Raw genomic sequence first — 115,343 nt, 5'->3', positions numbered from 1 at the left:
GACTGTTATTGCAACTGCGGAGCACCAATAACCTGGGGCATTTTCAATATTTGATGAACCCCATGCCTACGGCGGCAAATAACTGGAATAGCGCTATAGAGACGCAGACAAAGGCTGAAAACTGGATTGCGGGTTATGCGCTTGCCAATGAAGCCGCCTTATTTTCAATTAAAAATAACGATAGCAGCAATGCGTCAAAGTTTTTATATCAGGCACTTTCTTTGGCAAATCGTACCGATAACAAGGATGATATAGCCACCATCAATATGAACATCAGCAATTTCCAGCTGTATCGTGGAGACTTTGTACGTGCTGAAGAGAGCGCACAAAATTATCATACCTATGCCATGAAGAGCAAAAGCTATGCAGACCAAGCCAACGCCTGGCTTCTAATTGCTATGGCACGAGCCGGTCAGGGAAATTATAAAGCTGCCGAAAACAATATTATCCGCAGTGCGATCCCTTTACTCAATAAGGCCAAAGCCTATGAGGGGAAGATTTTCGCATGGGAAATGCTTGCTGAAATTTATTTTAAGCAAGATAAATTTACCGAGGCTCAGTGGTTTCTGCTACAGGCCCGCGATTTGGCCAATGCCAAAAAACTAAGTAGCGAGCTCGCTGAGATTGAATACCTGTTGGCCTCATCCAAGCAAAAAGATGGTAATTATAAGGTAGCGATCAAAGAATTTGTGCAGGCTGCTGAACTGGCTTCGGATGAAAATAACAAACAGCTCTCACTTGCTATATTGGATAAACTGGGTGAGGTGTATCTTGTGCTAAAAGATTATCCATCTGCTGATCAGACCTACAAGGCCTATACGCAGTTAAAAAATGAACTGTACAATTGATATTTAAAAACAATCTACCTCTTCGCGTGGTCTGTTGTAAGGACAGTCTACAAAGAGATTTTAAGCTTTTTGTAAATATTAAAGGATAAATCAAATAAATTTTTAGATTCTGCGGTAATGTGCTATGAATTTCACTAAATTTAGCACGCTCATCAATAGGAGCTGAATATTTTTTAAAAAGAATGATTATTAAAACCGTCGAAAATATGTTTAGGAAACTCATATTTGCACTTTTTGTTGTATCCATTGTTTCTTGTGGTTCAAAACCACGGGTAGCACTTCCTGATGATGGAGGGCTTAAACCGAGCACGCAACATCAAATTATCGCTAAAGAAGTCTCTGGATTATTGGAAAATGCGAGCTACAAAAAGGTCAAAATGAATGATTCGATATCGGGTATCATATACGATAATCTGATCAAAACTTTGGATCAAGGAAAAAATTACTTACTTCAATCGGATATCGATGAATTTCAAGCGTACAGAAACAATCTTGCGCAGGATATCAAAAATGGAGATCTTTCTGCCGCATTCCATATTTTTAATGTCTATTCCAAGAGATACCTGGACAGAATGCAATATGCGCTTTCAGAAATCGACAAGAAACAGGATTATACAAAGGATGAGTATTACCAACCTAACCGCGAAAAATTAGGCTGGTTCAAAACAGCAGATGAAGCCAACGACCAATGGCGTAAGCGTGTAAAATACGATCTGCTTAACTTGGAAACCGCGAGTGGTAAATCTACTGATAGCGCGAGGACCAAACAGGTGGAAACGCTAAAAAAACGCTACGTCAATTTGATCTCTCAGGCCAAAAAAACCAACGCAAACGATGCTTTTCAGGTGGTCATGCAAGCATTGACCGATGCTGTTGATCCACATACGTCCTATTTTAACCCATCCTTTGCCCAGGCGTTTAATGAGGGAATGGCCAATACGTTTGAAGGGATCGGAGCACGACTTGTCGTCGACAACGAGGCCGTAAGCATCTTCGAAATTATCCCTGGTGGACCAATATTCAAAGACAAGAGCATTCATGTCAATGATAAAATCATTGCTGTAGCCCAAGGAAAAGATGGTGAATTCGAAGACATTATTGGCTGGAGACTTGATGCAGCGGTAGCAAAAATCAAAGGTCCAAAAGGAACCATTGTTCGCCTGAAAATTATACCTGCTGGTCAGCCAATGAACTCTCATCCGCGCATTGTATCTTTAGTACGTGAGAAAATCGTCGTTGAAGAAGAGTCTGCGAAAAAAGAGATTATGAACGTCAAAGGTGCCGATGGAAAAACGTATAAAGTGGGTATCATCAATATTCCGAAGTTCTACATGGATTTTGAAGCTTACAGAAGACGCGATCCAAACTATAAGAGCACAACGAGAGACGTTAGGTTAATCTTAGACACCTTGAAACAGGAAAAAGTAGATGCTGTGGTTATCGATTTGCGATTCAATGGTGGCGGTTCCTTACCGGAAGCAATTGATCTAACTGGTTTATTTATCGATAAAGGTCCAGTTGTACAAGTAAGAGACACCAAAAATAACATCGATGTCGAAGAAGATAAAAACGCGGGTGTATCCTGGGATGGTCCATTGGGCATCATGATCAACCGCTTCTCGGCTTCGGCTTCTGAAATCTTTGCCGGTGCTATCCAGGATTATGGAAGAGGTATTATCTTAGGATCTCAAAGTTATGGTAAAGGAACAGTACAATCGGCAATCGACATGTCACGCGTTATCAGCCCGACCAGCCGCTTACTGTTAAAGGCCTCAGGTGAAAAAGATCCAGATACCCCAGAAGGTGCTCCTCAATATGGACAGATCAATATCACCCTAGGTAAATTCTATCGTGTTAACGGTAGTAGTACACAACATAAAGGGGTTACACCAGATATCGTATTCCCTTCGCAGTTCTCCGCAGAGAAATTTGGCGAGAGCTCAGAAAAATCAGCGCTCCCTTGGGATCAAATCCAATCGAGCAACTTCAAAAAAGTAGCTGATTTAACTGCTGTTGACAAAAAATTAGAAGCGATGCATGAGGCACGCATTAAAACCTCATTAGAATATAAGTATCTAAAAGAGGATATTGAAGAAGCTCAAAAAGATGAGGATGTTAAAATTCCATTGGAACTAAACAAATTCAAGAAAGAGAAAGATGACAACCTCAAGAAAAACAGAGACCGCATCAACGCTTTATTGAAATTGCAGGGTAAACCAGCATGGGAGGAAGGTAAGTCCCAACCTAAAATCGATCTTGACTTTGTGAAAGATGAAAGTGCCAAAGTGATGACCGATTATATCATCAACTTTCAAGCAAAAAAATAGAACGTATTCTCTCTCTAAAAAAAGGCAACCGTAATCCCGGTTGCCTTTTTTTTTCTGAAAGTGTCTGATCTTATTGGCCAGAAAGAACCTTCAGTTCGCTTTCATCGCTGTTGGTGTCTTACGAAGCCATGAAGGTTTTATGACACTCATCACAATAGGAAGAGTTTAACATTAAATTCACGTTTTCTTTGTAACTTATCGCTACATTCATTGTTTTAGTAATATACCGGTACTGCTTGAAGTCCGAATGATTCCCATAGCTCATACGCTAAAGATTTTGCAGGACAGGATGCACCAACCAGGTTATAGAAGTTAAACGTATAAAAAAGAATATCATGAAACGTATCCTCCTGTTAACTGACTTTTCAGAAAATGCTCTTCTGGCAGCACAACAAGTTGCGCTGTGCACAGAAGCCTGGAAAACTCAAAAGGTTATTATCTACCATACTTACAATAGTGTTACCATTGTCAATAACGAACCTATTGTCATTGTCAATGATGAGGTAAAAGAGACCAAAGAGAAAGAACTGACACAATGGTTTGACCAAATTAGATTATTGTTCCCTCCACAAGTGGAACTAACGCATCAGATGGAAGATGTTGATCTGCCATTGGGAGTCAATGACATGTGTAAATCGCACGACATTGACCTTGTCGCATTGGGTATCACCGGACAAACAGGTTTTGCTAAGATCTTGGTCGGAAGTAATGCTATTACGTTGATGGACATCTGCAATAAGCCCATGCTTATCGTTTCCCATAAGGTAAATCCTGCAGTCCCCAAAAATGTGTTGGCTACAACCGATCTGAAAGAGGTAGACAGAAAGCTTGATTTATTCAATTTAGATCAGGTTTTAGACACTTTCAATGCACAATTGTATGTTTTGAATGTTGCTAAAAAAGAAGGTTCAGCCGCAGACTTGGCACAGGAATTAAAGCACCTCCATGAACGCCTAGACAAATATCATCCGATTTATGACTACATCAGCCATGATGATATTGCACTCGGTATTGAAGAATATGCCAAAGAGAAACATATTGATCTTATACTTTCATTCCATAAAAAGCAAGGACTATTAGCGAGCCTATTCAAAACAAGCATTTCTAAAAAAATAGCCTGGAATGGCGCAGCCAACTTACTGGTTATTCCCATGGATAGATCGTAGAAATCTGTGCTTTGTAAATATCAACAGCGATGGGCTCGTTGTCCAATAGAAACAAATTATACGACAAAAACGCCACAATGTATTCTAAATTGCGGCGTTTTTGTCGTATAGTTCTTCCTCCGGGAAATCTCTTACCGGGGAGTCTCTTATTTCTTGTCAACCGAATGTTTACCCGGCCCAACAAGGATAAGACCTAAAAACACAAAGCAAAGCTCAATCGCATGTGATGCACCAGAGATACCATCTCCTTTAGAAAGATGCATTAATCCAGCGATAACCATCGTAAATGCAAGCAATAATGCCGCTGGTCGGAAAAAGAGCCCCAGCAATAAAAATAGGCCCCCAACAGTTTCGGTCGCAGCTGCCATAAACCCCCAAAAAGTAGGCATAAAATGAATACCAATATTACCCATAGATTTTCCTACACCTGCCCAGAGCTCAGGACCGCCCTGCAATTTGGGCAGACCGTGCATGATCATCATCACCCCAAGTCCAACACGCAAGACCAAAAGTCCCGTATCCCTATATTTACCCAATGAATTCCAAATTGCCATAAAAAACGTTTAATTTATTAAAACTTGAATTACCGATCTCCCTAAATTAATGAAATTATTTAAATTGAACCCCTCACAGCACTCACCATAATAAATAAAGCTATTGCATTTATAATACTTAATGCGTAATTTGATGACTATAGACCCGATTATAATGCTTGGAACGGCTAAGACAGCGTAAAAAACCTTAGCTGCGGATTATGGATCAACAAATAACTAAAGGATGAAAAACCTACTCTTGTTAACAGACTTTTCGGACAATGCCTATGCTGCTGCTCGATATGCCGCACAATTAGCTCCACTTTGGGGCATTGAAAAGGTTGTCCTATACCACACATACGAAGTAATCCCTACCGTAGGTACTGAACCTGTTGTCATCAGCAATTCAGAAATCTTGGAAGAAAAACAAAAGGACCTCAATACCTGGCAACAGGAACTGATGTTGCTTTTCCCTGAGGGCATTGCCTGGAAATCAGTTCTTGAGGAATATGAACTGAGCTATGGCGTAAACCGTACCTGTGCTGAGGAGGACATTGATCTTGTCATCGTCGGAACTGCAGGTAAAAGTGGCTTAAAGAAACTTCTTCTTGGAAGCAATACCCTCAAGCTGATCGAAAATTGTCACACACCATTACTGGTGGTCCCCGCACGAGCAGAATTTCGGGTACCCAAAAAGATGTTGATCGCCACCAATCTCAAAGAGGTAAAACTAAAATTAAACCGTCTTTTGGTTAATGCTTCAGAAGTATTACGTAAAAGTGAGGTCTATGTCGTCCATGTGACCAAAGAAGATCCGGCAAATAAAGCCGTTAATGCAGAAATAACAACCATGCAGGATTTACTGGCTCCTTATCATCCCATCTATAGTTATATCCTCAATGCAGACATTGCTTCAGGGATCAACCAATACATCAACGAAAATCATATCGACATGATGGTCACTTTCCATCGGGACAAGGGCTTATTAAGTCGAATTTTCAATACGAGTATAGCGCAAAAGATGGCCTGGAAGAGTCAGGCTGCCATGATGGTCATCCCTGTACATTCGGGATAATCAACCAATAAATAAAACAATGAGATTCTGTTCAGCTTCCCCTACAAATAGGTTAACTGAACAGAATTTACTGTTGTATTCAAGGCTACTTTTCGCCCAAATACCAGGGCGTGATTATCATCAATATGCCCTGCAGGGTAGCCAAATGCTACCGGAAAATCATATTCTTTAACTATATCCCACACAATTTCCGCTACACTTTGCCCAAAAGCAGGATCATTGTCTTTCATAGCAGAAAAGCCCCCTACAATTAGACCATTCAATTTTTTTAATTTCCCCGCGCGCTTCAATGCCCTTAGCATTCTGTCTACGGAGTAATAGGCTTCACCTACATCTTCTATAAATAAAACTTTATTCTTGTAATTGACATCCGAATTGGAAGCAAGTACAGATAGTAAGATTGCTAAATTTCCACCGACCAATTTTCCGTCGCCTTTACCCGCACGATTGGGGAATAACGTTTGCTCGTAGGCAAAATCCATATTATGGCCAAACAATGCATTTTTTAAAGTTTCCAACGATGCTTTTGTGCCCGTTTCAAAAGACTTTGGCATCTGTCCATGTATTGTTGCAATTTTATAGTTCCGTTGAATATGACTATGCAATACGGTAATATCGCTAAAACCCACCAACCATTTGGGATCTTTTTCAAAGCTTGAAAAATCTATCTGATCGACGATACGAACACAACCGTAACCTCCGCGCGCGGCAAAAACTGCTTTAATCGACGGATCATCCAGTGCCCACTGCAGATCGGCAGCACGTAAATTGTCATCTCCGGCAAACTGATGGAACGATGTCCCAACAGTCTTCCCAACCACAACTTCCAGCCCCCAGTTCTCCAATGTTTTTATGCCAACATCAATAGAGCCACGTATAAAACTCGCAGGACAAACGATAGCTACTTTATCGCCTTCTTTCAGAAAATCAGGTATTTTGGACATCTTTTTTATCGCTAATGATTAAACATAAGGACCTCTCCATTGTAGAGTCCGATTATAAATTTACTTGATATATTGTGCTTATATGTACAAATAAACGTAAATTTATCTAAGTTTTCTACCGCTATTTTGAATAATATTTCTACGATAACAAGCCGTTAAATGGAAGCTCATTTTAATCAAGTTGAAACAATCGTAGAAATGAGCCAAAACAAGAATTCAAGAATAAATTGTTTGATATGACACGCATTTATATTGCATATAAACAGCAATTTATCTAAGTTTGCCAAAGAAAACAAGTACACACTTTAATATACTTTCAAGCATTGAGTATTCTAGATAAAAAACGTTATACCATCACATCGGCATTACCTTATGCCAATGGTCCTTTACATATTGGACACCTTGCCGGAGCTTATATCCCAGGGGATATCTTTGTCCGCTATTTGCGTCTGAATCAAAAAGATGTAGTCTATGTATGTGGTTCAGATGAGCATGGTGCGGCGATTACCATCCGTGCAAAAAAAGAGGGCATCACCCCGCAACAAATCATTGACAAATACAATAAACAAATCAAAGAAAGCTTTGAGGAGTTTGGTATCTCTTTCGATATATATCACCGTACATCGGAGCCCATACATCACCAGTTATCGCAGGATTTCTTCTTGAACCTTTACAACAAAGGTGAATTTGTTGAGAAATTTTCGGAGCAGTACTACGATGAGGAATACCATCAGTTTTTGGCCGACCGTTACATTACAGGAACTTGTCCAAATTGTAAGTCCGATGGCGCTTATGGTGACCAATGTGAAAAATGTGGGACATCACTTAGCCCAACAGATTTGATCAACCCAATTTCAACATTGAGCGGAAAAACGCCAGTTTTGAAAGAAACGAAACATTGGTACCTACCTTTGGATAAATACCAGCCTTGGCTTGAAAAATGGCTGATTGAAGGAAAGAAAAATATCCTTAAATCCAACGTTTTTGGCCAATGTCAATCTTGGCTTAAATCCGGTTTACAGCCGCGTTCAATGACAAGAGATCTGGATTGGGGCGTTGATGTACCTTTGGCTGAAGCAGAGGGTAAAAAACTATATGTTTGGTTAGATGCACCTATCGGTTATATCTCAGCAACAAAACAGTGGGCTTTAGACCATGGTAAAAACTGGGAAGACTATTGGAAAACCCATGAAAACCCAGCAGACGATTCTACGCTGATCCATTTTATTGGAAAAGATAATATTGTTTTCCACTGTATTATTTTCCCGGCGATTCTTCATGCACACGGCGACTATATTTTACCAGAAAATATTCCAGCCAACGAATTCCTTAACCTGGAAGGTGATAAGCTGTCCACGTCCAGAAACCATGCGGTTTGGTTACATGAATACCTACAGGAATTTCCTGATAAGCAGGATGAATTGCGTTATGTATTGACATCCATATTACCGGAAACTTCGGATGCCGAGTTTACATGGAAAGATTTCCAAGCTAGGATCAACAATGAGCTCGTTGCTATTTTTGGAAACTTTGTCAACCGTGTCTTAGTACTTTCCCACAAATATTTTGATGGCAAGGTATTGAACGGCTCGCCACTAACAGCTGTAGATCAAGCGGTACTGGATGAACTAAAATCATACCCTACTTCTATCAAATCGTCTTTGGAGCAATTCCGCTTCCGTGAGGCATTGGCAGAATTTATGAATGTAGCTCGTCTGGGCAATAAATACCTTGCCGATGAGGAGCCATGGAAAATCATTAAAACAGATGAGGAACGTGTCAAAACAATCCTAAATGTAGCGGCTCAAATCGTTGCCAATCTTGCCGTCCTTGCACAACCGTTTTTACCGAAAACAGCTATCAAATTATTTGAAATGCTTAATTTCCCACAAGGGAACTGGAACGACGCAGGTTCGGATGCTTTGATCCAAGCTGGACACCAATTGGGTGAAGTGCAATTGTTATTCGACAAAATAACCGATGAACAAGTCGACTTCCAGCTAAACAAACTTGCTGAAGCAAAAGCGAAAAACCTAGCCGATAATGCCAAGGTTGCTCCTGCAAAAGAAAATATTAGCTTCGATGATTTTGTTAAAATGGATATCCGTGTCGGAACCATTGCCGCTGCTGAAAAAGTTGCCAAAACCAAGAAGTTGTTAAAATTGACGATAGACACCGGCTTAGATACACGCACTGTCGTTTCGGGTATCGCAGAGTTCTTCAGTCCTGAGGAGATCGTAGGCCGCCAGGTATCCATCTTGGTCAATCTTGAGCCTCGTGAAATAAAAGGAATTATGTCACAGGGAATGATCCTTATGGCAGAAGACGCTGATGGTCGATTGGATTTTGTCAAACCAGATACAGCAATTAAAGTCGGAAGTACGGTACGTTAATATAAGACCTACCTCCATTTATACAAAAAGCCTGTTCAAACGAACAGGCTTTTTTATCATCCAGATAGCATCGATTACTCGCTAAAAGAGTATACTCTGCAAACGCTTCTTAAACGCCTTCTCATCCAGATAATCATAGACGGTATCTTTCAGTTTTTTTATGATCTCTGCCCTGGATTCCGCAACAACTTTTTTCTTTTTGGTCAGCACATTGGAAAATGCGGTATTGGTAATCTCCACCTTTGTGGCAAACATATTTACATTCATACTTGGGATGGATATCCCCATCACTAAGCCCGGGAGTCCGTGTATAAGTTCAGGACCACCGGAGATGGGTATTTGTCCCGCAAAAAAGGCAACCACATAGACCGAATCTTGAATAATTCCATTGGCTCTTCTGCAGTCATATCCCGCAATATTCCGGTATTCATCGGTATACTTCCATTTTACAGTAGGCAATGAATCTTTAAGCAAGAGCTGATCATCTCCAAAGGGGAGCAATTTTAAGAATTCCTGATTCTGGAAATTAATGTATGTTTTTGAATCCGGGAGAATAGAATTATAGTGAGTCACATTACGATAATTTGCAGGATAATCTTCCTGCACCGTTTCAAACAGGGTTTCATTATCGTAAAATTTCAGGATATGATGGGTCACCACCTCTGCAGGCCCATTCTTCACCGCATTGTCGACCATCAGCTTATCCCAAGTATCTAAATCGGGTTTGCTGAGATAATTACGTTTTAAGAAGTTCTGCACATGAAACTTCCGTTCATAAGTCACCGTTCCACTGCTTGGGAAATACGCGTGTTGAGCCTGGGCTGTGCTTATGCTCAGCAATAGTACCCAAACCATCAACTTTATATACTTACTCATTTGGCATCTCCTTTCATTGTTGTAAAATTGTAGATTACTTTTAGCATTCCATAACGACGCAGTACATCGTTGCTGGTCTGGATAAATGAAGTTCCATTTTGATAACGGTACACCCCATTATTTTTGTTTAAAATATCATTGACAAATACCTGTACTTCCAAAGACTTATCTTTCAATAATTTTTTGGAAACATACCCATTCATATTAATGATATTAATGGATTGCAATGTTTTCGTCGCAGCTTGATAATTTTGGTCTGTAGACAGCGAGATTTTAAAATCTTTTGGCAAATAATAAGTGAACTGCGAATAAGAACGGAATTTAAAGGTTGTACGGTTCAATTCGGGCTGTAAAAAAGAGCTCATTTGCTCGACCCCTGGCATCAAGGAGATGTAAAAATCCATCTTATTTGCTTTATATCTATTAAAGCCTATTTCAGGTGTTATACTCTTTGTCTGATTTCTATTGAGCTTTGGTTCTTCGTTATACGATGATAAATAACTAAATTGGCTATTGTACTGACCGTTGACACCGATATTCATTTTCAATCCCCATTTCTTTTGTAGCACAAAACTGTAAGATCCACTACCATAAATACGCCAATTATCCTTATCAATATTAACATAGGAAATTTGTTGCGTCCCCTCGTCCAGGTTATAGCGTACATTGGTATTGATATTCTTCTTACCCTGATCTGCGCTCGCATAAAAATAGAATCCCTGGTCTTTCAGCTGCTTATAGCTATTGTAATTGATCGAATAGGAGTTGTTAAAGCCCGCTTTTAAGTTTGGATTGTCCAAATATTCGATAAGCGGCTGTGCATTTTGCTTTAAAGGCTCGATCTGTGTCAACGAAGGTTGACTGGTACGTCCACTATAGCGGAAACCGATATTTTTACTTTTTGAGATCTTGTAATTCACAGAGAGATTTGGGTTAACCGAAGTCTGATTACGCTGCAATGTTGTATTTAGATTATTATAAGTTCTCTTCACATCCTCAAAATCGACTCTATTGCTTAAATTGACCGTTAAGGTACTAGACTTGTAATTCAGAGAGGCATTGACTCCATTTTTCAAGCTGGTAAAATCGAAATCATTTAATAGATTTTGATCCAGTACAGTGTATTTACCTGTAGCAGGATCTTTATCGAATGACTGATTAAGGGTCTCCGATTTATTGCTATTGAATGCGTAGCCAATAGCAGCAGTCAGTCGTTTTGACAAAGGCTCAGAATAAGTTACCGATGCCCCGTAGGTATTGTTGCCTAGCTTATCATTTTTATATTGATCGATCAGTGTCGTATCGCCCGAACTTTGGAAATAGTTCTGGGAGAAATATTGGGTTTTAGACCTATTTTGATCAGTATTTGCATTGATATTAAAGGTAACAGAGCGACGGTCCTTTTTGAAACGACGAGTAAGCATTGCATTCACATTGAACTTATCCTGATCGCTATTTTGATCAGTCGTAGATAAGGTCTGTGTAATCAATGTTTTATCCAATTTACGTTGATCTGCTTCTGAATTGGATAAATTGTCGCGGCTAGACTTGGTGAATCCCATATTAACTGTCAAATCGGACAGTGAATCTAACTTCAGATCATACCTTAAATTTGCAATATTTGCCTGCGTTTCTGTTTTAGATATGGTCACAGTATTATCCACTTGAGCACGTTCAGGAAGGTTATTCTGTGCGTTATAGCTACTGGTATTGGCTACATTAATCTGATTACGCTTAAAGTTGGCATTGATCTTATGCTTATCATCTTTGGATTTGTCGGAATAACTTGCGCCCATGTTTACGGCCTTAGGCACGCCGCCACCATAGTATTTACCGTCCCATCCCCCATCGGAACCATCACCACCGGAAATCATAATGCCACCACCGTCCATCATCTGTACATTACTACTTCCGCCCACACCATATTTTTGGCTATCTTCAAATCCTAGTCCGACCATTCCATCATTGGCCAGAATGCCATAAGCGGCGATTTTCTGCGAGCCCTTAAACTTATTGAGCATGACTTTTCCGCCATAATATTTATCTGTACCGGCTCCCGCAACAGCTTGGCCGAACATTCCTTTTTTCTTATCTTCTTTAAGCTTAATATCAATTGTCTGCGTTCGTTCACCATCATCTACCCCTGTACGTACAGCAAGATCTGATTTCTTCTCATAGACCTGTACCTTGCTGACCATATCTGACCGAATATTCTTGGTGATCAGGGTTGGATCATCCCCAAAAAACTCTTCCCCATCAAGCAATACTTTTTTTACTTCCTTACCTTGAGCGATGATCTTGCCTGATCCATCCATCGTAATACCCGGCAATACCTTCAACAGATCCTCTACTTTAGCATCCTTCTCTACTTTAAAACTACCGGCATCGTATTCGATGGTGTCGCCTTTAATAACTACAGGAATTTTACCATTCACCTGAACCTCCTCCAATAGTAGAGCTGCTTTGGATAGCTTTACAATACCAATATCTAAATCTTCGGCAGCCACATGGATATCCTTTACCAAGTCAGCATACTGCGGATAGGAAACCACCATTTTATAGGTACCTGTGTCGAGATTAGCAATTTGGAATGTTCCATTTTCCTTCGTCCGACCGAATTTAACCAAAATCGAATCTTTGGGACTGAGCAGCGCGATTGAAGCTTGATGTAGTTTTGCAAGATCTTTGATATCGGCCACCGATCCCACAAGTTTATGTTGTGCATAGGACTTGGAACTCAGGACTGAAAATAAAAGAAACAAAACTAGGGAATAGGTTAGTTTCATAAAATTTCGTTTATATATTGTCGAGGTAAATATATAAATGTTGCTACGGAAAATTCGTAAAATAATGTTAAATAATTATGTAATTAATAAATGAAACTTGACCCGCTCAAATAAAACACGATAATTCACGCTATATCAATAATTTAATTTCATAAAAAAAGAGGCGTAACTTATTTGTTACACCCCAGTATAAATAGAAAAATATATTTTATTTCCTTTAATCTACATTTAGGTTCAATTCTTTTTCCTTATTGATTAAATGGGCAATACTTGTATCATTTAAAATCTGCAACATGGCATTTCTTACCTCAACAAAGGTATCGCGTATGCCACAGGCATGTTCTTGAGTACACTCATCACATGATCTGTAGAAGTTTAAGCTCACGCAGGGTAACAAAGCGATAGGTCCATCAATCAGGCGCATAACCTGCGATAAGAAAACATCTTCGGGAGCCTTATTGAGGCTATAACCACCTCCAGCGCCTTTTTTGCTATAGAGAATTCCGGCATTTCGCATTTCAAGCAGAATTTGTTCCAAGAATTTTTTTGGAATATTCTCCTCCTGTGCAATCTTTACGATTTGCATAGGCTCATTGCCGTAGTTACGACCAAGCACCATAAGTGCCTTTATTGCATATTTTGTCTTTTTGGAAAGCATAATTTGTTAACCCCCTGTTGAATTGCAAATTTACGTTTTTTATTCAATAGAATAAAACCGTCCTAATTTCACGTATGTATCATCTGTATGGGCGCAAACTGTAGTATCTGCCCACACTGCAGTCTTATGCGTCGAAGATATGCTATTGCTATACATGATCACCTGCGATAAACTAACTATTTGTTTATCTAAAAAATAACCTTCGGATTTAGTTTATCCATAAGGATTCTACTACTCCGAAGGTTGTCTGTGTTGTTAAAACTTAATGAGCGTTCGCTCTGGTCTCTTATTGTCCCAATACCGCCGTGATCGGCTTTCCGATACTGCCATTAGGCTCGGTAATGTGTAAGAGCGACGAAATTGTCGGTGCGATATCCACAATATGCACCTCCGTATTAGATACTCCGGGTTTAATTCCCCAACCCATAAATACCAAAGGAATATGGGAATCATAACCAGACCAGGTACCGTGTGTCGTACCGGTCGAACGAGGCGTACCGTCATACCATTGTGGCTCACAAACGATCTGGATTGAACCGCTACGCTTAAAATTGTAGCCATTGATCATTTTTTCACGGATAGGCGCCGGAATCATCAGACTTTCCCCCTTTTCCATATCAGCAACATAAGCGACGCCTTCTGTATGGCGAAGCTCACGAATGATGGTCTCTTTGATTTTATCACGATCCAAGTTCAAAGAATCAATCAATTGATTATTTAAGTGCACCTGGTAGTTCATCATACTTTTAACAAGCTTCTCTTGTCCAAATTTCTCTTTAAGGGTTTTGTTAAGTCCTGTGATAATCTGACGGGAATAGAAATAACCACCGTTTCCTTTCATATCCATAAAGAACCGAGAGTTATAAGAAGCGCCATGATCTGCTGTCAGGAAGAACGTGTAGTTACCCTTGCCCACCGTCTTATCGAGGTAGTTGAAGAAATCGGCAAGCTGTTTATCGAGCTGCAGATAGATATCTTCAATCTCCACTGCTGTCAATGAGTAACGGTGCCCCACATAATCTGTTGCGGAAAGACTCACACAAAGGAAGTCGGTATTTTTAGTTGGGTTATTTCCCATCTGCTCATTTTTGATTGCTTCCATAGCTAGATCCAACGTAAACTGATTTCCCATTGGTGTAGTTTTGATCAGCTCATAGCCTTCGTCTTTCATTAGCTTGGAAGTTGCACGCGGCAAAGTCGGCTTTTCTTCTCCAGGGTACTTACCTTCGTAGATGTTATCATCTGCAATACTGTTGGCAGCATAGGTGCTGATATCATACATTGGTTTCCAGTCCCCTTTCAGGTATTTTTCAGCCAATTTTTTCTTGTTGAAGTCCACCACCCATTTTGGCAGTTTATCCATGTAGAAATTAGAGGTAATCCAATCACCTGATTTTGCTTCAAACCAATACGCTGCATCGGCAAAATGTCCCGCCGGCAGAATACCGCCACGGTCTTTGATTGCGATACCGATCACTTTGGATTTAAAGTTAGAAGCGAGCTTCAATTGGTCCGTTACGGTCGATGCAAGCAAATTGCGTGGAGACTGTTGCCCTTCCTTGGCTGTAGTACCTACACCAATGACATTGTCGTCCTGCGTACAGTACATATTCTTGCCCGTCTGCTCCTCAATCCAGTCATTACCTGCAATACCATGTATGGAGGGAACTGAACCTGTATATACCGAACTGTGCCCAATGGCGGTGTATGTCGGAATATAATTAATCAATGTATTTTCACAGGAGAATCCTTCTTTCAAAAGTCGTTTGAAACCATCATTTCCATATCGATCTGCAAAACGATATAAATAATCCCAACGCATTTGATCCACCATCAGGCCGACAACCAATTTTGGTCTTTCCGGTTGTTGCGCCATGGATGAAAGCGCCGTTATTCCAAGGACGACACTTAAAAAAAATCTTTTAATCATAATCGTATTAAGTATTGAAATATTAGTTTTTTATTTACTGCATAGTATTCCATCAGACCTTAACAAAAGGAACAATAAATCGGAACTTATTGGCAGCCCAGTTGCCCTGATTCAGATTACTTCACTTCGCTAAAGTAGGGTTTAATCTCTTAAATGTGCCTTTAAAAATTGACCTGTATAAGAATCTTTACAATGAATAAGTTCTTCAGGAAGTCCCGCAAAGACTAGCTTTCCACCTTTATTGCCACCCTCAGGACCAATATCGATGACCCAATCTGCCGATTTGATCATATCCATATTGTGCTCGATCACCAAGATACTATTTCCTAGGGCAATCAGTGCATCAAATGATTTCAGTAACTTCTTAATATCCTGAAAGTGTAAGCCTGTCGTTGGCTCATCAAAGATAAAAAGTGTCTTCTTGCTGTTATTTCCCTTAATGAGGAAGGAAGCCAGTTTAATCCGCTGTGCTTCACCGCCAGACAATGTACTTGACGATTGCCCGAGCTTAACGTAGCCTAGTCCAACGTCCTGTAAAGGCTGCAATTTCGCTAATATTTTAGGCTGGTCTGCAAAGAATACGATCGCTTCTTCAACACTCAGCTCGAGAACATCTGCTACCGACTTGTTTTTGAAGTGTACATCAAGCACAAACTGTTTAAATCGTTTGCCTCCACAGGCCTCACAGGGCAAAACGATATCGGCCATAAATTGCATTTCAATTTTAACTTCGCCTTCGCCCTGACAGACATCACAACGTCCACCTTCAACATTAAATGAAAATGCCGCAGGTTTCAATCCAGCAGCTTTGGCCGGTCCCTGGTTGGCATATAAAGCCCTGATTTCATCCCAGGCTTTCACGTAAGTCACCGGGTTGGATCGCGAAGAACGACCGATCGGGTTTTGATCGACCATTTCAACTTGTTCGACTTGGGTAATATCCCCCTCGATCGCATCATAGACCCCCGTCTGCTCACCGGAGTAATTGCCTATCGACTTCTGCAGTGCTGGGTAAAGGATACGTTTGACCAAGGAAGTCTTACCTGATCCCGAGACACCCGTTACCACAGTAAACGTATTCAATGGAAATTGTACATCAATCCCTTTGAGGTTATTCTCATGGGCTCCTTTAATGGTAACACTATTGGACCATGGACGGCGTTTTTTGGGTACCTCAATCTGGCTTTTGCCACTGAGGTATTGCCCCGTAAGGCTCTTTGTATCTTTCAGAATCTGCTGATATGTACCCGCGAAGACCATTTCGCCGCCATTGATCCCGGCTTCCGGTCCGATATCGATCAGGTAATCAGCCGCCTCCATCATCTCCTGCTCATGCTCGACCACCACCACTGTATTCCCAACATCGCGCAAGGACTTCAGCACAGAAATTAGACGCTGTGTATCACGTGGATGGAGCCCAATACTTGGCTCGTCCAACACATAAATAGAGCCTACGAGTGAACTTCCTAATGAAGTTGCCAGATTGATCCGCTGTGATTCCCCTCCAGAAAGGGTATTCGATAGTCGGTTCAAGGTCAGGTAACTTAATCCAACATCGCACAAAAATTGCAATCTATTATTAATTTCAGCAAGAAGTCTTTTGGCAATGACCAGTTCATTACCCACCAGCCGTAAAGTTGTAAAGAATTCCAAGGCTTCTTCAAGCGGCATCAAAACGATATCGGTGATAGACTTGCCCCCTACTTTCACGTAAGTAGCATCTTTACGTAATCGGGTCCCACGGCAGTCCGGGCAATCTGTCTTCCCACGATAGCGAGATAACATCACACGGTATTGAATTTTATAAGTCTGCTCTTCAAGCTCCTGGAAGAACTGTGTCAGGCCGGTAAAATATTTATTTCCCGTCCACAGCAACTCTTTCTGTTCAGCGGTCAGATCCATGTATGCACGATGTATTGGAAAATCAAATTTCAGGGAACTTTTAACAAGCACTTGTAACCACTCGCCCATTTTCTCCCCTCTCCAGGGTGCTATTGCGCCATCGTAGACCGAACGGCTTTTGTCTGGAATAACAAGATCAGGATCAATACCAATGATCTTTCCATAACCTTCACATCGGCGACAGGCACCATAAGGATTATTAAAACTGAAGAAATTTGGTGTAGGTTCTTCAAATGTTATTCCATCAAGTTCAAATTTATGGGAGAAATGATGTCTTTGACCATTTTCCTCCATATAAAGCTCCCCCTTACCTTCGAAAAAACCTGTTTGGACAGAGTCAGAAAGTCGATTGACTGTGTCATCGTCCTGTTCGATGCGAACCCGGTCGACGACAATAAGCACTTCACCATCCTGAAGGTCTTTATTGGCGATGGCCTTATCATCGATAATAGCTTCGATCTTCTGCATACTATCCCCAAAGACGACACGCACAAAACCTTTCTGCAACAAGAGAGACAGCTCTTCTTTGAGTTTACGCCCATGGGAAGGAATAAGTGGCGCGAGAAGCGTCAACGTTGTCCCCTCTTCCAAATTCAACGCAAAATCCACCACTGAACTCACACTGTCTTTGGTCACCTCGCGACCAGATACAGGAGAAATTGTCTTTCCGATTCGGGCATATAACAATTTCAGATAATCATAGATCTCGGTAGATGTTCCTACCGTCGAACGGGGGTTGGAAGTAATGACACGTTGCTCAATGGCAATCGCGGGAGCAATACCCTTGATGTAATCTACCTCCGGTTTATTCATCCGTCCCATAAATTGTCTTGCGTACGAAGAGAGACTTTCGACATAACGTCGTTGTCCTTCGGCATAGAGCGTATCAAAAGCTAAGGAGGATTTTCCTGAACCCGACATTCCTGTGATAACAACTAATTTATTTTTAGGGATATCAACGTCAATATTCTTTAAGTTATTAACTCTTGCTCCTTTTATCTGAATATATTCTTTTGGAGTGTGCTCCACCTGTTTACTCATAATAATCCTTATCTCACACAAAGTTACGTATTCTTGGCTGATTATATTCCTGCGAATTAAAAAGCAATTCGGTTTTCTATCACCTGAATTTCAAAAAAGAGCAACTGTTCCAAAGTCGGCAAAATTTTGATGAAAGGCTTCATACACGACAAACAAGTAAATCTACGACCAGCTATAAATTGAAATACATCAAACAATTTAGTTTCCCAAGCAATTATTATTTAACATTTTTTGTTTTTCGATTAATCCTTCCAAAAACAATACAGTCCTATAGGTGTTATATCTGTTATAAGCGTGTAGCATTTTTTGTAGATAGCGCGTTTAAAAAACAAATAAAAATAATAAAATGGGGTATTCAAGTTTACAACACACAAAAAACGAGAATATTTCATGGCCATTAAAATTAAATAATTGCATATATGAAAAAAAATGTATTTCGAGTAATGATGCTATTGATGATCGCATTAGTATCCTCAACAACTATTAGTAAAGCGCAAATGGTTATCGACAAAATTGACTTAGGCATTTTTCCTAGCCCAGAAAAAGGGTATAAAAAAATGGTGATTGAAGTTCCCTATTCAGAAAGTGATAAAAACAAAAAAATAGAGTTTTCGGTGGGAAAATGGATGGAAGTAGACGGATGTAATACCTTTAATTTATCGGGCACTTTAGAGAAAAAAGATCTTCAGGGCTGGGGTTATGACTATTATGTATTCAAAACAAATGGTAATGTCGCCAGCACCATGATGGCTTGCCCAAACAAAGAAAAAAGAAACCTTTTTGTTTCAGCACAACCTGAGACTGTGCGTTACAATGGCAGAATGCCGATTGTGATTTACGTACCTGAAGCTTATGATGTGCAATTCAAAATCTACACAACTGACGGCGACACCTATCGCGCAGCAGAGGTAAGAACAAAAAAGTAAACCGCTACAGTTATTTGGTGAACCAAATATCCATGCAATAAAAAAGCCCTCGAACAATGTTCGGGGGCTTTTTTTATATCGCGTTCCGCTATTGACTATTGGAATTTCTTCGCGTTTACTTTACGCTCATTTTCAGTCAAATAGATTTTACGCAAACGGATAGACTGTGGTGTAACCTCAATGTATTCGTCAGCTTGGATATACTCCATAGATTCCTCTAAAGAGAATTTAATCGCTGGTGCGATACGTGTGTTATCATCTGTACCCGAAGCACGCATATTTGTCAATTGTTTACCTTTAACGATGTTGATCGTTAAATCATTGTCACGGATATGCTCACCCAAGATTTGGCCTTCATAAATATCCACACCTGGATCAACGAAGAACTTACCTCTGTCTTGTAACTTATCGATAGAGTATGCTGTAGTTGTACCTTTATCTAAAGAGATCAATACACCGTGCAAACGTCCAGGGATTGGTCCTCTCCAAGGCTCGTAACCTTTTAAACGGTGCGCCATAACAGCTTCACCTGCTGTAGCTGTCAACACGTTGTTACGTAAACCGATGATACCACGAGAAGGAATTTCGAATTCAAGATGTTGCATTTCACCTTTCGTCTCCATCACTAAAAGTTCACCTTTACGTTGAGTTACTAGCTCAATTACTTTACCAGAAACCTCTGCAGGCACGTCAACTACCAACACCTCGATAGGCTCACATTTTTTGCCATCAATTTCTTTTAAGATTACCTGAGGTTGACCTACTTGTAGTTCGTAACCTTCACGACGCATTGTTTCGATCAATACCGACAAGTGAAGGATACCACGTCCGTATACCAACCAAGCATCTGGAGATTCAGTAGGAACGACGCGTAAAGCCAAGTTCTTTTCTAATTCTTTTTGTAGACGATCGTGGATGTGTCTCGAAGTAACCAATTTACCTTCTTTACCGAAGAAAGGCGAGTTATTGATGGTGAACAACATGTTCATTGTTGGCTCATCAATGCTGATAACTTCCAGTTGCTCCGGATTTTCGAAATCTGCAATTGTATCACCGATATCAAAACCTTCGATACCAACTACGGCACAAATATCGCCACATTTAACTTCTTCTACACGACGACGGCCTAAACCTTCGAATGTATGCAATTCTTTAACACGTGATTTCACGATCTTGCCATCACGTTTTACCAACGAAATAGGTTGACCTTCTTTGATTGTACCACGCGCTACACGACCGATGGCAATACGTCCTACGAATGTAGAGTAATCCAACGATGTGATCTGCATTTGTAATGTACCTTCAACAAATGGGGAAGGTGGGAAATGACTAATGATAGCATCTAATAATTCAGACACATCTTCTTTCTTTTCTTTCCAATCTGTTGACATCCAACCATGTTTGGATGAACCATATAATACAGGGAATGCTAATTGTTCTTCTGTCGCATCTAGGCTAAAGAATAAATCAAATACATTCTCGTAAACTTCTTCAGGACGACAGTTTTCTTTATCGACTTTATTGACAACTACCAACGGTTTCAACCCCAGGGATAATGCCTTTTGTGTAACGAAACGTGTTTGTGGCATCGGACCTTCGAACGCATCCACAAGCAAAACAACACCATCAGCCATTTTCAATACACGCTCAACCTCACCACCGAAATCGGCGTGACCAGGTGTATCAATAACGTTAATTTTTACGCCTTTATATTCAACAGAAACGTTTTTAGCGACAATAGTAATACCGCGTTCACGTTCTAAATCATTATTATCCAGAATTAAATCACCTGTACCATCATTGTCTCTAAAAAGATTTGTGAAGTGTAAGATTTTGTCTACCAACGTAGTTTTACCGTGATCGACGTGAGCGATAATCGCTATGTTTCTAATATTTTGCATCTAGCAAGTAAATTTGTTTTTAAATTCAGGGTGCAAAGATAAACATTTTGCACCATAAATTTTATAACTATGTGTATTTTATTTAATTACACCTAATTCTTTACCTACTTTAGTAAAGGCGGCGATTGCTTTATCCAGGTGAGTAACTTCATGTCCTGCCGAAATCTGTACACGGATACGAGCTTTTCCCTGAGGTACAACAGGATAATAGAAACCTATTACATAAATTCCCTCATCCAACATCTTGGATGCAAATTCCTGCGCTAATTTCGCGTCATACAGCATCACAGGCACAATCGGGTGGAAACCTGGTTTGATATCAAATCCAGCAGCCGTCATTTTTTCACGGAAGTAGATTGTATTGGATTCCAATTTATCACGTAATGCAGTTGTCTCACTCAGCATGTCCAAGACCGCAACAGAAGCTCCGGCAATTGCTGGTGCTAGGGTATTCGAAAATAAATAAGGGCGTGAACGCTGACGTAACAAATCGATGATTTCTTTTTTACCGGAAGTAAAACCACCAGAAGCACCACCCAACGCCTTACCCAAAGTACCTGTAATGATATCTACACGATCAATTACATTGAAAAGCTCGTGTGTACCACGTCCAGTTGCACCGATAAATCCTGTACAATGCGACTCATCGATCATCACTAGCGCCTGGTATTTATCCGCAAGATCACAGATCTGGTCTAATGGAGCTACAGATCCATCCATCGAAAACGCTCCATCTGTAACAATGATTTTATGCCGAGCACCGGATGCGGCCTGTAATTGCGCTTCCAGATCAGCCATATCCGCATTTTTATAACGGAAACGTTGTGCTTTACACAAACGAACACCGTCAATGATAGAGGCGTGATTTAATTCGTCGGAAATGATGGCATCTTCGGCACCAAATAACGGCTCAAACACCCCGCCGTTAGCGTCGAATGCTGCCGCATATAAAATAGTATCTTCAGTTCCAAGGAACGTAGAAATTTTTGCTTCTAATTCTTTATGCACATCTTGGGTACCGCAGATGAAACGTACGGAAGACATTCCATAACCGTGTGTATCAATCGCTTTCTTAGCAGCTTCGATTACTTTTGGATGTGAAGAAAGTCCCAAATAATTGTTAGCACAAAAATTGACAACTTCCTGTCCTGTGCTTACTTTGATGTCTGCTCCTTGTGGAGTAACGATCACCCGCTCTTGTTTATACAATCCCGCTTCTTTGATTGCTTCCAATTCCTTTTCTAAAACTGGTTGTAATGTATTGTACATAATTCGATTTTATTTTTTTATACAATATTACAGTTTTTTCATTGGAATAAGTTGCTTTACCTTTCGAGAAAAGGGCTATTCACGGAGAATTCACCCCAAATCAATGATTTGGTAACATTAAACCGATTGCATAAAATTCCTTTTTTCGATCGATCTACTTTTCCTCTTGCTTTGATAGCGACCAACAGGGAGACAAGCCCTAGACATCTTCGACCTGTAAGCAGGGTGCATGCGCGGTGTCTCAATGGTAAATCCACCTTAAAAAGGTGGACTCAACGTGGACTCAAGGTGGACTCATTGTGCTTGCAGTCCGAAGTTGGTGTAACCTTATCTCAACTTTGGTCTCTCGCATTTTAGCTGAAAAGCGCCGGAATTTTAATAACAGATAGGAGCGAAAGCTAGCGGATTTAAGCTATCGCATAACAAAAGGTCTTATCCATAAAAATTTCGTGAAAATAGAGCGGTAGGCGCTCCAATGTGAATTACTCGTAACGAAGCGCGTCGACTGGATCCAGTTTAGATGCTTTTGAGGCCGGGTAATAGCCCGATAGCATACCGACGAGTCCACATACCGCGAAACCCAAAATAATCGCTCCCCAAGGTATAATAAAAGATGTGCCGAGCTGCAGCGCCAGAATATTACCAATCAAAATGCCTATAAAGATCCCGGCGACACCTCCAATCATACAGATCACAATTGCTTCCATCAGAAATTGCTTACGTATAACACTCGGTGTTGCACCAATTGCCTTACGAATACCGATCTCTCGTGTACGTTCAGTGACCGAAACTAGCATGATGTTCATCAATCCGATTGAAGCTCCCACAAGGGTTATAAAAGCAATCACGACTGCTCCCAAAGTAACCATAGCCATATTTTGCATCAGCATCTGGGCAACCGCATCTGATTTGGTGATTTCAAAATCATTTGACTGCCGTGATGCCAATCCGCGGATATTTCTAAATACGATTGTAGCTTCGCCGATTGCAGCTTCCAATCGCATGGGGTCATTGGAAGAAACAGTGATCACATAGGAAGGCTCGGTACCCTGCATCACTGCCCGGGCCTTGATCAGGGGAATAAAGCAGGCTCTGTCCCCGCCCATCCCGGCAGAAGAACCTTTACTTTTTAAGACTCCTATCACCAAATAGCGGATATTGTTAACAGTAATAAACTGTCCTATTGGATCAATAATTTCGTTGAATAGCATTTTACTCACTTCACTACCGATGATGATCACGCCACTACCTGTTTCAACCTCTCGCGTAGAAAAATTACGGCCTTCGCTGACAACATACCCTGATGTCTGCAGATAATTTTCATCTGTCCCGATCAGGCCAATATTAGGGTTTGTCTTTTTGGATTGATATTTTGCTGTTGTATTCCAACTCACATTGGCACTGATTGATGTCAACGCATTAAAGTGAAAATCCTGTCTGAATCTTGCAGACTGTGCGTAAGTAATATTAGCAAAGACTTTTGAGCGAGTCCCTTCATTACCGATCCGAACATTCAATCCCCTGTTGCGTATGTTGAAGGAATTTGACCCCATCGACGAAAAGGAATCTGTCAGCGAGTTTTTCATGGCATCAATCGAGGTCAATACCCCTATTAACGCCATCATCCCTATGGCAATGATCAGTGCTGTTAAAAATGTCCGCAGCTTATTCCCTACAATGGACTGTAGTGCAAGCTTGACATTTTCAACATAAGACATCTTTACGGCCATAGAGCTGGTATTTATAATTTGTAGGGATGAAAATACTGTAATTCCAGCACAAAACCAAAAAGGCAATTTACTTCCTAGAAATAAATTGCCTTTTTGGTGGAATCTGACCTATCCATGCAAGCGGATTATTTTGATTTTGCAGCCATTTTCTATCTTAATTAATTCTTTTCCATGTCTCGGTGCGTCCAAGCAAGCTCACACCCACATAACCTCGGATATCAAGCTTATCGCCTTTTAAGGTCATCTTGCAGCTATACGTTTTGCCCGACTTCGGATCATAGATCTTTCCGTCAACATAAGTATTGCCATCTTTATCAAAATTGGTCAAAATTTCGAGTCCCTGTACATTTCTACTCTGCAGTGCTTTATCTGGATTTTTTATATCTTTCTTCGGCTGACCGGCTTCATTATTTGGAAATTTCAGCCAATAGAGCTTGCCAAAAAACTTCTCGCCTTTCTTGTAAATTTCAACGCGACCTTCGCCACTTGGGTTTTCCCACTTTCCGATGATGGGATCTGTTTGCGCAAATAATGCTACTGTAGTCAGCAGCATTATGAATGACATCATAATTTTCTTCATGGGTCTATTATTTTATGAACTTAATTCTTTCAATTTCCGCCCTATTGTCAATATGATCGCTTGTTTAAAACACCCAAACACTCCTATCAATCCATTTCTACCATCAGCAATCGCCCCACTTAACGAATATAATGACTGACCACCAAATAACAATAGCATCATAGCTTCTGAATAAATATACAAAATATTTACTATGCTTGCATATATTTTTATTTCTAAAACTGCTCATCTCCAATCGGACGGCCTGCACAAATCCACGCCAGCGGCCCATCAACGCGCATTTCTCCGGAAGACTTAAATTCATAATCTAAACAAAGTTTGGCATCGGGTTTGCACGATAGTTATTATATTATTACTTTATTTACTCTTTATAAATTAGCACATATTATGAAATTTATTATTAGTCTTTTACTTACTGGTGTAGTCGTCGCTATTGCATGCTGGATTGTCCCTGGCGCTCATGTTGCCGGATTCGGTTGGGCTATCGTTACCGGACTTGTCATTGGATTTGTCAATGCGACTGTGGGATCTATTTTAAGGTTATTTACATTCCCGTTGAATTGGCTTACGCTCGGCCTGATTTCCTTTATTATTACCGTATTGATGGTCTTGTTATCAGATTCACTACTCGGCTCCAAATTTGATGTAGATGGATTCTGGACCGCTGCGCTGTTTGCCATTGTCGTTGCCATATTGGAAATGATTATTGGCAGTACTTCGAAAGATTAAAAATACATTCATAAAATAGCAGCGGGCGTCCGCATCAATACATGTGGACGCCTTTTCATTGCTCAGCGATTGCCCCCCTTTCTTGCCGACACCATCTTCCCTTGCTGACATCATCTGTCGTTTGAAAAACAGCTTGTTTACTGTTCCAATTCCTTTAAAATAATCGTCTAAAATAATTGCCCTTATGGGTGAGTTTATCCTCATTTCCCTCGCTTTTTACAGCAGAATTCGCTAAATTTAATTCTTTAAAAGAACCGCTGATATATGTGCGAACACAACCACGAGCATAACCATGACACACAGGAGCACGGCCTTCCAACAAAGGAGCATCCTTGGTGGATCGCTCAAAGTAAGCTCCTCATGGCCCTTGTCATTCTACTTACTTTACTCCTATTGAAATATGCTTTTAAGATCAGCCTTCCCTTTGGCATCAACTTGACCTTAAATAGCATCGCCTATCTTCTCGCGGGAATCCCCGTTATTCAAATGGCATTGCGCAAGGCAAGTCGTGGCGATATTTTTAATGAATTTTTTTTAATGACCGTTGCAACATTGGGAGCTTTCGCCATTGGAGAATTTGAAGAGGGCGTCGCGGTCATGGTCTTCTATCAAATCGGAGAATGGTTTCAGGATACTGCCGTCGACAATGCCAAGAAATCAATCAAATCCTTATTGGATATCCGCCCTGACACAGTAACGGTCATACGCAATGGGCAGCAACAGCAGATCAATCCTAAAAATGTTGAAATTGGCGAAACTATCCTTGTAAAAGCAGGAGAAAAAGTGGCTCTGGATGGTAAATTGAAAACGGAAAAAGCGGCATTTAACACTGCTGCTCTGACTGGGGAGAGTAAACCCGATACAAAATATTCCGGTGATGCTGTTTTTGCAGGTATGATCAATTTGGAAACAGTCGTTGAAATTGAGGTATCCAACGTATTTGAAGATAGCAAGTTGAGCAAAATTCTCGAAATGGTTCAGGATGCCACTGCACGAAAATCCAAAACTCAGCTGTTTATCGCTCGATTTGCCAAAATATATGTCCCCATCATCTTTGGGCTTGCGCTCTTGGTCCTTATTGCCCCCCTATTTTTTGTTCATGACTATAATTTTAAGGACTGGTTCTACCGGAGTTTAGTCTTTCTGGTGATCAGCTGTCCCTGCGCCCTGGTTGTTTCCATTCCCCTGGGTTATTTTGGCGGTATAGGCTTAGCTTCCCGAAATGGTATATTATTTAAGGGTGGGAACTTCCTCGATGCCATCACTTCAGTCGATACCGTTGTCATGGATAAAACGGGTACGCTTACAGCCGGTGTCTTTGAGGTAACCGAAGTTTTTGCCGTCAATGGAGATCCAGAGGAATTATTGAACTATGCGAAAGCCATTGAGGCACATTCAACACACCCCATTGCGAAGGCGATCGCCAGTTATCATCCCGGCACTGCCGCATTTCAGGCTGAGAAAATCCAGGAAATAGCAGGCCACGGACTTTTCGCCACTGTTAACGGAAAGCACACACTCGCGGGCAACAGCAAGTTACTGGACAAATTCGATATTAGCTATCCGGCAGATCTAAGGCAAATGGCATACTCCATTGTATTACTTGCCATCGAAGGTCAATATGCGGGTTATATTACTGTTGCGGATCGAATTAAACCAAATGCCAAGGCTGTAATCCAAGCCATGCATGCGCAAGGTTTGTATACAGTCATGTTATCTGGAGATAAAACAGCGGTGGTAGATGATGTCGCCAAAGAACTTGGACTCGACAAAGCCTATGGCGATCTTCTTCCTGAGGACAAAGTAAGCCATGTACAGCAGCTGATTGATCAAGGACGCCGCGTTGCCTTTGCCGGCGATGGCGTAAACGACGCTCCTGTAGTTGCCTTAGCACATGTTGGCATTGCTATGGGTGGATTGGGAGCTGATGCAACCATTGAAACTGCTGATGTTGTGATCCAAAACGATGAGCCACACAAGATTTTGTCGGCCATAAAAATTGGAAAAATAACCCGAAGTATTGTCTGGCAGAATGTCATCTTGGCGATGGGAATAAAAATCATTGTTTTGATCCTCGGCGCCGGAGGCATTGCAACACTTTGGGAAGCGGTCATTGCTGATGTGGGGGTAGCTCTTCTGGCAATTTTAAATGCCATTCGGATCCAGCATAAACAAGTTTAAAAACTGAGCGATCATGTAATGCCCCAAAAAAGCACTACCCCCAAAAAGTTAGATACTTTCTGAGGGCAGTCCTGTTGTATCAAGGATCTCTTTTAGATCCTAGTTAGAAATTTAATCCCGCCAAGCTTTATAGGCATTGATCAATCCATTGGTAGAAGAGTCATGACTCGTAACCGTATTCGCGTCACTTAATTCCGGAAGGATTTGATTGGCCAATTGTTTACCTAGCTCCACACCCCATTGATCAAAACTATAAATATTCCAGATCACACCCTGCACAAAAATCTTATGCTCATAAAATGCGATAAGTCGTCCTAAAGTACGTGGTGTCATTATTTTGAACAGGATTGAATTCGTCGGGCGATTACCCTCAAAGACTTTATAGGCTTTAAGCGCTTCTATTTCTTGGTCCGATTTGCCTGCTTTCTTGAATTCAGCAACTACTTCTTCCTCCGTTTTGCCATTCATCAACGCCTCAGTCTGTGCAAAAAAGTTGGACAATAACAATTGGTGGTGGTTTCCGATCGGATTAAGACTATTGGCAGGGGCAATGAAATCACAAGGAATCAATTTGGTTCCCTGGTGAATCAACTGATAGAAGGCATGCTGCCCGTTCGTACCCGGTTCACCCCATATAATCGGTCCAGTCTGATAATCCACCTGTTGACCATTACGGTCAACATATTTGCCATTACTCTCCATATCCCCTTGTTGGAAATATGCAGCAAAACGGTGCAGATATTGATCGTAAGGAAGAATAGCATGACTTTCGGCCTGGAAAAAATTATTATACCATACCCCAAGCAAAGCCAATATCACGGGAATATTGGATTCGAAAGAAGTTTCCTTAAAATGAACGTCCGCATCGTAGGCACCTTTTAAAAGTTCCTCGAAATTATCAAAGCCTATTGCCAAGCTAATTGAAAGACCTATAGCAGACCACAGGGAATAACGACCGCCTACCCAGTCCCAAAACTCAAACATATTTTGAGTATCTATTCCAAAGGCACGTACTGCTTCTGTATTGGTGCTCAACGCGGCAAAATGCTTAGCGACATCCTCCTGAAGGGCGCCACTCGCCAAAAACCAGTCTTTGGCTGTATGGGCATTGGCCATCGTTTCCTGCGTTGTGAATGTTTTTGAGGCAATCAGAAACAAGGTTGTTTCAGGATCCACAGCTTTCAATGTTTCAGCAATGTGTGTACCGTCTACGTTGGAGACAAAATGTAAATTTAAGCGCGTTTTATACGCTTTTAATGCTTCTGTTACCATCACAGGACCTAGATCTGAACCACCGATACCGATATTAACCACATCTGTAATTTCTTTACCTGTACACCCTTTCCACTGACCAGATATAATCTTTTCCGTAAAAGCTTTCATTTGTGCCAGCACGCGTTTAACGTCGGGCATAACATCTTTTCCGTCCACATAAACGGGTTGATCGGATTGATTTCGCAAAGCGGTGTGTAATACCGGTCTATTTTCGGTCACGTTGATGCGCTCACCCGAGAACATCGCTGCTATCGCATCAGCAAGACCACATTCTTTAGCCAACTGGACTAAGAGCGCTTTTGTCTCTTCGGTAATCCGATTTTTGGAGTAATCCAAAAGTATATCTTCGAAAGCGATCGAGAACTTCTCAAAACGTGCGGGATCTGCGGCAAAAAGTGCACGTAAATCTTTTTTTTCGCTATTGCTAGATAGACCTGATAATGAATCAAAATGCTGCGCTAGATTCTTATAGGCCTCAGTCTCTGTAAAATTAATTTTTGGGAACATACTGTTTTTACTGAAATTATTTGTTTTAAACATCAATAAGAGCCTTCGGTATTTCTATACTACATATCGTGTAGATCTTTAAATGAAGGTTTATTCCGTTGACAATACCAAAACTAAAAAAAAAAGGTCAAATTATCCCTATTTGGCAATCTATATTGGGCGCGAAGTTATTCGATAGAAGCACGAATTTATTAATTAAAATTTCTACTTTAGCGGATATGACAAAAGAACAAATTCAAGACTTGAGGGATCGTGTTACTTCCCTGAGGAGGCATCTTTGACATCGATGCACGCAAAGAAGAAATAGAAAGAGATCAAGCTATTACGCTTGAAGCGAGCTTTTGGGATGATTCCAAAGCTGCAGAAAAAATACTCTTGGCCATAAAAAACCAAAAGGTATGGACAGACCACTTCGACTCAGTTGCAGCGGCGGTTGAAGACGCATATGTCATGTATGAATTCTTCCAATCTGGCGACGCGAGTGATAAGGAAGTGGACGACCAATATAAACTAGCTTTAGCGCAAGTCGAGGAACTCGAATTCAAAAACATGCTTAGCGCCGAAGAAGATCAGCTGGATGCAATTTTACAGATTACAGCTGGTGCCGGCGGGACTGAAAGCTGCGACTGGGCAGCCATGCTGATGCGTATGTATATTATGTGGGGCGAGAAAAATGGGTATAAAGTGACCGAACAAGATTCGCAGGAGGGAGATGTAGCTGGTATCAAGAGTGTAACATTACAGATCTCTGGAGATTTTGCTTATGGCTACCTCAAGGGAGAAAACGGTGTGCACAGGCTCGTTCGGATTTCTCCGTTTGATTCCAATGCAAAACGCCATACCTCTTTCGCGTCTGTTTATGTCTATCCTCTGATCGATGATAATATTGAGATTGATGTTAAGGATTCGGAAATCGAATGGGACACGTTCCGCTCAGGTGGTGCAGGAGGTCAGAACGTAAATAAGGTGGAAACAGCTGTTCGATTACATCACAAACCTACTGGCATTATTATTAAAAATCAGGAATCCAGATCGCAATTGCAAAACAAAGAAAATGCGATGCGCTTATTGAAATCACAGTTATATGAGATTGAAATGCGTAAACGCCAAGAAGCTTCCGCTGCTATTGAAGGCAACAAGAAGAAAATAGAATGGGGATCCCAAATTCGAAATTATGTCCTACATCCTTACAAGTTAATTAAAGATTTACGGACCAATTACGAAACATCCAATACACAAGCTGTGCTGGATGGTGATCTAAATGATTTTCTAAAAAATTATCTAATGGAATTTGGCGGATAAAGACGATTTCGAAACTTGATGATATTGAAGACGTTCTCTTTTCGAGGCGTCTTTTTTTTGCGCTATCTTTTGCTTTTTTTATTAGGCTTAAGCTGAATTTCTTCCCCTCCACCCATTGCCCCCTTTCCTACACAGTTTGTCACAAAAATTGTCAATTTCTCTTAACAATCTGCTGGCAAATGTTAAAAAACCTTAAAAGTCTACTGCCCATATCGTTATTATATTTTAATCGATTTTAATTACAAAACAAATTTAAAACACTGAAAAAGAACAACTTAATTAATGCTATTTTGTATCAAGAACGTTACAATTTGAGCAGTCGGGCCATTTTTGGCACAAAATAAAGGCATGTGTTTTGCGTTTATGAATTCGTAATATTTTCATTACAAATGATACCGATTGCGGCATCGATTAAATATAGAATGAACGAATGTATATCTAAAATAGAACGGTTATGAATTACATGAAAGAAAACTCGATCGTATCCAAGCAGATGACCAAACAATGGAAGCCTGCTGTATATGATGTAAATGCAGGAGAAAAGCGATCTGATAATACAGTGAGCAAAAACGAGGAAAGCAACTTTGGTCCAAAAGAATATGGTATTTTTGGAGCGACTTTTTTTATACTATTTGCGTCAGTTTTTGGCGTATACATGCTTCAGCCAGATTTTGATGCATTACGTTTCCAACGTTTAGACAGCATCGGCGGAACATTTCTGATCGCCTTAGGTATATTTTTAGCTGCTATCGCCGTTAGCTTTTTGATTTTTTTGATTGTACTACATCGTAAATATAAACCCATCGCTTCTGTATCGGACGATGAGCTACCTACTTGTACGATTATTGTCCCAGCTTATAATGAAGGACAGTTAGTCTATGATACCTTACATAGTTTGGCTAGCAGTGATTATCCGGAGAAGAAACTTCAGATCATCGCCATTGATGACGGTAGCAAGGACAATACCTTTGCCTGGATACAACGTGCCAAAATGGAATTGGGCGATCGTGTTGAAATTTATCAGCAGCCCAAGAATATGGGTAAGAGACATGCTTTGTACCGTGGATTTAAGTTAGGTACGGGAGAAATCTTTATTACGGTTGATAGTGATTCTATTGTTAAAAAGGATACTATACGTAATATGGCGAGTCCTTTTGTAACAAACAAGGAATGTGGAGCTGTTGCGGGTAATGTGCGCGTATTGAATAATAAAAAAGCGATTATACCTCGTATGTTGAATGTTAGCTTCGTATTCAGCTTTGAGTTTGTACGTTCTGCGCAAAGTATGTTGGGTACGGTCATGTGTACACCAGGAGCCTTGTCCGGCTATCGTAAAGAGGCTGTCATGAACTGTTTGGAGGATTGGATCAACCAGACTTTTATGGGGCAACCGTCTGATATCGGTGAAGATCGCGCTATGACGAATATGATCCTAAAACAAGGGTATCATGTGTTATTTCAATCCAATGCATACGTTTATACCGACACTCCTGTACGTTACAAAAATCTGTATAAGATGTTTATCCGTTGGGAACGAAGCAACGTGCGCGAAAACATTGCGATGAGTCAATTTGCATTTAAGAATTTCCGTCAGGGACCTAAATGGGGAGCACGTATCTTATTGCTTATGCAATGGAAAAAAGTATTATTGTCTTATCCAATGATGTTATTGATGCTGTGGACAGTCTTTCATTATCCATTGATGTTCTTAAGCTCAACGTTGGTCGGTATCTTAATATTTTCTAGCATCCAGGCCTATTTCTTTGCCTCTAAAAACTCTGACACCAAAGAAGCTTTCTGGGCTTATAGTTACAGTATATTTTATGCCTTCAGTTTATTTTGGATTACACCTTATGCCATTGCAACAGCTGGACGCAGAGGTTGGTTGACAAGGGGTTAAAATTAAAGCAAAGAACGTATATTTACAGCTATATATGAGAGATTTTAAGGTAAAAAAGATTGCCATCATTGGCCAAGGATATGTGGGATTGCCATTAGCAATAGCATTTTCCGATTTTTTCCCGGTGATTGGATTTGACATAAATAAAACCCGTATTGAAGAACTTAAGCTAGGGCTTGACCGCACCCTAGAAATGGATCAAAAAGAGTTAAAACGGGCGCGAGATTTATTCCATACATCTAACCAAAGCAAAGGTTATGATGCGAGTAATTCTATAACTGACATTGCAGATGCAAATGTCTATATTGTAACTGTCCCAACTCCGATAGACCGTTATAATTCACCAGACTTGTCCCCCTTGTTAAAAGCTTCTAAAATGATTGGAGAGCTTTTGACAATAGGTGATTTGGTGATCTATGAATCTACTGTTTATCCTGGTTGTACAGAAGAAGAGTGTATACCGGTTTTGGAGAGTTTCTCGGGATTAAAATTTAATCAAGATTTTTTTGTTGGCTATTCACCAGAACGCATTAATCCAGGCGATAAAGTAAATTCACTTCAAAAAGTGATGAAGGTGACTTCCGGAAGTACGCCTGAGGCAGGATTGGTGGTAGATGGACTTTATAAAAATATTATTGAAGCCGGGACACATTTGGCCCCCTCAATCAAAGTTGCCGAAGCTGCCAAAGTGATCGAAAATGCTCAGCGTGATGTAAATATTTCCTTTATGAATGAGCTCGCGCTAATCTTCGACCGAGTGGGCATAGATACACAGGATGTGTTAGATGCTGCAGGTACAAAATATAACTTCCTTCGTTTTAAACCGGGTTTAGTCGGAGGCCATTGTATTTCTGTGGACCCATATTATCTTGCTCAAAAAGCAACTCAACTAGGCTATCATCCCCACGTCATTTTATCTGGCAGAGAGGTGAATGATCAAATTGCCTCTTTCATTGCTTCAAAAGTTGTTAAACTGATGATTCAAAAAAATATCAAATTTGAGGGAGCCAAAGCGTTAGTATTGGGTATTACATTCAAAGAAAACTGTCCTGATATCAGAAATAGTAAAGTTATAGATATGATCCAAGATCTTCAAGAATTCGGTCTAAAAGTCGACATTTATGATCCCTGGGTCAATACAGATGAAGTGAAATCACATTTCAATCTCGAGTTATTGTCATCTCTTCCTGAATCTGCAGATTATGACAGCGTTATACTTGCCGTTGGACACCGAGAATTTTTTCATTTGGATCTCAACAACTTAAAAAAGAACCCATCCGTTGTTTTTGATATTAAAGGAATACTTGATCGAAAATTAGTGGATGCCCGTCTGTAAGGACATTCTTTTGATTACATCGGTTACTTTCGCAGGTCTTGATCTACTTAAATTTGCAACAAGTAGATCAAGATTTTTGTTACCTAGCATTTTGTGCAATCGTTTGATTAAAAAAAACATTATCATATTTTTTGTTTTTAATACTAACTTAACACCACAATTATAAATTTGGCCTAAATTAAACTAAGGGAGTACACAAATTGCGGTAATTATGGAACAGTTAGATGACACCGTGCTATTCGTTGGGATTCAAGCCAATGACCGTCATGCTTTTTCGGAATTAGTCAATCGCTATTCTGCTATACTTTTTCGATTTATACAGCGCCGTGTTTCCTGTGTTGAAGACTGTGAAGATATTCTGCAGGAGGTATTTGTCGCCCTTTGGAACAATAGACACAAAATAAACATTGAGTCCTCCCTCTATCCGTATCTTTTTAAAACAGCCAAGTACAAAATCATTGACTGGACTATTCATGAACAAAGGAAAGTTGTCCGTGCTGAAAACCTCTGCCAGACCTTTCAAACACAAACTTTAACCACTACATCTGAAGAAGAGCTATTGGCAAAGGAACTCGCTGTGCTTATCGAGCAAGAAATTGACAAGATGCCTTCAACAATGCGATCTGCTTTCTCGCTTAGCAGAAAAGAATCCATGTCCATTAAAGATATCGCCTCGGAACTTGCACTATCAGAACAAACCGTAAAAAACAATATCTCCCTGGCTTTAGGCTGGCTCAAGCTTCGATTCAAATAATAAATCCGCTAGATGAACTTGTATCATGCGGTCTCATTTCCCAACACCTCACAATTTAAAAACACTGTAATACAGTAGTTTATATTTTTTTTGATTTTTCTTCGGTACTTCTCTTCACATAAGGGGATTATAGGTTTGTATGAAGGAACAAGAATCATCAGATCAAGCCAAAGCCTTGCTTAAAAAATACTTGGAAGGCCAATGTACAGCTGCGGAAGAACAACAGGTACTCCGTTGGTTTTATACATTGGACCAATCCGAGAACGAGCTGTCAGTGAACGAAAATCCACCCAACCTGGCATCACGTATCAATGCAAGATTAGATGACCAACTATTTGATGAACCCGCACCGCTCAAACGAATGAGCTGGGTACGATCTAAATGGATGGTTGCTGCCACGCTTATCGCCATTTCAGGATTTAGCTTCTGGTTCTATCAAAAATTGTCCTCGCCAACACAAATACCGCTTACATTGGCGGCGGAGGTTCGTTCCCACAACAAGACTTTTCACAACGACATCCTTCCGGGAGGGCATTATGCAAAACTTATAACACCGACAGGAAAAGAGCAGCAGCTCGCAGATCCATTTGTCCAACAGCATAATTCAACGACAGCTATAGCCGGGAAAAATTTCCGTGTTGATGTACCCAAGGCCGGCACTTATATGGTCATTTTAGAAGATGGCACAAAAGTATGGCTCAATTCGCTCACTCAACTTTCTTATCCGACACATTTTGAAGCAGATCAACGTCAAGTTACATTAACGGGAGAAGCTTATTTTAAGGTCGCTAAGGATGCCAGCCGACCTTTCCGCATCCATGCCAACGGCACAACAATCGAAGTATTGGGCACCACATTCAACGTCAACGCGTATCAAAATGAAGTGTCCACATCACTCGTAGAGGGAAGTGTCAAAGTTCTTAAAGAGGGTAAGCAGACGATTATTAAGCCTGGGGAGCAAGCGACAACATTGGCGAATGATATTCAGGTCAAAGTAAGTGATCTAGCGAAAAATACAGCATGGCAGCGTGAAGAATTTTATTTCGACGGCAGCAATTTCAACGATATCACGCAGCAAATTGCACGTTGGTATAATGTTGAATTTAAAAATATCGAAGCCATCACTAACGCTTCTACCTACAAAGGCTCCATAAGCAGAAACAGCAAGCTTTCGGAGGTATTGGAAATCCTTGCTTTAGCGACAGGGCGAAAATTCGACATCAACGGTCGGAACGTAATCGTGCAATGAAATTGATTATCTACCTAAAAAATACATCTATGGCATAAACATCGACTTATCGCCTGGCAATAACAAAAGAAGGGGATGTTGACGCATCCCCAGTTAAATCCAAGGCTTATTTTACTGATTACCAACAGAAATTTAAAACCTCAAAAATCATTCTAATTTATGAATTTTTTTTCTCCAATGAAAAGGCAGGAGAAAACACGGGAATTTCGGGTCCCTCCAGCCTTTAAAACTTTATGTATGATAAAGTTAAGCACTCTTTCTTTGCTTTCCCTTGCTTTGGGAGCACATGCCTCGGGAAATGCACAAACAGTCAATCTCTCCTTGAAAAAAGTAAAGGTTGAGAAAGTTTTACAAGAAATTTCTAAGCAAACAGACTTACGATTTTTTTATGATGAAAAACTGCTGAATAATCTACAGCCCATCAGTGTGGATGCAAATCATGCTTCCATTTCACAAGTGCTATCCAAAGCACTTAAAGGACAGAATCTAAGCTATCAGATTCTCAATAACACCATTGTAATTTCCGAAAAACAACGTACAGATTTCGAAATTACAGGTACAGTTCGCGATTCACAATCAGCACTTGCCGGTGTAACGGTGTCTGTAGAGGGAAATTCCGCATTATCTACAAAAACAGATGCCAACGGACACTTTTCGCTTCGGATACCCGAGAAAGCAGTGCTGACATTTCAGTATATGGGCTACACAACAGAGCGTATACAGGTGAGAAATCAACGCACATTAAATGTGACTTTACAAACGAGCACATCACAATTAGATGAGGTGGTGGTCGTTGGTTATGGTACACAACGGAAAATCAATTTAACGGGCGCCGTTGACCAGATTTCCGCCAAGGAAATTGAAAATCGACCTGTTACCAATTTAGGTGCTGCCTTGCAGGGATTGATCCCCAACTTGAACATCACTAACGCGAGCGGTAATCCTTCGCAAAGTGCAAAATTCAATATCCGCGGTATCACATCAATCAATGGTGGTGAGCCTCTTATATTAGTAGACAACATTCCTGTCACTGGCGATGAGTTAGCAAGACTCAATCCAAATGATTTTGAAAACGTATCGGTCTTAAAAGATGCGGCCTCAGCTGCAATCTATGGAGCTCGTGGAGCATTCGGTGTAGTTCTTGTAACAACCAAATCTGCCAAGTCCGAAAAGCTTCAGGTGAATGTAGGAATGAGCACACAATGGCGTACCACCGGTAAATTGCCTGATGTTGTCACAGATCCGCTTACCGTGATGCAATATAAGCACGATGCTGCTTACCCATTATATGATTTGTATCCAGATGCAGTACGTGAATATGCTAAAAAGCTTCAGCAGGATCCGAGTTTACCCAACACGATCTTGGACCCTACAAACCCAGAAAAATGGGCTTATTATGGCCAAACCGACTGGATGAAGGAAGCCTATAAAAAAATGGCTCCAACCAATACGCTCAACTTGAGCTTGGGCAAAAGAACGGACAAATTAAGTTACTTATTCTCTGGAGAATACTATAAGCTCGACGGTGCACTAAAATATGGAAATGACAAACTTAACCGTTACAATGTCCGCAATAAAATGGATATGCAAGTCACTCCTTGGTTGAACTTCGGAAATAATACGGTATTAACAAGCCGACAATACGAAGCACCTGTTTTCATGGGCGGTGATTTCTTTTGGAATGTGAACCGTACCTCATCTTTGGATGTTCCAAAAAATCCGGATGGCAGCTGGACGCAAGCAGGCGCTGGCCTTTTGGGACTATTACAAGAAGGAGGACGAAGAAAAGAAAATATCAACGAGTTCCAAACAACATTCAATGCCAAAGCAGATCTGATCAAAAACATATGGACAGCTAATGCAGATGTTACTTTCCGTCGTTCCTTTGATGTAATAGATGGTTTTAATCGCCCCGTGCAGTATAAGACTGGGCCAAATGCTACGCCTCAATATGCAGGAGGAACTGTACCTTCCGCATATAAGCAGCAGGAAAACACCCGATATGATGTAATCAACGTGTATACACAATATACGCAACAGTTTAATGACCACCATGTCAGCGCCTTAGTCGGTTATAACCAAGAATATAGAAATACAGAAAAGAATTATGCTCTTAAAAATGGTCTTTATTCGGCTGATATACCATCCATCGGCTTAGGTAGTGGAGCGACAACAGTTACCCATAGTATCGACGATTATGCACTGCAAGGTGTATTTTATCGTCTGAACTATGATTATAAAGGGCGTTACCTTATTGAATCCAATGGCCGTCTGGACGGTTCCTCACGTTTTCCTAAAGGAGACCGCTGGGGATTTTTCCCATCGGTATCTGCGGGATGGGTACTTTCTGAGGAGCAATTTTTCAGTCCGCTCAAATCTGCGATCAACTTCTTAAAACTTCGGGGTTCTTATGGACAATTGGGTAACCAGACTGTCTATGATAATAATATGAATCCACTCAGTTATCCTTATTTGCCTTCTATGGCAGTGGATAACGGCATTCCTCGCGTGATTGAAGGTAATCGTCCGATATCCTTGAATCCACCATTAGTGGTCGCCAAATCCTTAACATGGGAGCGTATTTCAACAATCAATGGGGGTATTGACTTTAATCTACTCAACAGTCGCCTAAATACGACATTTGATATTTACAAACGGACCAATGAGGGTATGCTGATCCCAGGAAGAACTCTTCCGGGTGCTTTTGGTGCTGACGCACCGAACTTCAATGCGGCCGACATGAAGACGAATGGTTGGGATCTACGCATTAGCTGGAAAGACAAGTTCGACCTAGCTGGCTCGCCATTCCATTATAACGCTACATTTACACTAGCAAACAGCAAAGCTACAATTACTAAATTTGATAATCCAACGGGCGATATTAGACAACATTATGCCGGACAGCGCATCGGTGAGATATGGGGTCTTCAAGCAGATGGTTTCTTCCAAAATGAAGATGAGCTAGCCAAATTGGATCAAACCGATGTAGGAACGGATGATCAGCAATATAAATACTATGTTGGTGATATCAAGTTCAAGGATATTGCGGGCGGGCCCGATGGAGGACCTGACGGTAAGATCACTAAAGGTAAACAAACCCTTGCTGACCATGGTGACCTCAAGATTCTAGGCAATTCAGAAATTCAATACCCCTATAGCTTAGACCTTTCAGGTTCATGGAAAGGTTTTGATCTACGTGTATTTCTTCAAGGTGTCGGAAAAAGAGACTGGTATCCACCGGGAAGCCAAATCTATTTCTGGGGAATTTATGCACAACCCTGGACGAATGTGACCAAACAGAACTTAGACCATTGGTCTCCAGATAACAGAGACGGGTATTTCCCACGGATAAAATCTTACAGTGCAGAAGATACCGGGCAAGAACTCGGCATACCTAATACACGTTATTTGCAGAATGCAGCTTATTTGAGGGTAAAAAACATTACTTTCGGCTATAGCCTCTCTCAGAATTTCACAAAAAGAATAGGCTTACAGGCCGTCCGCTTTTATGTAAGTGGCGAAAATCTATTTGAACGTTCAGGACTCAAAGTAAGCATAGACCCAGAAGCGTTAGGCGATACAAGAGTATATCCTTTCCAACGCACCTATGCCTTTGGATTAAATGTTAAGTTTTAATACGCATATTCATGAAAATATTTCATTATACTACACTAGCATTGTCTTTATCACTATTGACAATAAGCTGTAATAAAGACTTTTTAGATCGCAGCAACAAGACGGCTGTCACAGATCAAAATTTCTTTAAAACTCCAGAAGATCTCAAGACTTATACCAATGGTTTTTATCGATTTATAGGCGCATCATATGACGATATCTTCACCGATAATATCGGTGGGTTCACAGGGAGCAGTTCAACCAACAATATGCTCCGTGGCACACTAACACCAGGCAACGCATCTGGCTGGTCTGATGAATGGAAAAATTTACGCCGCATCAACTATATGATGGATCACCTCGGTACTGTAACTGGCGATCAAGCACAAATAGACCATTATGTTGGAATCGCCCGTTTCTTTCGTGCCTACATCTACTTTAATTTAGTGCGCGATTATAACAATGTTCCTTGGTATGATACGGCTTTGGGTGCTGAGGACGAAGCCATGTACAAAGACCAGGACTCGCGCGAGGTGGTTGTTAAACATATTATGGAGGATCTCGAATTTGCCGCAGCCCATATCAGGGAAGATAAAGTAGCCGGTAATTTCAAAGAGCGTGTCACACAAGGCGCTGCATTAACACTATTAGCTCGCATTGCCTTACACGAAGGAACATTCCGTAAATACCACGAGGAGCTAAATTTACAAGCTTCTGCAGATGAGTTCTTAAAAAGAGCAGCTTCAGCATCACAAGAAGTTATAAATTCTGGGAAATACAAAATTCATAACACTGGCGCCAAAGAAGTTGACTTTAGAACATTGTTCAGCAGCAACAATCTCTCTTCGAATACAGAAGCGATTTTTATCCAAAAGAATGATCGTTCACTAGGTATTGCAAACAATTCACACACCGTATTGGACTGGCAGTGGGCATTAAGCGGAGAATTGATGGAAGAATTCCTAACAGCTGACGGAAAATCGTTTACATCGACTCCGGATTACAAAACGAAAACCTTTACGCAAATATTTCAAAACAGGGATCCCCGATTGGCTGAAACCATCATGCCAGCTGGGTTTAAGACTGATCCGAATAACCCTACGGCTTATTTAATAAAACCTAGTTTTGGTGGATATCTACAGATTAAATTCTACCCTAGAGATCCTGCTCTCCGTGGTGGTTGGGACGCAAACTACACCGATCTTCCTATTATGCGTTATGCCGAAGTGTTGCTTATCAATGCTGAAGCGAAAGCTGAATTGGGTACGCTTACACAAGCTGATCTGGATGCAACCGTGAATGTTTTACGTGGACGCGTCGGTGTACCAGCCTTACTGTTAGCAACGGCCAATACACAGGTAGACCCTGTTCTTGCGGCACGCTATCCGAACGCTCAAGGAGCCAATAAAGGAGCCTTGTTAGAGATCCGCCGTGAGCGCCGGGTTGAGCTTGCCTGTGAAGGTTTCCGTTTCAACGATGTGCTACGCTGGAAAACAGGAGACTTACTAGCCGTTGCCCCACATGGAATCTACGTCCCTGCATTAGGAGCTATGGACGTTACAGGTGATGGAAATCCGGATATTGCCATTCTTGAAAATGAGAAAGCAACAGGTCCAATTGACCAGTTACCGGATGCTGTAAAAACCAAGCTGGTAAAATATTACCTCGATGGAGGCGCATTTTACCTTAGCAATGGTACTTCGGGGTATATTATGATGACTGTTGACCAAAAAAATAAGCGGTCATTTGTCTCTCCAAAATATTATTACAAACCAATCCCATTGGGTCAAATAACATTGAATCCAAATCTAAAACAAGTCTTTGGATGGGATAAATAGTTAATAACCTTATTCACATTTTGCTAGCTCTGAAACCGGAGCTAGCTTTTTTATTTAAACAACTATGAAATTACTCAAATTACTTGCCTGCTGCCTTCTTCCGATTCCCTCCCTTTTTGCACAACAACGCGTCGGCCGGGTTTTTGAAGATCAGAATGCGAATAACCTGTTCGAACAGAACGAGAATCTCCTAGGCGGAATCACAGTATCCGATGGCTATGATGTGGTAAAAACCAACAGAGACGGAACATATACACTGCCCTATAACCCCAATGCCCGCTTTTTGTCTGTCACTGTACCCAGTGGTTACAAGGCTACCAAAACACATTACATTCCGTTGCGCGCGGATGCCAAAAATCTAGACTTCGCTTTAGTCAAAGATGCGGTCCAACAAAACGATTTTCTACGGTTTATCCAAATCACGGATACAGAAACGCCGTTGTATGGACCTTGGATTGATAATGTCAGAAATTACGCCAAACAACAGCGTGCAAGTCTGATCATGCATACCGGAGATATCTGCTATGAACCGGGCATGCTTTTTCATGCCAAGCAGGTTAACAGTGAACTCATGGGCAGACCGACCTATTATACCGTCGGAAATCATGATCTTGTCAAAGGTGAATATGGCGAGAAGCTATTTGAAGATCTTTTTGGACCGACTTATTACTCATTCGATGCCGGGCCGGCTCACTTCGTCGTTACACCAATGCCAAATGGCGATTATAAACCCAGCTACACCGCTGATCAGATCATAGCTTGGCTCAAAAAAGATCTAGCTGCCATGGATAAATCCAAGCCCTTGATCTTTATTAACCATGACTTCTTTGTAGGGCCTGACTTTGTACTTAAAGGAGAAAAAGAACAGATTGATTTAAAGCAATATAACCTTAAGGCCTGGTTCTATGGACACTGGCACAACAATTTCGTTTTCAAACAAAATGGTGTCTATGTCGTTTGTTCCAATGCCCCCAACAAAGGCGGTATTGATAATTCTGCCGCACAGTTTGTTGTCGTCGATATTGACAAACAAGGCATCAAGAATATCAAGCCGATCTACACAAACTTACGTGACCACGTCCAGTTGGTACGGCCCGTGGGCAATCAGTCGTTAAATGCAGACCAAACGCTGCCCATACTGGTCAACGCCTACGATAGTGAGCGACAAATACAGGGCGTAGACCTCACAATATCCGCACATGAGACCGGAAGTCGCATAAGCTCAATTTCGCTGAAAGCCTCCGGAGATTGGACATGGCAAGCAAATGTTCCTTTCCAAAAACAAAATCACAAAGGACAATACGATGCACTTATCACGATTCGCTACGAGAATGGCGAACAGACCTTAAAGAAAGAAACGTTTAGCCTCGCGCCAGCAGAAAATGATAAGATCAAACTACAGTGGTCCACTTCAGTCAATGGAAATATCTGGAAAACAAGCCCTCTGGTTATTGGCGATAAACTTTTTATAGCCACAATGGATGATGGCATAGGAACCAGTCATGCAATCAAAGCCTTGGATAGACGGAGTGGAAAAGTATTATGGTCTCTGCCAACTATAAATTCCATTAAGCATAGATTACGTTTCAGCGATGGTATATTGTTGGCCACTGATGTTGAAACCAATGTCTATGCGATAGATGCAAATACAGGTAAAATCCTGTGGACAAAGAAACCTTCGGCTCCAAGTCTTCCGACCTTTGTTTCTGGCGCTGCGCTTTACAACGGGATCTATTATACTGGATTAGGAAAACGAATGTCGGCAATTGATATCCATACAGGCAAACCGTTATGGGAAGGTGTAGAACCGTCAGGCGGAGAAGCTACTCCAGCAGAGCTATCGGTTGTCGGTCAAGTTCTTTTAGCTGGATACAACTGGAATGCACTCTGTGCTTATGATATCCATACCGGAAAACTGCTCTGGAAACGTCAGGAAGATGGTTTACGTTTTAGAAGTGGCGGGGTAACAGCTCAAAATGATTACATCTATACGACCGGCCTCAATGGCATCTTTAAGATCGATCTAAAAACGGGAGAAATCTTACAGAAGAGCATTAAAACCGACGATTTTAAGGTGATGACTGCGCCAAAGATCAGTGAAAACCTTTTGGTTATGCCAACTTCCACTAACGGAATAAAAGCCTATGATCTACAGACTCTGGAAGAGAAGTGGCATTTTCCCACAGGAGAAGCGCTTGTCTATTCTTCTGCATACAGTAGTCCTGATAACCATAAACTGATCGGCACAGTTGAATCAGCAGTCATTGAAGTCAAAGACAAGTTAGTTTTTGGTGCTTCAGACGGCTATGTCTACGTCCTTAATAAAGCAGGTAAACTCTTATCAAAATTCAACCTGGGTTCGCCTATATTTTCAGACATCACAGTAGATGGCAATTTGATTTATGTTGCTGATTTTGCGGGAAATGTTTCCTGTTTTAAACTCTAGTATTTATACGTAAAACCAAAAAAGAGAGATGCTAACTTTAAAATAAGCTAGCATCTCCCTTTTTCTTTTATTCTTAAAAAGTGTACACCCCATTCGACTTATGATCAGCGAATCTTGGTATACCTAATCTTACCTAAAGTAAGGTAGGGTTGTCCATCTTTTATAACCGACAAAACCTGTGCGTCAGTTTCTACAACTTACATCCAACTTACGCTACCAGTTTCAACGTCATAGTTTGCACCAACAATCTTAATTTTACCCTCTTCTTCAAGTTTACGGAGCGTTGAGCTTTGTCTGCGAATGTCACGGATCGCATGTTTAATGTTCTGTTGATTTAGCTTTTCAAGCAACACACTATTTTTAGAAGAACGTTCTTCCCCCTGATCGATTACCTCATTAATGATCGGGTCGAAATGGTTAATCAAATGGTTTAGGTTATCCATTCCCATGCCCTCGATCTGTGCCGCATCCAATCCTCCTTTTAATGCCCCACATTTGGTATGCCCTAGAACGACAACAAGTTTAGAACCTGCCACATTGCAACCAAACTCCATCGAACCTAAAATATCCTGGTTGACAAAATTTCCGGCGATCCGGATACTGAAGATATCGCCCAATCCCTGATCAAATATAAGTTCAGCTGAAGTACGGCTATCGATGCAGCTTAGCACCACAGCAAATGGCCATTGTCCCTCACGCGTAGCGTTCACCTGTTCGAGTAGATCGCGGTTAGCTTTCAGATTATTAACAAAGCGCTGGTTTCCCTCCTTCAGGAAATCTAATGCTTTTTCAGGTGTAATCGTCGATTGTGTTTCGTACGTATGTGCCTTCATAAAATTTTATTATTTGGAATATTAAAGGTAAAATTAATACGTTACATTTTAATTACCAATAGGAGAAAATACCTGTAATTTCTTATATAGCCCCAGTGACTTCGTTCTTTGTGTAATAATCCATCCAAGCTTTAATTCTTCCGACAAACATTTTAAGATAGTTTTCTGTCAAAAATATGTTGGACCAATCAAATCTTTGTGCCTGTACGCCAAGATAAAAAATAAAAATAGAAGCGCCAGCTTTTGGTATTAAGCTGAGCTCTTTTTCAGATAAAAATCTATTGCTCTGGTATCCCTGTAAGAAGCTTTGCATTTTTAATTCATACTGCTCTTTATCTGATTCTATGGAAAACAGTTGTTTACAGAAATATCCAACATCTAAAATTTGCCATCCATTTCCACAAAAGTCAAAGTCAAAAATCGTAATCTCCTTTTCAGCTGTAACGGCCATATTATCATACCATATATCCATATGTATAATTCCGGTTTTCGTATTATCAAAGTCTGAATTTTGATAATTTTCTCCAAACTCCCTAATGAACTCCATTTCTGGTAACTTTTCCGAAAAGAATTGTTTTAAATACGCATAAGGTAGTTCTATAAGAGACGTCTTATGATAAGATACTCGGTTAATGTTCTTGTTTTCGGTATGGTTGTGAATATTTGCCATTAGAGAACCTATTCGAAAACAGGTTTCGTTGTCCATAAATCGAATTTTCTCACCTTGAGCAAAGGAAAAAAGTACAACGTATCTGGTTCCTTCAGGAGCATTTATTTCTTGAATGAATGCTCCGTCTTTATCTTCAATTGGAAAAGAAACACTTAAATTTTTATTCTTCAATGATTTCAGAAGTTCAAGCTCTTCAATAATTTCGGTTTTTGACCTCCAGTTATGACTATAAACTCGCAAAACGTATTTCGTTTCGGTGTTGGAAAGAAAATACGTGTGATTCATTCCTGTTCTGAATAGGGTACAATTGTATTTGTCGTCTAGGCCATATCTATCTTTCACAAAATCTCCTAATTGTTTGGCAGAAAGAGTAGAGGCTATAACAGGAAATGTTGTCATTTTTTTAGTCGCTAAATTTATAGTTTCGTTGATGAAGGATGTTTTTCCAAGTACATACGACCCGCGGTCATTTCTGAATTTAGATGCTAATTCAAGTTTTAACTCTTCGTATTCCTTTGCCCGTTTAATATTAGAATTTAGATAATCCCGAAAGTCAATTTGCGCCCACATTGCATTGTCTTTTGGGCACATGTGAATATGGAAAATTTGTTCGTTCTTTCCATCAATGTTATATCCTTTTCCAAATGTTGAATATTCCGCTATATTTTCTCTTGAGGGAACTTTAAAATGTGAATAGCCTAGTGCTGAGAATTCATCAATTAGTTCCTTGTTGAACAATAATTCTTTTGGAATCTCAATTATTATATCAATATAAGGTTTAGATTTGATTGAGCTGATAGCTGTACTGCCAAAATGTTCTATTCGTAAAATCTTTTCTTTTCCGATCTTACCTAAAATCCGTTGTTTTTCGGCCGTAAATATATTTTTCCATTCAGGATTATGATCAACTAATTCGACGGGAAAAAGTCTATTCCAATCGTCCTTTTTCAATTCTGTTAGGCTCTTTTTCATTTTAGTTATTGCTGGAATTATTAACTGCATTAAGGTTTTAAGTGAATCGTGTAGCTAGATAAAATGCTTATGACACCCTTTTTTTCCTGGAAGTTCGTATTGGTTTTTTTAGATACTAAAAGACAAAAAAAGCTTGCAATATGAATTGCAAGCTTTTTTAAGTTTTAATCTTTCGATCTGTAGCCCGTAGGGGAATTGAACCCTAATTGCATTAATCTATTTATCAGTAATTTACAAACCTTCCATTTCCCTACTCATCGAATAACTCACTGATTTGACATACGTTTTAGCTGCAAGCGCTTATTAAAATAAATATAAACATAAATTTATTTTAATATTAAATAATACAGATAATCTTTCCCAGAACTATCTTAAAAAATATCTTTGTACAAATCCCGCAATAACTGTAAAAGTTTAATCTCTTTGAAACGTATCGAATCAATATATCTGTATATCTATCCATCAGACAATAAATAACACTATGGTTATCTTTCTGAAGAAGGAAGAATAATTATTGGTCTGATATCTATTTCATCCCACAAAACTAATCAAAGAACCATACTACAGTTTATTAGATTTATATTAACTGTTCAATCTGCCAGAATGCAAGCCACATTGTATATGAGTACAGGACGGTAGGGCTACAATCGGACAATGCGCGACATATTATAAAACGGATCTGTTTGATGTGCTTGATGACGGTGTTTTTTGGTTAAGCCAGACCCCTGATATCCCGAGTATTGGATGGGATGCCGACGATCAACGTATTTGCCAGTGGACAAAATTCAAGGTCAAAAAAACGGGGAAGATATTCTATGTGTTTAATGTCCATTTCTATTGGAGGTTGAAAACTGCAAAAGCAGAGTCAGGCCCCTTATTAATAAAAAAGATTCGGGAAATCGCTGGAAATCTTCCGGTATTATGTATGGGTGATTTTAATTCTGTGGTAAATTCACCACAGATTAAAGCCATGAAAGAATCGCTGTTTGACAGCTATGATCCGGTTGACATGGCGAGCCAAGACGTAAAGGGAACGGCTGCAGCTGGTGGTGATTTTGTGACCGTTCCTCATCAACGAATTGACTATATATTCCATACAAAACATTTTGAGGTAAAAGACTGTAAAATCCTGACAGATGTTTATAATGGAAATCATCACCCCTCGGATCATTTGCCGGTCACGGCTTTGTTGTCTTTCTAAGTCTCTGGCACAAGGATAGGTGATAGATAACAATCAATCATTCCTTTAAATTAGTTGCCGACTATCCTCGGAATGAAAAACAGGGCCATCTATCAGTAACCTTTACTTTTGGATGGCCTTAGCTTTTAACTCTATAACCGCCAGCCGATTTGCTATCTTTTATGTGTATTAACGTTTAGCTGCGTAGCCTATAGGAATCAAACCCTTTTTTACATATGGATATTTTGCGGGGTAGACCGATGAACAATTCATGGTATGCACAGAAAAAAATCATATCCTGTTACAATAACATGATTGATTCTCCCTGTGTTAATTATTTTGCCGATATGATAGCCTTTGCTTCAAACTATTTCGGCCATCTGGTAAAAGGCACCTGAGATATCGCGCATAAGCATATTCACCTATTCTTAGCGTATGAAGCGAAAACAGGGTCTATGAAACAAAAAAAGCATCTAGGTAATTCTCTGTTTTTACAATGATCGATTTTCTATATTCCTCGCCGATCAGCGACAGCGCATTGAATAGCTATTGTTTTATGTCATCCTTATAAAAAAATTGACAATCTCAACTACTTTTGATTAGAAGTAAATTAATTGTTTTGATCATTTTTCCCTTTTTATCTCTTCCATGTGAAAAGGAAAAATCCAAACCGGATATGACTGGCATTAAATTGAGATATTATCCAAAGCTCTTCCTTTTTCAATAAACACTTATATAATTGTACAACAGTATTTTGACATGGATATTATAAAACTTTCACACAGTTTACAACGAGTCAAATCGTGTTGAAACATATTGAACCACCATCTAAGTATATCTATCCATCGAACATGAAAAGATACGCTGAATATCACCTGTGAAAGAAGGATTAATTCTATGTTAAACATTTGTTTCATTGCACAAGACTAAATAAACTAGGCTATCATAATAAATTCAATTTATATCAAGAGCCTTTATTATTTGAGGCAGCAGCAGATAAATTAATAGTTTCTTCACCAAAAATTAATAAAAACTAAAAATTTAACATAATAAATTTGTTCCAACACAAACTGAAATTCTACCTAAAAGCCAATACCATTTGAAAACTATAGGGGACAAAGAAATCTGGGATGAGATCAAAAAAGGAAATGTGTCAGCCTTTGAAGAACTCTATTATAGATATGCAAACAAGTTATTGAAAGAAGTCAGTTGTCGTATTTTTGATGAAAATACTGTTGAGGATCTAATTCAGGATATTTTCTTGAGCCTATGGGAAAAAAGAGAAAACTATCAAGTCCGTGGCCCTATATACCCTTATCTACACGGAATGGCCATCAATCGGGTTCTGAACTTTTATAGACAACATAAGCTCACACCAAAATTTGTGGAGATATGGGAACAAATATCTCGTGATCAAATACAGTTGGAAGATCTTTCTTTGGCATTTGAGCAATCTCAGAATGAACAGATGATGTCAATGCTTGATGTTGCAGTGGAGGCGCTGCCACCAAGAATGCGCGAGATCTATGAGCTAAGATATAGACAGGGCCTCAGTATACCGCAGATCGCGCAAAAACTACAGATTACATCGAATACGGTTTATAACCAATTGAAAAGCATCAAGAAAAAATTCTTAAAAACGGTCCGTAATGCCAGCTTTGTTTTTTTTCTATAGCTATGTGCATCTCCTAGCTTGCTCTTGTTAACTTTTTGTTATCCTTATTAACAAATCATTAAATCTCCATTTTGGAATAGCCAATTTTCATTTTTTTGCTCCTTAGCTATAAGAAGGCAATGAAAAATTGGAATATGGAAAGCAAGGAGCAACTTTATAGTTTACTGGAAAAGTATAGGCATAATGAATGCACAGTGGAAGAATTGGCATTACTGAAATCTTGGTATGATAAGATTCAATCCGATTCGCCATCCTATATGTCAGATCTCGGCCGCACGGATCGCATCTGGGTAAAAATTGTTGAATCACCACGCTTTAATAGCAATAAACCTACGCCAGTCATAAAACTAAAACGGATAATTTTCATAGCTGCCGCATTGCTTGCCGGGGTGCTACTTACTGTAACTATCTACATCAGAAAGACCGATTTTGATAAAGAGCTTGCTTCTCCGGGCAACTTTAGTTTAGTAGAACCAGGAGGAGAAAAAGCGACACTCAAATTGAGTAATGGTCATGAATACAATTTGACAAATGCGCAAAAAGGGTTCGTCATTGAAGCCGAAGGCTTTCAAATCGCTAAGAATAGAGAGGGATTAGTTTTAATTTCCAATAATGATGTTCAATCGGGGACGGAAAAACTCAACGTATTGACAACTCCACGGGGAGGTCAATATCAGATCATATTGCCCGATGGAACAAAAGTATGGTTGAATGCCGAATCGGAATTAAGTTTCCCAAATCAATTTGACCCGCGAAGGCGTATCGTAAGCATAAAAGGCGAAGCATATTTTGAAGTTGCGAAGCGCGAAAGGGCTGGGTTCAACGAAGGTGCAGGGAATCGTATTCCTTTTATTGTAGAAACGGCCCGCCAGCAGATCGAAGTTCTTGGAACGCATTTTAACATCCAGGCCTATCCGGACGAAAAATCCCAGCAGACTACATTGCTGGAGGGGGCCGTGCAGGTAAAGGATCATAGCACAGGAAAAATCATACGCCTGTCTCCGGGACAGAAGGCCAGTAGCGGAGCTGACTTTTCTTTGGAGAAAGCAGATATTTCAGCTATTACAGCTTGGACCAAAGGTGATTTTATCTTTCATCAGGAACGTCTGTCTTCAATTTTGCAAAAAGTGGCTCGATGGTACGATATCGAGGTTTCTTGTCCTGATTACCTTGGGGATATGCCATTTGAAGGAATGGTATCAAGAAAGCAATCCTTAGCTGCTATCGTTAAGATGATCGAGTCAACAAATGAAGTGAAACTCACGTTGAAAGGAAGGAGGTTATTGGTGGAAAGATAAGTATCAAATCACTGATCTGACATAAACAGAGGACGGGAATGCTACCAACATCCCCGCCAAAAAGCTCTATGTCATTTAAACTATAGCTATCAAACACAAAATTTAAAACTTATAAAGCTAGAATACAAAAATATGAATTTTTATCAACTCATGCGTGTTATGAAACTCACCATGGTCATACTTACTTGTTTTTTTCTACAATTGAGCGCTTCAACTTTTGCACAGCGTATCACCATCAATACGAAAAACACACGTATTTCCACCATTTTGCAGCAGATCAGAGATCAGAGCGGCTATGATTTTTTCTATGATGCTAAAATATTTGAAAATAGCCAATTAGTCTCTTTGCATATCGCTAACGCAGATATTAATGATGTCCTTCAGAAATGCTTTGAAAACCTTCCTTATACGTTTGAAATCGACAACCGAATTGTCGTGATACGCAAGGATAACCTGCATACCAAAGAAAGTAGGAGTTTACAAAAAATGGTAACTCTCTTTGGTCAAGTAACTAATAATGAAGGCAAACCTATTGTTGGGGTATCTTTAAGGCTAGAAGAAATTGCAGTTGTCGTACAAACGAATGTAAAGGGGGATTTTGAATTTAAAGTACCTCCCGGAACATATACGCTCTCTTTGAGTCATATTTCTTTCGTATCGAAAACAATTAGGGGTGTAGGGATTAGTGCTGAAAAAAACAATCCAATGTACATTACAATGCAGGAAAAGCAAAGTAATCTAGATGAGGTCGTGGTGACTGCACTAGGAATCAAAAGAGCCGAGAAGTCTTTGGGCTATGCAACAAGTTTGTTGAAAAATGATGATGTCACGGATGCAAGAACAAACAATTGGGCAAATGCGCTCAATGGGAAGGTGGCTGGTTTATCAGTTAAAGGGGCGGGAGCCGGGCCAATGGCATCAGCGCGTATAACATTGCGTGGAGAAAACTCACTCAATCTCAATAATAATCAGGCCCTGATCGTTGTGGATGGTGTGCCTATTAGCAATAAAATGGTCAGTACAGGTTTTAGTTCGCATTTATCTGCCGACAATCCTGTAGACTATGGGTCGCATGTATCCGATATAAACCCTGAGGACATCGAATCGATGAATGTCCTTAAAGGACCAGCGGCAACAGCACTATATGGTAGCAGGGCTGCTGCAGGAGCTATTATCATTACAACTAAATCCGGAAGCAAGACTGCGGGATTGGGGATAACATATAATTTGAATTCGAGCATTGATCAGATAAATCGCTGGCCCGAGTATCAATTTGAATATGGGGAAGGACGTACCCAGTCTTATTATTCCTATGGGGATAGTCCAGACGGCGCAAATACAAGTACACAGGCCGGTGGCGGTAGATCATGGGGACCAAAATATGAGGGACAGATGTATTATCAATATGATCCCAATTCAGCAGATGGCCTAGCTAGTGAGCGGACGCTATGGAAACCTTACAAAAATGCATATAGCGGTTATTTTCGATTGGGAAACACCATCAGCAACAATGTTTCTATTATAGGTGGAAACGACAATGGAAATCTTCGATTGTCGATGACCCACCTGCAGAATAAGTGGATTATTCCAAATACCGGATTCGAACGTTTTAATGCTTCTTTAGCGGCATCCCAAAAAATAGCGGATCGACTGACAATCTCGACCAATATAAATTACAATAGTAAAAATAGTGACAACCTACCAGCAGCAGGTTACAACAATCAGACATTGATGTATTATCTGATCATTGGAACCACGACTAACGTGAATCCTGACTGGATGAAAAAGTATTGGGAAGACGGAATGGAAGGTGTGCAGCAAAGACGCCCTTTTTATCAAGGACCTGATAATCCTTATCTGGCCATGTACGAGATGCTGAATAAGCTGAACAAGAATGGTGTATTTGGTAATATTTCGGCAAATTATAAGATCAATGATAAATTGGATCTTACGCTCAGGTCGGCAATGGATATGTCATATGAAAAAAGGTCGCAGCAACGCCCTTTTAGTATGACCAAGTATCCCAGAGGTATGTACCGAACGCAGGATGTATTCCAATATGAAGGTAACCACGATTTTTTGTTCTCCTATAAGGATCAACAGGACGATTGGCGATACGGCCTCTCGGTGGGGGGTAATATGATGAGGCAATCGTACGATTTTGATGGTATGTATGCCGATCAGCTGAATCAGCCTGGTATCTACCAAATATCCAATAGTCTTGATCCTGCAGTAGCCGATCCAAGACGGAGTAAAAAAGCGATCAACAGTCTGTACGGCATGGGGCAGTTGTCGTACAAAGATCGTGTCTTTTTGGATCTTACCGGCCGGAATGACTGGTCAAGTACGTTGCCCGCTCACAATAATTCCTTTTTTTATCCTTCGGTAAGTACCAGTTTCGTTGTCAGCGAAATGGTCGATTTGGGAAAGATCAATTATGCAAAGTTGAGACTTTCGTGGGCTCAGGTAGGAAATGATACGGATCCTTATCAGACAAGCCGCTATTATAATAGTATCTATGGAAATGGATTTACGAATCCTACAGTCTTGTTTAATGCCAATTTAAAGCCAGAAATCACAACAAGTTATGAGGTGGGGACCGAACTGCGCTTTTGGAATAGCAGATTGACGACAGATCTGACCTTATATTCTAACAAAAGCCGGAATCAGATTATCGCAATACCAATAGATCCAACATCCAGTTATCAAAGTAAAATGGTCAACGCTGGGCTTATCAACAGTCTGGGTATTGAATGGAGTGCAACTGTAAAACCATTGGTCGGCAAGTTAAAATGGGAGAGCACAATCGTGTGGTCAGCTAATCGCAGTTATGTACGTGAGCTGGCTCCGGGAGTAGAAAGTCAGGTGATGTTTGCCCGGGGTAGTGATGTTTCTATTGAAGCTCGGGTAGGCGGACGTATGGGGGATATCTATGGCAAGGGTTTTGAACGTTCTCCAGATGGACAGATTGTTTATTCTTCGGAAGGAATTCCATCTTTACTGGATCCTGTGGCAAAAAAATGGGGCAATGTATTTCCCGATTGGAAAGCAGGACTGACAAATACATTTGCTTATGGCAATATGAAGTTTAGCGTGCTCATTGACGGTCAAAAAGGTGGAAAGATCTATTCATTAACGAATCATAAGAACAATGAATTTGGCAATACCAAAATTACGCTTCCAGGGCGGGAAGGCGGAATTTTGGGGCAGGGAGTAGTACGGCTCGAAGATGGTTCATATGTAACCAACTCCAAACGCGTAGAAGCTCGCCCATATTATGAGCAATATTATGCGAGAGCGAATGCCGAAACGAATATTTTTGATGCATCATTCTTGAAGATAAGAGAAATGAGATTTGAGTATAGCTTTCCAAAAACTATGTTTCAATCGATCCACTTGAGCGGTGCACGGATAGCCATTTTTGGCCGTGATTTGTTCAATTTTACCAAATTTCCGGCTTTTGATCCTGAAGGTGGTAACCTTGATGATGGCACTCTTGTACCGGGTATTGAATTGGGACAGTACCCGTCAACACGTACTATTGGCTTAAACTTAAGTTGTAACTTTTAAAATTTGTCGACATGAAAATCAAAAATAAAGTTGGTTCTACGCTATTTGTTATGGTACTAACCAGTGTTTTTTTATCTGGGTGCACAAAGAATTTTGAAGAGATCAATCAAGATCCGATACGGCCGGCAAAAGCAAACCAAGGAAATATGCTAGGCCAATTAGAATACCAATTGGTGAATGCAACGATTTCAATTTCAAAAGAATTTACCCATGAACTGATGCAAGTAACGGCCCCACGAGAAAGTTCTAGTGGTGGAATCCATAGGTATCAGATTCTTCCAAATGACGGTACCGGCATTTGGAATGCAATATACGCGCGTAGCGCTGATCTGAACGATCTTGCGCAGATTTCTGAACAGACATTTCCAAATTATCAGGCAGTTTCGTTGATACTCAAAGCTTGGTCATTTTCCATCTTGACAGATGCCTTTGGACCAATTCCTTTTTCAGATGCCGGACAGGCTGCATCTGGAACGGTAGCGCCGAAGTTTGACCAACAAAAAGATATTTATGTCAATCTCTTGGCGATGTTGGAACAAGCAAACAGCTTGATTAAGATTAAAGATGGTTTGGCTTTTGGTGGAGATCTTATTTATGGGGCGGATGAAGTTGCTATGTTAAAATGGAAAAAGTTTGCAAATTCGCTTCGCCTACGTCTTCTATTACGTATCATCAATAGAGATGGTGATATAGATGTAACTGGTGAGATCAGGAAAATGTTAGCTGACAAGCAGCAGTACCCTTTGTTTGAATCAAATGCTGATGGAGCTTTGCTCAAGTATACGGGCAGTTATCCGTATTACAATCCGTATTATAACGCCCGTACCTTAGACTGGCGGCAAGGGGATTATTATACAAAATTCTTTTTGGATCCTATGATTTCATCCGACGACCCACGACTGCCGTTGTGGGCTACAAAGGTTCAGGTAGATGGTGTTTCTGTCTTTAGCGGGATTCAGAGCGGATATACTCCTGATGTCGTTTATGTGACAGACCGTAACTCTAGTTATAAAGATGATCTAAAGACAAGTCCACTTTTGGGGCAAATGATGTCCTATGCTGAAATTCAGTTTATCTTAGCTGAATTGAGTCTCCGTGGATTCCAGACCAATGAAACTCCGAAACAACATTATGAGAAGGGTGTCTTGGCTTCATTAGGGCAATGGACTGCCGCTACGGATGCCTCATTTGTGCAGCGGAAGGAAATTAAATTTAAAGACGATGCTGCTTTTGAATCACAGCTGCAACAGATTATTGGCCAGAAATATTACAGCTTCTACTTTACTGATATGCAATCTTGGTTTGAGAAAAAAAGAACCGGATACCCTGTATTGCCTAGAGAAAATGGCATCCCTGCGGAGAATAAATTTCCATCCCGCTTGGTTTATCCAACCTATCTGCAGTCTCTCAATCCACACAATTTGCAGGAGGCAATAACGAGTCTAGGCGGAAAGGATGTCAGTACGGTTGTAGGTTGGTGGGATAAGAAATAAATAAATAATTAAAAATAAATGAAAAAACTATTTTTAGCAGTAGCCTTGTTCGGACTGTTGCAACCTTGTGCAAAGGCACAAACTGAAAATGTTACCTATATTGAGGTGGGGAAGGCACAGCAGGGTGTAGCTGTCGACCGGGATCATTTCTATGTGATCAATAATACCTCAATTACGAAACATGTCAAAGATTCCGGTCTTGTTACTGATAGTATTGAATGTGTATCGTTGGGCTTAAAGCATATGAACGCCGCAGTGGTGGTGGGGGATCAGCTGTATTGTGCGCATTCTAATTACCCTGATCTTCCAATGGTTAGTTCGGTGGAGGTGTTTGATGCTAAGAATTTAAAGCATGTAAAGACGCATAGTTTTGGAATAGACTATGGATCTCTGACTTGGCTGGATTTTAAGGATGGCTATTGGTGGGCCATGTTTGCCAACTATAGCAAAGAAGGGTATCCTGTTCCCAATACATATACAAACTTGGTACAATTTACACCGGAGTGGCAAAAACGACAGTCCTGGATTTTGCCGAAAGCCTTGGTAGAGAAATTTGGTAACATGAGTTGCTCGGGTGGATTTTGGTATAATGATTCAATGATTTATATTACCGGACATGATCTTCCGGAGATGTATTCATTGAAATTTCCGGCAATGGGATCGGTCATGATATGGGAAAAGACATTTGCAGTTCCTGTACATGGACAGGCTATTGCTGTCGATCGCTCATCGGTTGATCGGACTATATTCGGAATAGATCGTAAGGCCCATAAAGTGATCAAATTCAATCTAAAAGACTAAATAAAAGGGCCAGTATAAGACAATTAATCAATCATCTTATACTGGCACCTTAATTTTGTGGATTTTAGTTACTGTCAGCCAACTTTAAGTATTTTTTATAGTTCTCTATCTTTTAAAACAGATGTAGCGGTTTCAATGGTGTTAAAAAAAACGTAATTTTACAAGAAAATAAATATTTATATTTTTATTTTCTTGTAGAATTTAAAGCTTTTGAGACCTCAATAGGAAAATCCGATTCGATTACTTTAGCCCCATCCTTTTCAATTGCGCGATAGGCCGTGGCTCTTTGCGAGATAGTCGACTCCCTATCATACGAAGGAGCGGCGCTAATCATGGCTCGCAAGCCCAAGGTTCTGAGTTTCTGATATAGCAGTCGATTTTCGGGCTGGATCGTAGCGCCAATATAAACGATCATATGACGCATCTCTACACCAGCATCAATGTAGCCCTGCAATGCAGACAGACTTTTCGCATGGACAGACAGCATCTGATCAGCGTTATAACTCCTATAAAATAAAGCCTCATCAGGAGTATGCACAGTCAGCATGACATACGAATAGGCATTTAGCTTGCGCAACAATTCAGCGATCATCCGAGGCGGCACATCCTTTTTATCAAGGTTAAGTACAGTTTTCCCTTTACACCATGCCAATGCATCTTCAAGTTTAGGTATATGACAATCTGTTAGCTTTCCATGGCGGTCTTTAAGACGAATAGACTGTATTTCATTCCAGTTTTTGGCAGCAAGCGGGCCAATGGCATTTGTTGTACGATCCAGCATGGCATCATGCATCAAGACAATGGTACTATCTTTCGTGAGCCTAGGATCGGTCTCAAAAAAAGCAAACGTATGCATCAATACTTCTTCAAAAGACTCAATGGCATTTTCAGCTAAGCCCGCTTCAACACTTCCACGATGCCCACTAATAACTGTCTGCATCTCACTGTTCAAAGAAAAAAAGGCACCTATTTCCTTTACATTTGCAAATGACTTATAATGCTTTGTAGCTTTCGTTTGTGCCTGCAAACCGACCACAGAAAATAGCAAAAAGATTAGGATTAAAAAAGATGATTTGTTCATAATAGATTTATTAAAAAAAATTAGGTTGCCTCAAACAATAGCATACTTGAGACAACCCGAATTTATTATTGATAACTTTTTGCGGTGGAAAGATTTGTTGTGACAGCGGTCTGTTCATAAACCTTACCAAAACGATCTGTAGCCACAACCTTCAATGTACCATTAGGGTTATTGACTTTTAACGTATATAAATGCGTTGTTACCGTGTTGTAGTTGGCCGGATTTCTATTCAACACGCCCAAATGGTACCCTTTAGACCAGGCATCCCGATTGAACGTTCCAGACAATTGCATATCACCCAATTTCTTACCATCCATAAATACTTCTACCTTCCACGATGGATCAGCATTCCATACATTGGCAACAAGAATATCAGATTCATTCGCATAATTGAAGTAACCATAATCCCCGCCGTAAGCAACATCGGCCCAATGCAATCGCATTTGGAAATTCCTAGAAAGTTTTGTGGGTTTATAGTACCAGTCTGTCAGTGTATTTCCCTCAACCTGATAAACGGCATAGCCATTGGGCGTACCATCTCCGTTTATCGTCGATTTCCACCAAGCGCCACAGGTAGCCCCATGGATATGCTCAAAAATAGTCCGGTCACCAATTTTATGTATAAAATTTTCAGCATAATGCGTATGTCCTACCATGATATGAGTTTCTTTAAAACTTTGTAACAAATCAAATAAGCGCGATCGCATTGCAAAATTGCTATTCCTGATCGGCATATGGGTAAATAATACCAACATATGCTGTTTATTCACAAAAGACAAATCTTGTTCAAGCCAGTCGAGCTGTTCCTTACTTAAGTTCATCGTGTAACTACCATCAGCAGCAAAAACGACATTGTCCATACAAACAAAATGGACATTTCCCCTAGAGAAGGAGTAGTTTGAAGGGCCAAAATGACTCTCAAACAAGTTGCCGTTCTTAATATTCGAGCCAGACGCTGTTTTATCGTGATTACCAATAGTCGTAAAAACAGGCATCGTAGTGGATCCTAGAAGTGACTTCATACCCCCCATTAATTGCGGCTGATCAGCAACCACATCCCCCAATGAGAGGCCGTAGATCGGCAGATTTGTTGTGGACATCTCGCCTTTTATATCCGCCAACGTCTCGTTGGTAAATCGATCTACATCTGCTGTATTGGCAACCTGAGGATCTCCAATACCATAGATCAAAAATTTAGTGTCATTGGCCTTATTTTCGGTCAATATAAAATTATACTGCCTAGGGTTCGTGGTACTTTCCAATGCCGAATAAAAAATTGGATTGTTGTTGTTATTGGCGACATTAATGGCATAAGCCGATGGTGTAGAATAATGGACAAACCGGGCAGTCGCATTTTTCTTAAACTGATATATGCCATTTTTGTCAGTCTGCACGACCGTAAAACCGTCACTAACACTGACACCCGATATACCCTTCCCCGCAATATCCGTAATACGTCCGTATACATTATTGCCGGCGATCAAATCTATAACATCCTTATTTTCACCCCGAGGTTGGGTATACTTTATTTCCGCAGCCTTCGAGCAGCTAAATAGAAGCCCTAGCGCAACAAACTTAAAAATCGATTTAAAATTTAACATCATTCTGTTTATTTTATCAGTTTTGATTTTCAATACTATTAAATAGAAATTTCCCACAAGAGCTACTCTTTGTATGAAATACTGCTTTCATTACAATCAAATTATCTAGGAGAACTTGTTGGAAACATTGTTTTGTTTTTTTTGCAGGCCTATATATACTGAAATATTACAATATTCTAACTTTTATATTTCTAAACCACACATTGTCGTTATGATCTTGCAAAGCTATGAATCCAGCTTTAGCTTCACCTCCTGGCGTCAAAAAATCAGGCCAAGCTTTAAATTTACTATCTGCGACCCTACTTTTCCATTCATCGTTCCAAAGTATATATTCAACTACCTTTTTGCCATTCAGATAATGTTTTACATGACCATCTTTTACAATGATACGTACCTTGTTCCATTCTCCGTAAGGTTTTCCTACCTGTGGATTAGCTGCAATCATATCGTACAATGAACCAGCCTTACGATTACCCTCTTTGCCTTTTTTTGCATCAGGATGATTGTCATTATCCAATACCTGAAATTCCGGTGCTGCTTCGTAAATGCGCCTTCCAGGTTTTTCAGTAACTAAATATAAAACTCCGCTATTGGATCCGCTATCCACCTTATATTGCAAGCGTAGTTCGAAATCCTTAAATGGAGTCGTGAATATGATATCCCCGCGTTCGCTATATGCCCCCTTTATTTTTGTCTTTTTATTGATTTTTAAAGTATGGTCTTCGATACTCCAAGCCTCTGGTATGTCTACCCGATTATACCCTCTCCATCCTCTCATGGTTTCACCGTCAAACAAGGTTATCCATTTTCTCTTAATTTGCCCATAACCATCATTAGCCATAAAAGTCAAAAGACCTACCAATAAAGCGATTTTTAAATTCTTCATCTTTATCTATCATTTAAATATTATAATTAATTCTCATGCCTTTACTGTGTTTTCGTTTTACAAACCGCTGCATACGAGTATTTGCCTTAATTTCCTGACCTTACCAGAACAGCTGAAAATATCATCAAGGATATTTACACTGTACGTTTATAAGCATTTAATGTCAATAAATCATATATCAACAATTTAATAACAACACCTATATTCAAAATTGATATCAAACATATTTTGGCGCTAATAACCTAGATTTTGTACCATATTTGGATTCGCAGCTATTTGTTGTGAAGGAATTGGAAAGACTTTTTTCGTGGCAACAGTAGGTTTGTGATCCCACCATGTTGCTGTCTCAAACTTTCCAAAACGAATCAGATCTGTTCTACGCTTACCTTCAAAAATAAATTCACGGCCACGTTCAGCTAATAACTCTTCGAGCGTCAAGCTCGAAGTTGTGTACTGAGCTGTAGGCCAATCTGTAACACTGAATGCCCTCTTTCTAACTGTATTTATTAATTCGACCGCCTCACTTGTTGCATTCTTATTATTTTTACGCATCAGCGCCTCCGCTTTATTGAAATAGATTTCCGCCAAGCGATAGATCACTTGGTCATTGCTCCAATAATCCTTATCCGTGTATGCACCGGGAACATATTTGTTAAATCTTGCTCCACTATTTTCCTCGCCTTGGCTCATGTCAGATTTAGTATCACCAGTCGAATTTCTTTGTATTTCTTTGACAAAGACCAGCGGTTTATTTTTATATTCCCTAGCCCCTAAGATCGGGGTCGATGTTCCTTTCTTGTATTGTGGACCGATCAACATCCAGGTACTTTTTCGAAGGTCATTATTCACAAAGGCATCATAGGCCGTAGGTATTACAACGATCCCATTATTCCCTGTCTGATCCGCATTATAAACCTCTTTTTGATTATAATGCCAAAGGTCATTATTCCATTGAAATCTGTATTTCGCAGCGACATAATCGTAGGCAATTGAGAATAAAACCTCATTGGATTCATTGTTGCTCGGCGAAAATATCGAGGTCAGATCATTGGCCAAAGCCGCGGTTCCATTCTGTCCACCAACTTTTCCATTCAGGATCATATCACTGGCAGATACACAATCGTCCCATCGTGCCTGGCCCGTCCATGTTTCCGCATTTAGGTAAAGTTCGGATAAAATTGCATATGCAGCCGCTTTGGAAATACGTCCCACCTGATCTTTCGAAAGTATAGGCAGGCTTTCAGCCGATTCCGTAACCTCTTTCTCAATAAAATCAAACACCTCTTTCTTTGGTTTGCGCTCGGGACTCAAAGGAGTCCCTACTTGCGTTACCAAAGCAATATCACCAAAGAGATCCATCAATTTCATATAAATAAAGGCACGCATAACACGTGTTTCGGCTTTAGCAGATTTCAATTCTTCTACCGTCATGCCCACCTTGACAGCATCCAGTGTTTCCAGATCCATCAGAATATTGTTGCAAAAACCAATTCCCCTGTATAACAAGTTGTAAGCATTTTCTACGGCAAGCTCACTCGCTGTCCAGGTATGGTAATGAAGACGGAAAAACTCTCCACCATTGTACCAATCATTTCCTTTTTGTGGCAAAGCCAATTGGTCAGCACTAAGTTCATTGAGGCGCCAGAAATTGCGTTGACCTCCCCAGGAAAATAGACTTGCACCGATATGAGTATATGGACGCAATATGGCAGCGGTAACCTCGTTTCTATTGTTGTAAAAATTTTTCTTTTCAATCTGGGAAAATACTTCTTCATCCAATTTGGTACAGCCAGACAATACTGTAGTCGCTAGTAAAAGCGTCATTATGGGATTAAATAACTTTATATTCATCATCTTTTTCATTTAAAATCCTACATTAACACCGAAGGTGAACGTTCGTGTAGAAGGGTAGAAACCTCGTCCTTGTACTCCAGTAGATAAACCAGTATCATTTTGTTCGGGATCCAGTCCTGTGTATCCCGATATAAGTGCTAAGTTTTGACCGCTGGCATAAACACGGAGATTCCGTATAGCAGATGAAGATGGAAATTTGAACCGATAGCCTAATGTAATGTTATCCAATTTTACAAAATCTCCTTTTTGAAGGTAATAGTCTGAATATTGTGGGGCATCATTCAATTGTGCATATTTATCCAGCGCACTCGACAATATATTATTTCCAAGCCAAGATTTATTGGCAAAATACAGATCTTGGGTATTCAATACGTCAAAATCAAATTTACCGCGGAGGAACACACTGAGATCCCAGCTTTTATAGGAAACATTGGCACCTAATGCAGCCATATATTTCGGCACTCCATTGCCAATAAAAGCTTTATCTTCCTCCACCATCTGATCTGCTCTTGCTGTTGATCCATCCGCTTTATAAAACAACCACTGTCCCTCATCATTAAACCCTGCAAAACGTTTTCCGTAATAAGTACCCAAAGGCCCTCCCTCTATTGTCCGTATGGCATTCCCTAATGATCCAGGTGCAGGAAGACTAACTGATTCAAGATAACTTGCTTTAAAAACATCATCGGACAACGATGCTAATGTATTTTTTTGATAGCTTCCTGTAAACGACATATCCCATTTCCAGTCGCGGTCTCTCATTATCTGATAGTTCAGTGCGAGCTCTAAACCACTGTTACGCAACTCCCCTACATTGGTAAACAACGTTGACAGCACAAAAGGCGGGACCTGCGTACTATAACTACCAAGAAGATCAGTCGTACGACGTTGATACCAGTCGATGCTACCGTTCAATCGTGAACTCCACAGGCCAAAATCTGCACCGACATTCAATTCACTCTTTTTCTCCCAGCGAAGATCCGGATTGGGATTCTTATCAGGACCGAAGGTCTGGAACCATGTACCATTGTTAAGATATTGCCCACCCGTCCCCAAAGTGACCAGCGACAAGTAATTGTCAATATCCTGATTTCCAGTAACCCCATACCCTACTCGTAACTTGAACTGATCTATTGAAGCAATGTCCTCCATAAAACTTTCCTTTTTAATATTCCAGCCCAAGGATGCCGCTGGAAAATTTCCCCATTTATGGTTAGCTCCAAATCGGGAAGATCCTTCGTGGCGTAAGATGAACGAAACCATATACAAGCCTCTATAGTCGTAATTTAATCGACCGAAGAATGCAACAAGCTTATTATTATTCCGTTTACTACCCATCGATGCCAACCCAGACTTCAGATCCGTTCCAGCACCTAAGTTATCCGCTTGGTTGGCATCGGTCAGAAAGCCCGAGTTCGATTCTTCCATATTGTTATACTGTCCCTTTTGATAACTATATCCCACAATGGCATCAATGTTGTGATTTTCGTAAAAAGTCTTGCCATAGTTGATTGTGGCTTCCAAAGTCTTAGTATCGGTCAGTGCACTGTATTTACGCGCGTAACCACCACCGCGGTAAGAAACGATCGAAGACCGAGAGGCCAGCATTCGATATTCATCTTCCTGATAACTATTGCGAACAATAGAACCAAAGACAGTTGCTGTCAATCCTGAGGTAATATCTACTGTCGCCTTTGCATCACCCGAAAACAATGTCCGCTCGCCTTTATTGGTTTCCTGATTTAATCGGGCAATCGGATTGTAATAACTTCCAGCTACAAGTAGGTCATTATAGGTGCCGTCTGCATTAAATACAGGCTGTGTCGGATTCTGCTGAATAGCTTGTTCAAAATCTGCCGCTTGTCCACCCAAAAGATTTTGGCTACGAATATTGGTTGCCAAATTTGACTGCAAGTGTAAACGATCTTTCAATCCCGTATGATTGATACTTAACCGACCACCATATTGGGTATTGCTATTGGCCACAGCAATCCCCTCATTGTTGGAATAGCTTCCTGATAAACGATAATTTGACTTCTCCGTACCTCCAGAAGCAGATAAATTATGATAATGGGTTACATTTCCTTTATTAAGCAATAAGTCAAAATAATCGACTTCATCTCCTTCATCGTTCATTTTATTGGCATTTTTATTCGTCGGATCGTTCTTTAAATCTCGATACTGTTGAGCTGTCAACATATGCGGTCTTCTGAGGACTTCATCGTGAGCGAAATAGCTAGAATAATCGAACTGCCCTGCACCGGCTTTCCCCTTTTTCGTTGTAATCAAGACAACTCCTGCATTTGCACGGGTTCCGTAGATTGCTGCGGCAGAACCATCTTTTAGCACTGTGATAGATTCGATATCGTCCTGTTGGACAAGATTTAAGCTTCCCCCTGGGATTCCGTCAATTACAATTAGAGGCTGATTTGTTCCACTTAACGTTGTCGCTCCACGCAATTGGATATTCGTGTCCCAATTTGGATTATTGTTACCCCCAGATCTCGTAATACTTAATCCTGCTACGCGGCCACGAATCAAATCTAAGGGACTGCGGACCCCGCCTTGGTTCATATCCTTAGCTGCAACCTGTGTTACTGCTGACGTAACATTTGCCCGTTTTTGTGTTCCGTATCCTACGACTACAACTTCTTCCAGGACATCTGTACTTTCGATAAGGGTCACTTTATAAGGACCGTTTTCACTAAGTAAAAATTCTTGTTTTTTATAGCCGATCATTGTCAATAATAAGGTTTCACCGGTATTGGCGTTAATTCTAAAATTTCCAGATGCATCCGTCCGTGTGGAATGATCTTTGCCTTTGACTTGTACAGTCACCCCAGCCAACGGTTTTCCATGCGCATCTTTTATATTTCCATCCACCAATTGCTGAAGATCATAAGCAAAAGTCCTATAAGATATTTCATACGAATGGGCCCAGCTCGGGAAACCAAGCACTAGCAGCAACAGCCATGAAAGTTTGTTACTCGAATTACTCATTATCATTTTTTATTAAATCAAATTAATTAGTTGTCTCTATTAAATTGCCCAAACTATTAGTCCTCTCAAAAAGCAAATTCAGCATTCAATTTTCTAAATACCACATGTCATGAATAGTTAATAAACGAAATTGTAAAGTTCAGGTACAAGTCTCCCGAAGTCATTTCCTCATTATCTACCCTTTTCGGTATCCAGGTTCAATTCATAAGGCATATTGCATATTGATCTCATAATTTCCATTTTAAACAATTCCTTTTGCATGATATTTTTTTGGCATAGATTGAATTCGGAAATATTGATATTAAAACTATTACTAATGACAAAGTAATCAGTTCCAACTGGCACTTCTTGGTATGTATGAGATCTCTAGATTTCCGCAAGTGATGGATACCGAATTTAACTATTGGCAATTGTACATTTTCACAAACAAACTGGGCTATCACTAAAAGGAAAGCATCTGAACACAGCTTAATAAACGCGCGTTTTTTTTTCATACAAACTAGCATCAAATTGTTGTTGCTACAAAGATGATTATTTCGCTATTCAACTATTCATCAATCAGTTCTTCTATCTTTAAAATCAAAACAAAACAGAGTATAATACACTGAAAAACAAACAGATAAATAAATCAAGAAACTTATAAATCTAAATTAATTTTTACATAGAATCAAAAGATAACTGCAATACCTTATGAAAAAGAATATCATATTCAGTTCTAAAACAGAATAATAAGATGTAATTTAATTCTAAGGCGTTTCGAGAATTTACTCCGTAGAGAACAAGACCTTCCAAAGGATGGAAAGTGAGATAATTAAAAAATTGGTAAGCTTGCTTTTTCGTTATATTTCCTTTACCCTGTTCTCGAACAATTCAGGACATAAAGATCTATTTTTAATTTTCGACCTATAAGTGTATATCGTTGATATAGAACATCGCAAAAATCTCGAAATTTTATTACTATCTCTAATTCCAAGTCTTATTAACGCATAAATGCGTATTTCTGTTGTCATTTCGCACTTCTGCACCTCTTGACGATCAGCTTCCGGAAATAGATTATTAAAATCAATGATAAAATTGGGATAGATTTTTAGAAAAGTCTCGTCAAATTTTGTTAAAAATACTTTATACTCCTGATCAATAAATTCGGTTGAATTGAGCTCTTGCTTGATCTTATCTACTTTTCCCCCTTTGACCAACCGCTTTAAGTATACACGGTGATCGTTGAGTTTGTCAATATAATCAGAGCACAAGTCAATAAACTTCGCTAAATACATCTCTTTCACTATATTAGCGGAAGTTAACTCCTTATTTAGATATAGTAATTGAACATTAGCCAACTGAAGATCAGCATTGGAAAGATTCAAGCATCTACCAACTTCATTAAGCTCGATATTGCTGACAATTAAATCATCATTCACTTGCTTTAGATTCTTTTTAGCTTTTTGTAATTTCTGATATTGAAAATAAACTCCCAATGAAAGACACAAAATAATGCAAAATGCAATAATTAGTTCATTTCTTTGTTGAATAATCTTTACATTATATGCATTGTAAATTTCAGGGAGTACTTTAATGATTTGTTGTGTTCGCCTATAAGCTCCGCTGTATCTCGAATCTTGCAAAGAAGTTTCAATAAAACTATATGCTGTTTCAATATCCCCTGACTCATAGATCAATATTGCCAATTTCCAAAGAGAGACATACTCTTTTACACCATGTTTAATGTCTGTAATCGCTGAAATTGCCAGATATTTCTTTTCATTTTCTTCATTATGTTTAGAGCTCTCCAACCTGGCCATAAGATATGCCACATGAGCCATATCGCGATCTTCAGTCGTTAATTTGTTGTAAGAAACTGTAAGTATACTCAACGCCCTATCATAGTCGCCGTTTAAACGAAGCCTATTCGCCTTATGGATAGAATACCATATTGGATTTTTCGATGTATAGAAAATAAGAGAGTCGGTATTCGCTGCAATCGCTTTATTATATATATCGGTTGCTTTTCCATCAATAGTCAAACGTTCAGCCATTCCTTTACTGAATTCAAGCCTAGTATTAAAATAAAGTAATTTCAAACTCTTGGGAATTTCTCCAGTCTTCAGATAAGGACCGTTAAGTAGTTCCTCACACTCCCTATACATACCAACATAATTATAGGCTCTCGCAATGAGAATAAGTGACTCGACTTTATAATTCGGATAAGCCCTCAATTCATTTTCCGAATATGCTAACATTCGTCTTGCATAGGAAAGGGATGTATCGATTTTTACATCAAAATACTTTTCATATAATATTCGACTTATGTTAAAACGTTTTGCAGGATCTTTCGTCTTGTTCAGTTCTGATCGAATTAATGTTATATTATCCAGTTTTTTCTTAAAATACTCATTACGCTTTGCTACCACATTTTTCAGGTCGGAAAAAGCACTTTCATAAGATAAATCCGGGGCAGCATGGGCCTGATCAATTTTCAAAAAAATAGTTAAAGCAAATAGGATAAATACAATTTTCATAGCACTTAGGTAATATTATCCAAAATCATTTAAGATGTATGTTTTCTAGATTTAATTCAACAGGTATAAAAGATAGTTTATTTCCCCCTATACTTTTATTTAATAGGCTTAAAACTAGCAAAACTAAATTAAGGTAATATCTCCTTTATATTAAAAAATAATAAAAAATCTTCTCAAAATAATGAACAAGAAACTTAAATATGCCACGATATTGCTACAACTGGAAGAATTTGAAATTTCTTAAACGCTTCAAAATATAATTAATATTAAGTCTGTGGTATACTTCATTTATAGAAAATATTTTGCCGAGATAAAATCTATTTTCTTTTTTTTGCAGCTATCCAATATTTTACTTCAAAATTAGTTGATAAGACATTGATTTAGAGAAAATTTAAACTTCTTGTGTAAAAAAAATGATCAAATTACCTGAATCTGATCATTTCCTGTATTTTAAGCACAGATTATCATCCTTAATCAAAATCAATGAAGTACGGTTTGTAAAATCATCTCTTTGAATACTGAATTAGACTGCCCACGCATGCTCTCCTTTTTCATAAGGAAATTCTCCATCAAATCTACCAGGAACCTTGACAAAGCGAAGGGCTTTTGTCATCCCTATTTCAGATGTAAAAAAGCCAGTCAATGTCAATTGCTTCAATAAAAAGAAAAAATGGTTTGCGGTATTATCTCTTAATTTATCCATCTTTTGTTTAAAGAAAAAATAATCTTTGTTTTCCACTAATTCTTTGGCTAGCTCCTTTTCATCCAGTTTTAACTGCTCTTTCCTCTTATCTTGAAAATCTTTAGCTTCTTGATCTAATATATCCACAAAAGAAAATCGCTCATCTGAAGTCAATTCTAAAAATTTTTTACCAAATTCAAGTTTAGAACGTCTATCGATTTCTCCTAGGCCATCAACAAAGGCCTTTTGATTGACCTCTGAATAACAATCACGTATCATGACTGGTATGAAACTTCCCACATTGGCATCTTTTGCACCGGGAGTTGAGGTACGCGGTAGAATTGCTTCTCCTAACTCATTCAACAAATTAATGCTGTCTTTTTCAAATAATATAGCGATTTTTTTATTTGTTGACCGAACACAACCTTCAAGGAATAAATTTGTACCAACAATTGACCCACCTATTAATAATGCCACATGCTTGATAGCTTTTCTTCTATTCATTTTACTATCTTTTAATATCTATGTTATTCGTTATTAACCTTATAAATTTCCAAACCATATAGTAGACCTATATTAGCTTATAGATTTCCTTTCTTTAATTCTTCAGCCGCAAAATCCACAGCACGTGCTGTCAAAGCCATATATGTTAATGATGGATTGATACAGGCGGATGACACCATTGCCGCACCGTCAGTTACAAAAACATTCTTTGCGTCCCATACCTGATTATGTTGGTTCAATACCGAATTTTTCGGATCAGTCCCCATACGTGCTGTACCCATCTCATGTATTCCCTGCCCAAAGCCATAGCCATTATCAAAGGTTTTAACATCTTTAACACCTATTTCTTCCAACATCGATTTCATCTCATTCATCATGTCAGGACGCATTTTCTTCTCGTTATCTTTGATTTCCATATCCATTGCGAGAATTGGTAGTCCCCAATTATCTTTATGTTCTTTATCCAAAAAGATTCTGTTTTCATGATAGGGCAAAATTTCACCAAAAGCGGTAAAGTTGACAGTCCAGTCTCCTGGTTCAAGTAGTGCATCCTTCCATGCTGCACCGACCGATTTGCCATCTAAATCACCGGACCAACGTCCTCTGGAGGCAGCTCCCTGATATCCAAACCCACGTAGATAGTCCCTAGATTTTGTATCACTAGGGATATTGACAAAACGGGGAACGTAAAGGCTACTAGGGCGACGACCAAACATATAACTGTCTTCATATCCTTCGATCCTTCCCCGTGCTCCGAGTTTAAAATGATGATCCATAGCGTTATGCCCTAATTCACCACTGCTGCTACCTAAGCCTCCTTCCCAAACCTCCTTCGCTGAATTCATTAATAACCATGTCGAATTAAAAGCCGATGCATTAACAAAAATCACTTTTGCATAAAACTCGTAAGTTTCATTCGTTTCAGCATCTAGGATCTCTACTCCAGTTGCTTTTTTAGTATCCTTATTATAAAGTATGCGGGTAACGATGGAAAAAGGCCGGACAGTAAGATTACCGGTTTTCATTGCTGCTGGAAGCGTTGCAGACTGTGTACTAAAATAACCCCCAAAATTGCAGCCCAACCAGCATTGATTTTGAAACTGACAATTTATTCGGCCTTCATGAGGCACAGTAATATTTGCCGAGCGTGCGTGGATAAAGTGTCGCGTTCCTCCAAATTTAGTTTTTAAACGTGCCGCAAGATCCTTTTCGACAATATTCATTGGGATAGGTGGCATATACTCCCCATCCGGCAACACTTCTAAACCATCTCGATTCCCCTGTATACCGGCAAATTTTTCAACATAACTGTACCACGGAGCAATATCTTTATATCGTATAGGCCAATTTGTGCCATGACCATCTTTCAAATTAGCTTCAAAATCTAAATCCGAAAAGCGATAGCTTTGCCGTCCCCAGGTTAGCGATCGTCCGCCTACTTGATAGCCTCTATACCAATCAAAACGTTTAATCTCGGTATAGGGGCTTTTCTTCTCATCTACCCAAAAATCAAGATTCTTCTCATTTAATGGATAGTCACGTTTCAAGACAGAGTAATCATCCTCCATACTTCTGGTACGTCCACCGCGATGTGGGTATTCCCATAAATTGGCGTTCGCATGATAATCTTTTATGTGTTCGACATTTCTACCGCGCTCAAGCATAATTGTACGTAATCCCCGCTCTGTTAATTCTTTTGCGGCCCAACCACCACTAATACCCGATCCTATGACAATTGCGTCATAATTGTTGCTATTTACCATATTGTAATTCCTATATTTTTAATTGCTTTATCAGATATTGTCAAAATGAACATAAAACCAATCAAAATAAATATAAAAAGCCACTTTATAGTTTGCTAAGGCGCTTATCCTTTAAACAGAACCTTCAACAAAATATAGTCGCTTAGCTTTGTAATCATTTTTTTTGATTTTTATTTATTTACAGCATCGCTGTCAAAGCCCCACCCAATGCGTATATCATTAAGATCGTACACCATCCCCTTTTGCCTTCAAAAATGTTTTTCTCTTTATTTTGCATATCCCTCATACTTTTTAAAGACTTAATGACAAAACGATATTAAAACTCATTATGTCCTGTTTTACGTTTAAATATTATAATTGATTTCCCAGCCTTTACGGTAATTTCGTTTCACAAACTGGTTCACCATGTCAAAATTTGTCACCTTCATGGACTGGTTGTCCCAGACCAACTTCAGGTTTCGTCCCGGATATTTGTTGCCCACTTTCAAGTCGGCACCTCGGATTGCCAAGTTGGCCATCAATAAAGCTTCGGTCAACGGAGCCGCAATCTCAAAAGGAGAACTGACTTCCTTTTTGCCATGTCCAGCTAGACAGGCATCTACCCATTGTGCCTGGTGCCCACTCGCTTGATTAGATACCCGCGCATACTTCAATGGTACTTGACGTGCACGTTCGTTTAGTTCCACTGGCAACAAACGTGCATTGGAACCATACGTATCCAATAAGATCTTTCCTTTCGTACCCACAAGCAATATCCCATTTCCACCATCACCAAAGTGGTCATTTGCTCCCAGCTCATCTGGACGTGAAGGTTGGATACCACCGTCCATCCAATGCAGTTTTACAGGACCTGCAGTACGGTTTGTCTTTGGAAAAGTCATGGTCGCATGACTAGATGGCGGACAAGCTTCAGGAAAATACCCCCGTTTAAACTCATCTACATATACCGACCCAACACTCGCTTCTACGTCCTGAACATACTGCAGCCCCAACACACTAAATGGAACTTCCAACAGGTGACATCCCATATCACCTAAAGCGCCGGTTCCATAAGCCCACCAACCGCGCCAGTTAAATGGCACCAATTTATCGACATACTCTTTTTTAGGTGCCGTTCCCAACCACAAATCCCAATCCAATTCTTTCGGTACGGGAGCAGTTGTGGTCGGCCAACCGATACCTTGTGGCCAAACCGGACGGTCTGTCCAACAATAAACAGTATGTACATCTCCCACGAGCCCGGAATCATACCATTCCCGTGCTTGTCTTGGTCCATCATTGGAAGCCCCCTGATTACCCATTTGGGTTACTACTCGATAACGCTTGGCGGCCTCGGTCAGCACACGTGCTTCCCAGATATCATGTGTTAACGGTTTTTCGACGTATACATGTTTACTAAGTTGCATGGCAGCCAGACATTGGATGGCGTGCTGATGGTCCGGAGTAGAAATAGCCACTGCATCAATATGCTTATGCTCCTTTTCTAAAAGCACGCGATAATCTTTATAATATTTTGCTTTTGGAAATTTAGCAACTGTCTTTGCAGCTCGGCGGTCATCCACATCGCACAAATAAGCAATATTTGCTCGTTGATGCGCACCAATGTTGTTGGTGTTTACGACACCCTTTCCACCAACACCTATGCTGGCCACCTGTAACGTGTCGCTCGGTGCTACATAGCCCGTACCGCCTAAAACCCGGCGCGGTACAATCATCAATCCGCCGACAACCGTGACGGCAGATTTAAGAAACCTTCTTCTTTCCATTTATTTTTAATTGATAAAAGCCTTTATCCATACCAGAAAGATGATCTGACAGATAAAAACTTTGATATTTAGTTGTAATAATCTCATATTGATCCATAGCTGCCGTAAGAGCGACATAATATGGTCGCGACTGTATGATCCCTATACTTTTGCGACATAACAATTGAATGTAATTTCCGCGGGTATCAAGTTTCATTTTGCAATCACATAACTATCTTTTACGATACCCGATTTTGCCATCATACGATAGTTGTCCATCTTCTGATTGGTATTGAAATAAAGCTTAAATACTTATTTTTACCACTGAATAGCCTGATCCTCATCGGGCATTAAGGTATTGAGCTTACGTTCCATAGTCATCGTACCTGTAGCCCGATAGTTTAAGACTTTACCGGGCACCGACGTGATATCACTATATTTATATTCCATTTTCATGGTAATATATCGGTGTAAGACATAAGGCTGTGTCTTATCTGGAGTATCCCTGATATCATACGTGGGCTGTCCGATCACAGAAAATCCAATATCGTTGTTAACAGCTTTTACAGTCAGCAGTCCTTTTTTTGTACCGAAACCATCTTCAGTCGCTTCGCCAAAGTCGACAATAACCTTGTATTTTGAACGGTTAATATCCCGTTCGTCGGTAATGCCCGCATAGAAAAAAACCGAATTTTCATCTACGACCCAATTTGTACGATTACTGACGACCATCTGATCTTTCGTCTCTTTGTCGTAATAGATGTTCATCGCTGTCGCAGAATATAGTCCTGAATAGTTATTAAATGGCTTTATGTACAACAAGGCCTTACGCCACCCTTTTCTATAGTTTTGCTTGTACGCTGCATCGTCCTGAATGGTTATAGGCAAGACCCATTGCTCCACCAAATCCAGGTTATCAAACTTAAATGTAATCGGAAAATTTGCGGTATGCGTTCCTTTGGCAATACGGACTGATTGCTGTGGTAGTTCATAAAACTGCTCCATCAATTGTTTATAATAAAGATCCTTACGGTATTGAAACTTCTGATAGTTGAAGATCGCCAATGTATCCATATCGACTCCTATCTTAACGTCGATATCCTTATCGCTATCTAGGGAACCACTAAGAAGAACCGGCAAGTCATATTTAATGATCCCATTTGGATTGTAACGCAAATAGATCGGGTACAAGCCTGTACCGTCAACGGGAGCCTTAAGCGAAATCATGTTGCTATATAGTTCATCGTTGTATTCTTTATTACATGAATTCAGGCCAACAATGCTAAAGCCGATCAGTATGGATATAAATAGATTTTTCATAATAGTCAAATACAGTATTAAATTAGTCAAATGATGGCCATCCCGGGGCCTGGGTCAAACGGTTATTCTTCCGCAATTCGTCCCAATCTACTGGCCAGAAGTACATTTTCTTTGAAAACGAAGTTTGCAACAAAGGAACCTGCACAATTTCATAAAAGCGCTCCGCATTATCTTTCGTCATCAACGTATTATAGCCGTATATTTGCTGCCCCTCTTCCACCAAAGCATCTTTCCAACGACGCAAGTCATAGTACCGCTGGTTTTCACCCAACAGCTCTATCTGTCTTTCATGTTTGATCTTCTGACGAAGGGAGCCTTGCTCATTGTAAATACTCATATCATAATCAGGTACGCCGGCACGGATACGAACAGGTGCTATCGCTGACTTAATTTCAGAAACATTCCGACTGAGGGTATGTGTACCCAAACCATCCCATGTAGGAATTGAGTAAGATCCATTCAATTCGTTGACCGCTTCGGCATACATCAAGAGGATATCCGCATAACGGATAGCTATTTCTACTTTTGGCAATATTTTACCGCTACCGGTCAGATTATCGTTTGGATTGACGTATTTACGCATCCCGATTCCTGTGGGTTGCCAGTTGTTATCGTTTATGCGTCCATCAGTCTGACTACGATATAAAAAGACCTGTTTATTCTGGTAAGAAATATTTTGTGTGGCGCTGGCACCTGCAAAAAACGAACCATTAAATGCTACCGAAGCATAAAAACGAGGCTCACGATTAGCGAACTCTTTCCACACTCCTTCCAATAACGGTTGAAATTTGCTGACTTCGTCTTTCTTCACAAACATATTCGCCTGACCATATTTTGCAAGAATTGCCGTCCGGTCAAATGGCGTTCCATCATTCATCTCATAAGCGTCTGCCTGTTTTAACGTCAAGCCGTGGCAGTTATATCCACCGATGGATATCGGCATTTCGTGGCGCGAAAGTGCCATTATACCATGAGATGCATCCGTTTGGTTTTCTCCACGGGTGAAGATCATTTCGGGATTTTCATAGGCGTACAAATCCCCGTTAAACAATGCCCTGTAGGATTCAAACGGATCGATATCTGCCCAACCCTCCGGAAAATTACGGGTGGAATATTCTGCGTGATACGGCGGCGCGATTGTAGCAGGATAAGCAGAAGTACCCTTTGATTGCCGACTAGATGTATACAATCGATAGACATTTAAATTCATCACATCTTTTGCCGCCGCCGCAGCTTTTGCCCATTTTGCCTCATTATAATGTTGTGAAATTAACGGATTACCTTTATCATCTACAAAGTCCGACATTTCTGAATTCCCATTAGCCAGCGGACTTGCTGCGAAAAGTAAAGCTTTCGCCCGTGTAGCTAGTGCAGCTCCTTTTGTAGGACGTGCAATATTCCGGTTGTCGCGCTTCATCGGTAGATCTTTTGCTGCCAAGGCCATTTCAGATGATATAAAATCCACCACTTCATCATAGGTATTCCGTGGATAGGAAAGCTTATCATATTCAACATCATAATCTACGCTCTTATCTGGCATAATTGGCACTGGACCATATTTACGCAACAATAGCCAGTACAAATACGCTCGGATAAAGCGAGCCTGTGCTTTATAGTCGCGGACCTGCTCAACACTAAACTTTCCGCTGTTATCAACGGCATAAATCATGATCGAAGCTTGGCGAATACCGGCATAAGACTGGTACCAAGAATCTTTTAGCCACGTATAATCATATTCTCCGAATTTAAACGCCCGATATACCTGTCCGTTACTCCCCTCATTGAAGATCATATCGTCCGAAAAGTTACTTACGGTATAGTTTCTATGTCCGATCTCCAGGTTAAAATCCAATAATTGTTTATAACAATTTGCCAACCACTGCTCTGTATAATCTTTGTTGTTAAAAATACGTTCTTCACTTTGCGTATCACTAAAAAAACGATCCACACTCAGGTAATCCTTACAGGAACTCGTAACAAATGCTGAACCTGCCAATAGGGCATATAAAAAATATTTTCTTTTCATGATATTCTCATTATAAAGTAAGTGTCATACCAACGGTAAATGTCTTTGACAAAGGATATTGCTGTCCGTTTGAACTATTCATTTCCGGATCCCATAATTTAAAATTTGTAAATGTCAACAAGTTGGTGCCCATAAAATAAAACCGACAATTATTGATATGATAACGGTTTACAAAAGTTTTTGGCAAGGTGTACCCAACATCCATATTCTTGATCCTTAGATAGGTGCTATTGCGCAACCAATACGATGAAGCCCGAAAATTATTGGATGCACCTACATCACTACCATAGCTTAATCTCGGATATACGGCATTTACGTCCTCATTCTCGCCCAATATCCAACGGTTAGACTCTGGTACATCCGACAAGATATTACCCCAGTCACCCTGACTGAAGGGATATATGGTAAATCCATTGATAAAGAAAGAGGAATTTCCAGCACCTTGAAACAGCACACTGAAATCAAAATTTTTCCACATTGCGGACAAACCAAATCCGTAAATTAAATTCGGATATGGTGTTGAACCTATCGGTACGATATCATTATCGTCGATCTTACCATCACCATTGATATCTCTATACTTTACATCGCCCGGCATGACCTGACCATACATTTGCGTGGGACTATTGCGGATATCTTCGTAATCTTTAAACAATCCCAGCGCCATTAAACCACGGTTTTGCCTAACCCGAAAACCTGCCTTTGTCGTATAAGGATAATTGCTATATTGCTCATCTGCCTCCAGCACTTTGTTTTTACTATAAGTGAGGTTACCACGTAAAGTAATACTTGCTTCACCAAATCGCTGGGTAAACTTCATAGACCCGTCAAAACCTTTGGAGACGGACGACCCTACGTTAGCGCTCGGTGCAGAACCACTGATACCGATAATACCAGGTACATAGTCACGCTGCAAATAAATACCATCACGTTGTTCATGAAATAAGTCAAAGGTACCGCCGATCTTATCGTTCAGAAACGAAAAGTCTAATCCCAAATCATGTTTTGTTGCGACCTCCCAGGTTACACTATTTGACGATACCTGATTATATGTCAACCCCTTATAACTGTTATTACTTTCAATATCTCCCCAATTAAATCCATTGGTAGTATTTTCGTCATTAGTAAAAGTTGCTAAATATGGGAAACGAATACGTTTTCCATTCTTCTCCATATAGTCATTTCCGACCTTACCATACGAATAACGGATCTTGAAAATATTTACCCACATCAGATTCTTTTTGATAAAAGTTTCTTCTGCCACGTTCCATGCACCCGATACTGCCGGAAACAAATCAAACTGGTGCCCTTTGGCAAAATTCTCGGAACCATTGTATCCAAAATTGAAATCCACAAAATAGCGGTATTGGTAGCCATAGGTAAAGCGACCTGCCAACCGTTGGTTGCGGCGTTCGATACCTTGCATAATATCTGTACCGTAACTGGAAGTATTGACCTGTTTATCCTGACTATATTGGATAACGGCACCAAGTTTATGATCTTTAAAGTCCCGGTTATAATGCAGTTCGGCCTGCAAAAATTCCGATCGGTCGCCATTGGCACTAGACTCTTGTTTTAATAATTGCTCCGCAACGACTTCCTTAAATATAACCTCGCCTGCATTACCACGATTGCGCTCCGCCTGATAACCTGTAGGCCATTTCACCCGACGGATGTAATTCTTGTTATTGGTATCGAACCCAAAACGTCCGATAAATTTCATCCCCTTGGTAAGAAAATCAAAATTCTGTTCCAACGTCGCATTCGTCTGGATCTTGTTGTTCCAGTTTTCGATATAGCCCATTTGGGTCATTAATACCCACGGGTTATTTTTGCCTCCTGATCCACGCGACGACATATTGCCATTTGAATACCGCAATGGGACAGAGATCGGGTTCTGACCCATTAATGAATTCCAAATCTCATTATAGGTAGCACCCGGAAGATTTTGTTTATCCAAGGAACCACTCACCCCTATACGTAACAATGTAGACTTGGTGATGTCCATATCCACGTTTGTACGATAATTCCAGCGCTTATAATTTGCATTTGTATCGTAACCTTCCCACGCATCTTTTGTCGAATACATTCCCCCTTCGTCAATATAACTTCCGGACACAAAATAGCGTGCAGTTGTACCACCACCATCCAAATTGAGGCTTGCCCGCTTGGTATATGCGCCGTCTTTTAACAATAATTTCATCCAATCGATATTCGGATAGATATCCTGATCCAATCCCTCACGGATTAAACTAAGATCACTTTCCGTATAAAAAGGTGCTTGGTTGCGTGTGGTACGCGCTTCATTCATTAGCGAAGCATAGGTCAATCCATCCGCAAATTTCGGTGTATAAGTGCGAGTATTATATGTACCTTCCACCTTGCCATTAATCGAAACTTTTCCGCTCTTTCCGCGTTTGGTTGTGATCAAGACCACACCATTTGCGCCGCGTGAACCATAAATTGCTGTAGTTGATGCATCTTTCAATACAGAGAATGATTCGATATCCTCGATATTGATTTCATTCAATGAACGTTCAAAACCATCCACAAGTACCAAAGCGCTTGTACCGGCACCAAAGGTGGAAATCCCCCGGATCCAAAACTCAGACGCATTGCTACCAGGCTGTCCAGAAGACTGCATCGCCATAATTCCCGCTACATTACCCGCCAGTGCATTGGTGATACTCGAAGACGGTGTTTTCAAAGTACTTACATCTACGGTTGTCACTGCACCCGTTACCGTTACTTTTTTCTGGGGACCGAGAGCAGTGATGGTTACTTCTTCCAGTGCGTTGGATTCAGATTCCTGTAACATAACATTGATAGTCAATTTATCTTTTACCAAGACCTCTTTTTTCTCGTATCCTACCGATGAAAAGACCAACGTTTGGTACCGATTCACTTTCATCTTATAATTTCCTTCAGCATCCGTAGTAACACCCAGACCCGCCTGATCTTTTACTGTAATAGAAACACCCAATAATGGAGCGCTTTTTATATCCGTGACCTTTCCCATCACTTCTATTTTTTCCTGTTGGGCAAATAGCGGGACTATATATACCCATAGCCACAACATGGTTAATATTACACTTTTCATATAACCTTTTGATTCAGCAATATAATAGGCGCTAGAACAGCTCTTGTTCAACAGCATCTAAATAGATTGCCTGTTAATAAATTGATCCTATAATTTTAACTATATCTCTTATTCTGTCTTAATTGTTCTGACACGCTTATTATCTTCTTCGGTAATGTAAAAGATCTTGCGCTCTTCATCATATGCAATACCATTCGGTTTATTGAAACGGGCTTCTTTTAGTAAATCACCGTCGATATAACCATTCTTACTACCATCCGGAGTAGGGCTTCCCTTACCTGCAAAAGTCGTCACTTCACCGCGTGGGGTCACTTTTCGAATGCTATGATTATTGATATCGCAAACATAAAAATCGTATTCATCTTCCTGACCAGCATAATCCGGATTTCTCACAAAAACACCTTGACGCAGATAGCCAAATCGGGCCGAAGTACCTACCGCATCCACATCATCATTCGTACTCGTATACTGCCCCGCAAAAAGAATAGGGGTTTCAAGTTCTTTAGTCACCCAATTATACCTGCTCTTCCAAATGGCTCGTTGTATCATGAAATAGCAATAATTGCCCGATGGATGGAAAAAAATATTAGGTCCCACATTATTTCCACTTCCGGTTACCAGAAACAGTTCTTTCGAGGTTAACTCTTTTGTTACGGGATCTTGATAAGCCTTTTGTATACCACCGCCCCAATATGTATTAAAAAACATGACGTTATCAACCGGATGCTGTGCACAGTTGTAACTCGTACGATCGTATATATATGGGTGTACACGACGGTAATTTTCCGAACGCAATGTATAGGCAATAGCGACCCGACTTTTATCGGATTTACCATTATCATCTACCAAATACAAAGTATCATTGTTAAAGCTTAAGGAGATAGTCTGTATTTTACTGAAATAAGCCTGACCATTGGTAATCAACGTCGAAACCATACGTTCGTTCAAATCAACTTTACGAACTGCAGCTGCTGCTTCGACAACAAACAAGTTATTTTCTTTAGGTTCATAAAGTATATAGCTCGGATTTCCAAAACGTGCTATATCAAATGAGCCATTTACAATGGACGAATTTCCTTTCTCATCTACTCCCCCAACAAGAGTTCCCACTGTTTGCGTAGCTTTGTAGACAAAGGGATCACTAAATGTATGATCTGTACCCGCACCATTATCAATGCGTACTTTAACCTGTCCCGAACCGACCTGTGACGGCAACATACAATATATCTGCTTACCATCACTGCCAATTACCGTGAGGGGATTTTCGCCAATCGAAACGTGGATCTTAGAAAGATCAGTACCAAAATTTTGCCCATAAATGAACAAACGGGTTCTCATTGCTCCAGTTTTGGGCGAATAGTCTGAAAATTCTACCTGTTTACCTGAGTCAAAAACTCCTGTATCTACGTCCTCTGTCTTACAGCTGTAAAATGTAGTTAAGCAGAGAAATAAAACTGCAAAACGTTTTAATAAATTCATGGTTTCATTAATTTAATTATATTGATAGTGTTATTTCGTTTTAAAAACGGGACCTTGTTGTTCGACAGTTCTGCCTATATTTCCTGCTATCGTAGAATTACTTTCAAGTACTTTACCCTTATAAAACCAACGGAAAATAGGTAAAAGATGAGTGCACAAGCCACCTCCATAATCGTTATTAATATCATAACCGTAAGAATAACAGCTTACATTATCATAAATAAATGGATTTGAAGGCACATTTTCGAATACATGGTTAATGTAAAAAGGAGGATCAGTTTTAGCTGCATACTTAAAAAAATTAAGCTTGGCTCGTGAGCGATTTGGCTCAAGAGCCTTGCATCCATTTACTAAATGATTCGATAACTTTTTCATAAACTTTTTCATAAAATTTTAGCTTTCCAAAGCTAACTAAAGAGATATTGCCGGGTATATCATATGGATTTTAAAATCAAAAAATCAAGAATAAAAAAAATATAAACCACTGAAAACAAATAAATTAAACTACAAAAAAATCAATTCAATCTAGATTTTAAATTCTATTTTTTAATCGAAGATTTATCAAAAACAGTTAGTAAAACTTCAATTTTGGTCAAAAGACATTTATGATTGATTGAGATAATGATAAATGTGAATATTCAATGATTTTTTTGAGTCTATCATTAGCATATCCTATTATATACCTTTTCTCATGCGCATTTTTTTCAATCTGATCTAGATTCAAAATCTTATCTGGAGATTACGATCATTGAGACTATGTGATTCCTGGGGGAATTGACCATTTTGAATGAAAGCATAAAAACTAAGAAAATTGAATTTTTGACTTCTCAGCGTAATATTCAATTAGTCAAAATTATCCGAATTGAATGGTCATCGATTTTCCAATCGGGATGGCCAATGGTTTCAAAATCTCTAATAATAAGTTTAGATCGCCGGATTAAACTAACCGAAATGCCCGCTGATATAATTACGAGTGGTTTCGTGTTGCGGATTGTTGAAAATCTGATGCGTATCTCCTTGTTCAATAATCTCCCCGAGATACATAAAGACAGTTTTGTCGGCGACACGTTGTGCTTGCTGCATATTGTGCGTGACGATAACAATAGTATATTTTTTTTTCAGATGGTGAATAAGTTCCTCGATCTTCAGGGTACTCACAGGATCCAACGCTGAGCAGGGTTCGTCCATCAAAATAATTTCAGGACGTAGCGCTACCGCTCTGGCGATACAGAGCCGTTGTTGCTGCCCTCCGGAAAGCCGTGTGGCAGGCTTCTTTAGATCATCTTTCACCTCTTCCCAGATATAGGCTTCTTCCAACGCTTTTTGTACAGTTGCTTTGTCAGCAATCAGGTTGTTGATTTTGAGGCCATAAATGATATTATCATAGATACTTTTTGGAAAAGGATTGGCTTTTTGGAAGACCATGCCAACACGTTTGCGTAGATCGGTTACCTCAACATCTTTCTGATAGATTTCGTGACCGTCCAACTTGATATGTCCTTCGATTTTGGCCTCTGGATAGAGATCGTGCATACGGTTAAAACTCCGCAAAAGAGTACTCTTGCCACATCCTGATGGCCCGATCAGGGCTGTAACCTTATTTTCTTCGAATTCGATATTGATATTCTTCAACACCTGTTTGCTCCCGAACCATAGGTTGAGATGCTCAGCAACCAATTTACTTTTCATTATTTCTAAACTTATACCGAATATAGAAAGCTGTTAAATTCATGAGGAAGACCACAATGATCAGTACCAATGCGGTTCCATAGGCAATTGGTCTGACCTCTTCGATGGATTGATGCTGCGTAGACAGCATGTATAGGTGATAAGGCAGTGCCATAAATTCTTGATTGAGATTGCCAAAGGAGTTGGTGATATAAAATGCTGCACCTGTGAATAGGATTGGAGCTGTTTCTCCGGCAGCCCTGGAAAGTGTCAGGACGATACCTGTAAGTATTCCGGGCAAAGACGCGGGAAGTACGACATCTTTGATCGATTCAAACTTGGTAGCGCCTACTGCCAATGCTGCCTCCCGCATACTCCTTGGGATACGCAGCAGAGCCTCTTCGGTTGTTGTAATAATATAAGGTAGAGAGAGCAGGCCCAAGGTCAATCCAGCAGACAAAATTGAAGTGCCAAAATTTAGAGCCTGAACAAATAATGCTAACCCAAACAGGCCGTAGATGATAGAGGGTACGCCAGATAAATTACGGATGGATGCACGGATGGTTCGGGTCAACCAGGTGTTTTCGGCATATTCGTTGAGGTAAATGGCACAACAGATTCCAAAGGGAATAGAGAATATTGCTGTAATCAATGTCAGGAATACCGTGCCGATAATGGGTGTCAGAATACCACCTTGTGTCATGCCGTTGATCGGCAGTTTGGATACAAATTCCCAGGATAATACATGGGAACCTTTCGTAAAGATATCGTATAGGATCACGAATAAAAAAAAGCAGACAAGCCCTGTGGACAGGAGTAATGTCCCCCATTCGATGATTGGTGTCAGTTTTTTGAATTTATGCAGCATGGTATTTTCTAAAGCGGTTGATAAAATATTCACCAATCAGATTGGCCACCAGTGTCATAAAGAACAAGACAATCGCTATGGCAAACAAGGCGTAGTAATGCGTGGTCTGATAAGGGACTTCGCCCATTTCAATAGCAATGGTTGCGGTAATAGTTTTAACCGAATCAAAAAATCCTTTTGGAAAGATTGCTGCATTGCCAGTAGCCATCAATACGGTCATTGTTTCACCGATTGCTCTACCGAGTCCGAGCATGATTGCGGCAATAATTCCTGGTGCTGCTGCTGGAATCGTAATTTTGCGTAATGTCTGCCAACGGGATGCTCCAAGGCCATAACTTGCTTCACGGTAGGTTTGCGGTACAGCGTGTATGGCATCTTCAGAGATGGTGATGATGGTTGGAAGAGCCATAACCGCAAGTAATATTGCCCCATTTAAAGCATTGAGTCCGTTGGGCAGATTGTTTAGGTCCGCTATGCCAGGACCGACGAGTACAATGCCCAAAAAACCGATCACGACCGAAGGGATGGCTGCTAACATTTCTATCGTTGGTTTTAAAATTGCTTTGAGCTTGGGACTTGCATATTCAGAAATAAAAGCAGCGGTCCCCACACCAAGTGGAATGGCAATCAACATGGCACCCAAAGAGACAATCGACGTACTCACAATTAAGGGTAGAATACCGTAAGCGGGTTCTGTCGCTGTGGGGTTCCATTGGCTTCCTGTAATAAAATCCAGCGGTGAAACCTCCAGAAAGAAAGCAATAGCATTGTATAGCAACATAAAGAAAATACCGCCCAGAAGCGCAAGTACCAAATATCCTGTGGACTTGAATACGATTTTGGCGATCTTATCGATAGTTATTCGTTGTTTGTACTGCATGTTATTTTAGTGAATAAGGTAATAACCTGAGTTTTCGATGATCTTAGTCCCTTCACCCTTTGTCTCAAATTGAATAAATGAAAGCACTTTGCTCCATGATTTTTCGGGAATAAACTGATAGAGGGGGCGTTGAAAGAAGTATAATCTGTTTTTTATAGCTGTTGGGTCTAATGGGGATATGGCAATGGAATCCACGTTGTTTTTGATTTTCAATACCTTGATTCCATTGTTGTCTTGAATCTTCTTCGAAATATAACCAGCCCCGACATAACCGATACCAGACTTGTCAATTTTGATGGCTTCCAGAATTTGTGCGTTTCCGGTCATTTCCTTCGCCTTTTGACTATAGGCTATTTTTAGCTTTTTGCGAATAAATGAGTAAGTACCTGAGCTGCTCTGCCTGCCGTATATGTTTATTGGAACATGCTGTCCGCTTACTGATTCCCAGTTTTCGACTTCGCCACTCATGATTTTTGATAGTGTATTTACGTCCAGCTCCGTGATGGGATTATCACTGTGAACGACAAATGCAGTGGCATCTTCGGCAAAAACAACAGTCTTTAAAGGCATATTGTTCTTTTTGAAGAGCGCCAGTTCTTCTTCGGTCAGGGGACGTGATGAGTTGGCGATATCTGCTTGTCCATTTAATAGCGAAGTAATACCGAGTCCCGAGCCTCCGCCTGAAATGGCCATACTGAATGTAGGGTCCGTTTGGTTATATGCTTCGGCTAAATTAACGGCGAGATTGACCTCCGTATCTGAACCTTTCATTTTGATGGTGTGGTCGGTATTATCGCAAGACAGAAAAATGATATTAAGACCAAATAGGATTATAAAAACAAGGCGATATAAAATCATATTACTCATTATCACCAAAATAAAAAAATAAAAATGATCCTATGTTTACAAAATATTATCTTTTTATGAATATAAGATAGTATTTTGCTTACTATTTTTTTAAAAAAACGTTAGAAAAAGCTAAAGTAGCTTATAAATAACAGCTTACGAGGCGATCTATCGTTGTCGGTAACGATTTAGTAATGGTGCTCATCGCATTCAAATTCTTCGAATTTCCTTGTAAATCAATTACAAAAGTACAAAAAAAATGGGATGGAATATTCCTGCTCTTACTCATTTTTTGAGAACCATCTATTCCTAAAATCACAGGAGTTTCACTTAATAAACCAATCGGTTCTTTAAAAACATTTGTTTTAAATTTCGTATTAAACCTTTTTGTTATTGTTCTTGCCATTTCAATATGAGGGAGTTGGTCTTTCCCGACAGGAACAACATCACTTTTACAAAATAAAATATCAGCCGCCTGATGAACGGGATATGTATACATTCCGGCATTGATAACACTTTGACCCGAAGCTGTAATTTCTTCCTTTGTAGTGGGATTTCTATTAAGTTCTGCATTTGAAACCAATGATAAAAATGGTATCGTTAGTTGATTAAGTTCCGGTATGTGACTATGGGGAAAAAATATGTGTCTTATTTTTTAAAGGGTCTAATCCACAAGCCAAATAATCTAAAGTAAGTTCTGTAACGAATTTAGAAATATCCTGAAAAATATCTCTATCAGTTAATACTTGATAATCTGCAATTAAAATATAGGTTTCCACACCCAAATCTTGCAAACGAACTCTATTTTGTAATGAATCAAAATAATGTCCAATGTGCAAATTCCCAGTAGGTCTATCTCCAGTTAAAACTCTATGTTTTGAGGATTAAGATGTAAATCCTTTTCTAAGTCATTACTTCTTTTAATAGCAATATCTAATGATGTATAGTTAATCTCTTTATTATTTGAATCTGTCATATTTTAAAATTAGAATTTGGGATGGTGCGGAAATAGCGAACCGTCAGCCGAGTTTTGTCCTAAAGTTAAATAGAATTACCAAAGTCGAGCATTTAATGTCAAGCCGCACTATTGCAAATACCCTGTTAGCGGTTCGTTGTTCTATTTTTCATCTTTCTCAATAGCAATAATTGGCTGGTCAATACTCCATTTCCAAGTTCCGTCATTTTGTTGTCGCGCAACTTCGGCAGTCACAAATCCATTTAAAAGTCTGGATGAAGTCAACGCTAAATTTCCATTGATAATTGCTGGTCGCTGTTGACCTTTTTCAAATATAGGTTTATCAACCAATAATGAAATGTAAAAATCTCCTATTTCTACTTTACCTTTAGCAAATGAGTGATTTCTGTCTGTAATTAAAACAGCGTCATCTTCATATATTGATATTAGTCCATCAATATTTCCTGTGTTTATGTATTCCAAAAATAAGTCTGTAATATCTTCTGGTTTTAATGCTTTTTCCATTGTTTGTTAGTCGCTTTATTTTTAACTTGTCATGATATTTTTTAGGGTTACTTTGTCTTTGTTACAATGACCACTAATGACACGTAGCAAAAGTCAATGGCCATAGCTACACCAATAGCAATGCTGGCCACTGATAATATAACATTATTTGCACCAAGGACTGCCGCTCTAAGCCAATTAGTTTTATGGATATAATGGTTGTCGAAATAGTTATCGAAATTACTCATTTCATTATTTTGTGTGTTATTTTGTTCTTTAACTTTAATCTCATGCCAGTATGCCTCCTTTAGAATTTAACACAATACCGGTGAACTTTTCTTTGAAGACGGACATTATAAGGGAAGTAGGGTTTTAGCTGAAAGGTTTAATAGTCTGAATAAGCAGTAGCCTTCATCAGTATGATGTCTGCCTTGGAAACATTTTTTTGATATTCGGGTTTTGCAGACAAAGTTTTCCATTCATTATCGTCTCCGAAAGTTTTCCAATGGGCATCTCGATCTTTCATGTTTTCAAAACTTGTCATATACATAAGGTTGGGCATATGGCTGCCTGTAATTACCTCCGCATAAAAAACTGCATTGAAGTTTAATCTTTTAAAAAGAGGCACCTCACCCCCTTCATTAAACATGTGCACCTTATTACGATAAATCTTTTCAGTATGTCCTTCGTAACTTCTTAACTCATACACGTGTTCTGCTTTCGGTAAGCTAAGCTTAGGCAATTGCATCAGCGGTGCTGTTTTGAATGCTTTTAAAAAAATAGATTCAAATCGTGTATACGGTGGGGTCGTATACGGGGCATTGATATATTCATCTCCTGCTTTCATGTAGTCAGCGTTTCTTTCAAGTTGGGAAGGTATGCTAATCATTTGCTCTGCAGAAGCTAAAGGAAGAATTACATATATGTATTTTTTTGTTGCCGTATCATTTGCAATCGGTTTAAACACACCAATACTTTTTATTCCCAATTTGTGAGCGGCAGGAATAAAGGCTTTTTCATAATATTTATCAATAATATTTTCCTGTTCTATGGTGTTAAAATGATAAACTTTTATTTCATAAAACTCCTGTTTTTTCTGTGCAGATATTCCAGTGCTGAATAGCAGCATAGCGGCAAATAAAAAAATGAAATATCGCATATTTATTTTCTGTTTCCATAAAGGTATAAAAACCACTCCTTATATTCAATAAAAAAATGAAATATCGCATATTTATTTTCTGTTTCCATAAAGGTATAAAAACCACTCCTTATATTCAATAAAACAATTGAATACTTATTTTGCAGGGTAAAAAATGCCCCTGGTGAAAGCAAGTCCGTGATTGGCTACTTTTCCTGTAGTACCAAACGCTGTAAATCTGGGTCATTCTTAATGCGTTCCATTTCACTTTCAATAATCCCTGCACTATTCTGCCTCACCCGCCTCTAATTAGTTTCGATTTCCAGCTTCACATTATCTGCCCTGTTTTTTTGATAAGAGATAATATCTGCGGTATCTTTTTCTACTACGATTACGGTGGAGTATGAACTGACCCAATCGGGTGAATCGTTCAAAACAGTCCTTGAATCTATGATTGAATGGGGATTGCAGCACAGTGAATTAACCCTCCATACAAAACAGCCTGATTGAGTATGCCCGGGTCTAATGTCTTTCTTTTATTACACTTTGGATAGAAAAATCTTACCCAAGTTGGGCATAGCTTGGGCTTTTTATTCATTTTAAAGTATAAATTTTGTATTTGCGGAATTTTCCGCTTATAAAATTTATAGGATATGAATTTCTCATTGAGTACTATACTTTCTGAAATCGAGCGTCAAGAACGCAATATTTCAGCAAAAGCAGATCACTTGATAGACGAGTCTTATCAGATGATGGACTTACCCCCAAAAGCTGGAGACATTTATTTATCAGTGAAAAAAAGGCTACGCATATTGTTTAAGGTAATCCCTTTCTTTTTCACAGGGAGTTGCGCAGCGCATAGGCTGTCAAGAAACTTCGTCCGGTTTATTTTTCTGGATTTAAGTTCCATAAATGTATGATAAAAGTCACCCAAACTGATATTGAATGTACTTTCAAATGTTTTGGCGATGACTTTGATGTCTGCATTTCTAAATACCCCTTGTGAATATAAGGCGTAAATCAATTCGGTTAAAGCGGTTTTGTTGCCTGTCCAGTTTAAAGGTGGGTTATTGGATTTTTTATGATTACAATTATAATTAGTATTATTTAGCTGATCTTCAAGATAGAGTTGTATCAGGTCATTGGCAATAATCTTTGCAGCTTTATAATCGTGGGAAGTGGAAAATCTATGGTCTGTTTCAAAATAAACAGTGTCCAAACTTAATTTTATATCATGTTTTCCTAGAACAAACAGCTTTTCATCGACAAAGGAATTGTTCGTTCGGTAGTATTTATAAAATTCGAGATTGTTGTCAAAATACCTTTTCAATTTTTTCAATTCTTCTCTAAAGTATTTCCGAATAGCCTTTGCGTCATTAGGCTTCTTAGTTTCAATTTTATAAATGGCATTATAGTAAATTAGTTTTGAAACAATGGTAGGTTTCAGATTTTTGAAAAAGTGGATTTCTTCATTAATGTCTTTAAACCCAATTTTTACTACAAATTGTTTTAAATCAGCTATTTTTTCTATAGTTAAGCCAATAGCCTTTTCGTATATCGCTAAAGAGTCATTCAATTCGACAGATAACTCATTAATTTCATCATCTAATTCTCTTATTATATTTTTACAATAATCTTTCATTTAAAAGCTAGTTTAAAATGGTTATTCGTTAAAGTGTTTCCCTTGTATTAAATCATAAATATTCAATAATAAAATTATTTGCATTCTTAAGAAGCCTTTATCAAACTTTTGAGATAAGCCACATTCGCATTCTTTCCGGCTAAGAGCCTGTCCTTGCAATAAGTGGTATAAAATTGGTGCTTATTGAGAAAGACCAATGATTTTTGTAATTTATCAGCTATTTTTTTCTTGGTACGTTGCTCTGTTTCTTTCCATACAAGTTTATCTATTTGTCGAAAATCATGGGTTCCTAAATGATATACATCAGCGTCCCTTAAAATCTCTTCGATCAAACCTTCAGGTTCAGCGTTTAACACTGTTGCCATAATTGCTTTGCTTATTTCAGCAATAGTACTGGGATCAACTTTCTGGCTATGTAGAAATTGTTCCATAATATATGCCCCTCTTTTTTCATGACCATCCATTGGCCCCAATAATTGACCGGTATCATGAAACCATGCCGCTGCGAACAAAACAAATCTTTCCTTATCGTTTAAATGATAAAAATCTGCCATTTCGGTTGCGTTTTTAACAACGGTCTGTGTATGTTCCAGATTATGGTAGCACAGATCCGGTGTAGTCCGCAATTCAAATAGGCGGACTACATACTTCTTTATTCTTTCTAAGTACATTTGCATCGATATTCAGTTGTCATTCATATTAAAATTGAATATTCATTTGATTTTGTTATTCATCTTTCTCAGGAAACATTTACACCAAATACATGCCCTACAATAGCAGTTACGGCCATTGCAATAGTTCCCCAGAAGCAGATTCTCATGACGGCTACCCCAATGTTGGATCCTCCGGTTTTAGCCGCTAAAGCCCCCAAAATCATCAGAAAAACAATTGAAAAAGCATATTGGTAATACACCATATCTTTTTCTGGAGCAAAAATTGCGAGAATCATTGGCAATGCAGCACCTGAAAGAAAGGAGAAAAAAGATGCTATGGAGGCCTGAAAAGGCTTTGCTATCGTAATTTCATTTATTCCCAATTCATCTTTTGCATGTGCTTCTAAAGCGTCGTGATCTGTTAGTTCTTTCGCGACGAGCATTGCGGTTTCTTTGCTTACCCCTCTTTTTTCATAAATTTTTGCTAATTCGTGGAGTTCAATTTCAGGCATTTTTTCTAACTCCATCTTCTCCCTGTTGATGTCCGACTTTTCTGTATCCGACTGTGAGCTTACAGAAACATATTCTCCTGCGGCCATCGACATAGCGCCTGCGATGGTTCCTGCCAAAGCTGCCAAAATTATAGCATGTCGGTTGGGCTCTGCGGCGGCAACGCCGATTACAATACTTGTGGTGGAAAGCAATCCGTCATTAGCGCCTAAAACAGCCGCCCTTAGCCAACCCACTCTGTTTACATAATGTTTTTCCAATTCCATTTTTGTAGTTATTTATATTGTTTAGTTTAAATTATTTTATTCTCCATCAATCATCTTGGATACGATTCCTTTTTTATTTGTCAATTCACCAATTACGATATTCACGGCATATTTTCCTTTGTGGAGGTTTTAAAAGTAATCTCGCATTGCAAAATCATTGCTTTATTATCTTCTTTTTATCCATTTATACATCTCAAACCACAGAACCGAAGCCGCCGAAATTAAATACGACATTCCTAATTCCGGGATGTTCAACCCGGTTACATTAAAGAAATCAGCAAAACGGGGTATATACAATATGGCAAAAAGTAATGCCAACGTTGCTCCGATGATAACCGGAAATAAACGGTTTTTGTATTTGAAGCTGTCGAATATACTATAAGTGAGAGAGCGGTTCGCTAGACTCAAAAATATATTGGAAAAAATTAAGGTAGTAAAAACCATTGCTCTTGTAGTTTCTTCGTTACTTCCCTTTTGAACGGCAAATTGATAAACGAATAATACACCTGCTGTAATTATCAAGCCTTGAATAATGCTGATGCTTAATTCTTTCCGGTTCAGAAAGGTTTCTGTCATTTTACGTGGCTTTTGTAACATTGCATTTTTCTCTATCGGTTCGTTTTCATAGACAATGGAACAGGTTGGCCCCATAATGAGCTCCAGAAAAATAACATGTACCGGCGTAAAAATATGCGGGTAAATCCAACCTAAAAACAAAGGCAGTGAAACGGTGAGAATAATCGGAATATGAATAGAGATAATATACTGAATAGCTTTTTTGATATTGGCGTAAATCCGGCGCCCTGCAGCAATTCCTGTAATGAGTTTGTCTAAATCATCGTTGGTAATCACCAGTGAGGCTGCTGCTTTGGCTATTTCTGTTCCTTTGTTTCCCATAGCGACACCAATATGAGCGGCTTTCAGTGCAGGGGCATCGTTCACACCATCACCCAACATAGCCACCACTTCTCCGTTTTGCTTCAAAGCGTTTACTATTGCCAGCTTTGCTTCGGGAAACATCCTTGTAAATAAGGTTGTTGTCTTTGAAAGCTCTATTAATTCTACTTCGGAATGATGAATGATTTCAGCACCATTAACAGCCGGAGTATGGTTGACAATACCCGCTTGTCGGGCAATGGCATTTGTGGTGTCGGCATTGTCGCCTGTAATCACTTTTACTTTAATTCCGGCATCGTAAATTTTCTTGAATACTTGCTGGATATTTTTTTTAGGAGGGTCGTAAAACACAGTAAATCCTAAAAAATCAAAATTGAAATCCTGCTGTTTTTCGGGAAAATTGTTTCCCTTAAAATAACATTTGGCAACGCCTAATATCCGGTAACCTTGTTTGCCAAAATCACTGATATGCTGACGCAGTTTGTCTTTTTCGTATTCCGAAAGATTGGAAACAGCAAGAATGGCTTCGGGAGCACCTTTGGCTGCCACTATTCTTTCGCCAGAATGGTTTTCAAAAAGATGCGTCATCATCGGAGGCTTACCGTCCAACGGATATTCGTGCACCATTTGAAAATCTTTCCGTCGGTCATTCGGTTGAGCTTGCTCATAAATCTCATGAAGTGTTTTTTCCATCGGATCAAACGGAACGGGTTCACTGCTCCACATCGCAAACTCAATGAGTTCGGAAAGTTCGGGTGCATTGAAACGTTCTTCGTCAAAAACCTGATTGGATTTGTAATCGAAAAGGGCTTTCAGTCGCATGGAGTTTTCAGTAATTGTTCCGGTTTTATCTGTACAAATTACAGTAGTGCTTCCCAGTGTTTCTACCACGCTGCTACGCTTGATTATTATACCTTCACGCATTAGTTTCCACGCTCCCAATGCCATAAACGTAGTGAAAGCCACGGGAATTTCTTCCGGTAAAATGGACATTGCCAAAGTCAGCCCGACCAATAGACTTTCTATAATATTCCGTGATTGCCAGAAACTGTATGCCCAAACCATCAGAAAAACCACTATTCCAATAACTGCCATCCATTTTACAAATTTGGTAATCTGGATTTGCAGTGGTGAACGCTCTTCTTTAATCTCCTGAATGGATTTTCCGATTTTTCCCAGCTTGGTTTCTGAACCGATTTTTTCTACTTTAAAAACCGCCAGTCCTGAAACTGTCAAAGTACCGCTATATATTTTTCTGTCTTCGGTATCCTGATTTTTAAACACAGAAAAACTTTCTCCTGTAAGAGAGGCTTCATTTACGGAAAAATCATTGCTGTGCACTATTTCACCATCGGCATTAATCATTTTTCCTTCCTCAGTAATGCATAAATCGCCCACGGCAATTTCGTGGGTAGCAATTTGTATTACTTTTGAATTTCGGATAACCGTGCTGAGTGGTTCGTTCAGTTTTTGCAGCGCTTCCAGTGCCTTTTTGCTGCGATTGTCCTGATAGAATGAGATACCTGAAACAGCTATGATTGCTCCCAACATAAAAGCCGCTTCGGAATAATTGCCCACAATCACATAGATGACAGCCACTGCAATGAGTAAAAGCAACATCGGTTCTTTGAGAATAGCCAATAACATATTGTACCAGGTATTCTTTTTTATACTGTCTGAGTGGTTATAACCAAATTTATTTTGGGAAATTTTTAGCTCTTCTTCCGAAAGACCTGTGAGATGTTTTGGAATATTATAGGTTGTCATATTTTTTAATTTTAGATGATTAGTTTCAAGTATTGAAACTGCTTTCGGAATAACTAAATTAATAGGTTACCAATTATTTTTTAATATGAATTATTTATTTATTCTCCACCGATCATCTTGGAAACGATTCCTCTTTTATTTGTCAATTCACCAATTACGATTCCGCCAAAATGCAATAAAATGAATATCGGGAACCAATAAACTGCCCATTTGTGTATCGCAGATATCTGGTCACTCCATTGGCCATCTACCCATTTCAGGTAAAATCCCGTAATGATAGAAACGGCGACAAACAAGTAAAAAACGATATAAATAAATCCTTGCATTCTTTCCTTTACCGACTGGGATTTCTTCAACGGATCAGGAAATTTAATTCCCTTTACAAGCATATAAACTATCCTTGCCAAAAATGCCAGAACCATCATGTAGGCAGCATATTCATGCCATTCCCACATCGGTTTTTGAATGCTTTTTACCATAGATATTATCTGTTCCTTTTCCAGGGAAATGTTGTGCCTTTGCATCCCGGTTTGAACGGTATTAATAATTGTTTTTTTGCTCATCCAGTACATCCGTAAAAATCCGGTAATAAATAAAACAGACATTAATAGTGCAACCGACCAATGTAAGATCCGGTGGGTTGCCGTAAACTGATTTTTATTTTCTTTTTTCATTTTTTAAAATATTTTAATAATTCCTAATCCAAATTGTTTTGTTTGATAAGTGGGCAGAATAACCAATGATGACTGATTCTTTTTGCCGGTAAACCATTTTGAAATGGTCGGAAATAACCAATAAGCCATTTCTGTAGACAGAATGCCAATACCTGCACCGGCAATTACATCCCCAACCCAATGTTTGTCATTAAAAACCCGGTAGATGCCTGTCATGGCAGCAATCGGGTAGCCGGAAATACTTAGCCAAAAATTGGTTTCGTTATATTCCCTGAACATAAAATGTGCGGATGAAAAAGCCGTAGCCGTATGACCTGATGGAAAAGAAGTCTTACTGGAACCATCCGGACGTTCCTCGCCAACTAACTGTTTGGTGGGTAAAACGATTGCTGCCGATAGGAGTTGTGAGGTTATATAAATGATGGTTCTATCCTTAAAATTGTGCTTCCCTTTTACACCGACCAGATTTAGTCCATAAACGGCAATAGCAGGTACATACTGTGTATAGTTGTCAATCTTGGCTCCGGGCAAGATATGTTCCATGCTCTCGTAACGGGTCGATTGGTTAAGCTTTTTCAAGTCATCGGACATTAAACTTAAAATACCATACGATACCAGAACTGAAGGAATGATGAGCTTCTTTGCCGAAAACTGATATACAGGATCTGTCTTTTGGGATATTACGCTACTGTCTGCCTCCATCTTTTGAGAAAAAAGTAACGTTGGGCATACAAGGAATACTAAGAATAGATATTTCATTTTTATTTAAACTTGAGGTTCAACGAAATAATATCACCCTTCATACCCGTTGTTTTTGTATAATGCCCATAGCGAATCTCAATCATATTGAATTTTGAGATTCCGAATAATCCGTTAGGAAGATTGAAACGCGCACCCATACCAAAGAACTGGCTGTTGAATTTGGACAGATCATAATTGCTGGTATAAAACTCGTTTGATTCGCTGTGTGTCTGATAAGCACCGAAATACTTCACCGCAGTCTGTGTATAATACCTGTAGAAAGGACTGAGCGAGACAAAAGGAGATAATTTTACGGGTGTTTCTATGTTGAAAGTATGGGAATTTATACCCCAGTTATCTGTATAATAGCGGTAGTAGGTACGAATAATGAACCTGTCACCTAAGAAATAATTGGCACGGAACCCCAAAGGAAGTTTGAACCTATTATCGGGAAGTTTTTCCTGATGTACACTATTATCAGAAAAATATACCCGGTGGAACGGCAGGCTCAATAGTCCATTTTGCTGAACGGCATCTACAAGAAATACGAGCTGCAAATTGGCATTGATAATCTGCGAATAGGAAAGTGATGCTGCGAAAGTATTCCGACCTTTTGTTCCGGCGTCTTCCTTTGTTCCGTAGGTTCTCAATTCTATTGGCGCAATAAGTTTTACCTGATCGAGATACCCATGAAGATTAGCCGTAAATTCCCCCATTTTATTGGCTGTTTTCTTAGAGAATCCAATATTTGCCCCAAATGACTGGTAGTCAAATTCCGTGGAAGAAGATACACCTGCCATAAAACTATTCCCTTTTTCTTCATTCTCCAGTTGCCAGGTTAATGATGGATAAACTCGGGTGTCACTACTCGATGCAGAAGAATTGGCTTTCAAATCTATCCTATCAGAGGAAGCTGAAGTATAGTGGTCTACACCCAATTCTCCTACAAAGGTGTGCTTGCGTTTTTTCTTGTCATACCGGATGAGTTTTACATTGATGATATTGGAAATATCTGTCAGCTTTTCTGTTCCGATACCGCCTGTTACCGCAGAATTGTTTCCATCCTGCCTGTAATAACTCGACACTAAGTTCACTTCATCCACCTTTAGTTTTCTTACCGAAGCAGAATCTTCTTTTATCTGCTGTGCCTGGACCTGATAAAAACTAAGAAGTCCTAACGCACTTATATATATTCGTTTCATTTTTCTTTTTTATGTTAGCATTTCACTGATTTTAATTACATCCGCAACCTCCGCCACTTTTCCCCGCATTGGCTCCGGAAGCACCTTCACGGTATGATTGAAAGTTCAGTTCAGTCCTTTCTATGGTACGATTGCTCAGTATCATTTCGGCATCGTTGAGTTTGTTCTTCTGATACTCTTTCACAGTGGTGCAAGAGCCAAGCAATAATGTACCGATAGCGCCTAACAGAATTATCTTATTTGTTCTCATAATAAATTGATATTTTTTGAAGTGAATATTTTGTTTTTATCATCTATGATGATGCATTCTATTTGATGGATTTGGTTAATCATTTCCAATCCTGCCTTAACGCCCATAATACTTACAGGTGTAGCCATCGCATCTGCGATCTCTGCATTGGGGCAGATAACCGTTACACTTTTAATCCCGGTAATCGGCATTCCTGTTTTGGGGTTGATGGTGTGTGAATATTTTTTTCCGCCAATCTTCACATATTTTTCATAGTTGCCCGAGGTGGCAATAGCCGTGTCTGTAAGGTTCAGATAAGAAAATGGCAGCCGGGCCTGATCAGGATTGGCAATTCCTATCGTCCAGGGTTTGCCGTTTGCCTGTGTACCCCAAACGGTTAAATCGCCTGAAGCATTGATGATACCAGAACCCACACCTTGCTTTTGCAAAATGTCCTTAGCCATTTCTGCGGCATAACCTTTCCCAATACCACCGAAACCGATACGCATCCCTTTTTCTTTGAGATAGACAGTACTGCTTTCCCTGTTCAGGAGTACGTTTTGATAATTGATGAGATAAACCATTTTCTTCGCTGTTTCAGCATCAGGGAGCTTGGTCATTGACCTGTCAAAATTCCACAGACCTTTATCTACCCCACCGTAAGTGATGTCAAAAAAACCGTTTGTAATGCTGCTGATGCGAAGGCTCCGCTCTATCAGGTTAAAAACTTCGGTATCTACCTTCACCGGCTGTATCCCGGCATTGTCATTAATCAGGTTTGTCTGGCTATCTGATTTATATGTGGTAAATAACTGCTCTATGCGTTTAATCTCCGCAATGGCAGAATCAATTTGCCGATGGGCTACAATCTCATCTGCGCCCACAACGGTGATTTCAAAAGCATTCCCCATCAGCTTTTCGGTTTTGCGAAATTCCTTTAGTGTCATTTTCTTACTTTTTTATATTGGGTGATGATTTCGTTCGTAAATCCTTCCACACCAACTTTTGGGAGGCCTTCCCAGGTTTTCAATACTTTTCCATCTTCATCCAATAAAAGTGTATAAGGGAAAGCACCACCGGGATTATATTGCTCCGCCAAAGCCTCATTTTCCTTTATGGTTTGGGATAGCGGTTGGTTTTTCTTTTTCCTGGGAAAATCAGCATTTACATACACCAAAAGACTATCAGCCATTTGTTTGTAAGTTTCATTTTCAAAAATGGTTTTGTGCATTTTGATGCAGGGCACGCACCAATCCGAACCGGAAAAATTTAACAGGATCAGCCGGTGCTGCTCTTTAGCCTGTTGTTTTGCATTATTTATTGTGGTCTGACCAAATGCATGGAACACGACGATCAAATTGAGTATCAAGAGAATCTTTTTCATTGTTTTAATTTTATAAATGAGTTCTTAATATGATAGTCTTTGAAATTGTAACCCGGTTGCTCAACTCCAATAACTACTTGGGTTTGCAATTTTTTGCGCTGTATGATGTTACTCTTCATCTTCCGTATTTTTTAATTTCATCAGAAGCGTGTAGGCATTTTTAGAAACGATGTTTTTACCTGTAAAATCGTCTGCGTTTACAATTTGGACAAAGCCGTTTTCTTTTGCGCCTACGGTTACGGGTAGCATTTTATAAGTTTGTTTTGCGGTTTGCACAAACACGTAATCCTTTCCCTCAAAATTCACCACGCTTTCTTCCGGAACGGCATGGGCGAATGTGGTTTTGGCTTCTATTTCAGCATTCATATACATGCCTGGGGATAGGCTTACACTGGGAGATTCAAAATGACAATGCACTTCCGAAATACCACCGTCCCCAACATTTCTACTAATGAGAATGATCTCTCCTTGATATTTTTTATCGGGTTCTGCATTGGAATAGGCCAGTAGTTTTTGTCCGATTTTCAGTTTATCTAAATCATTTTCGTAGACTTTCAGATTGAGGTGCAAATCATTGGGATTGACCAATTCAAATAATACATCTGAAGGGTTTACGTATTTCCCGATGTTCACATTTACCTTGCTCACAAAGCCATTGATTGCGCTGTAAACCGGAATAGTTTTGGTGATTTTATCCGCCGACAGGCTATTGGGATTGATGTTGATAAGACGTAATTGCTGCGCCAGGGCATTCATCATAATTTGTTGGTTATTCATCTCTGCCTGTGCCGTCTGCATCACCTTGTCGCTGCTGGCCTGGCTTTGGTTAAGGTCTTTTTGTCGCTGATAGTCCAGTTGCGCAAAGTGCAGTTTTGATTTGGCCTGCAAATAATCCTGTTGCAGCTTTATATATTGTGGATCTTCCATAACGGCAATCGTTTCTCCTTTTCGTACATACATTCCCGGCAGTAAGCGGGTACTTTTCAAGAAACCGCCCAATAGCACGTTTACCGAAATCAGGTTTTGTGGCGGGACATCTATTTTCCCATTTAGTTTTAAAACAGAAGCAATGTTTTTTTCTGAAAGACGTACCGTTTCAACCGCCGCATTCTTTAATTGGGCATCTGTTAACACGACGGTGTTGCTTTCATTTACAACAGCTTGTTTAACCGCTTCCTCAGGTTTGTTTTGGCATTGGACCAACAACAATATTCCTAAAGTGGGAAATAACATTTTTAGCTTGCCCAGGCTTTTATTTTTTATATTGAATGAATACATTGTTATAAGAATTTAATTGATATAATTGATTTGTATGATAGTATCGTTCAGTGCTTTGACAGCATCAGCATAATTGCTTTGAATGTTGATGGCCTGATTAATGAGTATCACAAAATCCAGGTAATTGATTTCCCCATTAACGAACTGCTTTTGTATTGTTTCTGTAACGACATCTGCACTTTTAAGTCCTTCATTTTCATAATAGTTTACAATCTCTAGATTGCTCCGGTAACTTTCCAAGAATTGTTTGTACCTGTTCTGCAAATAAGCACCTGTAGCCTGCAATTGGTTTTCTGTAATACTTTCGGTGATTTTAGAAGCATTGACTCTCGCTCTCTGCGCCTGTGAAAAAACAGGAATAGAAACACCAACCTGTACCGAATGGAATTGCGGAGAGGCATTGTACAGCTTATCATCAGCACCGGTTCCTTTGAAACTGTTGAGATTATAACCAATCATCAAACCGGGCAACAATTTGGATTTTTCTACTTTGGTTTGGCTCGCTGCAATATTTTTCTGCTGTGCCAGAACTTCTAAAACGGGATTTTTATTTGTTTCATTAACCTGTAACGGGAGTATTTTTTCAGAAGATTCCACTTTATAAACCGTATCCGAATTTAACAACCATTGCCACTGCAACTTCGCCTTTTCCAATTCCTGCTGTACCTGTTTCAACTGGATATTGATGGCAGCCTTTTGATTTTGTGCCGTTGTTTTTTCTAAAACATTGCTTTCTCCTTTTTGTAGGCGCAACAAAGATCTGGCATAAAAATCGGCATATAATGAATTGGCCTTTAGTAGCAGCTTTTCCTTTTCCTGCCAGAACAGGATGTTGTAAAACGTTTGGGTGACCGCTTTTTTTAATTCAAATTCTTTCAGGGATACATTCAGCAAACTGTATTTCCATTCCTCTGTAAATAACTCTTTTTGCCTTTTATAAACCGTTGGAAAAGCGATATTCTGTGCAACTCCGAACTTGGTATCCTTATATGCACTGTTGATCTGCCCATAATCAGCCGTGATGCTGGCCTGAGGAATATCTGCCGAAGTTTTGATGATCGCTTTGGCATAATCGGCTCTTAGGTTTTCCGTTTTTAGATTTTGGTTATTCTGAACCGCTAATGCAATCGCTTTGTCCAATGTGATTGTTTCCTGTGCATTTACAGAACCCGTTCCCATTAAAGTAACTGTTAAAACAATCAATAACGTGAGTGTTTTTTTCTTGAATATATTCAGTCTAAGCCCTTTTTCAAATGCGACAAACAATAAGGGAAGCACAAATAACGTGAGTAAAGTAGCGCCCATCAATCCGCCAATAACTACTGTTGCCAGCGGACGCTGCACTTCCGCACCTGCACCATTGCTTACTGCCATCGGAATAAAACCCAATGAAGCCACAAATGCGGTCATCAGTACCGGACGTAAGCGGGATTCGGTTCCGTCCACCACTATGCGGACAATGTTTTTAATTCCTGATTTTTTTAAACGGTTAAATTCGGCCACCAATACAATCCCATTTAAAACGGCCACGCCAAACAGCGCAATAAAGCCAATGCCTGCACTTATGCTGAAAGGCATTCCGCGAAGTGCCAAAAAGAAAATTCCGCCAATGGTAGACAATGGGATTGCGGTATAAATCAATAAACTTTCTTTCACTGATTTGAAAGCAAAAAATAAAAGCACAAATATCAAGGCCAATGAAATAGGCACCGCAACCATTAAACGGCTTTTTGCCTGGTTCAGATTTTCAAATGAACCACCGTATGTAATGGAGTACCCGGCCGGAAGCTTTATCTGCTTGTTTACTTTGCCCTGTAATTCCAGTACAATACTTTGTACATCCCTACCTTTTATGTTGAAACCGACAATAATTCTTCTCTGTGTATTCTCCCGCTGAATCTGGTTGGGACCATCTTTTATCTTTACTTCGGCCAACTGAGAAAGGGGAATCTGGTTGCCTGAAGGTGTAGGGATTAATAAATTCTGTACGTCTTCCAAATTCTTCCGCACATCGGCATTTAGTTTTACGACCATATCAAAACGTTTTTCTCCTTCAAAAACCAAACCCGTGCTTTGTCCGGCAAATGCCGTATTGACTACCTTGTTGATACCGGCTACAGACAAATGGTATTGGGCAATTATTGGGCGGTTATAGGTAATGATAATCTGGGGCATTCCGGTGACAGGTTCTATATAAAGGTTTTGTACACCGTCTACCGTATTGATTATTTTGCCCAATTTGTCGGCCGTTGCTGCGAGTGAATCCAGATCATCCCCAAAGATTTTCAATACCACATCCTGCCTTGCACCGGTCATCAGTTCATTGAACCGCATATTTACCGGGTACTGGAAACCTGCGGTAATTCCGGGTACGTCTTCCAAAGCTTTGCTCATTTTCTCGGATAGCTCCGGAAAAGTTTTGGCAGATGTCCATTCGCTCTTGTCTTTTAAAATAACCATCATATCGCTGGCATCCATTGGCATCGGGTCGGTAGGCACCTCACCACTTCCTATTTTGGTGACTACTTTAATCACTTCAGGAAAGCGTGTTTTTAAGATATGGGCAGCTTTTTGGGTACTTTCAATGGTTGTATTCAGATTACTTCCCGTCAAAACCCTGGTATCTACTGCGAAATCCCCTTCCTCCAATGATGGAATAAACTCACCGCCCAACCTTGACATCACAAAAATTGCCACAATAAACAATATTGAAACCACTGCGATAATGCGCTTGGGCATTCGGATGGCTTTTAGCAAGAACTTTTGGTAAAAAGCTTCTACACAGCGCATACCCCTGTCTGAAAGGTTGTGTTTATGGCTGATTTTCCTGCTCAGCACCCAGGAAGTCATCATTGGGATATAGGTAAGCGATAACAAAAATGCACCCAATAGGGCAAAGGCTACTGTCTGTGCCATTGGCCGGAACATTTTGCCTTCTATACCCTGCAAGCTTAGGATGGGTAGATAGACGATGAGAATGATGATTTGTCCAAAGACAGCACTGTTCATCATTTTTCCCGCAGAACCAATTACCGTGGTATCCATTTCTTTTTTGGATAAATTGGTCATTTGCTGAAACCTGGCATTGTGGGACAATTGGTGCATGACAGATTCTACAATGATGACGGCTCCATCTATGATCAGCCCGAAGTCCAATGCACCAAGGCTCATCAAATTGCCGCTTACGCCAAACATATTCATCATACAGATGGCAAATAGCATGGCCAGCGGAATAACCGATGCCACCAGTAGTCCTGCCCTGAAATTTCCAAGGAATAAAACCAACACGAGAACCACGATCAGTGCACCTTCCATCAGGTTTCTCTCTACGGTACTGATGGCATTGTTAACCATTTTGGTACGGTCAAGGAAAGGCTCAATTACGACGCCTTCGGGCAGTGTTTTCTGTATTTGGTCTACTCTTGCTTTTACATTCTTGATAACCTCGCTGCTGTTTGCTCCTTTCAGCATCATCACAACGGCGCCGGAAACTTCGCCCTGGTCATTGTAAGTCATCACTCCGTAACGGGTGGCATACCCCATCTTTACAGTGGCAATATCCCTGATGAACAAAGGTGTTTCGTTGTTTTTATTGGCAATGGAAATATTGCCTATATCCTCCAGAGTGCCAATCAGACCTTCACTCCGGACATATAGTACGGTAGGCCCTTTTTCGATATATGCGCCGCCGGTATTTTGGTTGTTTTCTTCTAAAGCTGAAAAAACATCATTGATGCTGATTCCATAGGCGTTGAGTTTATCAGGGTTTACCGCAATTTCATATTGCTTGAGTTTGCCTCCGAAACTACTCACTTCAGCAACCCCTTTCACGCTTAATAACTGTCTGCGTACAATCCAGTCCTGAATGGTGCGTAGTTCAGCAATATCATATTTTTGTTCATACCCTTTTTTAGGGCGGACCACGTATTGGTATATTTCACCCAATCCTGTGGAAATGGGTCCTAATGCCGGTGTGCCAATCCCTTGGGGAATCTGGTTTTGAACCTGTTGAAGACGCTCGGATACTTGTTGCCGTGCCCAATAAACATCTATACCATCATCAAAAACAATGGTAACGAGCGAAAGTCCAAAACGGGAAAAGCTGCGTATTTCTTTGGTGCCGGAAATATTGCCAGTAGCTTGTTCTATGGGGAAGGTAACCAGGCGTTCAATATCTGTCGCACCAAATGAAGGTGCTATGGTGATAACCTGCACCTGGTTGTTGGTGATGTCAGGCACGGCATCAACGGGCAGTTTTGTGGTTTGGTAAGCACCTATTCCTATGAGTGCTATGACCAAAAGCCCTATAATGAGTTTATTTCTTACAGAAAACTCAATGATTTTAGTAAGCATAATTTTACTTGTTAATCAAATTATTATTAAATACAATTACAGGTAGATACGGCAGTATCTATCGTAAAAAATAACAGGATTAACCAATTGACGATCACATTCTAAGAAGCCCCGATTTTATGGAGATAGGAATGCATAATAATGGTATAACACTTTCCTCTATGAGTATAGTGCATAACAAAATTGTACTTCAACAATTCATCAGGCAGCGTATAAAGAATACCCTAATAATGGAGTTGAAGATGAAATTCTATACAATCGTACTATAAGAAAAGTCTATGCAATAGATTATCACAAAATACAATGGGGTTATGTTTTTTACTGTGGAAGAAATCGAAAAGAAATACAATGTTCTTTCTCCAAAGTACAATACCAACCTACATTCAAAGGAATTTGCAAAAACGGCATAAAACAGCTTTCCTTATGCAAAGTGCAAAAAGAATTTACAAAAAATCAATCGGTCAAAAAGGAAGAATTAACAAGATTTTGGAGGCTGCCAGATAGCAGAGAGAAACTGATTTGAAACGAACGAATCATCAAAAGAAACTACCTTAGAGGATCTTTGTATATCAATTTTATGAATTGATTCAAAAAAAATCGGTTGGGGGTATACAAAGCAAAAGCTCAATACAGTTCCGTGCATAATGAAAGGAAGCTTTTGATCCTGGTCATAATCATCATCGTGCGGATGATTTTCAAGGTGATTGCCTTCGTAATGAAGTGCCAAAAACTCAATAACGGAAATTTGAGGGCTTTTTTCTTTATGTTCGAAATAATGCTCGACCAACATAGGAAATTTCAACAACTGACCTAACTCTGTTGTTGAAATAAGATACGTAGTTAGAAAAAATATTGCGAGCACTTTTTTCATATACACAAAATTACGGAAAACTAACATTCAAAATGACATTTCACCGTAATTTATACTGTGTCTATATAAAATTTGCAAAATTTCGAAATTTAAACTCATTAGTGTTACTTACTGCGAAAACAAATGCTGTAAATTCGGGTCATTCTTGATGCGCTCCATTTCGTTTTGAACGATATTCAACACATCAGATTTTATCTGACGGTAATTGCTTTCAATTTGCTTTTTCATCTTATCCTCGTCGTGTTCATCTACAAAAGAAAGGATTTCTGGTATTTGCTGATAGGATTTGCTTTCTGCTGCTACCTTTTCATTGTCCACCACAATTTCAGCGTGAAATATTTTTTGCTCGATACGTTCATCAAAGTTATCCGATACGGAACCCACGAACATACCCTGCGTTAAGGTAGAAATTTTGGAAGCAGGAATAAGGCTGTCTAATTGTGCGGAGGCTAAGACGGGCCACACCTGCGTTATTTACCATGACATCCAGCTTGCCGTATTGTGTTAAAGCTCCTTGAGAAAAGTAGCCGAATTAGTATTTATTGTAGTCAAAAATGCTTTTTCCACAAATCGAAAAAGGACTTTTGTTTTAATAATGCGGAAAAATCAATCAATGCTTTTTTTATCCCTTCTGTAAGGGGTGCGGTAGCAAGTCCTATGCCGGTGCTTCCACCTGTAATTATTACGTTTTTATTTGTAAAACTCATTTTGTAAAACTCATTTTTTTATATGAGGGCACAAGAGTAAAAAGAGGAAATTCTTTTTCGGTTATTATAGCAATAAAATTATTTCCTTCAGGCAATTTTTAATTAGAAGAAACCTTGTCTATATGTGCAACCAGATCGAGAATTTTATTGGAAAAGCCATATTCATTATCATACCAACTAACTAATTTTACAAATGTCGGAGATAATGAAATACCTGCCTTTATATCTAATACAGACGTTCTTGTTTCCCCAATCATATCCGTAGAAACTACATCTTCGTTTGTATATCCGACAATTCCCTTCATGCCATTTTCTGCAGCATAAATTACGGCATTGCATATTTCTTCGTAAGAAGCCGGGGTTTTAAGTCGGAAAGTAATATCTGCTACCGATACATCTAGTACAGGAACCCTAAACGATAATCCGGTAATTTTACCAGCAAGTTCGGGAATGACCTTCCCGACAGCTTTAGCCGCTCCTGTCGCCGATGGAATGATATTGTTTGAAGCGGCTCTACCTCCTCGCCAGTCTTTTGAGGATGGGCCATCTACCGTTTTCTGTGATGAAGTTGTTGCGTGAACTGCCGTCATCAAGGCTTCTTCTACACCAAAATTATCGTTCAATACTTTAACTATCGGTGCTACGCAGTTTGTAGTGCAGGATGCGTTAGATACAAAAATTTCTCCATTGTAGTTTTTTTCATTTACCCCCATAACTATAATAAAAATTCCGAATCAATGAATTATTTGTTAAGACCAACACTTTTTTGCCAAGAACGATTGCCCCTGTTCTTGGCTCTTTTTATTGGTCTGCTCGTTAATGATATTACACCGTTATTCTATAAGACCATAAGCCTCCTTCCTTTAATTTCAAACTTTATATCACTTACTTCTTCTAGCCGATCTAATACGTCGCGTAAAGAGTTACTCTGTTGAAACGTTCCCGTTATTTTCTCTTCTGAATTCTTAACAATGTTGATTTCTTCAATGTTATACCATCGTCCTAATTGCTCAAGAATATCTGTAATTTTTGGATCATTAAAACTAAAGTATCCATCTTTCCAACTGGTTACATCACTCAGATCGACTCCTTTATTTAACATACTAAAGCCATTTTCATTTGTTGAATACTGATCCCCTGGTTTTAATATTACATTACTCTTTGGAGTTATCAACCGGATCGTTCCCTGAATCAAACTCGTTGTTGTCGTAACCTCATCTGAATATGCCCTGACATTAAATTTTGTACCAAGAACTTTAATCTTGGCCTGTTGGGTTTCTACATAGAAAGGTCTATCCATAGCATGCGCAATTTCAAAATATGCCTCGCCAATTAACTTGACATTCCTAGATTCTTTTTTGAAGACAATCGGATATTCCAGAGAAGCTCCGCTATTGAGAAATACGGTTGATCCATCAGCTAATAAAAGCTTACTTTTATATCCTTTAGGGCTAGAAAATATGATAGTTTCTCTGGTTAAACTAGAAAGATATTTCTCATTAGAATTTTGTTGAACTTTGTAAAGTATAGTTCCATTTTCCTCCTTAATGAGCGATACATCGATCGATTTCTCGTTTAACAATAAATTTCCACCCAGATAGGTAATCCGACCATCTGGCAACCTGAGCGAAGGTAAGCTATCTACTGGAAGCAATATATCTCTTGCTTCAGGATGAACAGCTGAAGCTACATGAGTTTGACTTATATGTGATGACCTATAATAGTTAAAGGTTATAATTCCTAGTATAATAAAGACAGCAAATATTCCAGCTATTCGTAAGAAATACCGATGTCTTTGAAACAGCAACTGAAGTGGAGTATTTCGCTTCCGACTTAACGATTCAATGGTGTCCCTTTTGATTTTTTTTGCTTGTATTTGAAAATCAACATCGGACACATCTATATTACTTAACTTATCTAAGGATTGATACCAATTTAACACCTTCATTTCTTCCTCAGGTGTGCAATCCCCATGTAGATATTTTCTTAATAAAGCCTTTGCCTGACTTTGTGTATTGTTCTTTTCCATTCACCTGTATAACCAATAAAAAGTGACACAGGTACTGTTAAGAAATTATTATGAAATAGTATTATTAATATGAATTGTAAAACTTATCAGAAGTAAGGTAGAATAATGGTTTCGACGAATTACAAAACGGAGATGTTTTAAGGCCGAAGTCAAATTATTCTTCACTGTCTGTTCGGATAAAGACAACGTTAAAGCAATATCTTTTACACTTAAACACTCTTCCCTACTCAGATAGAATATTGTCTTCATCGTTTCTGGCATTTTTTCAACAGCTTGATATAAAATCTGCTTTAATTCCTCTGCTATCATATCTTCTTCGATAGAAGAAGTGTATGAAATCTTGTAGCTTTGTGCTAGGAGCTGTTCGTTAACAACCATACGATTATTTTTTATCATTCGGTTTATAACCTCATATTTCGCCGCTTTAAAAAGATATGGATAAAGTGAATCTTCTGCCGTATAAATATCTCGGCGTTTATTCCATAGGGATAAAAATATATCCGGTACAATTTCCGCAGCATCTGTGACAGAGTTCAACCTCCTTGAAACATGTCGAACCAATATCTCCGTATATCTATACATCAGACACGAAAAAGCACTCTGGTCATCTTTCTGAAGTAGGAAGAGTAATTCTTGGTCAGACATCTGTTTCATACCACAAAACTAATCAAAGAATCATATCACAGTTTATTAAATTTATATTAAGGATAATATCTCATCCACCTGTAGTTTTACAGTAGTGTATTTCTATTCGAAAAACCAGAGTAGACCAACCGAATAATCCGGAGAGGCTTGTCATTTTAGCTTGCATATATAAAGGGCTTATATAGTTAGTGTGACTGGAACAACAAAATCTGCCATTTCTGGTATAATTGCAACGCTTGAGACGAAATTCGATATTACTGAGGAATTGACCTTAGCGATTAGAGGAGGAACACTTGGAGATATTTTATAGGAAATCTTTCTGTTACATGTGTGGTGATGTCCTATAATAGGACGATACAATAGAGCAAGCAGAAGTTGGGCAGAGCCCTACTTTTCTTGCCCTATGCTCTGCAAATGGGGTTTAGAGTATCCTCCGGGGATACTCTTTTGGCTTAACTATACCGTTAAGCCTCGTTTTAGTATACTGGTTGGTATACTCAGCTCCTAACCAAACATAGAAATAATAGGCCGTATTTTCACAAATGTATTAATGCGTGTAAAACTCGCTAGGTTGGACTTTCCAACATGTGTGGGTTGGTCGGAAATTCCTATTCGCCGCCCTCTTTACAAGAAAAGCAGTCAAATCAAGATTTATCAAGAAATAGACCTCTATTGACAATTAAATCAATAAAAATGTTATGCTCTTTATTTTTAGATAATATTCGATTCAGATCATAGTACCAAGTCGAATATTATCTATAATAAGCAAAAAAATACCAAACAGAGAATTAGATAAATAAGGATTGAAATGGTTCTACTTTAGATCCTCTCAATTATATTATTCAATGTATCGGAAGGACGCATTGTCTTAGCGGCCAACTCATCATTCGGGAAATAGTAACCGCCAATGTTTTGTGCACTACCTTGTGCCGCGATCAATTCTTCATTGATTTTTACCTCATTATCTTTCAATTCTTTTGCAACAGCTGAAAATTTATCAGCTAATTCAGTATCCTTAGTTTGCGCCGCTAATGCCTGGGCCCAATATAAAGTCAGATAGAAATGTGAACCACGGCTATCAATCTGACCCACTCGACGCGCTGGCGGCCTATCGTTTGCCAGGAATTCTGCTGTGGCGTCATCTAAAGCCTCTGCTAATACCAAAGCTTTCGGGTTATTTTGTGTTTGGGACAAGTGTTCCAATGAAGCTCCAAGTGCCAAGAATTCACCCAATGAATCCCACCTTAGATAACCTTCTTGAAGAAGCTGTTCTACGTGTTTAGGAGCTGAACCGCCAGCGCCTGTTTCAAACAGACCCCCACCATCCATCAATGGAACGATAGATAGCATTTTAGCAGATGTCCCAACTTCTAAAATAGGGAATAGATCCGTCAAATAGTCACGTAGTACATTGCCTGTCACTGAAATTGTATCTTCTCCCTTACGAATGCGCTCCAATGAGAATTTGGTCGCGTCAATTGGAGATAAGACACGGATATCTAATCCTGTCGCATCAAGCTCTGGTAAATATTTTTCTACTTTCCTAATGATCTCTCGATCATGTGCACGGTTTTTATCCAGCCAAAATACTGCTGGTGTTTCAGATAGACGAGCACGGTTTACCGCTAATTTTACCCAATCCTGGATGGGCGCGTCTTTCGTTTGGCACATACGGAAAATATCACCTTCCTCCACCTTTTGCTCCATGAAAACGTTTCCTTCAGCGTCTACCACACGGATAGTACCATTTCCTGCCGCTTGGAAAGTTTTATCGTGTGATCCGTACTCTTCAGCTTTTTGAGCCATTAAACCTACATTTGGAACAGAACCCATCGTTTTAGGGTCTAATGCGCCATGCTCCTTACAGTCTTCAATAGTTGCTGCATAGACACCTGCGTAACAACGGTCAGGAATCATAGCAATCGTATCTTCTTCTTGACCTTCTTTATTCCACATCTTGCCTCCGATACGGATCATTGCTGGCATAGAGGCGTCGACAATCACATCCGAAGGAACATGGAAGTTTGTAATACCTTTATCTGAGTTGACCATCGCCAATGCAGGACCATTTGCAATAGTAGCATCAATTGAGGCTTTCACTTCGCCTTCTCGTGCGTGGCCTGCAATTTTAGCATATACCTCCCCCAGGCCGTTATTTTTATTGATACCATGTTCTTTGAACAGATCACCATATTGTGCGAAAACATCTGCAAAATAAGTTTCAACAACGGCACCAAATATAATCGGGTCAGAAACCTTCATCATTGTCGCCTTTAAATGTGCAGACAACAGTACACCCGCTGTTTTAGCTTCTGCTATTGCATCTGCAACAAAGGCCTTTAACGCATTTAAACTTAATATGGAAGAATCAATCACTTCATCCGCTTTTAATGGAGAAAGTCCCTTCAATTCTGTTACTGTACCATGTGCATCAACAAATTCAATTTTAAATTGACAAGCATTTTCAACAGTTACGGATTGCTCTGAACCGTAGAAATCGCCTGAAGTCATCGAGGCTACTTTCGTTTTGGAATCTTTGGACCAGGCCCCCATTTTATGAGCGTGTGTTTTAGCATAATTCTTAACGGCTTTAGGTGCACGACGATCGGAGTTCCCCTCACGTAACACTGGGTTTACCGCCGAACCAAGTACCTTTGCATATTTAGCTTTGACTGACTTTTCGTCATCTGTTGTGGCTTCATCGGGATAATTTGGAATAGCGTAGCCCGCTTTTTGCAATTCAGCAATGGCACCTTTTAATTGAGGAATCGATGCTGATATATTGGGTAATTTAATGATATTCGCCTCCGGAGTTGTTGCCAACTGACCCAACTCGGCCAAAGCGTCAGCAATTTTTTGATCTTCTTTTAAAAATTCTGGAAAGCTAGCAAGAATACGGCTTGCCAAAGAGATATCTCTCAATTCGACGCCGATATCAGCTGTAGCGGTAATCGCCTGGACGATGGGTAAAAACGAATAAGTCGCCAATAGCGGAGCTTCATCTGTTTTTGTCCAAACAATTTTTGATCTGTTTGACATAATGATCTATTAGAAATATATTATATTTTAATACTTTGTGAAATGATTGAAAAATCTTTATTTCTCAAAAACTCACCTAAAGATAAGATTAAATTTAAAAAATCTGATATAAATTCAGAATTTCCTTCTTTTAAATGATTTTTTTTAAACAATAATTTTGTACAATCCATTAAAACGTGTTAAAAATTTTGTATTTTTGAATCAAATATTTGGAATGATGCGCGAAACTAAATCAAAGCAAACATCCTTTTGGCGGAAATATGAAAAACATGCATCGACAGAAATCTTCATGTATATAGTAATAGTTTTTATTATTTTATTTGGAATATTGCTTTTTCTGTAAATAGCTAAGATAGAGTGTATTTTATTTTTTTATAATTTACTAACCATAGATGGCATGTAGATATAAGTAAGCTATCCGACCGATGTTGTTAGGTATGTTGATTTCTTTCATGCCAAAATATAAGAGCATATTACACTGAATGCCGATTTGTATGTCGTTAAATTTGTATGTCGTTAAATTTTTGACAAACTTAGATTAGAATTTCAGGGAATTGATAAAATTATTCTGTTAAGATATTTGAATATAATTAATAAGATTTAAGCAACTGAAATTAGATGAATGACCTTTTTTTTAAAAGAGTTTCCAATTTGCCATATATAAATAAATTAAAGGAAGCTGGAAGCTACCCCTATTTTAGAACCTTGGGTTCGGAAAATAACAATGAAGTCTCTAGAAACGGAAAACAGATATTGATGTTCGGATCTAATTCATATTTGGGACTCACTAACCACCCAAAAATCAAGGAGGCTGCAAAGAACGCCATAGATAAATATGGTACGGGCTGTGCTGGCTCCAGGTTTTTAAATGGAAATTTGGATATTCATCTTGAATTGGAGCAAAAATTAGCACATTTTTTAGGAAAAGAAGATTCCCTGGTTTTTAGTACCGGCTATCAGGTGAATGTAGGGTTACTTTCATGTTTGACCGGACGTTCTGATTATTTGTTGATTGATGCCTATGACCATGCCTCCATTATTGATGGCTGTCGTCTTTCGCAATCAAAAGTATTCAAATTCGCCCATGATGATATGGAGGATCTCGAAAAGAAATTAAGAAAATTACCTGTTGAAGCCATTAAATTAATAGTCGTTGACGGTATTTTTAGTATGGAAGGTAATATCGTTAAATTACCTGCTCTTAATTTCCTGGCGAAGAAATATAACGCAACAATTATGGTAGATGATGCCCATAGCTTAGGAGTATTAGGGGTTAAGGGGGCCGGAACTGCATCTCATTTTGGTTTGACAAAAGAGGTCGATCTAATCACAGGAACCTTCAGCAAAGCGATGGCATCTCTGGGAGGGTTTGTTGCTGCTGATCGTATAACGATAGAATATATTAAACATCACGCTAGATCTTTAATATTTGGTGCAAGCATGTCGCCCGCTTCGGTCGCGAGTGCAATTGCGGCATTAGATATCGTTCAAAATGAACCAGAACTAATTGAGAAGCTATGGGATAACACACATTATGCCAGGAAACTTATGGTGGAAGAAGGATTTGATCTGGGGAATTCGGAAAGCCCGATCATTCCAATTTATATTAGAGACGATTATAAGACATTTCTTATTACAAACTACCTTGAGAAAGAAGGTGTTTTTGTAAATGCAATTGTTCCTCCAGCAGTGGCTGTGAATTGTTCTATGATAAGGCTCTCCCTTATGGCAACCCATAGCTTCGGGCAAATTGAATATGCTGTAAAAAAAATAAAAAATGCACTGAAACTGTTTAATGTTGAAATTATATAATTGCAAATGATCAATTTTATAAAAAGTTGAATATTTATTTTTCTTCTATATAAATAGTTCAGCATTTAAACTCTGATCCGGATGAGTTTATAAAAAATTACCCCTAATAAATGTAATTGTTCTCTCTTTAGAATAAGCCTGCCCAATATCCTTTAGAACCGAAATTAGGTACAGCGAGGCTATGATTATTATCTGCGAACAACGGCAGGAATTTTTCCCTTTTACTATTATGAAGGTTGCAGCCGAGGAAAGAAATCCGTAAATTGCGAAACAAAAATACCAACGGATACCATGGACAATAATTTTCCGGAAAAACCGAAGGAAACTGGCGAAAATATCCTTAGATCTTATTCGGCGGGAGATCTCCAGCACCCGCACTGGTACATTTATGAATATGGGAACCACAGAAAAGTACTTGTTGAAATCAACCCCGAATCAGGTAAGGTCCATTTTCTCAGAGAACTCTAGAAATAGGTTCGAATTGATCCCGGGGATTCCCTCAAAGCCCACACTTCATCAGCCAAGGTTAATATTAAGCAATGATCTTTAAACTTTTACGTTCCGGTATATCTATCGATGACAGCAGATTCAATGAAATTTATCCGCCCCACATAAAAGAACTTGCAGGACGCCACTGGACACCAGTGGATGTGGCAGAAATGGCAGCACGATATCTTGTTGAACAATCCGGTGACAGAGTTCTCGATATCGGTGCAGGGGCAGGAAAATTTTGTCTTGTCGGCGCCTCCTGTACCAGCGGGATGTTCTATGGAGTGGAACAGCGGGAATCACTGGTCGAGATATCCAACAACCTAGCCAGCAAACATAATATCCAAAATGTGGAATTTATACATGCCAACATAGACCAGATTTCCTTTACTGACTTCGATGCTTTCTACTTTTACAACTCTTTCTTTGAAAATCTGGATACATCCTGCCCGATAGACAATAAAATCCTCCCTAGTACAAAACTCTACGATCGTTATACGAGCTATCTCTGGGACCAGCTCCGCAGGACACCTGCCGGTACGCGTGTCGTTTCCTATTACAGCGGATGGGATGAGATCCCTGAAAGTTTCGATCTTGAATACACTGCTTTTGGTGGTTATCTCAACTTTTGGCGAAAAAGCTCCTAGAATTAGCGCTCACAAAGTAACCTCAAAAACATTTTAAAGTTCCCTGTTATTTGTTTCGATGTTTTCTGAGAGAGCGGTAATATACCATCAGTATACGGTCGTAATAAAGAGCGAACAACAGGATAAAAATGGGCAACAGGAGTGTTTTTCTTCCCAGCCAGCCAAACAGAAAAGCTCCGGTAATTCCTCCAAGAAAAAATCCTGTAATGATTATTCCCCTGAGCATGATCGAATTTTTAAGACGGCTCCTGTCATTTGGCCTCCTATAAAAAATAAGCTGCGACAGCTCAATGCCCAGATCTGTAAAAAGACCTGTTAGGTGCGTGGTACGGACGACAGATCCCGATATCTTTGTAACCAGAGCATTTTGCAGACCCATGGCCAGAAGCAATATACAGGAAAACAGTACAGGGGATCCGTGGTTCATAAACTCCGATAAAGCAACAGCAGCGAGAAAAAGTATCTCTATGGAAAGCGGTAGCATGTAGGAAAAATGATCCGTATTTTTAGATGTGAGTTCCATGCTGGTATTAGCAAGAAAAGCCCCAAGAAAAAAAGAACTTACTTAGAATATGCTGAGCAGCATCAGCCTGTAATTGTGGAGATATAGATCTTCGGAGAGAAAGGCAAAATGTCCGGTAACACTTGTCGTCAGCGTACCGAATGCCAATAAGCCGACAATATTGACCACACCGGCCACTGTCGACAATAACGCTGCAAGCTTGATATTGTGCCCAAAGGTCCTTCCTTTATTCCTGTGTCTGAACATAACCTAATATAAGGAAAATCTGAAGCTGACTGCCCGCCAAAAGAAGAAGAAATTTCTCCAAAAATTGCACATATTTCGAATGCAGCAACATCTATCGAACTGAATCATATCTTACAGAGTACAAAGAAATCGCCTGTCGTATCCGAGTGTTTCATGAGCCTATAAGGTGTATACGCTGTATAATTATAAAGCCTTTTTTTACTTTTAAAACATCTGTCAACCGAAATTACCTCTGTATGGTAGAAACGGAATTCCCTGTCTACATATATGGAGTCATAAAAAATTATCAGCCTGTCCAGGATAATCTGATCTATATCACTACTGCTTAACATATTGATTTGTTATTGTTCGAAAACCATTGCATTACTTCATATAGCAATCAATCCCAAAAAAATGGAATGCTAGTGTAACCTGGGGATAGAATTACTTTGAACAAAGCTTTCAACAACAAATTTAAAACAAAATAGTACTAAAGGGGAAAAACACCGTTCTCATTTTTAATCAATGGGCAATGATCCAAAAAAAAGGCCAGGCGCTAGCCCGGCCCAAGGAATCTTATATATTATTTGAGGGATTATAAACAAAGGACACATGCGATTGTTTTGATTGGCCGGCTACCGACAAAAAAAACAGGCACGGATTCCTGAGGTCCGGCCCATTTTTAAATTTTCTCTAATCGTAATAGATAGCTGTATAACAAAATAAGCTTTATAATGTTTTCTATCTATATAATTAATTCTTTGACCGGGAAGTTTTAGCCGGACAAGTATTTAAAGTATAGACATTATTCATCCAATTCAGCTATCTTAAATTGTAAATGATAAAAATCTATCGTAGGACTTTTAAAGCTACTTTCTACAGGAAAATATTTCTGAGAGTCGAACTTATCAAATTTTTATACACCATTTCTTAAATTCAACGTTCGTCGAATTGAGGATTTTCTTTAAATTGGGTATATGGCAGCACACTATTTTAAATCAAGAAAAGCTTTTGATTTCCGCCCGCATCCATTTGAACTGGGGAATATCCTGGGACTTAAAAAAGGATATGAGGATAACCATTTTCTATTGAAGGTGTATAATCTGGATGATGGATCATTCTATGACTATTATCTCTATCATCTGCAGTATTATCTATCTCTGAAAAACTCTTCGGAAAAGGACTTCTTTTCTCATGTGTGGCAGATCACTTCTTCCAGAATAGCTCACTTTGAACGACAGGATCCTTTTTCTTCAAAACATTCTCTATATACCTCAAATATTAGGAAACTTAGGGAATTCCGCATCTTTCTAGCTTCTCTGGACAAATGGAATATCAGGCCAAATGATATGCTGATTAAGGAAAAAGATGAACAGATCTCGGGGTTAAAGTCAGAACTGGAAATTCTAAGAAACAAACTGGCCGATCTTGAAAAATACGAGGTGTCCGTCAAACCGATGGTACAGGATGACCATCTTCCCACTTTTATCGACCTGCTCCAACAGTTGAAAAACCTGACGCTTCCCAGTGGTAGGAAATTACTTGTCAGTGACCATGAAAGCCCATATTACAAAATGGTCTCGAAATATTTTGTCTACAATGGCAAAGATATACCGGTCAATACCGTCCGGAATTATTTTGTACAGAAAGATCCAAAAGACTCCATGAAAGGAGTCAAAATCCCCGCAGACAAAAAACTGTTCCAGATAATACCCATAAAACAGGATTAATAGCGATCCTGTTCGACTGCTGAACATGACCAATGGAGTCCGATGGTCATCCAGGCTGTCCTCCCAGCATCCAATTTTGTACCGGTGGCAAGGCACAAATGCCGA

The 115,343-nt window shown here is 39.5% G+C and carries 82 protein-coding genes and 3 pseudogenes (1 of these 85 only partly in view); 27 read left to right on the top strand and 58 right to left on the bottom strand.

The genetic code is table 11. The annotated features are described in order from the left end of the window. The 3 genes from A9970_RS16240 to A9970_RS16230 all read left to right on the top strand — a co-directional run. On the top strand, positions 1–848 hold the 3' portion of the coding sequence (locus A9970_RS16240) for a lipopolysaccharide assembly protein LapB (RefSeq protein ID WP_182983031.1). Its footprint begins 256 nt before the window's first position; 848 of the gene's 1,104 nt are visible here — the last part of the coding sequence; its start codon lies beyond the left edge, outside the window; it ends in the stop codon at positions 846–848. Between the two features lie 206 nt (positions 849–1,054). Continuing rightward, positions 1,055–3,175 (top strand): carboxy terminal-processing peptidase, encoded by a 2,121-nt coding sequence (locus A9970_RS16235; RefSeq protein WP_182983030.1) that lies wholly within the window; start codon positions 1,055–1,057, stop codon positions 3,173–3,175. 335 nt (positions 3,176–3,510) lie between these two features. Further along, entirely contained in the window at positions 3,511–4,341 is an 831-nt protein-coding gene (locus A9970_RS16230) for a universal stress protein (RefSeq protein WP_075990523.1), read from the top strand. 146 nt (positions 4,342–4,487) lie between these two features. Here the strand turns inward: A9970_RS16230 and A9970_RS16225 are convergent, their stop codons facing one another. Beyond that, positions 4,488–4,895, bottom strand: a complete 408-nt coding sequence (locus tag A9970_RS16225; RefSeq protein ID WP_075990522.1) for a DoxX family protein — start codon at positions 4,893–4,895, stop codon at positions 4,488–4,490. A gap of 223 nt (positions 4,896–5,118) precedes the next feature. On the opposite strand from A9970_RS16225, the gene A9970_RS16220 reads away from it, so the two are divergent. Then, entirely contained in the window at positions 5,119–5,949 is an 831-nt protein-coding gene (locus A9970_RS16220) for a universal stress protein (RefSeq protein ID WP_182983029.1), read from the top strand. A 41-nt stretch (positions 5,950–5,990) separates the two neighbouring features. Here the strand turns inward: A9970_RS16220 and A9970_RS16215 are convergent, their stop codons facing one another. After that, complete coding sequence (locus A9970_RS16215) at positions 5,991–6,893, bottom strand: LD-carboxypeptidase (RefSeq protein WP_182983028.1); 903 nt, start codon at positions 6,891–6,893, stop codon at positions 5,991–5,993. Between the two features lie 323 nt (positions 6,894–7,216). On the opposite strand from A9970_RS16215, the gene metG reads away from it, so the two are divergent. Further along, complete coding sequence (metG, locus tag A9970_RS16210; protein WP_182983027.1) at positions 7,217–9,286, top strand: methionine--tRNA ligase; 2,070 nt, start codon at positions 7,217–7,219, stop codon at positions 9,284–9,286. A gap of 81 nt (positions 9,287–9,367) precedes the next feature. Here metG and A9970_RS16205 read toward each other — a convergent pair whose 3' ends face one another. The 5 genes from A9970_RS16205 to uvrA all read right to left on the bottom strand — a co-directional run bounded on the left by A9970_RS16205 (position 9,368) and on the right by uvrA (position 18,479). Further along, the gene (locus A9970_RS16205) at positions 9,368–10,162 is read right to left on the bottom strand and encodes a GLPGLI family protein (RefSeq protein ID WP_120335703.1); all 795 of its coding nucleotides are present in this window, start codon (positions 10,160–10,162) and stop codon (positions 9,368–9,370) included. Further along, a complete protein-coding gene (locus A9970_RS16200) occupies positions 10,159–12,948 on the bottom strand; it encodes an outer membrane beta-barrel protein (protein WP_182983026.1) in 2,790 nt (929 codons plus the stop codon). The genes A9970_RS16205 and A9970_RS16200 overlap by 4 nt, the downstream gene beginning before the upstream one ends. Before the next feature lie 217 nt (positions 12,949–13,165). Beyond that, entirely contained in the window at positions 13,166–13,606 is a 441-nt protein-coding gene (locus A9970_RS16195) for an Rrf2 family transcriptional regulator (protein WP_153845359.1), read from the bottom strand. A gap of 286 nt (positions 13,607–13,892) precedes the next feature. After that, positions 13,893–15,536: an alkaline phosphatase PafA gene (gene pafA, locus A9970_RS16190; protein ID WP_182983025.1), complete on the bottom strand. Its 1,644-nt coding sequence runs from the start codon at positions 15,534–15,536 to the stop codon at positions 13,893–13,895. A gap of 141 nt (positions 15,537–15,677) precedes the next feature. After that, positions 15,678–18,479 (bottom strand): excinuclease ABC subunit UvrA, encoded by a 2,802-nt coding sequence (uvrA, locus tag A9970_RS16185; RefSeq protein ID WP_182983024.1) that lies wholly within the window; start codon positions 18,477–18,479, stop codon positions 15,678–15,680. A gap of 419 nt (positions 18,480–18,898) precedes the next feature. Here uvrA and A9970_RS16180 point away from each other — a divergent pair, with 419 nt between their 5' ends. Further along, entirely contained in the window at positions 18,899–19,405 is a 507-nt protein-coding gene (locus A9970_RS16180; protein ID WP_182983023.1) for an ecotin family protein, read from the top strand. Between the two features lie 95 nt (positions 19,406–19,500). Here the strand turns inward: A9970_RS16180 and typA are convergent, their stop codons facing one another. From typA to A9970_RS16160, 4 genes are all read right to left on the bottom strand, one after another. Beyond that, positions 19,501–21,306 carry a translational GTPase TypA gene (gene typA / locus A9970_RS16175; RefSeq protein ID WP_182983022.1) on the bottom strand — a complete coding sequence of 602 codons (1,806 nt, stop codon included), beginning with the start codon at positions 21,304–21,306 and terminating at the stop codon, positions 19,501–19,503. A gap of 78 nt (positions 21,307–21,384) precedes the next feature. After that, on the bottom strand, positions 21,385–22,575 hold the full coding sequence (gene kbl / locus A9970_RS16170) for a glycine C-acetyltransferase (protein ID WP_153845354.1): 1,191 nt from the start codon (positions 22,573–22,575) through the stop codon (positions 21,385–21,387). Positions 22,576–23,057: 482 nt separating this feature from the next. Next, complete coding sequence (locus tag A9970_RS16165; RefSeq protein ID WP_088159803.1) at positions 23,058–24,305, bottom strand: ABC transporter permease; 1,248 nt, start codon at positions 24,303–24,305, stop codon at positions 23,058–23,060. 154 nt (positions 24,306–24,459) lie between these two features. After that, entirely contained in the window at positions 24,460–24,885 is a 426-nt protein-coding gene (locus tag A9970_RS16160; protein ID WP_153845353.1) for a DUF2147 domain-containing protein, read from the bottom strand. Between the two features lie 387 nt (positions 24,886–25,272). Between A9970_RS16160 and A9970_RS16155 the strand changes: the two genes are divergently transcribed. Beyond that, on the top strand, positions 25,273–25,614 hold the full coding sequence (locus tag A9970_RS16155; protein ID WP_153845352.1) for a phage holin family protein: 342 nt from the start codon (positions 25,273–25,275) through the stop codon (positions 25,612–25,614). A gap of 264 nt (positions 25,615–25,878) precedes the next feature. Continuing rightward, positions 25,879–27,795 (top strand): heavy metal translocating P-type ATPase, encoded by a 1,917-nt coding sequence (locus A9970_RS16150; RefSeq protein WP_182983021.1) that lies wholly within the window; start codon positions 25,879–25,881, stop codon positions 27,793–27,795. A gap of 111 nt (positions 27,796–27,906) precedes the next feature. Here A9970_RS16150 and pgi read toward each other — a convergent pair whose 3' ends face one another. Continuing rightward, positions 27,907–29,577, bottom strand: coding sequence for a glucose-6-phosphate isomerase (gene pgi, locus A9970_RS16145; protein ID WP_182983020.1), 1,671 nt, complete (start codon positions 29,575–29,577; stop codon positions 27,907–27,909). Positions 29,578–29,795: 218 nt separating this feature from the next. Between pgi and prfB the strand changes: the two genes are divergently transcribed. The 8 genes from prfB (at position 29,796) to A9970_RS16105 (ending at position 44,017) form a co-directional block, all read left to right on the top strand. Then, positions 29,796–30,879, top strand: a protein-coding gene (gene prfB, locus A9970_RS16140) for a peptide chain release factor 2 (RefSeq protein WP_182983019.1) whose coding sequence is annotated in 2 segments (ribosomal slippage) — positions 29,796–29,855 and positions 29,857–30,879 — 1,083 coding nt in all. Because the reading frame shifts where the segments join, the coding sequence is not laid out codon by codon here. A gap of 454 nt (positions 30,880–31,333) precedes the next feature. Then, positions 31,334–32,779, top strand: a complete 1,446-nt coding sequence (locus A9970_RS16135) for a glycosyltransferase family 2 protein (RefSeq protein ID WP_220801630.1) — start codon at positions 31,334–31,336, stop codon at positions 32,777–32,779. Positions 32,780–32,813: 34 nt separating this feature from the next. Then, the gene (locus tag A9970_RS16130) at positions 32,814–34,115 is read left to right on the top strand and encodes a nucleotide sugar dehydrogenase (protein ID WP_182983018.1); all 1,302 of its coding nucleotides are present in this window, start codon (positions 32,814–32,816) and stop codon (positions 34,113–34,115) included. Between the two features lie 211 nt (positions 34,116–34,326). Next, positions 34,327–34,869: an RNA polymerase sigma factor gene (locus A9970_RS16125; RefSeq protein WP_182983017.1), complete on the top strand. Its 543-nt coding sequence runs from the start codon at positions 34,327–34,329 to the stop codon at positions 34,867–34,869. A gap of 139 nt (positions 34,870–35,008) precedes the next feature. Continuing rightward, positions 35,009–36,118, top strand: coding sequence for a FecR family protein (locus tag A9970_RS16120; RefSeq protein WP_182983016.1), 1,110 nt, complete (start codon positions 35,009–35,011; stop codon positions 36,116–36,118). Between the two features lie 237 nt (positions 36,119–36,355). Then, positions 36,356–39,754: a TonB-dependent receptor gene (locus tag A9970_RS16115; RefSeq protein ID WP_182983015.1), complete on the top strand. Its 3,399-nt coding sequence runs from the start codon at positions 36,356–36,358 to the stop codon at positions 39,752–39,754. 11 nt (positions 39,755–39,765) lie between these two features. After that, positions 39,766–41,571 (top strand): RagB/SusD family nutrient uptake outer membrane protein, encoded by a 1,806-nt coding sequence (locus tag A9970_RS16110; protein WP_182983014.1) that lies wholly within the window; start codon positions 39,766–39,768, stop codon positions 41,569–41,571. Between the two features lie 64 nt (positions 41,572–41,635). Further along, on the top strand, positions 41,636–44,017 hold the full coding sequence (locus A9970_RS16105) for a PQQ-binding-like beta-propeller repeat protein (protein ID WP_182983013.1): 2,382 nt from the start codon (positions 41,636–41,638) through the stop codon (positions 44,015–44,017). Positions 44,018–44,214: 197 nt separating this feature from the next. On the opposite strand, the gene A9970_RS16100 is transcribed toward A9970_RS16105, so the two are convergent. Further along, entirely contained in the window at positions 44,215–44,850 is a 636-nt protein-coding gene (locus tag A9970_RS16100; RefSeq protein ID WP_153845343.1) for a carbonic anhydrase family protein, read from the bottom strand. 82 nt (positions 44,851–44,932) lie between these two features. Further along, positions 44,933–46,522, bottom strand: a complete 1,590-nt coding sequence (locus A9970_RS16095) for a GrpB family protein (protein WP_182983012.1) — start codon at positions 46,520–46,522, stop codon at positions 44,933–44,935. A 658-nt stretch (positions 46,523–47,180) separates the two neighbouring features. Here A9970_RS16095 and A9970_RS16090 point away from each other — a divergent pair. From A9970_RS16090 to A9970_RS16065, 6 genes are all read left to right on the top strand, one after another. Further along, positions 47,181–47,693, top strand: a complete 513-nt coding sequence (locus A9970_RS16090) for an endonuclease/exonuclease/phosphatase family protein (protein WP_182983011.1) — start codon at positions 47,181–47,183, stop codon at positions 47,691–47,693. A gap of 1,078 nt (positions 47,694–48,771) precedes the next feature. Then, entirely contained in the window at positions 48,772–49,347 is a 576-nt protein-coding gene (locus A9970_RS16085; protein WP_182983010.1) for an RNA polymerase sigma factor, read from the top strand. 119 nt (positions 49,348–49,466) lie between these two features. Then, positions 49,467–50,645, top strand: coding sequence for a FecR family protein (locus A9970_RS16080; protein WP_182983009.1), 1,179 nt, complete (start codon positions 49,467–49,469; stop codon positions 50,643–50,645). Positions 50,646–50,777: 132 nt separating this feature from the next. Then, entirely contained in the window at positions 50,778–54,215 is a 3,438-nt protein-coding gene (locus A9970_RS16075; RefSeq protein WP_182983008.1) for a SusC/RagA family TonB-linked outer membrane protein, read from the top strand. An 11-nt stretch (positions 54,216–54,226) separates the two neighbouring features. Next, positions 54,227–55,708, top strand: a complete 1,482-nt coding sequence (locus tag A9970_RS16070; RefSeq protein WP_259655414.1) for a SusD/RagB family nutrient-binding outer membrane lipoprotein — start codon at positions 54,227–54,229, stop codon at positions 55,706–55,708. A gap of 18 nt (positions 55,709–55,726) precedes the next feature. Then, positions 55,727–56,509: a hypothetical protein gene (locus A9970_RS16065; protein ID WP_182983007.1), complete on the top strand. Its 783-nt coding sequence runs from the start codon at positions 55,727–55,729 to the stop codon at positions 56,507–56,509. Between the two features lie 184 nt (positions 56,510–56,693). Here the strand turns inward: A9970_RS16065 and A9970_RS16060 are convergent, their stop codons facing one another. The 23 genes from A9970_RS16060 to A9970_RS15955 all read right to left on the bottom strand — a co-directional run bounded on the left by A9970_RS16060 (position 56,694) and on the right by A9970_RS15955 (position 86,946). Continuing rightward, on the bottom strand, positions 56,694–57,590 hold the full coding sequence (locus tag A9970_RS16060) for a glycerophosphodiester phosphodiesterase family protein (protein ID WP_182983006.1): 897 nt from the start codon (positions 57,588–57,590) through the stop codon (positions 56,694–56,696). A 65-nt stretch (positions 57,591–57,655) separates the two neighbouring features. Continuing rightward, positions 57,656–59,194 carry a calcineurin-like phosphoesterase family protein gene (locus tag A9970_RS16055; RefSeq protein ID WP_182983005.1) on the bottom strand — a complete coding sequence of 513 codons (1,539 nt, stop codon included), beginning with the start codon at positions 59,192–59,194 and terminating at the stop codon, positions 57,656–57,658. A gap of 163 nt (positions 59,195–59,357) precedes the next feature. Further along, on the bottom strand, positions 59,358–60,077 hold the full coding sequence (locus tag A9970_RS16050; RefSeq protein WP_182983004.1) for a DUF1080 domain-containing protein: 720 nt from the start codon (positions 60,075–60,077) through the stop codon (positions 59,358–59,360). 234 nt (positions 60,078–60,311) lie between these two features. Next, positions 60,312–61,931, bottom strand: coding sequence for a RagB/SusD family nutrient uptake outer membrane protein (locus A9970_RS16045; RefSeq protein WP_259655413.1), 1,620 nt, complete (start codon positions 61,929–61,931; stop codon positions 60,312–60,314). Positions 61,932–61,940: 9 nt separating this feature from the next. Next, positions 61,941–64,931, bottom strand: a complete 2,991-nt coding sequence (locus tag A9970_RS16040) for a SusC/RagA family TonB-linked outer membrane protein (RefSeq protein WP_182983002.1) — start codon at positions 64,929–64,931, stop codon at positions 61,941–61,943. 839 nt (positions 64,932–65,770) lie between these two features. Continuing rightward, the gene (locus A9970_RS16035; RefSeq protein ID WP_182983001.1) at positions 65,771–67,447 is read right to left on the bottom strand and encodes a DUF6377 domain-containing protein; all 1,677 of its coding nucleotides are present in this window, start codon (positions 67,445–67,447) and stop codon (positions 65,771–65,773) included. Positions 67,448–67,970: 523 nt separating this feature from the next. Continuing rightward, complete coding sequence (locus A9970_RS16030; RefSeq protein WP_182983000.1) at positions 67,971–68,633, bottom strand: gluconate 2-dehydrogenase subunit 3 family protein; 663 nt, start codon at positions 68,631–68,633, stop codon at positions 67,971–67,973. A 77-nt stretch (positions 68,634–68,710) separates the two neighbouring features. Continuing rightward, a complete protein-coding gene (locus A9970_RS16025; protein WP_182982999.1) occupies positions 68,711–70,396 on the bottom strand; it encodes a GMC oxidoreductase in 1,686 nt (561 codons plus the stop codon). A 344-nt stretch (positions 70,397–70,740) separates the two neighbouring features. After that, positions 70,741–72,162, bottom strand: coding sequence for a Gfo/Idh/MocA family protein (locus tag A9970_RS16020; protein WP_182982998.1), 1,422 nt, complete (start codon positions 72,160–72,162; stop codon positions 70,741–70,743). After that, entirely contained in the window at positions 72,140–72,358 is a 219-nt protein-coding gene (locus A9970_RS16015; RefSeq protein ID WP_182982997.1) for a hypothetical protein, read from the bottom strand. Before A9970_RS16015 ends, A9970_RS16020 begins: the two co-directional genes overlap by 23 nt. A gap of 101 nt (positions 72,359–72,459) precedes the next feature. After that, positions 72,460–73,461 carry a DUF4973 domain-containing protein gene (locus A9970_RS16010; RefSeq protein ID WP_182982996.1) on the bottom strand — a complete coding sequence of 334 codons (1,002 nt, stop codon included), beginning with the start codon at positions 73,459–73,461 and terminating at the stop codon, positions 72,460–72,462. 22 nt (positions 73,462–73,483) lie between these two features. Then, the gene (locus A9970_RS16005) at positions 73,484–75,487 is read right to left on the bottom strand and encodes a RagB/SusD family nutrient uptake outer membrane protein (RefSeq protein WP_182982995.1); all 2,004 of its coding nucleotides are present in this window, start codon (positions 75,485–75,487) and stop codon (positions 73,484–73,486) included. A gap of 10 nt (positions 75,488–75,497) precedes the next feature. After that, complete coding sequence (locus A9970_RS16000) at positions 75,498–78,587, bottom strand: TonB-dependent receptor (RefSeq protein WP_182982994.1); 3,090 nt, start codon at positions 78,585–78,587, stop codon at positions 75,498–75,500. A gap of 108 nt (positions 78,588–78,695) precedes the next feature. Next, a complete protein-coding gene (locus A9970_RS15995; RefSeq protein WP_182982993.1) occupies positions 78,696–80,066 on the bottom strand; it encodes an IPT/TIG domain-containing protein in 1,371 nt (456 codons plus the stop codon). A 30-nt stretch (positions 80,067–80,096) separates the two neighbouring features. Continuing rightward, positions 80,097–80,453 carry a hypothetical protein gene (locus tag A9970_RS15990; protein ID WP_182982992.1) on the bottom strand — a complete coding sequence of 119 codons (357 nt, stop codon included), beginning with the start codon at positions 80,451–80,453 and terminating at the stop codon, positions 80,097–80,099. A 555-nt stretch (positions 80,454–81,008) separates the two neighbouring features. Continuing rightward, positions 81,009–81,755, bottom strand: coding sequence for a phosphate ABC transporter ATP-binding protein PstB (gene pstB, locus A9970_RS15985; RefSeq protein ID WP_182982991.1), 747 nt, complete (start codon positions 81,753–81,755; stop codon positions 81,009–81,011). Beyond that, positions 81,745–82,602: a phosphate ABC transporter permease PstA gene (pstA, locus tag A9970_RS15980; RefSeq protein ID WP_182982990.1), complete on the bottom strand. Its 858-nt coding sequence runs from the start codon at positions 82,600–82,602 to the stop codon at positions 81,745–81,747. Before pstA ends, pstB begins: the two co-directional genes overlap by 11 nt. Continuing rightward, on the bottom strand, positions 82,592–83,482 hold the full coding sequence (gene pstC / locus A9970_RS15975; protein WP_182982989.1) for a phosphate ABC transporter permease subunit PstC: 891 nt from the start codon (positions 83,480–83,482) through the stop codon (positions 82,592–82,594). The genes pstA and pstC overlap by 11 nt, the downstream gene beginning before the upstream one ends. Positions 83,483–83,488: 6 nt before the next feature. Next, complete coding sequence (locus A9970_RS15970) at positions 83,489–84,340, bottom strand: substrate-binding domain-containing protein (protein WP_115049350.1); 852 nt, start codon at positions 84,338–84,340, stop codon at positions 83,489–83,491. Between the two features lie 130 nt (positions 84,341–84,470). Next, complete coding sequence (locus tag A9970_RS28525; protein WP_310889291.1) at positions 84,471–84,971, bottom strand: hypothetical protein; 501 nt, start codon at positions 84,969–84,971, stop codon at positions 84,471–84,473. After that, entirely contained in the window at positions 84,955–85,167 is a 213-nt protein-coding gene (locus A9970_RS28520; protein ID WP_052764441.1) for a hypothetical protein, read from the bottom strand. Before A9970_RS28520 ends, A9970_RS28525 begins: the two co-directional genes overlap by 17 nt. A 278-nt stretch (positions 85,168–85,445) precedes the next feature. Further along, positions 85,446–85,808, bottom strand: coding sequence for a hypothetical protein (locus A9970_RS15960; protein ID WP_021188776.1), 363 nt, complete (start codon positions 85,806–85,808; stop codon positions 85,446–85,448). 364 nt (positions 85,809–86,172) lie between these two features. Next, entirely contained in the window at positions 86,173–86,946 is a 774-nt protein-coding gene (locus A9970_RS15955; protein ID WP_115046010.1) for an NIPSNAP family protein, read from the bottom strand. A 375-nt stretch (positions 86,947–87,321) separates the two neighbouring features. On the opposite strand from A9970_RS15955, the gene A9970_RS29055 reads away from it, so the two are divergent. After that, entirely contained in the window at positions 87,322–87,435 is a 114-nt protein-coding gene (locus A9970_RS29055) for a winged helix-turn-helix transcriptional regulator (RefSeq protein WP_201649433.1), read from the top strand. A gap of 271 nt (positions 87,436–87,706) precedes the next feature. Here the strand turns inward: A9970_RS29055 and A9970_RS15945 are convergent, their stop codons facing one another. From A9970_RS15945 to A9970_RS15855, 19 genes and pseudogenes are all read right to left on the bottom strand, one after another. Then, positions 87,707–88,567 (bottom strand): RteC domain-containing protein, encoded by an 861-nt coding sequence (locus A9970_RS15945; RefSeq protein ID WP_021188773.1) that lies wholly within the window; start codon positions 88,565–88,567, stop codon positions 87,707–87,709. Positions 88,568–88,653: 86 nt separating this feature from the next. Continuing rightward, positions 88,654–89,238: an HD domain-containing protein gene (locus tag A9970_RS15940; protein WP_259655412.1), complete on the bottom strand. Its 585-nt coding sequence runs from the start codon at positions 89,236–89,238 to the stop codon at positions 88,654–88,656. Positions 89,239–89,306: 68 nt separating this feature from the next. Then, positions 89,307–89,996, bottom strand: coding sequence for a VIT family protein (locus A9970_RS15935; protein ID WP_115046016.1), 690 nt, complete (start codon positions 89,994–89,996; stop codon positions 89,307–89,309). A gap of 165 nt (positions 89,997–90,161) precedes the next feature. Continuing rightward, positions 90,162–92,660: a cation-translocating P-type ATPase gene (locus A9970_RS15930; protein ID WP_115046018.1), complete on the bottom strand. Its 2,499-nt coding sequence runs from the start codon at positions 92,658–92,660 to the stop codon at positions 90,162–90,164. Between the two features lie 98 nt (positions 92,661–92,758). Next, the gene (locus A9970_RS15925; protein ID WP_021188771.1) at positions 92,759–93,334 is read right to left on the bottom strand and encodes a cytochrome b/b6 domain-containing protein; all 576 of its coding nucleotides are present in this window, start codon (positions 93,332–93,334) and stop codon (positions 92,759–92,761) included. A 3-nt stretch (positions 93,335–93,337) separates the two neighbouring features. Beyond that, positions 93,338–94,093, bottom strand: a complete 756-nt coding sequence (locus tag A9970_RS15920) for a phosphatase PAP2 family protein (protein ID WP_182982987.1) — start codon at positions 94,091–94,093, stop codon at positions 93,338–93,340. A gap of 2 nt (positions 94,094–94,095) precedes the next feature. Further along, positions 94,096–95,277, bottom strand: coding sequence for a DUF3570 domain-containing protein (locus tag A9970_RS15915; protein ID WP_021188769.1), 1,182 nt, complete (start codon positions 95,275–95,277; stop codon positions 94,096–94,098). 31 nt (positions 95,278–95,308) lie between these two features. Then, positions 95,309–95,527 carry a DUF4266 domain-containing protein gene (locus A9970_RS15910; protein WP_021188768.1) on the bottom strand — a complete coding sequence of 73 codons (219 nt, stop codon included), beginning with the start codon at positions 95,525–95,527 and terminating at the stop codon, positions 95,309–95,311. After that, complete coding sequence (locus A9970_RS15905; RefSeq protein WP_021188767.1) at positions 95,524–96,453, bottom strand: FAD:protein FMN transferase; 930 nt, start codon at positions 96,451–96,453, stop codon at positions 95,524–95,526. Before A9970_RS15905 ends, A9970_RS15910 begins: the two co-directional genes overlap by 4 nt. Continuing rightward, complete coding sequence (locus tag A9970_RS15900) at positions 96,450–96,890, bottom strand: thioredoxin family protein (RefSeq protein WP_021188766.1); 441 nt, start codon at positions 96,888–96,890, stop codon at positions 96,450–96,452. The genes A9970_RS15905 and A9970_RS15900 overlap by 4 nt, the downstream gene beginning before the upstream one ends. 108 nt (positions 96,891–96,998) lie before the next feature. Then, the gene (locus tag A9970_RS15895) at positions 96,999–98,168 is read right to left on the bottom strand and encodes an efflux RND transporter periplasmic adaptor subunit (protein ID WP_021188764.1); all 1,170 of its coding nucleotides are present in this window, start codon (positions 98,166–98,168) and stop codon (positions 96,999–97,001) included. Positions 98,169–98,180: 12 nt separating this feature from the next. After that, entirely contained in the window at positions 98,181–102,521 is a 4,341-nt protein-coding gene (locus tag A9970_RS15890) for a CusA/CzcA family heavy metal efflux RND transporter (protein WP_182982986.1), read from the bottom strand. 475 nt (positions 102,522–102,996) lie between these two features. After that, complete coding sequence (locus tag A9970_RS15885; protein ID WP_115046024.1) at positions 102,997–103,392, bottom strand: hypothetical protein; 396 nt, start codon at positions 103,390–103,392, stop codon at positions 102,997–102,999. A gap of 108 nt (positions 103,393–103,500) precedes the next feature. After that, a pseudogene (locus A9970_RS15880) lies at positions 103,501–103,839 on the bottom strand (conjugal transfer protein TraG); the annotation flags it as partial. 101 nt (positions 103,840–103,940) lie between these two features. Beyond that, positions 103,941–104,099 (bottom strand): SDR family oxidoreductase, encoded by a 159-nt coding sequence (locus A9970_RS15875; RefSeq protein WP_021190864.1) that lies wholly within the window; start codon positions 104,097–104,099, stop codon positions 103,941–103,943. 98 nt (positions 104,100–104,197) lie between these two features. Beyond that, positions 104,198–104,815: pseudogene (locus A9970_RS15870) on the bottom strand (type I glyceraldehyde-3-phosphate dehydrogenase); the annotation flags it as partial. 122 nt (positions 104,816–104,937) lie between these two features. Next, positions 104,938–106,128, bottom strand: a complete 1,191-nt coding sequence (locus A9970_RS15865) for a FecR family protein (protein ID WP_182982985.1) — start codon at positions 106,126–106,128, stop codon at positions 104,938–104,940. A gap of 48 nt (positions 106,129–106,176) precedes the next feature. Then, positions 106,177–106,782, bottom strand: a complete 606-nt coding sequence (locus A9970_RS15860) for an RNA polymerase sigma factor (RefSeq protein ID WP_115046028.1) — start codon at positions 106,780–106,782, stop codon at positions 106,177–106,179. Between the two features lie 810 nt (positions 106,783–107,592). After that, complete coding sequence (locus A9970_RS15855; protein WP_182982984.1) at positions 107,593–109,812, bottom strand: NADP-dependent isocitrate dehydrogenase; 2,220 nt, start codon at positions 109,810–109,812, stop codon at positions 107,593–107,595. A 618-nt stretch (positions 109,813–110,430) separates the two neighbouring features. On the opposite strand from A9970_RS15855, the gene spt reads away from it, so the two are divergent. From spt to A9970_RS15840, 3 genes are all read left to right on the top strand, one after another. Next, entirely contained in the window at positions 110,431–111,624 is a 1,194-nt protein-coding gene (gene spt / locus A9970_RS15850) for a serine palmitoyltransferase (protein WP_182982983.1), read from the top strand. Between the two features lie 291 nt (positions 111,625–111,915). Beyond that, positions 111,916–112,092: a hypothetical protein gene (locus tag A9970_RS15845; RefSeq protein ID WP_182982982.1), complete on the top strand. Its 177-nt coding sequence runs from the start codon at positions 111,916–111,918 to the stop codon at positions 112,090–112,092. Positions 112,093–112,163: 71 nt separating this feature from the next. Further along, entirely contained in the window at positions 112,164–112,760 is a 597-nt protein-coding gene (locus A9970_RS15840; RefSeq protein ID WP_182982981.1) for a methyltransferase domain-containing protein, read from the top strand. A gap of 46 nt (positions 112,761–112,806) precedes the next feature. Here A9970_RS15840 and A9970_RS15835 read toward each other — a convergent pair. Together A9970_RS15835 and A9970_RS28515 are read right to left on the bottom strand one after the other, a co-directional pair. Next, positions 112,807–113,310: pseudogene (locus A9970_RS15835) on the bottom strand (YoaK family protein); the annotation flags it as partial. Positions 113,311–113,325: 15 nt separating this feature from the next. After that, a complete protein-coding gene (locus A9970_RS28515) occupies positions 113,326–113,529 on the bottom strand; it encodes a hypothetical protein (RefSeq protein WP_220801628.1) in 204 nt (67 codons plus the stop codon). A gap of 956 nt (positions 113,530–114,485) precedes the next feature. Between A9970_RS28515 and A9970_RS15830 the strand changes: the two genes are divergently transcribed. Continuing rightward, positions 114,486–115,238 (top strand): hypothetical protein, encoded by a 753-nt coding sequence (locus A9970_RS15830; protein WP_182982980.1) that lies wholly within the window; start codon positions 114,486–114,488, stop codon positions 115,236–115,238. Positions 115,239–115,343: the final 105 nt, after the last annotated feature.

The organism is Sphingobacterium sp. UME9 (assembly GCF_014170215.1).
Lineage (GTDB): Bacteria > Bacteroidota > Bacteroidia > Sphingobacteriales > Sphingobacteriaceae > Sphingobacterium > Sphingobacterium paramultivorum.
The sequence above is the reverse complement of the archived record's forward strand: the minus strand, read 5'-3'. Positions and strand labels throughout refer to the sequence as shown.

Bases quoted from the DNA above. Each gene is read 5' to 3' on its own strand.
- A9970_RS16040 (WP_182983002.1), bottom strand. From the start codon at position 64,931: ATGAGTAATTCGAGTAACAAACTTTCATGGCTGTTGCTGCTAGTGCTT.
- A9970_RS15935 (WP_115046016.1), bottom strand. From the start codon at position 89,996: ATGGAATTGGAAAAACATTATGTAAACAGAGTGGGTTGGCTAAGGGCG.
- A9970_RS15855 (WP_182982984.1), bottom strand. From the start codon at position 109,812: ATGTCAAACAGATCAAAAATTGTTTGGACAAAAACAGATGAAGCTCCG.
- A9970_RS16160 (WP_153845353.1), bottom strand. From the start codon at position 24,885: ATGAAGAAAATTATGATGTCATTCATAATGCTGCTGACTACAGTAGCA.
- pstA (WP_182982990.1), bottom strand. From the start codon at position 82,602: ATGCTGCATAAATTCAAAAAACTGACACCAATCATCGAATGGGGGACA.
- A9970_RS16115 (WP_182983015.1), top strand. From the start codon at position 36,356: ATGATAAAGTTAAGCACTCTTTCTTTGCTTTCCCTTGCTTTGGGAGCA.
- pafA (WP_182983025.1), bottom strand. From the start codon at position 15,536: ATGATTAAAAGATTTTTTTTAAGTGTCGTCCTTGGAATAACGGCGCTT.
- A9970_RS16060 (WP_182983006.1), bottom strand. From the start codon at position 57,590: ATGAACAAATCATCTTTTTTAATCCTAATCTTTTTGCTATTTTCTGTG.
- A9970_RS16220 (WP_182983029.1), top strand. From the start codon at position 5,119: ATGAAAAACCTACTCTTGTTAACAGACTTTTCGGACAATGCCTATGCT.
- A9970_RS16065 (WP_182983007.1), top strand. From the start codon at position 55,727: ATGAAAAAACTATTTTTAGCAGTAGCCTTGTTCGGACTGTTGCAACCT.
- A9970_RS15875 (WP_021190864.1), bottom strand. From the start codon at position 104,099: ATGAGTTTTACAAATAAAAACGTAATAATTACAGGTGGAAGCACCGGC.
- A9970_RS16205 (WP_120335703.1), bottom strand. From the start codon at position 10,162: ATGAGTAAGTATATAAAGTTGATGGTTTGGGTACTATTGCTGAGCATA.
- A9970_RS16025 (WP_182982999.1), bottom strand. From the start codon at position 70,396: ATGGTAAATAGCAACAATTATGACGCAATTGTCATAGGATCGGGTATT.
- A9970_RS15945 (WP_021188773.1), bottom strand. From the start codon at position 88,567: ATGAAAGATTATTGTAAAAATATAATAAGAGAATTAGATGATGAAATT.
- spt (WP_182982983.1), top strand. From the start codon at position 110,431: ATGAATGACCTTTTTTTTAAAAGAGTTTCCAATTTGCCATATATAAAT.
- pstC (WP_182982989.1), bottom strand. From the start codon at position 83,482: ATGCAGTACAAACAACGAATAACTATCGATAAGATCGCCAAAATCGTA.
- A9970_RS16130 (WP_182983018.1), top strand. From the start codon at position 32,814: ATGAGAGATTTTAAGGTAAAAAAGATTGCCATCATTGGCCAAGGATAT.
- A9970_RS16080 (WP_182983009.1), top strand. From the start codon at position 49,467: ATGAAAAATTGGAATATGGAAAGCAAGGAGCAACTTTATAGTTTACTG.
- A9970_RS16125 (WP_182983017.1), top strand. From the start codon at position 34,327: ATGGAACAGTTAGATGACACCGTGCTATTCGTTGGGATTCAAGCCAAT.
- A9970_RS16035 (WP_182983001.1), bottom strand. From the start codon at position 67,447: ATGAAAATTGTATTTATCCTATTTGCTTTAACTATTTTTTTGAAAATT.
- A9970_RS16010 (WP_182982996.1), bottom strand. From the start codon at position 73,461: ATGAAAAATCTATTTATATCCATACTGATCGGCTTTAGCATTGTTGGC.
- A9970_RS16055 (WP_182983005.1), bottom strand. From the start codon at position 59,194: ATGATGTTAAATTTTAAATCGATTTTTAAGTTTGTTGCGCTAGGGCTT.
- A9970_RS16100 (WP_153845343.1), bottom strand. From the start codon at position 44,850: ATGAAGGCACATACGTACGAAACACAATCGACGATTACACCTGAAAAA.
- A9970_RS16050 (WP_182983004.1), bottom strand. From the start codon at position 60,077: ATGAAGAATTTAAAAATCGCTTTATTGGTAGGTCTTTTGACTTTTATG.
- A9970_RS15830 (WP_182982980.1), top strand. From the start codon at position 114,486: ATGGCAGCACACTATTTTAAATCAAGAAAAGCTTTTGATTTCCGCCCG.
- A9970_RS15910 (WP_021188768.1), bottom strand. From the start codon at position 95,527: ATGAGAACAAATAAGATAATTCTGTTAGGCGCTATCGGTACATTATTG.
- A9970_RS16110 (WP_182983014.1), top strand. From the start codon at position 39,766: ATGAAAATATTTCATTATACTACACTAGCATTGTCTTTATCACTATTG.
- A9970_RS15840 (WP_182982981.1), top strand. From the start codon at position 112,164: ATGATCTTTAAACTTTTACGTTCCGGTATATCTATCGATGACAGCAGA.
- pstB (WP_182982991.1), bottom strand. From the start codon at position 81,755: ATGAAAAGTAAATTGGTTGCTGAGCATCTCAACCTATGGTTCGGGAGC.
- A9970_RS16150 (WP_182983021.1), top strand. From the start codon at position 25,879: ATGTGCGAACACAACCACGAGCATAACCATGACACACAGGAGCACGGC.
- A9970_RS16195 (WP_153845359.1), bottom strand. From the start codon at position 13,606: ATGCTTTCCAAAAAGACAAAATATGCAATAAAGGCACTTATGGTGCTT.
- A9970_RS16070 (WP_259655414.1), top strand. From the start codon at position 54,227: ATGAAAATCAAAAATAAAGTTGGTTCTACGCTATTTGTTATGGTACTA.
- A9970_RS16120 (WP_182983016.1), top strand. From the start codon at position 35,009: ATGAAGGAACAAGAATCATCAGATCAAGCCAAAGCCTTGCTTAAAAAA.
- A9970_RS15970 (WP_115049350.1), bottom strand. From the start codon at position 84,340: ATGATTTTATATCGCCTTGTTTTTATAATCCTATTTGGTCTTAATATC.
- A9970_RS16135 (WP_220801630.1), top strand. From the start codon at position 31,334: ATGAATTACATGAAAGAAAACTCGATCGTATCCAAGCAGATGACCAAA.
- A9970_RS15895 (WP_021188764.1), bottom strand. From the start codon at position 98,168: ATGTATTCATTCAATATAAAAAATAAAAGCCTGGGCAAGCTAAAAATG.
- typA (WP_182983022.1), bottom strand. From the start codon at position 21,306: ATGCAAAATATTAGAAACATAGCGATTATCGCTCACGTCGATCACGGT.
- pgi (WP_182983020.1), bottom strand. From the start codon at position 29,577: ATGTTCCCAAAAATTAATTTTACAGAGACTGAGGCCTATAAGAATCTA.
- A9970_RS16075 (WP_182983008.1), top strand. From the start codon at position 50,778: ATGAATTTTTATCAACTCATGCGTGTTATGAAACTCACCATGGTCATA.
- A9970_RS16230 (WP_075990523.1), top strand. From the start codon at position 3,511: ATGAAACGTATCCTCCTGTTAACTGACTTTTCAGAAAATGCTCTTCTG.
- A9970_RS16180 (WP_182983023.1), top strand. From the start codon at position 18,899: ATGAAAAAAAATGTATTTCGAGTAATGATGCTATTGATGATCGCATTA.
- uvrA (WP_182983024.1), bottom strand. From the start codon at position 18,479: ATGAGTAAACAGGTGGAGCACACTCCAAAAGAATATATTCAGATAAAA.
- A9970_RS16095 (WP_182983012.1), bottom strand. From the start codon at position 46,522: ATGCAGTTAATAATTCCAGCAATAACTAAAATGAAAAAGAGCCTAACA.
- A9970_RS16225 (WP_075990522.1), bottom strand. From the start codon at position 4,895: ATGGCAATTTGGAATTCATTGGGTAAATATAGGGATACGGGACTTTTG.
- A9970_RS15915 (WP_021188769.1), bottom strand. From the start codon at position 95,277: ATGAAACGAATATATATAAGTGCGTTAGGACTTCTTAGTTTTTATCAG.
- kbl (WP_153845354.1), bottom strand. From the start codon at position 22,575: ATGTACAATACATTACAACCAGTTTTAGAAAAGGAATTGGAAGCAATC.
- A9970_RS16215 (WP_182983028.1), bottom strand. From the start codon at position 6,893: ATGTCCAAAATACCTGATTTTCTGAAAGAAGGCGATAAAGTAGCTATC.
- A9970_RS15960 (WP_021188776.1), bottom strand. From the start codon at position 85,808: ATGGAAAAAGCATTAAAACCAGAAGATATTACAGACTTATTTTTGGAA.
- A9970_RS16200 (WP_182983026.1), bottom strand. From the start codon at position 12,948: ATGAAACTAACCTATTCCCTAGTTTTGTTTCTTTTATTTTCAGTCCTG.
- A9970_RS16235 (WP_182983030.1), top strand. From the start codon at position 1,055: ATGTTTAGGAAACTCATATTTGCACTTTTTGTTGTATCCATTGTTTCT.
- A9970_RS15930 (WP_115046018.1), bottom strand. From the start codon at position 92,660: ATGACAACCTATAATATTCCAAAACATCTCACAGGTCTTTCGGAAGAA.
- A9970_RS15865 (WP_182982985.1), bottom strand. From the start codon at position 106,128: ATGGAAAAGAACAATACACAAAGTCAGGCAAAGGCTTTATTAAGAAAA.
- A9970_RS15845 (WP_182982982.1), top strand. From the start codon at position 111,916: ATGGACAATAATTTTCCGGAAAAACCGAAGGAAACTGGCGAAAATATC.
- A9970_RS16005 (WP_182982995.1), bottom strand. From the start codon at position 75,487: ATGAAAAGAAAATATTTTTTATATGCCCTATTGGCAGGTTCAGCATTT.
- A9970_RS16000 (WP_182982994.1), bottom strand. From the start codon at position 78,587: ATGAAAAGTGTAATATTAACCATGTTGTGGCTATGGGTATATATAGTC.
- A9970_RS15955 (WP_115046010.1), bottom strand. From the start codon at position 86,946: ATGCGATATTTCATTTTTTTATTTGCCGCTATGCTGCTATTCAGCACT.
- A9970_RS15900 (WP_021188766.1), bottom strand. From the start codon at position 96,890: ATGAAAAAGATTCTCTTGATACTCAATTTGATCGTCGTGTTCCATGCA.
- A9970_RS15905 (WP_021188767.1), bottom strand. From the start codon at position 96,453: ATGACACTAAAGGAATTTCGCAAAACCGAAAAGCTGATGGGGAATGCT.
- A9970_RS16105 (WP_182983013.1), top strand. From the start codon at position 41,636: ATGAAATTACTCAAATTACTTGCCTGCTGCCTTCTTCCGATTCCCTCC.
- A9970_RS15920 (WP_182982987.1), bottom strand. From the start codon at position 94,093: ATGAAATATCTATTCTTAGTATTCCTTGTATGCCCAACGTTACTTTTT.
- A9970_RS16045 (WP_259655413.1), bottom strand. From the start codon at position 61,931: ATGATGAATATAAAGTTATTTAATCCCATAATGACGCTTTTACTAGCG.
- A9970_RS16155 (WP_153845352.1), top strand. From the start codon at position 25,273: ATGAAATTTATTATTAGTCTTTTACTTACTGGTGTAGTCGTCGCTATT.
- A9970_RS15890 (WP_182982986.1), bottom strand. From the start codon at position 102,521: ATGCTTACTAAAATCATTGAGTTTTCTGTAAGAAATAAACTCATTATA.
- A9970_RS15940 (WP_259655412.1), bottom strand. From the start codon at position 89,238: ATGTACTTAGAAAGAATAAAGAAGTATGTAGTCCGCCTATTTGAATTG.
- A9970_RS28515 (WP_220801628.1), bottom strand. From the start codon at position 113,529: ATGTTCAGACACAGGAATAAAGGAAGGACCTTTGGGCACAATATCAAG.
- A9970_RS16165 (WP_088159803.1), bottom strand. From the start codon at position 24,305: ATGGCCGTAAAGATGTCTTATGTTGAAAATGTCAAGCTTGCACTACAG.
- A9970_RS15860 (WP_115046028.1), bottom strand. From the start codon at position 106,782: ATGAAACAGATGTCTGACCAAGAATTACTCTTCCTACTTCAGAAAGAT.
- A9970_RS15885 (WP_115046024.1), bottom strand. From the start codon at position 103,392: ATGAAAAAAGTGCTCGCAATATTTTTTCTAACTACGTATCTTATTTCA.
- A9970_RS15995 (WP_182982993.1), bottom strand. From the start codon at position 80,066: ATGAATTTATTAAAACGTTTTGCAGTTTTATTTCTCTGCTTAACTACA.
- A9970_RS16030 (WP_182983000.1), bottom strand. From the start codon at position 68,633: ATGAATAGAAGAAAAGCTATCAAGCATGTGGCATTATTAATAGGTGGG.
- A9970_RS16015 (WP_182982997.1), bottom strand. From the start codon at position 72,358: ATGAAACTTGATACCCGCGGAAATTACATTCAATTGTTATGTCGCAAA.
- A9970_RS15925 (WP_021188771.1), bottom strand. From the start codon at position 93,334: ATGAAAAAAGAAAATAAAAATCAGTTTACGGCAACCCACCGGATCTTA.
- A9970_RS15990 (WP_182982992.1), bottom strand. From the start codon at position 80,453: ATGAAAAAGTTTATGAAAAAGTTATCGAATCATTTAGTAAATGGATGC.
- A9970_RS16020 (WP_182982998.1), bottom strand. From the start codon at position 72,162: ATGGAAAGAAGAAGGTTTCTTAAATCTGCCGTCACGGTTGTCGGCGGA.